The following is a 113,494-nucleotide window of genomic DNA, read 5'->3' as shown; positions in this document are numbered from 1 at the left end:
CGCCGCGGTGAGCAGCTGGTCGGGGACTACTTCCGGGACTGGATCGCGTCGCGCGGGGTGATGGCGGACAGCACGCGGGCGCTGTATTCGCGGCTGCTCGAGGTCTGGATCGACGCGCCGCTGCCGCTGGCGCTCGCGGGCGGCCGAGAGCGGACCGTCCAGCCCGGCGCCCAGACGCTCGGCTCCGTCACGCCGGCGGACGTGCGCGAGTGGGACGGCGCCGTGCTGGCCGAGTCGGTCCGGCGGGCGACCGAGCGCTGGGAGCGGGCACAGGCGCATCCGCGTCGCGTGAACGCGGCGATACGCCGCTGGGCGGCCGAGATCGGGACGCCTCTGGCGGCGACGGGGCGGATTCCTGTGGCCGTCCGCGAGGCATGGGAGGCTGCGACCGAAGGCGTCGCGGACGCCGATGGTCGACGGGGCCGCAACGCCGGAAGGACGGAGGCGGCGCAGGCGTACCGGCTGTTGCACACCGGGATGGCGCAGGCGGTCGCGGATGGTCTGATTCAGACCAACCCCTGCACGGTCAAGAAAGCGAGCCAGCGCGACAGCCGAGACCGCACCGAACGCAGGGTCGCCACGTCGGAGGAGATCTGGGCCCTCGCCCATGCGATGCCCGAGCGGTATCGCGTTGCCGTCATCGTCGCGTTCTGCAGCGGGCTCCGTGCCGGCGAGCTGTTCGCACTGCAGCGCCGCCACGTCGACCTGACCGCCGGGACGATCCGCGTCGAGCATTCGCTGAGTCGGGCTGGCGCCAGTGTCCATCGGTTCTCTTCGACCAAGACCGTGGCCGGCCGCCGCACGGTCGCGCTGCCGGCCGTGGCCGTCACCGCGCTCACCGAGCACATGGCGCGGTTCACCGGGTCGAGCAAGAATGCGCTCGTCTTCGGCACCGTCAACGGCACGCCGCTCTCCCCCGGTAGTCGCTCGGTCATGTTCGCCCGCGCCCGACACGCGATCGGCCGCGACGACCTGACGTGGCACGACCAGCGGCACTCCGCGATGACGGTCGTCGCCGCCACCGGCGCCAAGCTCCCCCGAGCTGATGGAGCGAGACGGGCACGCGAGCCCCAGGGCGACTCTGCACTACCAGCACGCCGACGACGGGGCCAGCGGCGGATCGCGGACCGGCTGAACGAGGCGCTAGGACAGTCGACGACGGCTGATCAGGCCTCAGGTCGGGAGGAGAAGGGCACCGACGTGAACGTTGCGTCTCACCTGTCGGGCGACGGAGACCATGAACCGGGCATCGCGAACGCTGTTGTCGTTCACGTCCTTCACCATCACCGGCCAACCTGACGTCACGAGCTGAGGTCTGCCGGCCTTGTCCTTGGTCGCGAGAGGGGCGCTGACGACGCGGGAGACGTAATACCCGTACTCGATGTGGTCCACTGCTCCGGCAGTACGAAGCGCCCGGAGGTAGGTGTCCTGATCCTTCTGGCCCTGCGGATTGTCGAGTCCGCTGATGCGCGCTGTGCAGTAGACCACTCTCGCGATCTGGGCCGCGGACCAGCCGGCGTCACGCGCCACGACCGACGTCGCAAGCGCACGTACGTCGAGCCAGCGCCAACCGGCGACACCGTGCCCGCCCACAAGGCCGACGCCGCCGTAGTACAGGTTGAAACCGTCCACGTAGACACCGACTCGCATGGGCAGAGACTAGGGCACCGCTGTCACGCGACTACCAAGCCTGACCGCCGGATGACGGAAGCCCGGCTCCGACAATCGCCCGGGCACCGCGTGGTCGCGCACTGGGACACGTCGATACAGTCGTCAGCTCACCAGGCGGCGCTGACCTCCACGAACCTCGGCGAAGGCCGCTTGGGCCGCCCATGCGCGGGTTCCGGGCGGACCCAGCCCGCTGGGCCCGCGCCTGAATCAGAGATTCGCATGATCGCAGGACTCCTCTTGCACCGGCGTGCCGTAAGGGGCCTCGGTCAACCCGTCATCGGTCGCCGAGCACCCCCTCGTCACCAAAGTTGATCGAACTCTTCTCTCCCTGGAGCCCGATGTTCGTCGTTCTCGCGCACACCTGTATGTAGAGGCACTCATCGGAACCGCAGCGGGCGCCTCGGATCGGGGCACGCGCGTGATGTCGATGCACTCGATGCCCTCGTCGGACCGGCCGGCTCCGGCAAGACCACGACCCTCGCCGCCTTAACCACGTTCTGGTCGCAGAACATCGGCCGCGTCGTCGGCCTCGCCCCCTCCGCCACGGCGGCCCACACACTGAGCCAGTCCCTCGGCGTCCGGTGCGACACCACCGCCAAGTGGTTGTACGAGTCCGCCGGCGACGGCGCCCGTCAACGCGCCGCCGCCTTCGAGGCCTCGCGGCGGAGTGAGGCCAATGCCACGAGCGCGGGATGGATGCAGGAGCGCCGGGCCCGAGCGGAACTGATGAGCGAGCAGGCGCGGTGGGCCTTCGCGCCCGGGCAGCTTGTCGTCGTCGACGAGGCATCCCTTGCCGACACCCGCACGCTGGCCGCCCTCGTCCAGCACGCCAGCCAGGCGCGAGCCAAGGTGCTGCTCGTCGGAGACCACCTTCAGCGCGGGTCAGTGGACGCCGGAGACGCGTTCGCGATGCTCGCCCGCCGTGGCCCCACCGCCGAGCTGACCAGCCTGTGGCGGTTCACCCGCCCGTGGGAAGCCCGTGCCAGCCTCGAGCTCCGGCGCGGCCATCCCCGCGCCCTGGACACCTACACCGCCCACGGCGCCTTCACCGCGGGCAGCCACGACGCCATGCTCGACGCCGCCCTCGACGCCGTCCTCACTGCCCGCGAGACCGGACACACCGCCGTCCTGCAAGCCGTCGACAACCGCACCGTCCGAGACCTCAACGCCCGTGCCCACGCCGACGGTGTCCTCTCCGGCACCGTCACCCCCGACGGGGTCACGCTGCACGACGGACTCATGGCCGGCGTGGGTGATCGGATCGTCACTCGACGCAACCACCGCCGCCTCACCACCGTCACCGGCTTCGTGCGCAACGGCGACCTGTGGGACATCACCGCCATCCACACCGACGGATCACTGCGCGCTCGGCCGGCCGACCCGGCACACCGATCGGCCGACGCCTCGATCTTGCTCCCCGCCGCCTACGTCGCCGAGCACGTCGAGCTCGGCTACGCCACGACCACCGCACGCAGCCAAGGCATCACCGTCGACCAGACCCACACCATCGCCGCACCCGGCATGGGCCGCGAGGACCTCTACGTCGCCATGAGCCGTGGCCGCGACCCCGTCGAGAGAGGAACACCATGTCCACCACCGACACCAACCGATCCGCGCTTCTCACGGTGACCCAAGCCGCCGACGAGCTGCACGTCACCGAGCGCTTCATCCGCAAGCTCATCGCGACCGGCGACCTGGACGCCGTCAAGGTCGGCACGCGCCTCGTCCGCATCCGGCGCACCAGCCTCGATCCGCTGCTCCGGCCGATGCGCGTTCCTCCTTCGATCGGCGCGCGGAGGTTCGGCTGACGGGAGTGCTACTCGCCCAGCCGCTGACGACCCAATCGACTCGACCGACGCTCAGGAGCCGGCGATAGACACGTCGACTCCGCCGGAGAACAACGAATCGTGCAGCTCGATTCTGTCCAGGACCGTCCCCGGGGGGACGTCGAACAGCAGGGGCGCGCCCACGATGGTGTTGCCGGGGTTGATGTCCTCTAGGAAGAAGTCCGAGGCACCCTCCAGGGAGAACAGTGCGTCACTGCTCGGCTCGTACTTCTGACCCTTGTCGTTGTAGAGGACCTGGCCACCAGTGGAGAGCATCTGCGGCTCGTCTCCGATATTGGTGACGTTCAGGCGGACGACGAGGTACTCACCCTGAGCTGTCTCCTCCGTGAAGCCTTCACCAATCGTGGGCCCAACCCGCTCGACGGAGGTGACCGTGAACTCGAACTTCCCGTCCCGCACCGGGCTACCGATCACGGCCACTGCCGGCTCAGGGGCTGGCGCAACGGGCTCGGGCTGGGCGGGAGCCCCGGCGGCGGGCGCGCTCGGCTCAACGTCCGCCACGGGAGTCTCACTGTCCCCGCCGCCTCCGAGGTTGCCAATGATGATGAAGAGCAGGACGACGCCCGCGACGATGCCCCAGACGAGACCCTTCTTGGACCTTCTCCGCGGAGAGTCGCCGCTTGCGGGCACCCAGAGCTGGTGGCCGGGGGGCGGGGGGCCCCAAGCCGGGTCCGGCTGCCAGCCGCTCGGCGGCGTCCACCCGGCGGGCGGCTGGGGCCAGTTGGGCGGGGGGTTGTAGTTCATCGGCTGGCTGGACACTCGGAGTACCCCGTTTTCGATTTCAATCAGGACCGGCAGGCTCCATCACCATCGGCACCGGTGTCGTTGATTTGAGCGAAGTGGTGAGGGTCGCACCGGCCAACTCACCCGAGGCCTCGGCCGGGAGCTTGCTGTAGAGCGTGTGTGAGCTGGCCGCCGCAGTCCGCGAAGAGTCCGCTGCACGTCCGCGACGGCAGAACGGGTGACAACGGCCCGCGGCCCCCTCGCCCGTTCAGATTCGGTCTGACCCGCTACGCCACCGCTGCTCAAGAAGAGCCGCTGCCGAGCGCGAACCAGGGGCTTCGCGGCGTGGCGCGGCCGGGCGATCGAACCGGTCGTCCGGGGCGCCCTCGGGCGGCTCCTGCCGGACGAGCACTGGCCGTCGGTGGCACACGTCGGCGGGTGGTGGCCACGCACCAACACACCCGAGATCGCCAAGCTCGCCCGCGACGCCGTGTCGGTGCCGGGCGTCACGGTCGGGACGCCGATCGTCGCGGTGTCGCCCGCAGGGGTCGTCGACGGCACGCCGGTCGCCGGCGCCTGGACCGCCGCGGACCTCCTGGCCGCCTGGCCGTGACCCGCATGAGGGCGTGGGCGCGAGATGCCAACCCTTCAGATCTCTAGGCTTCGGTCATGTTCTGGAGTCGGGACAAGAAGATCGCCGCGGGCGTCCTGGCGAGCAGCGTCGCCGTCATCGCCGGCCTGTCACTCCTCGGTGGTGGGACCATCCGGGCGTGCAGCGCCGTCGGCTACGCCGACATCTCACCGATCCAGCTCCAGTTCGACCCCGGTGTCGAGGTCGACGCCGTCGCGGCCTGCTTCGGAACGGACTGTGAACCGGTGATCCTCGCCGGCACGAACGGCCGCTGGTCCGTGCCACAGACGCAGGAGTACCTCCAGGGCGCCCAGCCGGGCAGCATCACGCACGTCGCCGTTCGAGCGGAGGCCGACGGGGAGGTCGTCGCCGACCGGGTCGTCGAGCTCTCCAGCGAACGCGTCGATGGATCTGGGTGGCCGGAGTGCCCCGGACCTCACCGCTACCTCCCGGCCGTCGTCGGTGTGGCTCCCGCCGCGTGATGGCGGGGTGCTTTGCGTGCGGCGTAGGCGGGCCGCTTGCGCTGGCGTCGTCGGGACCCTGAGGCGGCACGACTGGCACCTGCGACGCCCCGTGTGCGGACAGGCGCTTGATCGCGCGGTCCCGGTTGGTGACTGACAGCTGCGGGACGCGGCCCAGGTCGGTCGGCGACAGTCGCCCTGGTTCCTGACTGACTGGCGATCGACCGGTCCGAGGCGCGCCGCGTCAGGACGTGCCTGACCCCTTCACTTGGGGGGCTCAGCCGGCAGCGGACGGCGCGACGGGCTCGGGCGTCGACGGTGCGACGCCCGCTGCGGGGTCCGTCGGGCCTCCGTTCGTCTCGGCGGTTCCGTCCGTGGTCGGCGCCGAGCCTGTGTCGTCGGTCGCGCCCTCGGCTGCCGCCGACGCCCCCGGCACGGCGACCGGCGGCCGGGTGGTGAACGGCCAGTCCGGCTCGACGAGCAGCCCGTCAGCGTCGTCCCGCAGCCGGAGCCCGTTCGTCTCCCAGTACCGGTCGAGATCGAACGCTCCCTCTGGTGCACTGCGCAGCGGGTAGACGTTCCAGCGCAGCACGCCGTCGGCTCCGGGTGCGCCGGTGCGGAAGAGCGGCTCGTCGGAGCCCCCGGGCCAGTACTGCTGCTGCCTCCACAGATCGCCGCCGTACGGCTCAGTGGTGACCGGGCGGCCGTCCTGGTCGACGATCTGCGCTCCGTCGACGGGCTCGCCATCGGCGTCGTAGACGAACAGGTTCGTCGCGCGCTCGCCCCCGGCGACGACGCCGTCCACGGCCGGCGCGTCCACCGCGGCCCGCAGCGACGCCAGCTCGTTCCGTTGCGCGCTGGGCACCCAGAGCAGGAGCACGACGCTCGCGACAGCCGATCCCGCGCTCACGAGCCTCAGCAGCCGGTGCCACCGCGGGCCGGTCCGCCACCGGCCGCGCCCCCACTGCGCGCTGGCGACGACCGCCGTCACCAGCACTGCCCAGCCGGCGAACGTGGACGGCAGCCAGAACGCCGGGTACGGCTCGACGGCCGCGACCTGCAGCACCAGGTGCGCGATCGTCCATCCGCGCAGGACCCACCACGCCGGGCGGAGGGCGACGAGGAGGTCCTCGACACCCGGGAACCAGCGTGTCGCGCGCAGCCGCGCGAGCGCCGCGCGGTCGATCTCCCGAAACGCACGCCACGGGGCGGCCAGCGCGGCGCGCAGCACGCCGTCGCGCTGCTCTGCGGCCGGTGCGAGACCGGCGGCGGCACGGAGCTCTCTCGCGTAGACGTCGGGTGAACCGAACTCGTCGACGAGGCTCCCCCGGGGCGCGCGGCCGGCGTCGGCCAGCGCGTCGGCGAGGTTCGCCTCGAGTCCGTCGGTGAGGTCGTCGACCTGGTCGGGGCCCAGATCCGCCAGCGCGGCGCGCACCTGCTCGGCGTACTGCGCGATGTCCGTCGCGACACCGGTGTCCATGGCGGTCATCGCCCCTCCTCGGTCCTCAGCAGGCGGGTCATCGTCGCCGCGAACTCGTCCCAGTCCTTGCGCTGGGCCTCGAGCATCGCCCGGCCCTGGGCGTTGATCCCGTAGTACTTGCGGTGGGGTCCCTCGTCGCTCGGAACGACATACGAGGTCAGCGCCCCTGCCGCGTACAGCCGCCGCAGGGTGCCGTACACGGAGGCGTCGGCGACCTCGTCGATGCCGGCCGCGCGCAGGCGGCGCACGACGTCGTACCCGTAGCCGTCCTCGTCGTCGACGACGGCCAGGACCGCGACGTCGAGCACGCCCTTGAGCAGCTGCGTGGTGTCCACGCGACCTCCGCTCCCCCGCCCACCGGCGGGACGTGTGGTGCGGACGCCGCGCGGCGCCCGCACGAGGCACACTACTGCGTTTGGTGGACTACTGTCCACGGCACGGAACGCCGGTCATGTCGCTCGGGGTGCATACATGATCACGGCGACCCCGGCGAGGCAGATCAAGGCGCCGACGACGTCGTACCGGTCGGGCCGGAACCCGTCCATCACCATGCCCCACGCCAGCGAGCCGGCGACGAACACGCCTCCGTAGGCGGCGAGGATGCGCCCGAAGTGCGCGTCCGGCTGCAGGGTCGCGACGAAGCCGTACAGCCCGAGCGCGATGACGCCGGCGCCGATCCAGACCCAGCCGCGGTGCTCGCGCACCCCTTGCCAGACCAGCCAGGCCCCCCGATCTCCGCCGTCGCGGCCAGGGCGAACAGCACGAGCGAGCGCAGGAGGTCTGTCACTCGGGCATCGTCGCAGACGCGCCCCGCTCGACGACGGCTCGGGTCACGGCGCCCGTGCGCGGGACAGCGGCGCGCAGCTCGACGCCGGCGCTCGGCGTGCCTGCGCTCGGCGTGCCGGCGCTCGGCTCGACCACGACGTTGTCGCGGAAGACGTTCTCCGGGTCGTACCGCCGCTTGACGTCGCGCAGCCGGGCCAGGGTCCGGGGCGGGTAGGCGTCGAGGAGCCGCTCCGGGCGGGTGTCGGTCTCGAAGCTGACGTACAGGCCGGTGAAGTGCCGCCGCATCGCGTCCCAGGCCGCGTCCAGCCGGGCGGGGCTCGCGCCCATCGCGACGACCTGGAAGTTCGCCGAGCGGTGGGCGAACGCGGTGGCGTCGGGGTCGACGTCGCCGGTCGCACCGCCCATGGCGCGGACCTGGAACCAGTACGCGGCACCGCTCGCGACCAGACGCGCGGCATCCTGGGCGAACCCGGGCGTGAGGTGCTCGAGCAGGCCGGAGCGACTGACCGGTTCGCCCTGGCCCTCGTGGGCCCCCTCGGGCGCGGTGACGACGCCGGCGTACGGCGTGATCCGGACCTGCTGCCCGAGCAGCGGGGCGAGGTTCGCGAGCGGCTGCAGGCGCGCGAGGATCGTCTCGGCGTCGTCAGAGTCGACGACGGTCATGGTCTGGGCGAGCACCCGGCCCTCCCGCGGGCGGCCGATGATGAGGAAGCTCGTCAGGTCCCGCGGTGCGGCCTCGACGGCGGCACCCCACCGCTGCAGGAAGTCCGCGGTGTCGGTCGCGTCGTGGACGAGCTGGGCGAAGCCGACGTCGCCGACCTCGTCGGCCTGGAACTCGAACGCGGTGACGATGCCGACGCTGAAGCCGGCGCCTCGGACGGCCCAGAAGAGGTCCGGGTTCTCGGTCTCGCTCACGCGGACCGCGGTGCCGTCCGCGAGGACGAGCTCGGCGGCGCGCAGGTGGTCGATGGTCAGCCCGTGCCGGCGACCCAGGAACCCGATGCCGCCCGCGACGCCGAGCCCGCCGACCCCGACGCCGCCGTGGTCACCGGAGCTCAGCGCCCAGCCGAGCGGGTGCAGGGATTCGGCGACGTCGCCCCAGCGGGCGCCCGGCTCGATCCGGACGGTTCGGCTGGTCGCGTCGAGGACCTCGATCCGGTTCATGCGGGACAGGTCGATGATGATGCCGCCGTCGTTGGTCGACCGGCCGGAAATGCCGTGCCCGCCGCTGCGGACGGACAGCGGCACGGGCTGGCGGCGGGCGAAGGCCAGCGCGTCGGCGACCTCCGCGGCGTCGTGCACGCGGAGCACCAGGCCGGGCGACCCACCGCGCAGGTACCCCGAGCGGACGGTCGGGTAGACGGCGTCGCCCGGCTCGACGGCGGCCTCCCGCAGGCCGGCGGGGATGCCGGCGTAGTCGACGCCATCCCGGCGCCGTACCCGGACGTGGATGCTCGGCACGGACCCGACCGCGGTGCCCGCGGTCGAGCGTTCGGCGTCGACCGCCGCGCGCAGGGCCGGGGCGACCTCCGCGGCGAACCGGCGCAGCACCTCGGCGTCGTCGGTCGCGAGGACGAGCGTGCCGACGCCGTCCCGGACGACGAGCGGGAGCAGCTCGTCGACCCACTGACCTGCGGGGCCGACGAGGAACCCGTCGCGGGTGTCGGCGAAGCGGCCCGAGACGTTCGCGATCCGGCGGATCTCCCGGGGGTCGCGGCCCGCCGCGGCGGCGGCCGCGTCGATGCGGTCGTTGCCGGCCGCGAGCTCGCGCAGGCTCGCGGTGCCGCCGGGCACCACCCACCCGTCGGCGGTCTCGCCGATCAGCCGCAGCATGCGCGGCCTGCCGCCGCCGACCCAGACCGGGATGTTGTGCGCGGGCGCCGGTCCGCCCGCTGCGCCCGCCAGCCGGTGGTGCTCGCCGTCGAGCCTGAGCCGCGACCCGGCGTCGCCGGCCCAGATACCGCGCATGACGTCGATCGCCTCGCGGAGGGCGTCGACCGACTCCCCCGCGGTCAGTCGCGGGACGCCCATGCCCGCCATCGCGTCCCAGAAGAAGCCGGCGCCCAGCGCCAGCTCGACCCGTCCGCGGGACATCAGGTCCAGGCTCGCCGCAGCCCGCGCGAGCACGGCCGGGGGCCGCATCGGCACGTTGAGGACGTTCGGCGCGAGGTGGATGCGCGTGGTCCTCGCCGCGACCCAGCTCAGCAGGGTCCACGCGTCGTGGAACCGCGGCTGGTCGGGGTGGTCCTGGAAGGTGACGAGGTCGTAGTCGAGGTCCTCGCTGAGGCGGGCGAGCTCGACCGGAGCCTGGGGACGGTCGTTCGTCGGCGTGAGGAAGGTGCCGAGCAGCAGGGGGTGGCCGTAGTCCACGTCCGTCTCCCGGGTCAGTTCGCGGAGCGGGGGACGCCCGGGCCGCTCGCGGTGCCGCGTTCGGCGTCGACCAGCGCGCGCACCGCCGGAGCGATCTCCTGGCCGACGACGGTGAGCGTGGCTGGGTCGTCGCCCATGACGACGTAGGCGCTGAAGCCGTGCTCGATCGTCAGCGCGGCGAGCTGCTCGGCCCACTGCTCGGGCGGGCCGACGAGCAGCCGGTCGCTCGCGGCGTGCGTGAGCTGGCCGCCGACGTTGAGCAGACGGCGCACGGCGCGGGGCTCGCGGCCCGCCGCGGTCGCCGCCTCGTCGATGATCGCGTTCGCGTCCGCGAGGTCCTGAAGGCTCGCGACGTAGCTCAGCGACGGGAGCCACCCGTCGCCCTTGCGCCCGATCAGACGCAGCATCCGGGGCTTGTAGGCGCCGATCCAGACGCCGATGTCGTGGGCGGGCGCGGGCCCGCGCTTGGCCCCGTCGACGCGGTGGTAGGTGCCGTCGACGACGAGGCGCGACCGGTCGTCGGCGTCCCAGATGCCGCGGATGATGTCGATCGCCTCGTCGAGGGCTTCGACGCTCTGGCCGGGCGTCAGGCGCCGGCCGCCCATCCCCTCGATGGCGTCCCAGAACCCGCCGGCGCCCAGCCCGAGCTCGAGCCGTCCGCCGCTGAGCAGGTCCAGGCTCGCGGCCGCGCGGGCCAGCACCGCCGGCGGCCGGAGCGGGAGGTTCGTCACGTTGGCTGCGACGTGGATGCGCTCGGTCACCGCGGCGACCCAGCTCAGGAGCGTCCAGGTGTCGAGGTACCGCGGCTGGTACGGGTGGTCCTGGAACGTGGCGAGGTCCAGCCCTACCCGCTCGCTGAGCTGGGCAAGCGCGACGACGCGGTCCGGCGCCGTGTTGGTCGGTGTGATGAACGACCCGAACAAGAGGTCGTGCCCGTAGTCGGTCATCGTGTCCTTTCGCCGGGACTGGGTCCCTCGGCTCACACTGTGCTGTAGCACAGACGATATGTCGTGGAGATGCTTTGTCCAACAGCACGACGGTCGGTACGATTCCCGGATGAGCACCGTTCCGGAGGACCGTGGGCCCGGCGAGCGCACCGAGGACTTCGGGTGGTCGCTCGTCGTCCTGCTCCGTGCCTACCAGGCCGGCGTCACCGCCGCGCTGGGCGACGTGCCGCACGGCCACCGCGGGTACCAGGTGCTCAGCACGGTGGTGCACGGGGACCAGCCGAGCCAGCTCGCGCTCGCCGCCCACCTCGGGATCGACCGCACGGTCATGACCTACCTCATCGACGACCTCGTCGCGGCCGGCCTGGTCGAGCGGCGGCCCAACCCTCAGGACCGGCGGCAGCGCAAGATCGTCGCGACCGCGGACGGCACCCGGACCCTGGCCGACCTCGAGCGGCGGGTCGACGACGCCCAGGACCGCATCCTGTCGGCCCTGGCACCCCGCGAGCGCGAGACGCTCTGCACCCTCGTCCGGCGCGTCGCGCGCGACACCCGTGGCGCCGACAGCCCGGGCGACCCGTGCGCCGTCGTCGACGAGGCGCTCGACCCGCGCCTGCCGTCCGCCGGGCGTCCTCCACCTGGACGAGGTCGTCCGGCGAGACGTCCCTGAGCAGGAACCCCGACGCGCCCGCCCGCACCGCGGAGCAGACGTCCTCGTCGAGGTCGAAGGTCGTCAGCGCGACCACGCGCGGCAGCGTCTGCGGCCCGGCCATGATCCGCCGCGTCGCCGAGCACGTCGATGCCGGCGCGCTCGAGGGTGAGCCCGAACCCTGTCGCGGGATCAGGCCGTCTCGTCGGACTGGTCGGGAGCTCCGAGGCGCAGGTGCTCGGCGTGGAACACGGCTTCGTCGAGGAGCTGGGCGACGTGGTAGTCGTGCAAGGCGTAGGTGATAGAGCGTCCCGATCGCCGGCCTTGGACGAGCCCGAGGTGGCGCAGCATGCGCAACTGGTGGGACACGGCGGACTGTTCCATCTCCACGGCCTCGGCGAGCTGGCCGATGAGCTCGACGCTGTCCGCCTCGCCTCCCCAGGTGAACCACGACACCGCAAGAACTCGTGGGCCCCGATCGGGCCTGTGGGTGGTGCTGTCGATGGCCGAGGTGCGCTGGGCGGCCGCCGCCACGGTGCTCTTCGCGATCGGCGGCGCTCTCCAGCTCGCCGGCGCGCCACCGGTGGTGTGGTGGGCCTTCTACCTGGCCTGCTACGTGACCGGCGGGTGGGAACCCGCACTGGCAGGACTGCAGGCTCTGCGCGCGAGGACGCTCGACGTCGACCTGCTGATGATCGTCGCCGCGCTCCTCGCCGCAGCGATCGGACAGGTCTTCGAGGGGGCGCTGCTGATCGTCATCTTCGCGACCTCCGGGGCGCTGGAGGCGTTCGTGACCCGGCGTACCGCCGACTCGGTCCGCGCCCTGCTCGACCTGGCCCCCGAGCAAGCGACACGAGTCCACCCTGGCGACATCGAGGAGCAGGTCGACACCGCGGATCTCGCCATCGGCGACGTCGTCCTGGTGCGACCCGGGGAACTGGTCGGCGCCGACGGGGAGGTCATCGACGGAGCCAGCGAGGTCGACCAGGCCTCCATCACCGGCGAGCCGATGCCGGTGCTCAAGGAAACCGGCGACGAGGTGTTCGCCGGGACCCTGAACGGCACCGGCGCGCTGCGCATCCGCGTGAACCGAGCCGCGACCGACTCGGTGGTGGCCCGGATCGTGGCGATGGTCGAAGAGGCATCGGCCACGAAGGCGAAGACACAACTCTTCATCGAGAAGGTCGAGCAGCGCTACTCGGTCGGTGTCGTCGTCTCCACCTTGCTGATCTTCGGTGTTCCGCTGGCCCTCGGCGCGGCTTTTGAGCCGACCCTGCAACGAGCGATGACCTTCATGATCGTTGCCTCGCCGTGCGCGGTGGTGCTGGCCACCATGCCCCCGCTGCTCTCCGCGATCGCCAACGCCGGCCGGCACGGCCTGCTGGTGAAGTCCGCGGTGGTGATGGAGACCTTCCGCGAGGTCACGCTCGTCGCGTTCGACAAGACCGGCACCCTGACCGAAGGCACCCCCCGGGTCGCCGACGTCAGGCCCCTGCCCGCCGGAAGGCTCGACGAGAACGAGGTCCTCCGCTGTGCCGCTGCCGCCGAACGACCCAGCGAGCACCCACTGGCGCGCGCGATCGCTGCAGCCGCCCATGACAGGGATCTGAACCTGCCTCACGCCCAGGACTTCTCCTCGACCCCCGGGCGCGGGGTCACCGCAACCGTCGAGGGCCGCGTGGTCCGGGTCGGCTCACCGGCGCTGCTGACCGACCCTGCGGTCGCAGCCGCCAACAAGGGGTCCGAGGACGCCCGGGACGTCGTCGCCGAGCTGGAGGCGTCCGGGCGTACCGCAGTCGTCGTCGTGGTCGACGACGTACACGTGGGGGTCCTCGGTCTGGCCGACCAGCTGCGACCGGACGCCCGCGCCACCGTGGCCGCGCTGACCGCCTTGACGGGCGCCACCCCGGTGCTGCTGACCGGGGACAACCACGGCGCCGCCACCCGACTGGCCCAGGAGGTCGGGATCACCGACGTCCGCGCAGGTCTCCTGCCCGCCGACAAGGTCACCCACGTCAAGGCGCTCCAGGCAGCAGGTCACCGGGTGCTCCTGGTCGGCGACGGTGTCAACGACGCACCCGCGATGGCCGCCGCCAATCTCGGCGTGGCCATGGGCCGCCACGGGTCAGACCTCGCCCTGGAAACCTCCGACGCGGTCATCGTCCGCGACGAGCTCGCCATCCTGCCCAAGATCATCGACCTGTCCGGGCGGGCCCACCGCGTGGTCAAGGCCAACCTGACGTTCGCCGCGACCGTCATCGCGGTCCTCGTCGTCTGGGACATCGGCTGGATCCTGCCGCTACCCCTCGGTGTCGCCGGCCACGAAGGCTCCACCATGGTCGTCGGTCTGAACGGGCTACGCCTGCTCCGTGCGGGGGTCTGGCGCCGCGCCGGTTCCAGACCCCCCGCAGCAGTTCCTGGAGCCGCAAGCACCGAGCACCCGCTCGCACTGTCGGCGAGAAGCTGATGGCCCATCGCAAACGCATCAAGTGCTGCCGTGCCACGCCCCGCTGCAAGAGCTGCCCCCTGCTCGAGCTCCGGCGCACCCAGAAGCCTCGAAGTCCCCAGGCCGACGGCGGCCGCCCACGGGGGCGGTGAATCGCTCGCGGACGCAGCTACGGGCCGCCTCCGCGAGCCAAGTGACTCATCGACTGCCTGGCGCCGTCACGACCGCGGCGCCGGGCTCCTCCTCAGGGGCAGGCGCCGCCGCCGGTAGAGGCGCTGTCCAGCAGCGCCATCGCGGCCGACCTGCCGGGGATGCCGCTCACTCCCCCACCCCGACGCGCCCCCGCGCCGCAGAGCAGCACGCGGTCGTGCTCGGTGGCCACGCCCCACCGCTCGGCCGGCGACCGGGCGGCGGACGACCGGGCCGCTGATGATGGGGCCTCGCCGTCGTCCTCCAACCAAGGCCACTGCAGGTCGCCGTGGAAGATGTGCCCGCCCGGCAGCGCGACGTCGTGCTCGAGGTCGACGGGCGAGCGCACCTCGAGGCACGGGCGGCCGTCGGCGTCCAGGGCGAGGCAGTCCTCGATCGGCTCCGCGAGCACCGAGTCCAGCGAACGCAGCGTGGCCGCGAGCGCCGTCGCCCGTGCGCCGTCGGGTTCGGCACGGAACAGGCGGGCGGGCATGTGGAGGCCGAAGAGGGTGAGCGTGTGGTGGCCCGTGTCGCGCAGCTCCGGGCCGAGGATCGACGGGTCGGTGAGGGTGTGGCAGTAGATCTCGGCCGGCGGGAGCGCCGGGATGCGGCCCGCCGCAGCCTCGGCGTAGGCGGTCGCGAGCTGCTCGTACGACTCGTTGACGTGGAAGGTCCCCGCGAAGGCGGCCGCGGGATCCACCGCCGCGTCCCGGAGCCGGGGCAGCCGGCGGAGCACCATGTTGACCTTGAGCTGGCTGCCCTCCGGGCCGACGTCGGCCGGCTCGCGCCCCAGGAGCCCGTCGAGCACGCGTGGGGCGGCGTTCACCAGGACGTGACCGGCGCCGACCGCGTGCTCGCGTCCGTCGTCGTCGGTCCACACCACCTCCGCGCCGTCGGAGCCCGGGTGCACGGCGGTCACGATCGCCCGGGTCAGCAGCTCCGCGCCGCCCGCGCGCGCCGCGCCCGTGAGCGCGTCGACCACCGCGCCCATGCCGCCCACAGGCACGTCCCAGTCCCCCGTCCCACCCCCGATCACGTGGTAGAGGAAGCAGCGGTTCTGGACGAGCGTCGGGTCGTGGGCGTCGGCGAACGTCCCGATCAGCGCGTCGGTGAGCACGACGCCGCGCACGACGTCGTGGCCGAACGTCCGCTCGACGAGGCGCCCGAGCGGGGCGTGCAGGTCGGCCCACCACTCCTCGCCGACGGCGGCGCGCACCTCGGCCGACGTCGGGAGCGGCCCGGTCACGGTCGGGAACAACGCCTGCGCGAGGGCGTGCGTCCGCGCGGCGAACGCCTGCCAGGCGGCGTGGTCCGCGCCCGCGCCGAGGGCCGCGAACGAGCGCCGGGTGCCGTCGTCGTCGCCGGTGTCCACCAGGAGGCCGCGCGCCGGGTCGCCGGGCGCCGGCGTGTACGACGACACCCGCCGACGCCGCAGCTCGAGCCGCAGCCCGAGCTCGTCCCGGATCGCCCGCGGCAGGAGCGAGACGAGGTAGGAGTACCGCGACAACCGGGCGTCGACGCCGCGGAACACGCGGTGCGACCCGGTCGCGCCGCCCAGGTGGTCCGCGCGCTCGAGGACGAGCACGCTGCGCCCGGCGCGAGCGAGGTAGGCCGCGGCGGTCAGCCCGTTGTGCCCACCCCCGACGACGACGACGTCGTACCTGCTCCGTGTCACGGCGCCTCCCCGGGCGCGGCGGCGCATCGACCGACCCGCGCCCGGGGTTCGGCTGATGAGGTCTGCGACATCTCGGTGGGCACGGCACTCCGTCTCGGTCGTCGGCGGCTGCGGTGATCGTACGAGCACGCGCCGGCCCGCCGAGAGCGGCACCCTCGGACGGGGTCATCCCGTTGGCCGTGCCGAGGGTCACAGGCCGCGTCCGGCCGAGACGATGTGACCATAGAAGTCCCGCCGCTCCACCGACGCGCGGGCACGAGGCGCTGCGGCCTCAGCTCGACCCACCACCCGAGGAAGCCAGTGACGCGCGCCACCACGACACCTGCCGGCACGATCCCCGCCAGCACGATCGCCGGTCCCGGCCCCGGCCCCGGCCCCGAACGACTCTGGAGCCGGGACCTCGTGCTCGCCTCGCTGGCGAACCTGTTCCTGGCCTTCGTCTTCTACTCGCTCATGACGACGATGGCGCTCTACGCGGTCGAGCGGTTCGAGGCGTCGGACACCGAGGGCGGGCTCGCGTCGAGCATGTTCGTCATCGGCGCCGTCGCGGCGCGGCTGGTCGCGGGCAACCTCGCGGACCTCGTGGGTCGACGCCGGATGCTGGTCCTCTCGCTCGTCGTGTTCGTCCTCGCGTCGGCCGCCTACCTCGGGGCCGACTCGTTCGGCCTGCTGCTGACCGTGCGCGCGGTGCACGGGGTCGCGTTCGCGCTCGCGAGCACCGCCGCGATGGCGATCGCGCAGTCGCTCATCCCGGCCTCGCGCCGCGCCGAGGGGACCGGCTACTTCACGCTCAGCACCACGGTGGCCACCGCCGTCGGCCCCTTCCTCGCGCTCGTCCTGGTGCACGGGCCGGGCTACACCGCGCTCTTCGTGGCGGGCACCGTGGCGTCCGTCCTCGGGATGCTCGTCGCGCTGCTGCTCCGCACGCCCGACCGCCCCCTGGCCGCCGACGAGCGCGCGCGCCTGCTCCGCTTCCACCCCAAGGACATGCTGCACCCGGACGTCCTGCCGGTCGCCGCGTTCATGTTCGTGCTGGCCGTGAGCTTCTCCAGCGTCCTGACCTTCCTCAACTCGTACGCCGAGGAGCGCGAGCTGCAGACCGGCGCGAGCCTGTTCTTCCTCGTCTACGCGGTGGTGCTGTTCGGGGCGCGGCTCGTGGCCGGTCGGATCCAGGACCGGCGTGGCGACAACGTCGTCGTCTACGTCGCGATCACGGCGTTCGCGCTCGGCCTCGCCGCGCTTGCGCTCGCCCGCACGGACGCGCTGGTCGTGGTGGCCGGGGCGCTCATCGGCCTCGGCTACGGGACGCTGATGTCGTCCATCCAGGCGGTGGCGGTCGGACGGGTCCCGATGCAGCGCGTGGGCGCCGCGATCTCGACGCACTTCTTCATGGTCGATCTCGGCGTCGGGGTCGGGCCGGTCGTGCTGGGCCTGGCGCTCAGCCGGCTCGGGTTCGACGGCCTGTACCTCGCGCTCGCGGGCGTCGTGGTGCTCTCGGCCGCGCTGTACCACCGCGTCCACGGCCGCACCGACACCGGGCGCGGCCTCGTGGCGGCGGCTGGGGCGAACCGGCCCGCACAGCCGCGCGCGTGACGCGAGGGGCCGCCGAGGCTGCTGAGCCGCCTCACCGGTCACCGGCGCAACACCCGTCCCACGCGCGGCTGTGAGGTCCACCGGCCTGGCCGGACGCAGCCCGGTGTGGTGCAGTGGCCCCGTGGACGCCGTCGAGCTGGCCCGCCGCTTCGGTCTCACGGGCGCGGCGCGGCTCTCCGACGGCCCGGTCGCTCGCGGCCGGCAGGGCCGCGTGTGGCGGCTGGACACGTCCGACGGCGCGTGGGCGGCGAAGGTCCCGCTGCGACGGACAGATGAGGACGAGGTGCGCGCAGCGACCGCGCTCGCGGAGGCGGCGCACGACGCCCGACGCCCGCCGTCCGCCGCACGACCGAGGGCCACGTCCTCGCCGTCGTCGGCGGCACGCAGGTCAGGCTGTACGAGTGGGTCGACCTCCTGCCGCCTGACCCCCTCCTGGATCCGGCTCAGGTCGGCACGGTCCTGGCGCGCCTCCACCGGGTCCCGGACCCCGCGGGCGACGCACCGCCCAGCCCACCGGACCCCTGGTCGACCGATCCGGTGGGCTCAGGCCGCTGGGACGAGCTGGTCACGCTGCTCCGCGCCGAGCGCGCGCCGTTCGCGGAGCGGCTGGCGGACCTCCGCGACGAGCTCGTCGCGCTCGAGTCGTGGCTCGAGCCGCCGGACACGCTCCGCTCGTGCCACCGCGACCTGTGGGCCGACAACCTTCTCGCCACCGCGACATCAGGGGTCTGCGTCGTCGACTGGGAGAACAGCGGCCCCGCTGATCCGAGCCACGAGCTGGCGATGGTGCTCTTCGAGTTCGCCCGCAGCGACGTCGGTCGTGCCCGCGCCCTGCTCGAGGCGTACCGGTCCGCAGGGGGCCCGGCGCGCGTCACGCGCCGAGGCCACTTCACCATGCTGATCGCCCAGCTGGGCCACATCACCGAGGTCGCCGCGAGCGACTGGCTGACGCCGAACCCACGCTCCCCCGGCCGCGCGGACTCCGCGGCCTGGATCAGCGAGGTCTTCGACGAGCCCCACACCCGCGCCGTCCTGGACCGCCTGCTCGAGGCCTGACTCCACCTCGGCATTTGGGCGCGAAGCGTTCACGCGCCCCCTGACCAGCCGCCGACGCGCGCGTGCGTACGGGTCGGCCTAGCGTCGGTCGTACGACCACCTCGGGGTGGACCGGTGCCCGCACGAGAGGAGACCGCCGTGCCGAAGACCACGAAGAGCGGATCGGCCAAGAAGGAGGAGCTGCCGAGCACCCTCGAGCGCTCGGAGCCCAAGGCGCAGCGGACGTTCGCCAAGGCGCACGACGCGGCGGCGCAGGAGTACGGCGAGGGCGAGCGCGCGCACCGCACGGCGTACTCGGCGCTCAAGCACTCGTACGAGAAGGTCGGCGACCACTGGGAACCGAAGGACGAGAAGGGACCGTCGGACGCGAAGGCACCCGGCGGGCGCGGCACCCGGGCCGAGACGGCGGGCGGTGTGGACGCCAACGCGTCGAAACAGCACCTGTACGACGTCGCGAAGCGGCTCGACATCCGGGGCCGGTCGTCGATGAGCAAGGGCGAGCTCGTGGACGCGATCCAGAAGGCGAACGACCGGGAGACCCGGAGGGCGCGCTCCTGAGGGGTGCCGGCCGGGCGCCCGGGGGGCTGACGTGCGATCGGGCCACGGCGAGCGGTCCGGCGGCTGGCGGTCCCGCGGCTGTCGGTCCGGCGGCTGCCAGTCCGGCGGCTGTCGGTGACGGCGTGTCGACGCGGGACCCGGCGACGCCGCGCACCTACCCTTGGAACGCAGCGAAGGCCCCTCGGAGTAGGCGTCCGAGGGGCCTTGCTGTCGATCGTCCGTCACACGGACCGGTTGCCCGGCGGTGTCCCGAGGCCGCGCTGACGGTGCGGCTCCGTCCCGGCACCCCGGTTGCCCGCGGGCGGGACGGCGAACGATCAGGTCTTCCGGACCGTCTGGACACCTGCGTCGTCATCCGCAGCTCTCCGGGTCTCCCCGTCGAGATGGTCCGCCGTTCTCCGGTCGACCCGGCCTCCCGGTCCCCGTCGCGTCCTGCGGGTCTCCCCGCTCTCTGCTCCGGTCCGTCGAGGCCGATGTGAGAGTTCTAGCCCCCCCTGGACAGCGCCCGCAAGACCTTCCGTGGACGACTTTCCCCGGACCTCCTCGCCCACAGGCTCATCCACAGCTGTGTGCGTCTGGGCGGTGAATGGCGCACAGCCCTGTGGAGGAAAGATGTGCACACGCCGCGTGCGTTCGCCCGCCGGACTCCTCCACACCAGCGCTCCTGCTGTCGATAGGGCAGCGTGACCACCGACCCGGGACCGGGTGCAGCCCCCGGCGTGCCCCTCGCCGGCGACCCGCGCACGCCGCCCGCGACCGCCCTGCTGCGACGCCTGCCGGCGTGGGCTCGGACGGGCACCGACGACGTGGTGGCCGGCCGGGCCCTGCTGGCGCTCACCGGCGCCGTGATCCTCACGACGGCCCCGCTGCTGGATCTCGAGAGCTCGCAGTGGACACCGCTCGTCGCGGTGTCGGGCGCCATGGCCGCCGCGCTCCTGGTCAGCCTCGTCCTGCCGTGGTCGCGCCTGCCCGCCGGGGCGTCGACCGCGTTCCCGACGGCCTGCCTGCTCGCGCTCCTCGCGCTGGGTCTGACCTCCGAGGGGGTCGCGAGCACCTACGTCGGGGTCATCGCGCTCGTGTTCGGCTACGCCGGGCTGTTCCACGGCTCGCGCGTCGGCCGCCTGCTGCTGCCGCTCGCCCTCGTGACCTACCTGTCCATGTTCACCACCTTCACCAACGCGACCTACGTGCGCACCGCCGTGTGGGCCGCGTTCTGGATCGCGTCGAGCGAGGTGCTCGTCGCGATGTCGGCCCAGCAGCGCACGGCGGCAGCCCTGCTCGACCGCGCGAACCGCACCGACTCGCTCACCTCGCTCGAGAACCGGCGGGGCCTCGACCTGCGCCTCGCCGCGCTCCAACCCGGCGACTGCCTCGCGCTGTGCGACCTCGACCACTTCAAGGCGGTCAACGACTCGCGCGGGCACGCGTACGGCGACCTCGTGCTCGAGCGGTTCGGTCACGCCATCGCGCAGTTCCTGCGGCGCCGCGACCACGCCGCGCGGTACGGCGGCGAGGAGTTCGTGCTGCTCTTCGCCCAGACCTCGCCCGAGCAGGCCGTCACCGCGCTCGAGGCGCTGCGGCGCGAGTGGCTCACGGCCCCGCTGCCCGACGACGGCGCACCGGTCACGTTCTCCGCGGGAGTCGCGTCGTTCGAGGGCGACCGCTCGGTGGACGAGGTGCTGCGCGGCGCGGACACCGCGCTCTACGCCGCCAAGGCCGCGGGCCGCGACCGCTTCGAGCTCGCCGCGTGGGACACCCCTTCCGACGCAGGCAGCGACGTTCCGCCGGTGCACCTGCGCGAGGCGCGACGCAGCTGACGGAGGGGCGTGTGCCGGCCGACGTGCGCGGGCCGCGGCCGGTCCAAGGTGCCGCTCAGGCGCCGACGTCGTGGGTGTGGTGGACCACGTCGTGGAGGTAGTACTGCCCGAGCGTGCGCACCGTGAACCGCGAGCCGTTGGACCGCCGCCCGGGCCGGTCGAGCGCGTCGGCCGGCACGGCGTCGAACAGGTCGGCCAACGCCAGGGCGGCGGTCGCCAGCTCGTCGGCGACCCGGGCCGGGTCCTGGCTCCAGTACTCGCCCGCGAGCGCCGCCGCGTCCTGGTCCCAGTCGGCGAACTGCGGGTCGTCGTCGTCGAGCATGGCCGCGAGCCGCCCGGCGAACACGTGGTTGACGTCGCGGACGTGCGCGCCGTACTCGAGCACCGACCAGGTCTGCGGCCGGGGACGGTCCCGGACGTCGGGTCGGGCGAGCGCGGCGCGCCAGCGGGGGACGAGGTCACGCACGGCCGGGCCGATGTCGTCGACCGCGACGTCGGCGGCGACGAACCCGCACTCGGGGCAGGGCCGCTCGAGGACCCAGGTCCAGTCCTTCGTGTCGGCGGCCGGCGGAGCGGGGGCGGTGCGGTGCGGTGAGGGCGCGTCGGTCATCCCCGCACCGTAACCGGTGCTGACAGATCGTGTGAGAATGTCATATGCCCAAGATCATCGGACGCTCGCTCCACGAGCACCGTGAGCAGACGCGGACGAAGCTGTTCGGCGCGCTCGCCGAGCTCATGGCCGAACGCGGCTTCGACCACATCTCGCTCGCCGACATCGCGGCGCACGCCGGCATCGGGCGGACCGCCGTGTACAACCACTTCGCCGACAAGGAGTCGCTCCTGCTCGGCTACATCACCCACGAGACGGTGCAGTTCGCCGAACGCCTCGAGGCGGCTCTCGAGACCGTCGAGGACCCGGTCGAGCAGCTGCGGACCTACGTCCGGCAGCAGGCCGAGCTGACCCGCGACTTCCACCTCGCGCCGGGGCCGGACCTCCGGACGGTCCTGTCCCGCGAGACGGCCGGTCGCCTCCGCGAGCACGCCTCGGTGGTCGAGGACATCCTCCGGCGCATCCTCGCGCACGGGGTCCGCGCGGGCGTGTTCGTCGAGCAGGACTTCGACGTCACCGTGCCGCTGGTCAACTCGTGCCTGTCGGGTCGTGGCCTGCCGGCCGACGGCCCCGAGCGTGCGCGCGCGATCGCCGCGACGGAGACGTTCGTGCTCCGCGCGGTGGGCGCTCAGGAGCGCGCGACCGCGGCCTGAGCCGCGCCCAGACGAACGCCGCGGCGAGCGGGGACAAGCACGCTTGACATCGGTCGGTGAGTCACGGACGCTTCTCATGACAAGCCCCCTTGACATCGCCCCGGAGAACCCGTGCAGAACGAGGTCCGAGAGCTCCGCCTCGCCGCGGGCCTCTCGCAGCGCGAGCTGGCCGCCTCCCTGGGCGTGTCGCGGCAGACGGTCAACTCGATCGAGACCGGCCGCTACGACCCCTCGCTCCCCCTGGCCATCACGATCGCCCGCCACTTCCGTCGCACCGTCGAGGAGATCTTCCATGTCGACCCGTGAGCTGACCACGACCCAGCGAGACGACGCCGTGCTGACCCGCGCGCTCGCCGTCCTGGGCGTGTCCGCCCTGCCGCTCACCGGCGTCGCCGCCGTGGCGATCGGGCTGGGCGCCGACGTCCCACCGGTCCTGACCCTGCTCCTCCTCACGGAGCTGGCCGCCTTCGCGGTGGCGTTCGCGGTGGTCGACCGCCGCGGCTGAGCCGGCCTGCCCCCAGCGGGCCGCTCCGGGCAGGTCAGCCGTGCAGCGGCAGCGTCAGCGCCGCGGGCCCGCCCTCGACCACGCGGATCGGCACGCCCCAGTCCTGCGCGTTGAGGTGGCAGGCCGGGTACTCGATCGCCGGGTCGGCGTCGCAGCTCGCGGCGTGCGCGGTCACGTGCAGCACGCCCTGCGCGACCTCGGGGTTCAGCACGAGGTCGCGCGTGAGCGGCACGTCGTCGCCGGCGCCCGCGACCAGCAGCTCGGGCGGGGTCGCGGAGACCTGGAGCCGGGTCGAGGGTCCGTAGCGGTCGTCGTACTTCTGCCCCGCCGCGGGCGTGAACACCACGTCGAGCCGGAACGGCCCGGGCGCGACGTCGGTCACCGGACGCTGCGTGCGGTGCGCCCCGGCGTCGAGGATCTCGCCGGCGACGTCCTTGGGCAGCCTCAGGCGCGTGAGCCGGTGCGCGGCCGACTCGACCACGAGCAGCTCGATCCCGTCGCCGCCCGCCGACGGCAGGACGACCACGTCGCTCGGCTCGGCGAGGTCCCGGGCAAGGGTCGTGACCTGGCCGGGTGCGCCGTCGGCCCCGGCGACGTAGCGGCGGATCGCGCCGTTGTAGGTGTCCGCCACGACGATCGACCCGTCGGGCAGGACGGCCACGCCGAGCGGGTGCTGGAGCAGGGCCTGGTCGGCGGCGCCGTCGCGCAGACCGAAGTCGAACAGCCCGGCGCCGACCGCGGTGCCCACGACCGGCTCGGTCACCTCCGCGCGGCCGCCCGGCACGTCGAGGTACCGCAGCGCCGAGACCTCCGAGTCCGCGAGCCAGATGCGGCCGCCGGCGTCGACCGCGAGCCCGGAGGTCTGCGCGAACCACGCCTGCTCGGCCGGCCCGTCCTGGAGCCCCTCGTTCATCGTGCCCGCGAGCCGGCGCAGGCTGTTCTCGGCGACGTCGAGCTCCCACAGCGTGTGGTTGCCGGCCATCGCGACGACGAAGGCCGCGCGCTCCTGCGACCACACGACGTCCCACGGCGAGGAGAGCCGCACCTCGAGCGGCGGCCCCTGGTAGCCGACGCCCGACCGGTCAGTGCCGAGGGCTTCGTCCGGACGCGCGACCACGTTGTCCGTGCCGCCCACCATGTACTGCTCGCCGGTCCCGGCCACGGTCGTGACGTGCCCGTCCGACAGCCGCACCCCGCGCAGTGCGTGGTTGACGGTGTCGGCGACGAGCACGTCGAAGCCCGCCTCGGCCCGCAGCTCGTCCGGCACGAGGCACAGCCCGTTCGGCTCGCTGAACCGCGCGTCGTCGGGCCTCCCGTCGACGAGCCCGCGCTCCCCCGAGCCGATGCGACGGACCAGGGTCTCGCCGTCGGCGGCCAGCTCCGCGAGGCTGTGGTGCCCGGCGTCGGCCACGAGGAAGGTGCCGCCCGGCAGCGCGATCGCCTTGGCGGGGAAGCGCAGCGTGCCCGACGACGGCGCGGGCGCCACGTAGGGGCCGTCGCCGCGGTGCAGGGTGCCCTTGGCGTCGTGCTCGGCGACGAGGTTCTCGACGAGGATCTCCAGGTTGTGGGCGTGCCCCTCGCCGGCCATCTGCGCGACGACGTAGCCCTCCGGGTCGATGACCACGAGCGTGGGCCAGGCGCGCGCGGTGTACGCCGACCACGTGACGAGGTTCGGGTCGTCGAGGACGGGGTGGCGCACCTCGTAGCGGTCGACCGCCGCCGCGAGCGCGACCGGGTCGGCCTCGTGGACGAACTTCGGCGAGTGCACGCCGACGATCACGAGCACGTCGCGGTGCTGCTCCTCGAGCTCGCGCAGCTCGTCGAGCACGTGCAGGCAGTTGATGCAGCAGAACGTCCAGAAGTCGAGGACGACGATCTTGCCCCGCAGGTCCGCGAGCGCGATCTCCTTGCCGCCGGTGTTGAGCCACCCGCGGCCGACGAGCTCGGACGCGCGGACCTTCGGCAGGGGCGAGGCAGTCTGGGTCACAGCCGTAGTGAACACGACCGCGGGGCGGGTTATGCCGGGGTGTCCGTGGTGCGGGCGGCAGGTGGGCTTGCGTCGGGTCCCGGGTCGTCTCAGGCCTGGGCACGGACCGGCCCGGTCACGCGGACCGTGACCTCGACGCCGTCCACCCTCTCGGGAACCGCCTTACGGTCGGCCTCGCCGCGGACGTTCACCTGGAGCCGGTAGCCGTCGAGGTCACGGGCGAGACCGATCCCGGTGATCCCGTCCCGACCGGCCAGGCGAGAGTGGAGGCGTGACTTCGCGGCCCGCGCCGCGTCCAGGTCAGCCATGTGCGCACCTCTGCCTCGGCGAGCCGGGGAGATGGCCCCGGCATCGGCTCAGTCCGCCAGCTCAAGCCCCCCGCCGACTCAGCCCGCGTCGCGTCGCGCTCCGGCGAGCTGAGCCCCCAAGGACGCGAGGACCGCGTCGATGGGGTTGAGGTAGGTCAGACCTGACCCATTCTGGCCCCCCGTCTCACTTCCGGCAAAGAGCAGCCCGATCGCGACGCCGTCGTCCCGGTACACGAGGGAGCCGCTGTCCCCGCCGCGCGAGAACGGGGCACCGGCCGCCCCCTCGACCTCGATCTGGTCGTCGAAGCGGATATCGCCGAGCCCGTCCCCGTAGCCCACGACGACGTCGTCGAGCTCGATCGCCGTCACGCGGCCCTGGGTGACGCCGGTCGTGCGGCCGACCTTCGCGACCTCCTCCGCCCCCAGGGCGGGCGCTGTCGTCGTGATCCGGCCGACCGGGTAGTCGAGGTCGACCTGCTGCTCGTCGAGGCGGGCGACCGCCGCGTCGACCGTCGCGACGCGGCCCTGATCGAGCGGCACGAACCTCGCGAGCGCGCCGACGCGGTCCTGGGGGTCGCGGCCGCCGTCGGCCCGCCCCGGCTGGAGGACCGCGTCACCGACCGCCCCCGCCGGGCCCCCGACGAGCACGTGGTAGTTCGAGAGCGCGTGCAGGGCGCCGTCGACCTCGACGAACGCCCCGAGCGTTCCCGCGCTCACGTCGGCGTGGGCGATCGAGATCCCCGGCCGGAGCGGGCGCACACGACCGGTCTCCCCGAGTGCGTGCGCGGTGACGACCGGGGGTCGGGGGGTGGGGTTCGTGCCCGCCGCGGGCGCCACGAGCGGACGGATGCGGCCCGTCCGGCGGACGTCGATCGTCGGACCGACCTGCTCGGCGACGCGACGGACGACCCGGCGGGTGGTCGGCACACCGAGGCGGTACCGGAGCGCGACGCCGTACCCGCCGTCGAGCCGGGGCGCCAGGCCGAGCGCGATCCCGCCCTCGCGGCCGCCGATCCGGGCCGGGATCTCGGTGTCGTCACCCTCGACCCGGCTCGCCTCGATGTGCGCCGCGAGCAGCTCGTGGACGTAGTCGGCCAGCTGGGACTTGATCTCGCGAGCCTCGTCCTGGTCCATGACGCTCCCCCTGTCCTCGCCCGGTTCGTCCGAGCGCGTCACGAGTGTGACGCGTGGCACCCACACAGCGTCGGAGGCGCGCGTCCCGGCCCTCGCCGCGGCCGGCTGACCCCGGCCGGTCTCCGCCCACGCACTGCGACGCCCAGGCACCGTCTCCGCCGAGACCCCGTCGCCGCCGAGACACGGAAACGTCCGAGCGCTGGCGTCCGACAGGACGTCAGCGCTCGGACGTCGCGGGTGCGAGAGGCGTCAGTACGCCGCGGGCGGGGCCGGCGGGCGGCGATCGTCGTGCCGCTCGATCACCTCGCGGTGGCTGGTGTTGGTCCGCTGCTGGTTGAGGACCAGGGAGATGATCACCGCAAGGACACCCACAGCGAGGCAGATGTAGCCGATCATCGTCAGGTCGATCGCGTCGACACTGTCGCGGACGGCGAACGCCAGGATGGCGCCCACCACGATCAGGAAGATTCCGCCGCCGATACCCATCGTCGCGCTCCTTCGCTCGGTGCCGGGGATTCCCAGGCGTCGTGGACGAGTGTGGCGTGACCTGGGCCGGAGCGCGCGGCGAGCGTCTTCGTTCACCCTCCCGGGGGCCTCCCGTCAGCCGAGGATCTCGGGCAGCTCGCGCCGCTCCCCGAGCACGTGCTCGGCCAGGAACGCGAACACGACCCGGTACCAGAGCACGGCGTGCTGCGGCGCGAGCACCCAGTGGTTCTCGTCCGGGAAGTACAGGAAGCGGTGCGGCGACTCTCCGTTCTCGTCGGCCTGCGCCCCCGACCTCGCGAGCAGCTCGTACCACAGCCGCAGGCCCTCGCCGATGGGCACGCGGTAGTCCTTGTCGCCGTGCACCACGAGCATCGGCGTGACGATCTGCTCGACGAACCGGTGCGGCGACTGCGCGAGCGCCATCTCGTCGGTCATCTCCCGCTCCCAGTAGTAGGCCGCGTCCGTCGTCGGCCCGAACTGGTCGAGCGCCCAGAGGCTGGCGTGCGTCACGATCGCGCGGAAGCGGTCCGTGTGCCCCGCGACCCAGTTGGCCATGTACCCGCCGAACGACCCGCCCATCGCGGCCGTCCGGGTCCCGTCGACCTCGGGCAGCGCCACCGCCGCGTCGGTCGCCGCCATGAGGTCGGTGAACGGCGCAGCGCCCCACGCGCCCCACCCGCGCTGCACGAAGTCCTGGCCGTACCCGGTCGACAGCGCCGGGTCCGGCAGCAGCACGGCGTACCCCTCGGCGACCAGCAGCCACGGGTTCCACCGCCACGACCACTGGTTCCACGAGCTGAGCGGCCCGCCGTGGATCCACAGCAGCAGCGGCGCGGGCGACTGCGTCGACGCGCCCTCCGGGAGCGCGAGCCAGGACCGGACCCGCTGGCCGTCCGACGCCGTCGCCTCGACCTCTGTGAGCGTCCCGGACAGCAGCGGGTCGGGCACCGGCCCGCGAAGCGCGGCCGCCTCGACCGGGCCGTTCGCCGCGGCGTCGAGGTCGATCCGCACGGGGTGCGCAGGCGCGAGGTAGGAGTTCCGCAGCGCGTAGAGCGTGCGGCCGTCCGGGCCCACCTGCAGGTCGCTGAACACCGCGTCGTCCGTCGTGACGCGCGCGACCTCGTCGGTCTCGACGTCGATGCAGAACACCGGCGCACGGCCGTCGTCGTCGGCCACGACCAGGACGCCCGACGAGTCCGGCAGCCACTGCGCGCCGTGGGGCCAGCGGTCCCAGTCGGGCGCGAGCGGGCGCCACTCCCCACCCGCCAGCGGCACCAGCCCGAGGCTCACGCGCGGCGCCGTCTGCGGGGTGCTGAGCGTCTCGCGCGTGAACACGACCCAGGTGCCGTCGGGCGAGACGACCGGGTCGGTGACGTCCGCGGCGTCGTCGTCGACCAGGGTCCGGCGCTCGCCCGTCGCGGTGTCCACGGCCACGAGCACCGAGCGGATGGCGCCGCGCGCGAGCCGGCGCACCCAACCGGTGACCACGGTGCTGCCGTCGGGCGAGACGTCCGCCGCGGTCTCGTGGAGGGCGGGGCCGGCGTCGGGCGTCAGGTCGCGGAGCTCGAGCCGCGGGTCCGGCTCGCCCGCGGCCGGCGCGACGACGCCCTCGCCGAGCCGCGCGGCGAGGAGGTGCGGCGCCGCGGGGCCGAGGTCGTGGTCCCAGTACCGGACCGGGTACCCGGTGTGCAGGATCGCCGAGACCTTCTTCTCCTTGCGTGCCGCGCGGAGCTTCTCGTCGTGCTCGGTGTCGCGCGCGCTGGCCAGCACGTCCGACGTCGCGACGACCACCGGGGCGTCCCGCGCGACGTGCGGTGCACCCACCCCGCCGGCGCGCGCCGCCACGACCCGCGCCTCGGCGCCGTCGGCGGGCAGCAGCCAGAGGGCCGAGGGCGCGTCGTCGTCCGCGTCCTTCTCCTTGCCCTCGGGGTCGGGGCGGGCCGAGGTGAACAGCAGGTCGCCCTGCACGGTGAAGACGGCCGCCTGCTCGCCCTGGCGCGAGCGCGTCAGGCGCCGGGCCGGCTGCTCACCCGTCGGGTCGACCTCCCACAGCGCGGACACGTGCTTCACGCGCTTCTCGTCGAGCGTCGCCACGGACGTGACGAGGCGAGACCCGTCGCGCGAGAGCGTCAGGCCCGACAACCGCGGCAGGGCGATGTAGCTCTCGAGGTCGTGGAACGGCGTCGGCGGCGCAGGGGTCACGGTGGCCTCTGCGGCTGGTGCAGGGCCGGGGGCCGCGGCGTCGGCGGTGGCAGGGGCGGAGTCGGGGGGCACGGTGCTCACCGGACCGTCCTACCACGGCCGCGCGCACGCAGACGGGCGTACCGTCCACACATGGGTGCACCGCAGCGCCGGGCGACGCGGGGGTCGGCTCACGAGCGCACCGCGTCCGTCGGTACGGCCCTCCTCGCGGCCCGTCCGGCAGCCCGTCCGGCAGCCCGCCCGGCAGCCCGTCCGGCAGCCCGCCCGGCAGCCCGCCCGGCAAGGCTCCTGGCCGCCGGTCTGGCCGCCCTCCTGGCCGCCGCGGTCCTGGCCGGCTGCGGCTCGTCGTCGGGCCCGGGGCCGGCGCCGGGGAGGTGACGCTCACCGACGTCACCCACGTCGACTGGGACCGCGGCGTGCTCGTGTGCCCGGACGACGCCGTCGCCGACGTGGAGGCGGCCCTGGGTGCCGCCTGGCGCGACGCGCCCCCGCTCGACGACGACGACGTCGCGCACCTCCTCCTGAGCTCGGCCGGAGCGGTCGCCGAGGACATCCGGCTCGACCGCTCGACGATCGACCCGTGCGCCCGGGCGACCGACCTCGCGGACCGGACGTTCGGGATCACGGCGTCGCTCGAGGTGGCCCCGGCCTCGTCCGGGCGCGGGTGGACGATCAGGGTCGGCTGAGCCGCTCCTTGGCCGCCTGCGCCCGCGCCGCCTCCGTCGCCTCGGCCGCCGCGGCCGCCTGCGTGTCGCGCTCCGCGACGCGCCCGAGCATCGCGTTGTACTCGTCCATCTCGGTGTCGCCGTCGCGGTCGACGCGCCGGTCGCGGCGCCGGGCGGTCCGCTCGTCGTCGCGCGCCCAGGAGAACGCGACGATCACCGCGAGTGCCAGGGTCGGCAGCTCGCCGATCCCCCACGCGATGGCCCCACCGGTCTGCTGGTCGCCGATCGCCGACTGGCCCCACGGCCGGCCGGTGTTGCCGAACCAGTCGGCGACGAGCAGCACGTCGCCGCTGACCAGCGCGACACCGAAGAACGCGTGGAACGCCATCGTCGCGAAGAGCAGGAGGAGCCGCTGCGGGTGCGGCGGCCGGTGCGGACCGGGGTCGACGCCGATGAGCGCGTTCGCGAACAGGTACCCCGCGAGCGTGAAGTGGGCGACCATCCCGAGGTGCCCGACGTAGTACCGCAGGGACAGCTCGAACAGGTCCGTGTAGTAGAAGAGCACCATCGACCCGGCGAAGTTCACCGCCGCGACCACCGGGTTGGCGAGGAGTCGCGCGAGGCGGCTGTTGACCAGGGTGAGGAGCCACTCGCGCGGGCCGCGGGAGTCGTCCGCCCGTCCCGGCAGCGCCCGCAGCGCGAGGGTCACGGGCGCGGCGACGACCAGGAAGATCGGCACGACCATCGCGAGCACCATGTGCTGGACCATGTGCGCGCTGAACAGGACGTGCCCGTACGCGGCCGGACCGCCCGACGTCGTCCAGCCCAGGACGAGCATCCCCACGACCCAGGACACCGTGCGCGTCACCGGCCACGAGTCGCCGCGGGCGCGCAGCCGGTGGACCCAGCGCAGGTAGACCACGATCCCCGCGACCGCCGCCCCCGCGAGCACGACGTCCCAGCGCCACTCCGTGAGCCAGCGCAGCGCCGTCGGCTCGGGCGGCAGCGGGTGGCCCGTGACGATCTCCGCCGGCGTCGGGTCGGTCGCCGGCTCGAGCGGGACGGGCGGCGACGTCGACGAGAGCGCGACCGCGAGACCCGAGAGCGCGCCCATCACGGCCAGCTCGACCACGACCAGGCGCCAGAACAGGCCCGACGCCCGCCGGGCCCGCGTGCCGTCGTCGGCGGTGAGCTGCGGCACGACGGCGCGGCGGTGGGACCAGCCGATCACGCCGAGCACGCCGAGCAGCACGACCTTCGCGACGACCAGCAGCCCGTAGCGCGTCGTCAGCCCGTCGACGCCGCCGAGGCGCGCGACCGCGTTGATCGCCCCCGAGAGCGCGACCGCGACGACGCACCACGCGGCAAGGGAGGAGTAGCGCCCGACGGCGGCGCCCAGGTCGTCCCCGAGGCGTCGGCTCAGCACGGCGAGGGCAGCAAGAGCGCCGATCCACACCGCGGCCCCCCCGAGGTGGAGGAACATCGACGCGGTGGCGAGCTCGTGGTCCGCCGCACCGGCGGCGTGCCCGGTCTGCGACTGGAGCACCAGGGCGACGAGGGCCAGGGCTGTGGCCCAGGCGGCGCCGGTCGGGGTCGCGACGACGAGCGCGAGGGCGCTGGTCGCGGCGGCGACGACCGTGATGCCGAGCAGGGTGCGGCCGAGCGCGATCTCGCCGACGAACACGCCGAGCCCGGAGCCGAACGTGGGCCCACCGATCGGGCGGCCGGCGATTCTCGCGTACGTGAGGACCAGCTGGACCATGCTCAGCGCGGTCCACACGACAGCGGCGGAGCCCGCGAGCGTCAGCACGGCGGGGTAGGCGCGCCCGTCGACCACGACGCTCTCGCGACGGGCCGAGCGCTGGGCGGCCGCCGCGGTCCGGGCGGCGCGGCGCGGGAGCACGCACACCGCGAGGACGAGCGACCCGATCGTGAGGGCGGCGGCGAGCTCGACGAGAGTCTGGGTGACCGGCAGGCCCCAGCGGACGAGCGGGCCGGGGTCGCGGAGCACCACCGGGCCCGCGGCCCCCGAGAACAGCATCCCGAGCGCGACCGCCGCGACGGCGGCCGCCGTGAGGATCACGAGGCGCGACAGGGTCCAGCGGGTGCTCACGGGTCCAGGGTAGGCGCGGCGGGACGGCCGGCTGTCAGCACGAGGTGAGCCGCCCGAAGCGTTGCGGTCGGAGTGACCCTTGCCACGACGGCGCCGGCTGAACCAAGGTGTCCGCATGCGCCCAGGGGCCGAGTCGGGTACGTCGGATCGCCGGTCGCGTCGCTTCGAGCACGCGAGATCACTGCCCTTGATCGGGGTAGGGCTCGGGATCGGAGCGGTGGCCGCCCTTCACGGCAACGGCGTCCCGGCTCAGCTGTACGTCCCGCCGGCGGTGTTCGTGCTCATGTGGGCGAGCGTCAACGTCACCCGGCGTCGGCGCGCCGAGGACGCTTCCGACGAGTGGTACGGCGTTCTCGCCGTGGTCGCGTCCGCGGTCACCATCCTGGTCTGGCCGGTCGCTGCACTCCTGGGACCGGTCACCTTCATGGCGCTCGGACTGCTGCTCCTGGGCCTCCGGGGGCGCGACGTCTTCCTGGGTCTCCCTGCGGCGATCCTGCTCCTCGCGCCCGTCGACGTGCGCGGTGCCGCCTTGTTCTCCTTGAACCCGGACGGTTCCAGGGTCGCTCTTCAGGTCGCTGCGGCCATCGTGCTCGTCGGCCTGGGGGTGTGGGTGCGACTGCGCGAGAACCGCCGAGGTGGCGACGTCGCAGCCGAACTCCTCGAGGGCCCCGAACCCGGTGGCCGACGTCCCCACGTCGTGGGCTCGTAGCCCGACCCCGCTACCCCCAGACGAGCGCCTGCGCGGGGTCCTCGAGCACCTTCGCGACGTCCGAGAGCAGCCGCGACCCGAGGGCGCCGTCGACCAACCGGTGGTCGAACGACAGCGCCAGCTGCGTGACCCAGCGCTTCTTGACCTTGCCGTGGTGCACCCACGGCTGCTCGCGGATCGCGCCGAACGCGAGGATCGCCGCCTCGCCGGGGTTGAGGATCGGGGTGCCCGTGTCGATGCCGAAGACGCCGACGTTGGTGATCGTGATCGTCCCGCCCGACATGTCGACCGGGCTCGTGCGCCCGGCTCGGGCCGTCGAGGTCAGGCTCCCGATCTCCTGCGCGAGCTCCGTGAGCGTGAGCCGGTGCGCGTCCTTGATGTTCGGCACCACGAGCCCGCGCGGCGTGGCCGCGGCGATCCCGAGGTTCACGAAGTGCTTGTAGACGATCTCCTGCGTGGCGTCGTCCCAGCTCGCGTTGATCTCGGGGTGCCGGTTGACCGCGATGAGCAGCGCCTTGGCCGCGACGAGCAGCGGCGTGACCCGCACGTCCGCGAACTCGCGGTCCTCCTTGAGGCGGGCGACCAGCTTCATCGTCCTCGTGACGTCGACGGTGTGGAACACCGTGACGTGCGGCGCGGTGAACGCGCTCGCGACCATCGCCTCGGCCGTACGCTTGCGCACCGACTTCACCGGGACGCGCGTCTCGCGGCCGTCCGGCGAGACCGTGCCCGACGAGAGCCACGGCTGGTCGTCACCCACGTAGGTCGCGAGCGTCCGCGCCTCGGCCTGCGCCGCGTGGGCGAGCACGTCCTCGCGCGTGACGATCCCGCCCGGACCGGTCGGCGCGACGCTCTCGAGGTCGACCTCGAGGTCCTTGGCCAGCTTGCGCACCGGCGGCTTGGCGCGGACGCGGAACCCGTGCGCCGCCGTCGTGCCCGCCGTGCCCGCCGTGCCCGAGCCGCCCGAGCTGTCAGGCGTGACGTGCGCTCCAGCGCGCGGACGGTCTGACACCTCGGGGAGGGCGGACCTGTCAGAGCTGGGTGAGGCCAGCGACTCACGTGCTTCTGACAGCTCGCGCGAGGGGGTGGCGGCGGGCGGTGCGGGGGTGGCGGCGGGCAGGGCGGGGGTGGTCGCGGGGCGGCGCGCGCGCCGGGCGGTCGCATGGCCGCCGACGCCGTAGCCCACCAGCACCGCGCCCGCCTCGCTCGACTCACCCTCCACCGACGTGTCAGACCCAGCGCGCTCCCCGGCGCGCGAACTCTCTGACACCTCGCTGGGTGCCGTCGACGTGTCAGACCCGGCGCGGTCCCCAGCGCGCGCTACGTCTGACACGTCGCCTGGTGCGCGCGCTACGTCTGACACGTCGCCTGGTGCGCGCGCTGCGTCTGACACGCCGCCTGGTGCCCGCGCCGCGTCGGACACGTCGCCTGTCGCAGCCGACGGCGCGGACGCCGGTCCCGTGGGGTCGGTGTCGATCGTGATGATCGGCGTGCCGACCTCGACGGTCTGGCCCGGCTCGACCAGCAGCTCCGAGACGACGCCCGCGAACGGGCTCGGCAGGTCGACCAGCGACTTCGCCGTCTCGATCTCGACGATCGTCTGGTTCACCTCGACCTCGTCGCCGACCGCGACGTGCCACGCCACGATCTCGGCCTCGGTGAGGCCCTCCCCCGCGTCGGGGAGGCGGAACTGCTCGAAGGTCGGCACGGTGCTCCTCAGCTGGCGAGTTCACAGGTCGGACGGGGTCGAGCGCAGGCGGGGGTCGAGCGCAGACGGGGTCGAGCGCAGGCGGCCCCGGACGTCAGTAGGCCATGGCGCGCTCGACCGCGTCCAGGACGCGGTCGAGCCCCGGCAGGTAGTCGTGCTCGAGCTTGCTGACCGGGTACGGCGTGTGGAAGCCGCCCACGCGCAGCACGGGCGCCTCGAGCTCGAAGAAGCACTCCTCGGTCACGCGGGCGGCGATCTCGCCGCCGGTCCCGTAGAACACGGGCGCCTCGTGCACGACGACGCAGCGCCCGGTCCTGCGCACCGACCGCACCAGCGTCTCGGTGTCGAGCGGGGAGATCGAGCGCAGGTCGACGACCTCGACGCTCACGCTGTCGGCCTCCGCGGCCTGGGCGGCCTTGAGCGCGGTGGACACCGTCGCGCCGTAGGCCGCGATCGTCAGGTCGGTGCCCGGACGCGCGACCCGAGCCCTGTCCAGGGGGACGAGACCGCCCGCACCGGTCGCGGCGTCGTCGGCGGTGCCCGCCGCGGTGACCGTGATGCCGAGGTCGACGTCGCCCTTGTCCCAGTAGCGGCCCTTGGGCTCGAAGAACAGCACCGGGTCGGGTGACGCGACCGCCTGCTGGATCATCACGAAGGCGTCGGCCGGGGTCGCGGGCGTGACGACCCGGAGGCCGGCGGTGTGCGCGAACAGCACCTCGGGCGACTCGCTGTGGTGCTCGACGGCGCCGATCCCGCCGCCGTACGGCACCCGGATGACGACCGGCAGGTCGATCCGCCCGCGCGAGCGGTAGTGCATCTTGGCGAGCTGGGTCGTGATCTGGTCGAAGGCCGGGAAGATGAAGCCGTCGAACTGGATCTCGCAGACCGGCCGGTAGCCGCGCATCGCGAGGCCGATCGCGGTGCCGATGATGCCGGACTCGGCGAGCGGCGTGTCCACCACCCGGTCCTCGCCGAAGTCCTTCTGGAGACCGTCCGTCACGCGGAAGACGCCGCCGAGCCGGCCGATGTCCTCACCCATGAGGAGCACCTTGGAGTCGGTCTCGAGGGTGCGGCGCAGCCCGGCGTTGAGCGCCTTGGAGAGGGTGAGCCGTTCGACGGCCATCACAGGCTCCGTCCGGCCGCGGACTGGGGTGCGTGCGACATCGCGGGGTCCTGCGACGCTGGGGTATGGGTCGCGTGCGGGTGCGTCCCCGCGGCGGCCGTGGTCGGGTCGCTGTCCGCGAACGACGCCTCGTAGCGCTCGAAGAACGCGCGCTCCGCCTCGACGATCGTGTGCGGGGTGGCGTAGACGTGCTCGAACATCCGGCTGGTCGGAGGCTTCCCGAGCGCGCGGACCGTGGCCCGGATGCGCGCCCCCAGGGCCGCGGCCTCGGCGTCGAGCTCCGCCTGGAAGTCGTCGGGCAGCTCACTCTCGGCGACGAGGTGCGCGCGGAGACGGTCGATCGGGTCGAGCCGGCGCCAGTGCTCCTCCTCCGCCGCCGAGCGGTAGCGCGTCGGGTCGTCCGACGTCGTGTGCGCGCCCATGCGGTACGTGTAGGCCTCGATGAGGGTGGGCCCGCCGCCGGACCGCGCGCGCTCGAGCGCCTCGAGCGTGACCGCGTGGCTCGCCAGCACGTCGTTGCCGTCGACCCGCACGTTGGGGATGCCGAAGCCGTCCCCGCGGGCGGCGATCGGTACGCGGGTCTGGCGCGTCGTCGGCTCCGAGATGGCCCACTGGTTGTTCTGGCAGAAGAGGACCACGGGCGCGTTGTTCACGGCCGCGAAGACCAGGGCCTCGTTCACGTCGCCCTGCGAGGTCGCGCCGTCCCCGAAGTAGGTGATGACGGCCGCGTCGCGCGCCGCGTCGCCCGTGCCGACCAGGCCGTCGCGCTGGAGCGCCATCGCGTACCCGGTGGCGTGCAGCGTGTGCGAGCCGATGACCAGCGTGTACAGCTGGAAGTTGTGCGCGTTCGGGTCCCAGCCGCCGTGGTCGACGCCGCGGAACTGCAGCAGCACGTCCGCGAGGTCGACGCCGCGGGTGTGCGCGACGCCGTGCTCGCGGTAGGAGGGGAACGCGAAGTCCTGCGGGGCCAGCGCCCGGCCGGAGCCGACCTGCGCCGCCTCCTGGCCGAGGCACTGGGCCCACAACCCGAGCTCACCCTGCCGCTGTAGCGACGTCGCCTCGCTGTCGAAGCGCCGCACCAGGACCATGTCCCGGTAGAGCCCGCGGAGGGCGGCGGCGTCGAGGTGCGCGACGAGTGGTGCGTACTCGGGATGGTCCAGCCGCTCCCCGGTCGGGGTGAGCAGCTGGACGAGATCGACGTCCGAGCGGTCTTCGGACTTGCTCACGCGGCGGTTCTCCTTCGCGGGGGCTGCGCCGAGGCGCGCTGGTTCCGTCCAACCTACGACACCGTAGGCTACGGGACCGTAGGTTGTCGTCACACCCCGTGTACAACGGCAGCGGTCACCGCTTGTACCGATGCTGCTCCCCCGCCCGCGTGACCGCCAACCGGGCGCCCGGCCCGATTGACGGTCACCCGCGATCAAGCCGTGGCGGGACTCAGCACCTCCGTCCGCTCCGGCTCCGTCCGCTGCTCCACGGCGGGCGCCACCGGGTCCAGCCCGTCGGCGTCCCGGCCCGACGCCGCGGGGGCTTCCTCCCCGTCCCGCAGCAGCGGGGAACGGGCGAGGACCACCGACGAGACGGTCAGCACCGCGAGGGCGGCGAGGGCACCTAGCCCGGCCGTCGGCGTCGTGCTCCATCGGTCGTTGAGCAGGAAGAGCGCCGAGACGGTGCAGGTCGGGATCCCGAGGAGCACCAGGAACCAGCCGGCGAACCGGCCGAGCTGGGCCTTGCCGAGCGCGAGCAGCAGGAAGAACAGCGACCACATGACCGCCCAGGTCGCCCAGATGACGGCGAAGACGGGGTCCGTGCCCAGCGTGATGATGGCGTGGTAGGTCGCGATGGCGGCGACGAACGCGCTGTACCAGCCGAAGCCCTGCGGCTCGAGGTCCAGGAAGATGCCGATGCCGTAGTACAGGTAGGTGATCCCGAACAGGTAGCTCGGCCACACGCTGTTGACGACCGCGGGGTCGGTCCCGCCCTGGATCAGGAGGATCGTCGGGAGCACGACCTGTGCGGTGCCCACGAAGATGTTGAGCAGGGCCGCGCTGCGCGCCGGGACGACGCCGAGCGTCACGAGCCCGTTGACCAGGAGCACCACACCGACGAGCAGGAGGCCGACGTTGCCCATCAGCGACGCACCAGCTCGGCGAAGGTCTCCGAGGAGATGACCGGTGCGAAGAAGTTGTTGATCCGCTCGAACGCCGCGGGCTCCTGGTCCTCGCGCTGAGCACCCGTCGCGTCCCCGATCACGATGGGCAGGAGGCCATGGTCGCGCGCCGCCCGCGCATTGCCCTCGATGCACCAGTCGAGGTGGATCCCCGTGATCACGAGCACCTCGACCTTCTTCCGCGCGAGCTCGAGCGGGAGATCGGTGCCGACGAACGCCGTCTGGAGCGCCTTCTCGTAGAGCTCGTTGTCCCCCGGGCGCACGAGCTCGCGCAGGTCGCCGACCAGCTCGTCGTCCCAGGCCTTCTGCTCGGGCGTGACGTCGAGGGCGCCCGTCCACGACGCGTACTGCACGGCGTCGAAGTCGCTCTGCGGGTAGTCCTCGCGGAAGACGGAGTAGCCGATCCAGTTGAAGGAGACGAAGTTGGGGGCCTGGCGGGCCGCCTCCACCACGCGGATGGTCGCGGGCAGGCTGCCCCGCTCGGCGTGGCCCTCGGCGTACTGCACGCCGCCCTCGCGGTAGAGCGAGTTGGACTGGCTGACCGAGAGGAACGCGGCCGGGCGGGCCAGGATCTCCCGCAGGTCGAGCTTCTTCCAGTGGTCCGCCAGCTCGGGGATCGAGGCGACGTTGCTGCGGGTCGCGGCCGGTGCCGCGGTGTCGATGGACATGGTTTCTCCTCAGGAAAGCGCTGTGACGGGGGTGATAAGGGGACGGCCACGTCCCGGCGCGCCGGGAAATTGGCGCGCTCGTTCGCGAGGTCGCCCGTGGCGGAAACGGATGCTTGCTGAAAGGGCACACTCGGCCACGGGTGCGTCCGGTAAAATGTGCGGGCTCAGCAACTGAGAATGCTCGACGGGATGCCGGCGGCGAGGTGTGCGGCTGGGTGCCCCGGGGCTGCGACGACACGACGCTCCCGGTCAGGCGCCTGACGCGGGGTCGCGGGGTGATGCCTGCGCGCTACCTCAGCCGCGCGCGTGCGCGCTGGGCATTCGCATGCAGTGCATTCCCGCGCTGGGCATTCGCGCGCCAGGCTCGGGACAGCGACGAGCCGCCGAGCGACAACAGGCACGACGAGCCATGGCGGTCAGCGGATCGGTGGGCACGAATGGAAATCTAGCGACGGGTTTTGGCCGCGGCCAAGGACTTCCCGGAAAATTTCGAATGGTGAGACGTCGCGTCCAGCACGCGGACAGGGTCTCGGCGCCGAGGCGACCGCTGAGGCAGACCCGCGTCCGACCCGCTCACTGCCGCCAGGTCGACGCGAGCTCCAGGAGCAGGTCCGTCGCCTCACGCTCGCCGACGCTCACGCGCACGCCGTCGCCGGCGAACGGGCGGACGAGGACGCCCGCCCGCCCGGCGTCGGCGGCGAAGGACGTCGCCCGGTCGCCGAGCGGGAGCCACACGAAGTTGGCCTCGCTGTCGGGCACCGTCCAGCCCTGGGCGCGCAGCCCGGCGAGCAGGCGGACCCGCTCCTCCACGAGCGCGTCGACGCGCTCGAGCAGCTCGCGCTGCGCGCGCAGCGAGGCGATCGCTGCCATCTGGGCGAGGTGCGAGACGCCGAACGGCGTCGACGCCGCGCGGATGCCCCGCGCGAGCCGGGGCCGCGCGACCGCGTAGCCGACGCGGAGCCCGGCCAGTCCGTACGCCTTGGAGAACGTACGCAGCAGGACGACGTTCGGGTGCGCGGCGTGGACCGCGAGGCCGTCGGGCGCGGCGGGGTCCCGCACGAACTCGAGGTACGCCTCGTCGAGCACGACCATGACGTCCGACGGGACCGCCGCGAGGAAGGTCTCGAGCTCGTCGGACCGGACGGCAGGGCCCGTCGGGTTGTTGGGGGTGCAGACGAGCACCACCCGCGTGCGCCCGGTCACGGCGGCCGCCATCGCCACCAGGTCCAGCCGCCCGTCGCCGGTGACCGGGACGGCGACCGCCCGCGCGCCGGCGAGCGCGACCGCGATCGGGTACGCCTCGAACGAGCGCCACGGGAGCACGACCTCGTCGCCGTGCTCGCAGACCGCCGCGAGGACGTGGCCGAGCACCGCGACCGAGCCGTTGCCGGGGACGACGGCGTCGGCCGCCACGCCGAGCGACGTGGCGATCGCCTCGGTCAGCCCGGTCGCGTACATGTCCGGGTAACGGTTCATGTCCGCCGCAGCGTCGATGATCGCGGCGACCACCGACGGCAGGGGCGGGAACGGGTTCTCGTTGGACGAGAGCTTGTACGCCGCGGCGCCCACCGGGACGCGCGCGCCCGGGACGTAGGCCGGCAGATCGGCGACGGCCGCACGGAGCGGCACCTGGGGTCGGGTCACGGCGATCAGCATGCCATCGCTGGTTCGTACCGATCAGGGTCCTGCTCGACGTCCCGATCTGCCTGCGAGGGTGCCATGATCCCGCACATGGGATTCGTGCTGAGGGTCATCATCAACGGCGTGGCGATCTGGCTCGCCACGGTCCTGCTCTCCGGGCTGCAGATCGTCGGCTGGGACACCACGCTCGAGCGCGTCGGGATCATCGGCCTGATCGCGCTCGTGTTCGGAATCGTCAACGCCGTGGTCAAGCCGGTCGTGAAGTTCCTGGCGTTCCCCGTGTACATCCTCACGCTCGGGCTCATCACGGTCGTCGTGAACGCGCTCATGCTGATGCTGACCGCGTGGATCACGGAGCAGACGACGTGGGGCCTGCGCATCGACAGCTTCGGGACGGCCGTGCTGGGTGCCCTCATCATCTCGATCGTGAGCTTCGCCCTCAGCGCGGTCACGGGGGCGAACCGCAAGCGCTGAGGGGACGCGTGGTCCCTACCGGCGTGTCCTTGCCGGGCGGCAGCACGACCCCGGTGAACTCGCGGTGGGTCGCGACCGTCCCGGGGCCGCCGAGCACCGCGGCCGCGGCCCGCTCCCACGTCTCGACCGACGGGGCGCCCGCCTCGGAGGCCAGGCCTGCCGTCCGCGCGTAGGCGTCGATCCCGTGCGCCCCGCCGAAGCTGAGTCCCGCGAGCCGGTCGGCGGGGTCGAGCGACTCGCTCAGGTCGCGCTCGACCACCGTGTGGTGGGGCGACGCGGGCGACGGCAGCCCGTCCGTGGCGGTGACCCCGTCGCCCCGGTGCTGGAGGCTGAGCACCTGCACGCCGCTCGCGGCCGGCGTCGTCGCCACCGGTGAGCCCGCCGTGAGGACGGTCGTGACCCGGAACCGGGCGCGGAACGCCGGGTCGCCCGCGAGCGCCAGGGCCGCGATGCCGCCCTGGCTGTGCCCCGCGAGCAGGACCGGCTCGTCCGGCTCCGCACCCGACCGTGCCAGCGCCTCGGTGACCAGCGCGGTGCTGTCGTCGGGCAGTCCCGCGACGAGCCGCAGATTGGTGTCCATGCGCATCGGGTTGCTCCCGTACGCGAGGTCGTCCGCCTGGGTGCCCGGGATGGACACGAGCCAGCCGCGTGAGCCGTCGGGGTGGTCGAGCTGGGTGACCGCGACCGTCCCCGGTGTCCCGCCCGACGCCGGGTAGAGGGCGCCGATCCCGCTCAGCACGGCCTCGGCGTCGGCCGGCGGGGGTCCGGTCCGGGTGGCGCCCAGCCGCGGCGTCACCTCGAGCGGGCGCCGGCCGAGCACCGGGAGCCGCCCCTGCAGGAGCCCCTCGACCACGACGCCGTCGAGCACGTGGAGTCCGCGCGCAGCGTCGGGCACCGGTGAACCGCTCGGCGCCTGCCTGCCGGGCGCGAGCGAGCGCACGGTGGCCGCCAGGAGGAGCGTCGCGTTCTCGAGCGGCAGCGCCATCGCCGCCTGCTGGAGCGTCGGCACACGGTCGCCCAGCACCCTCCTCGCGCCGACGAGGAGGGCCGCGACCCGCGCGCCCACGCCGACGACCAGCACCCCGCCGACGAGCCCACCGAGCATCGCGAGCACCGGGCTCCCACCGAGGACGTTCCCCGTGACGGCCAGCTGGGCGCGGACGAGCCGTTCCGCCCAGCTCTCGGCCTCGCCGTACAGCGCCGCGGCCGCCTGGAGCGACCGGGCCAGGTCACGCAGGTGCTCCGCGCGCGCGACCAGGCCGAGCGGTCCGGTGATCAGCGCGTCGAGCTCGGCACGGGCGGAGCCGGCGGTCGACGGGGACTCGACTCCCCCGCCGTCGACGACGGCACGAGCGGTCCGGGCGTCCGCCGCGGCGTCGTCGAGGTGGCCGGCCGCCGCGAGCAGGGCGCCCGCCGCACCCCGGAGCTCGTCCAGGTCGGCGAACGCGGCTCCGGCGCCGCCCGACACGGTGAGCCCGCGCGGCAGCGCGTCCGCGGGCTGGAGCACCGGGCCGTCGTCGGCCGTCACGACAGGCCCGCACGGGACGCGACGCCCGCCAGCTGGCACGTCACGTCGCACCGCTGCGCCTCACGCACCTGGCGCACCGCCTCGCCGTGCGCCGCGACCGCCGCCGCGGCCGAGCTCAGCCGGCCTCGCGCGAGCCGCACCCCCGCCGCCGCGTCGGCCAGCACCACGCGGTACCGCACCGCTGCCTGCGAGGCCCACGTCACGTCGTCGGCGGCTCGGAGCAGCGCGAGCGCCTGCGCGACGGCGTCGTCGGCCGCCGCGAGGAGCACCGCCGCGCGCCGGGCCTCCTCCGAGCGCACCGACCCGGCCCAGCCGGGATCGGACCAGTGCGCGACCACGCTGCCGCCCGACTCCCCGCGCACCCGCACCTCCCGATCCCACCCACGATCCCGCCCACCGTCCGGGCATCCCGACGCACGCTAGGGAGGCGTCGGGCGTCGTCGCCGGTGGGGCGAGCGGCGCTGGGGACGCGCAGCCGCCGCGGCGACCGGGGGACGGGTCGCTTCGGACCCTCCGCCACCGGCTAGCCTCAGCCGGTGCCCTCGTCCGCCCCCTTCGGCGTGCTCGCGGTCGCCGTCGCGTCGATCCTGTTCGCGGTCAACGGCACCGTCGCCAAGCTCGCGATGCAGGCCGGGCTGAGCCCCACCCGGCTCGTCGAGCTCCGCTCCGTGGGCGCCGCGGTGATCCTCGTGACCGTCGCGCTCGTGGTCCTGCGCGGGCGCATGCGGTTGCGCAGGCACGAGATCGCCGCGATGGCTGTCCTCGGCGTCATCGGCATGGCCTTCGTGCAGTGGCTCTACCTCGTGGCGATCTCGCGGCTGCCCGTCGGGCTCGCGCTGCTCGTCGAGTACACGGCGCCCCTGCTCGTGGCGCTGTTCGCGCGCTTCGTCCTCGGCGAGCAGGTGCGCGCGCGCGTGTGGTGGGCGCTGGGCGCGTGCCTGGTCGGGCTGGCGCTCGTGGCGCAGGTGCGGGCGGGCGTCGAGCTCGACGTGATCGGGCTCGCGGCGGCCGGCGGGGCGGCGATCGCGCTGGCCACCTACTACCTGCTCGGTGAGCGGCTCGTCGCGCGCCGGGACCCGCTCTCCACGCAGGCGTGGTCGCTCGCCTTCGCGGGCCTCTTCTGGCTGGCGCTCCAACCCCTGTGGACCTTCGACGCCGCGATCCTGGCCGACGACGTCGCGCTCCCGGGCGCGCTCGCGGGCGTCACCCTCCCGCTCTGGGCGCTGGTGGCCTACGTCATCGTGCTGGGCACCGTGGTGCCGTACACGCTCGTGCTGATCGGCCTCAAGATCGTGGGCGCCGCGCGCGCGGGGCTGATCGGGATGATCGAGCCGGTCGCGGCGTCCGTCGCCGCGTGGCTCGTGCTCGGGGAGGCGATGACGGCGGTCCAGCTCGTCGGCGCGGCCGTCGTCCTGGCCGGGGTCGGGATGGCCGAGACGGCGCGGCGCACGCCCGAGTCGGCCGTGCTCCCGGACACCATCGCCGTCTGACGTGCGTGGGACGATGGCTCCCGTGCCCGAGACGCCCCAGACCTCTGCGCCCCTCCCCGCCGACGCGATCGACGACGCGGCGGCAGCCGACCCAGCCCCCGCCGACCCCGCCCCCGCCGACCCCGTGACCGACGACGCCGGGCTCACCCATGGCACGCGCGTCCCCCTCGCGTCGATCGAGCCGCCGATCGCCCTCGGCCCGCTCGACGGCCGCTACCGGGCGGCCGTCGCCCCGCTCGTCGACCACCTGAGCGAGGCCGCGCTCAACCGCGAGCGCGTGCACGTCGAGGTCGAGTGGCTGATCCACCTGGCCGCCCACCGGGTGCTGCCGGGCGCGCCGACCCTCGCCGCCGAGGAGGTCGCCTACCTGCGCGGCGTCGTCGCGACCTTCGGGGCCGCCGAGATCGCGGAGCTGGGCACGATCGAGAAGGTCACCGTCCACGACGTCAAGGCCGTCGAGTACTTCCTCAAGGAGCGCCTCGCCGCCGCGCCCCGGGCGCTCGGCCCCGACACGGTGCTCCCCGGCGTCGGCGAGCTCGTGCACTTCGGCTGCACCAGCGAGGACATCAACAACCTCTCCTACGCGCTCATGGTCCAGGGGGCCGTGCGGCACGTGTGGCTCCCGGCCGCCCGCGCGCTCGTGACCCAGGTCGCCGGTCTCGCGCGCGAGCACCGCGCCGTGCCGCTGCTCGCCCGGACGCACGGCCAGCCCGCGACGCCGACGACGCTCGGCAAGGAGCTCGCCGTCCTCGCCCACCGCCTGGGCCGCCAGCTGCGCCGCATCGAGGCCGCCGAGTACCTGGGCAAGCTCAACGGCGCGACGGGCACCTACGGCGCGCACGTCGTCGCCGTCCCGGGCGCCGACTGGCAGGGGGTCTCGCGCACGTTCGTCGAGCACCTCGGCCTGACCTGGAACCCGCTCACCACGCAGATCGAGTCGCACGACTGGCAGGCCGAGCTCTACAGCGACGTGGCGCGGTTCAACCGGATCCTGCACAACCTCGCGACCGACGTGTGGACCTACATCTCGATGGGCGTCTTCGTCCAGATCCCCGTCGAGGGCGCGACCGGCTCCTCGACCATGCCGCACAAGGTCAACCCGATCCGGTTCGAGAACGCCGAGGCGAACCTCGAGCTCTCGTGCGCGCTGCTCGACTCGCTCGCGTCGACGCTCGTCACGAGCCGCCTCCAGCGCGACCTCACCGACTCGACCACGCAGCGCAACATCGGCCCGGCGTTCGGCCACTCGCTGCTCGCGATCGACAACGTGCGGCGCGGGCTGGGCGCGCTCGCCGTCGACCACGAGCTGCTCGCGCGGGACCTCGACGCGAACTGGGAGGTGCTCGGCGAGCCGGTGCAGTCCGCGATGCGCGCGGCCTCGGTCGCCGGGGTGACCGGCATGGAGAACCCGTACGAGCGCCTCAAGGAGCTCACGCGCGGCAAGCGGCTCACCGCGGACGACATGCGCGGGTTCGTCGCCGGCCTCGGCCTGCCCGACGACGTGGCGACGCGGCTCGCGGAGCTGACCCCGGCGTCGTACACGGGACTCGCGGCCGAGCTGGTCGACCACCTCGACCTCCTCGACCGTCCCGACCACCGCGACCGTTCCGACCACCGCGACCGTTGACGGCTACGGGCGAGCCGGGCGACGCACGAGCGGGACGGCCGCCGCGACCGTGACGAGCACGGCCCCCACGACCGCCAGGCCCGTGACGGGCTCGCCGAACACCAGCGCGCCGAAGGCCGACGCCACGACGATCTCCCAGTAGGACAGCGAGGACAGCTCGGCGGCGCGCAGGTGCTTGCCGGCGACGACCAGGAGGCTCAGGGCGAACAGCCCGCAGATCAGGAAGAAGCCGACCGCCCAGGCCCAGTGGGTCGTGGTCATGCCCGAGAGGTCGGGACGGCTCACGACGACCATGGCCCCGACCCCGACCGCGCCGAACGCGAAGTTCCAGAAGCTGCGCACGTCCGCGGGCATGTCCGAGCGGTAGCGGTAGCACAACAGCGCGGCGCCGTAGAGAACGCCCGAGGTCGCCCCGAGCACGATCCCGAGGGTCTGGCCGTCGGTCGCAGCAGGACGCGCCGCGCCCCCGACCAGGCCCGCGGCGATCGTCATGCCGACGCCCGCCAGCGCGAGCGAGACCACGTCGGGCCCGGTGATGCGCTCCTTGAGCAGCACCCGGGCCAGGACCGTCGCCACCACCGGCCCGAGGTAGTGCAGCACCACGGCGAGCGACAGGTCGATCAGCACGGTCGCGGACAGGTACGTGGCGAGCGACAGCCCGAGGAAGACCCCGCCGAGCACGACCGACGGCGTCACGCGTGTCCGGCGCAGCGCACCGAGCCGGCGACCGGCCGTGAGCAGGACGAGCATCCCGACGGCGCCGGCCAGCATGCGGCCGAGCGTGAGGGCGTCGCCGGTCACCGCGCCGGGCGGCGTGGCCATCCGGCCGAACACTCCCGCGCCACCCATCGCGGTGGCCGAGACGACGATCGCGACCACGCCGAGGCGGCGGTTGCGCGTCGGGGCCGTGGTGGCGCGGGCGGGGACGGTCGCGGTCGCGACGGACGCGGTGGCGACGGACGCGGTGGGCGCAGCACGGGGACGCGGTACGTCGTGGACGCGTACGAGGGCGTCGGTGGTGAGAGCCACGGAAACTCCTGGAGACAGCGGCGTCCAGGGACGCCGAGGCGGGTGATGTCTCCCCGCTCTGTCATCGGACCTGAGAGCTTTCGCGGGCTGCGCCCGCTTGCACCGTCGGTGAACCCGTGAGGGTCGCTTTCCAGAGGAGCCTTGCCGCGGCGGTCTGGGGGCCTGAGAGATTCCCGGGGAGGTTGCTCCTTCGGCGCCCCGCACAGCGGGGCTCTCCCGCCGCGGTTCGGTGGCTTCTTCAGTTGTTGTGCTCTCAAGTATGCCACAGGCGCCAGGCGGGTCGCTCAGCGCCCCCGCACGACCGCAGGCGGGCACGGGATCCGTGGTCAGTGAGGGGGTTGCGTCGGGGCGCCGTCCGGGTCGACACCGTCGCTGCGGATGATGCTGATCATCCCGTTCGGCTCGAGATACGCGCGTCGCACCTCCGCCAGGTCCTCGATCCCGTGCAGCCGCAGCTGGGACAGCACCTCGTCGTGCGACATGAACTCGCGCCGCATCGCGTGACGGTTGAGCCGCCCGTCCTCGATCAGTGGCCGCGGCCGGGCCTTGACGATCGCGGCGAGCCGCGGCCAGCGATAGGCGGCCGCATCGACGACGACGCTCCAGAACAGGATCGTGCACGCGAGGAGGAGGCCCTCGGTGATCGAGTCGACGTCCCCGGTCATCCCGGAGCTCGCCGCGTCCGCCACCAGGACCACCACGAGCACGTCCGTGAGGCCCAGCCCACCGGACTCCCGCTGTCCCACGATCCGCATGAGCGCCAGCAGCGCCAGGAAGGTGACCGTGCCGCGAAGGACGATCTCCAGCACCGGGATGCTGGTGCTGAACAGCGACTCCCAGTCGGCCACAGGGCACCTCCGCCTCGAGGCCACGAGTCAAGCAGGCGCCCGGCGGTCCGACCTGGGGAGGGCGCCGACGCCGACGGCCTGTGGGTCGCACCCGAGGTACCCCGGACGCCGGGTCTCACCGAAGCGGGCAGAGATTACCTAGTACTCGCACGGGACGCCACCGCTCGCGCTACTCCGGTCGGGTCAAGTGCGTGCGGGTCGTGGCCGCCTTCTGTCAAGATCGTCCGGTTCGTCCCTGTCTCTCTCGCGAGGATGCCCCGTGACCCTCTTGCAGAAAGCGGTCACGCCCGAGCAGACCCGCGCTTATCTGGTCGGGGGGCACGACCGGGTGGCCGGCTACGTCGTGCGTGCCGTCGATGTGTCGTTCGCCGTGACGCCCGCCCAGCTCGTCGACGTGCACGCGCTCGCCTACCCGCACTCGCCGTTCAGGGCCGACTCCCCGTGGATCGACGTGCTGCGGTTCGAGTCGGCGCCCCAGTTCCAGTACCGCGACGGCGCGCTCGGGACGCTCATCCCGGAGTGGTGGCTGCGCCACTCCCGGCTCACGCCGGGCGCCGAGCTCGTCCGCGTCTTCGACGACGGCTCTGCGGCACTGCTCGGGCGCTACGCGGACATCGGGTCGGGCTGGCGCGTCGTGCATGCCGCTGCCCCCCGCCCGAGCCGCGCGCCGCTGTCCCGCTGCGTGGGGCCGGTCGCCCGGTGGCACGGCGGCTACCTCGACGCCGACCTGGTCGACGGCGGTCGCTCGGTCGTGTTCGCGCTGGACAGCCCCCCGCTCCTCGAGACGGGCTTCCGGCAGACGCGCGCCGGCCGCTGGAGCCGGCGTGTGCCGCGCGAGGAGGTCAGCGAGCTGTTCGAGCTCGACATCACGGCGTGGTGGTTCGGCATGCCGGTGCGGATCGTCGACCAGTGGCAGGACCGCCGCCGCGACGTCATCGCGCGCATCTCCGCCCTGGCCGACGACGAGGCCCTCGTGACGTCGCTCCGCATGGACAAGGTCGAAGCGGGCGTCTACGAGACGACGGTGCCGCTGGCCGAGCTCAACGGGCTCGTCACCGAGCAGCTGGTCCCGGAGGCGTGGGCGACGGTCAGCCGGCTGGGCGCCTGAGCCGGGCGCCCGCTCCGGTCGGGGGCGGGCGCCCTGCGGAGGAGAGCCGGACGATCAGACGACGGCGTACTTCTTCGGGTCCGCGTCGAACATCGGGACGCAGGCGTCGCAGCACAGGTAGTAGGTCTGGCCCTCGTACTCGCGGGTGAGGCCGGCCGCCTCCGCCTCCTCCTTCACCACCATGCTGCCTGGCATCACCGGGCACTCCGCGAGGCCCTCGGCGGGCGCGCCGGCAGCCGCGTCGCTCTGGCCGTGCGCACCGTGCTGGTGGTGGTCGTGCCCGCCGTGGTCGTGCCCGCCGTGGTCGTGGTCGCCGTGGTCGTGCCCGCCGCGGTCGTGTCCGCCGTGGTCGTGGGCACCGTGGTCGTGGGCACCGTGGTCGTGGGCACCGTGGTCGTGGGCACCGTGGTCGTGGGCACCGTGGTCGTGGGCACCGTGGTCGTGGTCGTGGTCGTGTGTCATCGCGTGCTCCTCGTGTGGTCAGGATCCTCGGTCGCGACCGGTGCGTCGCGCCTCGCAATTCACGCAGTGGCGACGGCGACTCTTCCCGCGGGACTCCGCTGCTGCGTCGTGTGCGAAGGTACCCCCTACCCGTATAACACGCAAAAGTCTGGGGACGATATGGGACGAGGACAAGGACACGGACCGGGCGTCGTCGTGGTCGGTGCGGGTGCTGCAGGCACCGCGGCCGTGGGCACGTTGCGGGCGCAGGGGTACGACGGCGCGATCACCGTCGTCACCGCCGAGCCAGGCACGCCCTACAACCGCACCACGGTGAGCAAAGGCCTGCTCAAGGGCCAGTTCGGCGTCGACGCCGTCGTGCTGCCTGAGGCCGCCACGCCCGGCGTCGTCTGGCGTGAGAACGACCCGGCGATCTCGCTCGATCCCGCCGGGCGCCGGTTGAACCTGGCCGGAGGGGTCGAGCTGGGGTGGGACGCCCTCATCATCGCTACGGGCGCTGCCCCCCGGACCTGGGCGGGGCCGGCCGGCCCGGCCGCGCGCGAGCGCATCGTGACGGTGCACACCGCGCCCGACGCACATCGACTCCGCGCCCTCGCGGGCCTGACGGGATCGCCCGCGCGACGGGTGGCGGTGCTGGGCGGGGGGATCATCGCCCTGGAGGTCGCCGGCGTCCTGCACGCCGCCGGCGCGGAGGTCACCGTGGCGAGCCGGACGCCCACATCGATGACCCGTCACCTGGGACCGACCGTGGGGACCTGGGTCGCCGGGCAGCACGACCGCCACGTCCGCCACGTCACGGGCGCCTCCCTCGCGAGGGCCGCGTGGACGGACGGCGACCTGCGGCTCGAGCTGACCGACGACGGGCAGGTGCTCGACGTCGGGCAGTCGCTCGACGTCGGGCAGTCGCTCGACGTCGGCCAGGTGCTCGACGTCGATGTGGCCGTGCTCGCGTACGGCACGGAGCCCGCGACGGCGTGGCTGGCGGGCAGCGGCCTGCCCGCCACGGGCGGCATCACCGTCGACGACCGGTTCCGGGTGCACCACACCCCCGGTGTCTACGCCGCCGGTGACGTGGCCCGGGTCCTGGGCCCCGACGGCCTGCCGCGGTCGGGTGGGCACTGGGCGCTCGCCGTCGAGCAGGGCAGGCACGCGGCCCGGACCGCCCTGTTCGACCTGGGCATGACGCCCGCCGAGCCCGATCCGTTCGACGCCCTGCCCACGTTCACCAGCGACGCCTACGGCACCCGCCTCACCGTCATCGGCCACCCCGGCGGCGCGGCGACCGAGACGGTGGTCGACGGCGACCCAGCCACCGACGCGTTCACCGTCGCCGGACTGGACCCCGCCGGCGCCGTCGTCAGCGCTGTCGGCGTCGGCCCGGCACTGCCCGCGCTGCGCCTGAGAGAGACGATCCGCACGGGCGGGCAGCCCGCCTCCCGTTGACACATACCCAGAGGGGGTATAGCGTACCGGGCCTTACTGCGTTCGACCTGTCTGACGAGGGAGAAGACCGATGGACCAGATCCAGCTCGAGTACCGCGTGACCGGCATGACGTGCGGGCACTGCGAGACGTCCGTCCGTGAGGAGGTCGGCCAGATCGCCGGCGTCGACCAGATCGACGTCAGCGCCCAGACCGGCAGGCTCGTCGTCATGAGCGACCAGCCGATCGACGACGCCGCCGTGCTGTCCGCGGTCGACGAGGCGGGGTACTCGGCGGTGCGCGTCTGACGAGCATGGAGCGCCGGATCCCCGCGCTCATGGGACGCCACTGACCCCGGCCCGAGGGCCGGACCACCGCGACACCGCGACACCGCGACACCGGTGAACCCGAGAAAGAGGAACGAATGTCTGCATCCTCGGCCCAGCCGCAGTCGCTGGGCACGGCCATCGAGCTCGAGATCGGCGGGATGACCTGCGCCTCGTGCGCGATGCGGATCGAGAAGAAGCTGAACAAGCTCGACGGCGTCACGGCCACGGTGAACTACGCCACCGAGAAGGCCAGGGTCAGCGTCCCGGACGGGATCGACGCGACGACACTGATCGCCGAGGTCGAGAAGACCGGGTACACCGCGGCCCTTCCCCGGGTGGAGGAGGCCGCCGGCGGCGACACCGACGGGGGCGAGGAGCCGGACGCGGAGCTGACCTCGTGGCGCCAGCGCCTGGCCGGCTCGGTGGTGCTGTCGGTCCCGGTCATCGCGATGGCGATGATCCCGGCGCTGCAGTTCACCTACTGGCAGTGGGCGTCGCTGGCGCTCGCCGCGCCGGTCGTCGTCTGGGCGGGGTGGCCGTTCCACAAGGCGGCGTGGACGAACCTGCGCCACGGCGCGGCGACGATGGACACCCTCATCTCGGTGGGCACGACCGCCGCGTTCCTGTGGTCGCTGTACGCCCTGTTCTTCGGCACCGCCGGCATGCCGGGGATGACGCACCCCTTCGAGCTGGCCGTCGAGCCGAGCGACGGCGCTGCGAACATCTACCTCGAGGTCGCTGCCGGGGTGACGATGTTCGTCGTCGCGGGACGCTACTTCGAGAAGCGGTCCAAGCGGCAGGCCGGGGCCGCGTTGCGCGCCCTGCTGAAGCTGGGCTCGAAGGACGTCGCCGTGCTGCGCGGCGGGGTCGAGACGCGCATCCCGACCTCCGAGCTGGTCGTGGGCGATGAGTTCGTGGTGCGCCCGGGGGAGAAGATCGCCACCGACGGGGTCATCGTCTCCGGCGCCTCCGCGGTCGACGCGTCGATGCTCACCGGGGAGTCGGTGCCGGTCGAGGTCACCGAGGGCGACGCCGTCGCCGGCGCCACCGTCAACGCCGGTGGACGGCTGCTGGTGCGGGCCACCCGCGTCGGCGCGGACACCCAGCTCGCGCAGATGGCCAAGCTGGTCGAGGACGCCCAGTCCGGCAAGGCCGAGATCCAGCGCCTGGCCGACAGGGTCTCCGCCGTCTTCGTGCCCATCGCGATCGCGATCGCCGTGGTGACCTTCGGCGCGTGGAACGTCGCCGGGTACCCGCTCAGCGCGGCCTTCACCGCCGCCGTGGCGGTGCTGATCATCGCCTGCCCGTGCGCCCTCGGTCTGGCCACTCCCACCGCGCTGCTGGTCGGCACCGGGCGCGGGGCTCAGATGGGCATCCTCATCAAGGGCCCGGAGGTCCTGGAGTCCACCCGCAAGGTCGACACCGTGGTGCTGGACAAGACCGGCACCGTGACCACCGGCAAGATGACCCTGACCGACGTCGTCACTGCCGCGGGCGTCGACCGCACCGAGCTGCTGCGCCTGGCCGGCGCGCTGGAGGACGCCTCCGAGCACCCCATCGCCCAGGCCATCGCCAAGGGCGCGACCCAAGAGGTCGGCACGCTCCCGACCCCGGAGGACTTCGCCAACGTCGAGGGCAGGGGCGTCCAGGGCGTCGTCGAGGGCCACGCCGTCCTCGTCGGTCGGGAGTCGCTGCTCGCCGACTGGTCACAGCACCTCACCCCCGACCTGGCACAGGCCAAGGCCGACGCCGAGGCACTCGGCAGGACCGCCGTCGCGGTCGGCTGGGACGGTCAGGCCCGGGGCGTGCTGGTGGTCGCCGACGCCGTCAAGCCGACCAGCGCCCAGGCGATCCGCCAGCTCAAGGCACTCGGGCTGACCCCGGTCCTGCTCACCGGCGACAACCGGACCGTCGCCGAGCAGATCGCCGCCGAGGTCGGCATCGACCAGGTCATCGCCGAGGTCATGCCCAAGGACAAGGTCGACGTGGTCGTCCGGCTGCAGGCCGAGGGCAAGGTCGTCGCGATGGTCGGCGACGGCGTCAACGACGCCGCTGCCCTGGCCCAGGCCGACCTCGGGCTGGCGATGGGCACCGGCACCGACGTCGCGATCGAGGCCGCGGACCTCACCCTGGTCCGCGGCGACCTGCGCAGCGCAGCCGACGCGATCCGCCTGTCCCGCAAGACCCTCGGCACCATCAAGACCAACCTGTTCTGGGCCTTCGCCTACAACACCGCCGCGATCCCGCTGGCCGCGCTCGGCCTGCTCAACCCCATGCTCGCCGGCGCCGCGATGGCGTTCTCCAGCGTCTTCGTCGTCGGCAACAGCCTGCGCCTGCGCTCCTTCACGAGCCAGGCGCACGACCCCGCACCGTCGTCACCTGCACCCCAGGCCCGCGCCGCGCAGCCCGCCGGCGTCTGACCCACCCGAACACCGAGAAAGAGACGGACCCCATGGCCCACGACCCCGCCACCTCCAGCTGCTGCCACGCCCCCGCACCCGCTGGTCGCACGGACCTCCTCGCGACCACCGCAACGACCACCGCAACCGCCACCACAACCACCACCGGGGACGACGTCGCCCAGTGCCCCGTGATGCCCGGCAGCACGGTGAACAAGGCCGACGCGGAGGCCGCGGGCCTCGTCCGCGACCACGAGGGTCAGCGGTACTGGCTCTGCTGCGCCGGCTGCGGCCCGCGCTTCGACGCCGACCCGGCCAAGTACGCCGTCACAGCCTGAGGACCCAGGAGGTCGGCAGAGCCGGTGGCGCCGAGTGCGAGGATGACGTCCAGCACCCACCATCGCGGCGGCGCGCAACGCGCGGCACCTGTACAGCACGTCCGCACATCCATGAGCCATCCTCATAGCCCTGCAGGGAGCACGACCATGACCAGCACGCTCGAGTCCGACGCCGACGAGACAGGCGCTGCGGACCACCTCGGCGCGCACGGCTACATCTCCGACAAGGCGCGCTACCTCGCCCGGCTCAAGCGGATCGAGGGCCAGGCCCGAGGCATCCACCGGATGGTCGACGAGGAGCAGTACTGCATCGACATCCTCACCCAGATCAGCGCCATGACGAGCGCGCTGCAGGGCGTCGCTCTCGGCCTGCTCGACGACCACCTCAAGCACTGCGTCGTCGACGCGGCCAAGGCCGGGGGCGGCACCGCGGACGCCAAGATCAAGGAAGCCTCCGACGCCATCTCCCGGCTCGTCCGCTCGTAGTACCCGCCGCTCTCCGTCCGCGCCGGTCGGCTGCGGGGCGGACGAGTGCTGAGCGGCGCTCGTTCGATGCCACGTCCGTCGGTCAGGAGGTCACCACGGCGAGCCAGACGCCGGCGCCCACTCCCAGCAGCAGCGAACCGGCCGCCGCGGCGTGCAGCGTGACGGCCGGGGCGTGGGCGACGGCGGCGGGCCGGGTGGCCGTCGCCGGCTGACCGGCCGCCGTGGTGGGTTCACCGCGGGCGGCGGGAGCGATCCACCGCAGGTAGTAGAAGAGGCTCGCGACGGTGTTGATGGCGGCGAGCACCACGAGCCAGCCCAGGCCGCCGTCGGCGGTGGCGCTGAAGACCGCGACCTTGCCGAGGAAGACGGCGGTGGGAGGCGTGCCGACGAGCCCGAGCAGCACGACGACCAGGCTCAGCACGAGCCAGGGACGTCCTCGGGCGGCGGCGGCCCAGTCGGTGAGCGTGGTGGCGTGGGGAAGGGCTGCGGCGGCGGAGAAGGCACCCAGGTTCGTGACCGCGTACCCCGCGAGGTAGATCGCCAGGGCCGGGCCGGCGAGGTCGCTGCGCGCGGCCACGGCCACGATCATGTAGAGGTAGCCGACCTGGCTGATGGTGGAGTAGGCCAGCAGCCGGAGGACCTCGGTCTGCCGGAAGGCGGCGAGATTCCCGAGCGTCATGCTCGCCGCCGCGATGATCGCCACGACGAGGGGGACGTCCAGGGGGATGCCTGAGAAGGGCTCTGCCAGCAGCCGGGACGCGGCCGCGACGGCGCCCAGCTTGGGGACGGTGCTGATGAAGGCCGCCACGGATGGCGTGGTCCCGGCGATGGCGTCGGGGACCCAGAAGTGCACCGGGACCGCCCCCGCCTTGAACCCCACCCCGGCCAGGACCCCGATCACGCCCACGGCGACGAGCGGCATCGGTGCCCGGGGCAGCGCCGCGGTCAGCTCCGGGTAGCCGCTCGCGCCGGCGGCGAGCACGAGAGCGGCGATGCCGACGAGCATCAGCGCCCCGACGAGGGCGCCCATCAGGTAGTACTTCAAGGTCGCCTCGACGCCCCGGACGTCCTTGGCGAACCCGGCCAGGGCGTACAGCGGCACGCTGGCGAGCAGGTACGCGGCTACCAGCATGAGCAGGTCCCCGCTGGCCGCCAGCGCGACGGAACCGAGCGCCCCGAGCGCCATCAGCACGTACGCCTCGGTCTCGCGGGGGTGGCCGGACAGCGACGTGGCGCTGAGCAGCACGGCCGCCGCCGTGGCGAGTGCAACGGTGATCCGGACGACGCCGGTGGTGGTGTCCAGGACCCAGGTGCCGCCGTAGACGCTCGTGTCCGGACCGACGAGGTCGACTGCCGCCACGGCGGCACTCGCCAGGGCAGCCAGCACGACCAGCCCCCGGACCCGCGCCTGCCGGCGCTGAGGCGTCCACAGGCCCAGCAGCAGCCCGCCTACCGCCCCGAGCAGGAGGAGCAGCTCTGGAAGCAGGTCCAGGGGATCCCCCGTCATCCCCTCCATACCGCTCACCGGGACACCAGCTCCACGACGGTCACTGCCCCCTGTTCGACGACGTCGAGCAGGGGGCGTGGGAACAGGCCGATGAGCACCGACAGCACCAGCAGCGGCACGATGGCCAGGACCTCTCGACGGTCCAGGTCGCCGACGGACGACGGCGCCCGGTCCGGACCCGGTGCCGGTGCGGGCGCGGCGGCGTCACCGGACTGCGTGACGACGGCCGCGCTGCGGACGCGGTCCTCGTCGACGTCGACCGCATGCCCGTGGTCATGCCCGTGCGCGGCGGCGGGGCCGTGCGCGTGGGCGGGGCCGTGGTCATGGGCGGGGCCGCGGTCATGGGCGGCCGCCGGCGTCGGAGCGCCGACGTCGGCGCCTGGCAGGCGCGGGTCCGCGTCGGGCACGACGGTGTCGCCCCCCAGCAGGCGCTGCATCGCGACGAGGAAGAGCGCGGCGGTGATGACGATGCCGGCGACGGCGATGACCGTGGCGACCGGGGCCGCCTGGAGGGCACCCGTGAAGATCTGGAACTCGGCGATGAACGCCGACAGGCTGGGCAGCCCGAGCGAGCCGAACGCCGCCACCCCGAACGCGGCCGCGAAGACGGGAGCGGGCCGGGCCAGCCCGCCCCACCGGTGGAAGTCGTAGGTACCGCCCCGGGCCCACAGCACTCCGGTCAGGAGGAACAGGGCGCCGGTGAGCAGGCCGTGGCTGACCATCTGCACGACCGCGCCGACGGTCGCGATGGTGCGGGCCTGCTCGTCGGCCTGCGCCGTCATCCCGGCCACGCCGAGCCCGAGCATCACCAGGCCCATGTGGTTGACCGAGGTGTAGGCGACCATCCGCTTGACGTCGGTCTGCGCCAGCGCCACCAGGGCCCCCCACACCACGCTGATCACACCGACCACCACCACCACCATCGCCCAGCGCTGCCACGCATCGGGCAGGATCGGCATCGCGATGCGGGCGAACCCGTACGTGCCGAGCTTGAGCAGGACACCCGCCAGGATGGCCGACCCGGCGGCCGGGGCGTCGGTGTGCGCGTCGGGCAACCAGGTGTGGAACGGGAACAGCGGTGTCTTGACCGCGAACCCGAGCCCGATGGCGAGCAGCACCAGCGCGCCCATCACGGGCGAGTCGGTCAGCGGCGGGTCGGCGGCCAGCGCCACCATGTCGAACGTGCGCTGCTCGCCGCCGACGAACAGACCGATGATGCCGACCAGGAGCGCCAAGGAGCCGAGGAACGTGTAGAGGAAGAACTTCAGCGCGCTGCGCCGACGGTTCCCGTGCCCCCAGCCCGCGATGATGAAGAACATCCCGACGATGCTCAGGTCGAAGAAGACGAAGAACAGGATGAGGTCCAACGCGGCGAAGGTCCCCAGGCTGGCGGTCTGCAGGAACAGGAACAGGGCCGCATACCTGCGCGGACGGTGGGGTTCACGCAGCGAGTAGATCGCGGCGGCGAGGAAGAGCACCCCGGTCAGTGCGATCAGCGGCAGCGACAGCCCGTCGACCCCGACGTAGTAGGACGCGTCCACCGTGGGGATCCAGCGCACCTTCGCGTCGTACGCGAGCACCAACCCGTTCCCGGACGCGGCGCCGGTCCCGGAGCCACGGCTGTAGCCCCACCACATCCACCCGATCAGTGCCAGGTCGACGGCTGACGTCCCCACCCAGGTCCAGGAGGCGACACGGCCGGGCAGGCGCGGCACGGCGAGGAGCACCCCCGCCACCAGCACGGGGAGCAGGATGACGACGGTCAGCAGCACGATTACCTCACCACGATCAGCAGGACGAAGAGCGCGCCGAGACCCACGACGGCCTGGACGTAGTACTGGTGCAACAGCCCCGTCTGGGGGCGCCGCATGGCCGCGCCGGCCCGGAGCACCGCCGAGGCGAAGGCACGGACCGCGCCGTCGACGACGTCGACGTCCGCGCGGCCGACGCGGCCCGCGCCGCGTCCGACCGCACGGGCGAGGGACACGACCGACCGGTCGACGACGTGGTCGTCGGCGCGGCCGACGCGGCCCGCGCCGCGTCGGGCGGCGGCGGCAACGGACAGGACCGCCCGGTCGATCACCCGGTCGTCGACCCGGGCGGCGGCGCGGGCGAGTGCCAGCCACGGACGCGGCGTCAGCACCTGGCGCAGCCCTGCCCAGCGCAGCAGCTCGGTGCGCTCGAGTGCGGCCACCAGCGTCGGTCGGCGGACGACGAGCACGACCACCGCCACCGCGATCACTCCGGACAGCATCAGCTCACCCGGACCGGGCGAAGGCTCACCCTCCGCCCCGAGCACGGACTTCAGACGGTCCGCCACACCCGGCAGGGCCACCGCGCCGAGCAGCGCGGCGGCCGCGGCGAACGCCACCACCACCCCGGTCACGGGGCGTGGGACGCGCCGCGTGCCCCGCTCCTCGCTGTCGAGGTGCGTGTCGGCGTCGACCGGGGCCAGCACGACGGCCAGGATCTTCCCGGCGTAGACGGCGGAGAGCGCCCCCGCGGCCAGTGCGACCACCCGCAGGACGCCGCCGTCCACGCCGGCGAGGACCTCGTCCTTGGACGCCCACAGCGACAACGGCGGAACCCCCGCCAGGGCCAGCGCGGCGAGCGCCGCCGCCGCGCCGACCAGCGGGTAGCGGCGAGCAGCACCGCGCAGACCTGCGAGCTGCTTGGTCCCCAGCGCGGTCAGCCACGCCCCGGCCACGACGAACAGGCCCGCCTTGACCGCGGCGTGGGCCACGAGCTGGGACGTGCCGGCGGCGGTGACGCCCACCCCCGCGGCCAGCACCACGAACCCGATCTGCGCACCGGTGCTGGCCGCCAGGAGCTGCTTCAGGTCCCGCTGCGCGGCCGCCACCGCGCCGAGGACCAACGCCGTCAAGGCCCCCACCCACGCAGCGGCGGACCCGGCCCACCCGGAAGCCTCGAGCAACGGCTCCGTCCGCAGCAGCAGGTACCCGCCGGCCGCGACCATCGTGGCGGAGTGCAGGAGCGCGCTGACCGGGCTGGGGCCCTCCATCGCCGCCGAGAGCCACGCCGAGAACGGGAGCTGTGCGGACTTGCCGAGGGCCGCCACGAGGATCCCCGCGGCCGCCACGTGCCGCCAGGCGCCCTCGGCGGAGGCCAGGTCGTCCAAGGCCAGCGTGCCGGTGCCGGCCAGGGCTGCTCCGGCAGCGATGTACAACCCCAGGTCCCCGGCACGGGTGGTGAGGAACGCCGTGGTGCCGGCGGACATCTTGCCGGGCACCTCCCAGCGGTAGCCGATCAGCGCGTACGAGGTGGCGCCCATGATCTCCCAGGCCACCAGCAGGGTCGGCACCGTGGTCGCCGTCACGGTGGCGAGCATCGCGGCGGTGAACAGCAGCAGGTACCCGAAGAACCGGGCGCGGGCGGCGTCGCCCGGCAGGTCCGCGACGGCGAACACGGTGACCGCGGCCGCCACGAGGGAGACGGTCACCACGAGCACGGCGGACAGCCCGTCGACCGCGAGGGCCAGCTCACCCCCTGGCATGCCGAGGAAGGGCGCCGACGCCTCGGGACGGGCCGCAGCCGCCGTCCCGGCCAGCACGGCGGCCGTCAGTGCCGCCGTCACGGCGACCGGGCCCGCCCCCCGGTCCGCCCGGCGCCCGAGGATCAGGAGCACGGCCCCCGCGCCTGCCGGCACGAGGACCAGGGCGGCCAGGACGGCGGACGCCACCTCGGCCGTCATCCGCGCAGCTCCGTCGCCATGTCGACCATGTCGACCTTCCGCGCGCGGTAGATCGCGATGGTCGCGGCGAAGCCCATCACCATCTCCACCGCCATGACGACCAGCGCGACGACCACCAGGACCTGCCCGTCAGGCCGCTCCGGGGCCAGGAAGAACCAGGCCGACGCCGCCGCTACGAGCACGCCGTTGACGATCAGCTCGATGCCCATCATCACCATCACGATGGACTGCTGGGAGAGCGCGCCGAAGACGCCGACCCCGATCAGGGCGGCGGCCACGGTGAGCAGGAGCTGCAGGACCACGGTGTCGGTCATCGGGGCATCCCTCCTCGGACCGGGTCGTCCGGTCGGGAGGCGTCGAGGTCGGCGCCGAAGCGGTCGTAACGGCCGCGGTGGGTCGCGAGGACCGTCCCGGCGACCATGGTCGCGAACAGCCCGACGCCGATCACGATCATCACCAGCATGTCGCTGCCCATGATCGCCTCGCCCAGCTGGCGGGTGCTGTCCTCGGGCGGTGTCCCGGCCCTGGGCGGCCAGTCCACCGTCCACACGGCCACCGTGATCACCGCGAAGACGGCCGCGCCCACGGCAGCCGAACCCCGGGCGTTGTGCACCATCGTCATGGGCATCAGCCCTGCGGGATTCATCATGAACATGATCATGAAGACGACCATGATCGCCATCTCGATCGTCATCATCAGCGCGGTGACCACCGCCAGGTAGGTCAGGTCCAGCACCAGGAACACGCCCGCGACGGCCAGGAACGACGCCAGCAGCGCGAACGTCGCCCGGGCCATCGAGTCGACCACGAACACGGCGATGCCCGCGATCACCGCCACGACACCCAGGACCACGACCGCGACCACGGCACCGTCCGTCAGCACCAGCCCCACCCCACCCTTCTGCTCGCCCCCGCGCTCACCGGTAGGCACCGGCGAGCACGAGCAGCCCGACCACGAGCGCCTGCACCAGCATCGCCGGCACCAGCACCATCCAGGCGACCTCGACGAACCGGTCGGGGCGCAGCACCGGGACCCGGCGTCCCACGCCCACCAGCGCCACGACGACGACGGCGATCTTGAGCAGGTACCACACCGGCCCCGGCAGCCACGGCCCCGCCTCACCACCGAGGAACAACGTGACCGCCATCGCCGCCGTCGCTCCCAGGAAGACGGCGCGGCCGGCTTCCACCAGCAACCGGTGGACGCCCGACAGCTCCGAGAGCACGCCCCCGGCGATGTCGGCTCCGGCGGGCGCCGCGAAGGGACCCCAGAACGCGAACGCGGTGGCGCAGACCAGGAACACCGCGAAGGCGACCGGCATCGTCACGACGAACCACAGGTCCGCCTGCGCGGCGAGGATGTCCGTCGTGCGCAGCGAGCTTGCCGCGAGCCCCGCGGTGATCAGCGCCAGCATGAGGGGGAGCTCGTACGCCAGGCCCTGCGCCAGGAACCGGTAACCCCCCACGAGCGCCGGCACGGCGTTGGGGCCCCACCCGATGAGCCATACCGCCGCCCACAGCAGCGTCTCCATCGCGTTGAACCAGACCAGGTCGGCGCTCGTCGACAGCAGCGTGCGGCCGCCGATCGGGACCACCGCGAGCGACAGCACCGCCAGGACCGGCACCGCCACGACCCCGATCCGCCACAGCAGCCGGTCCGGGGCCGCCGTGGTTCGCCGCTGCTGGACGAGCCACCGCAACGCCCCTCTCACCGGCTCGACCGCACCACGCGCGGGCCTACCCGTCACCACGACGTGGTCGACGGCCGCGAACACCGTGCCGAGCCCGACACCGAATCCCACGACCGCGAGCACGGCAGGGGCCAGTCCCCAGGCATCGGCCAGACTCGTCAGCTCAGGCATCGGCAACCCCGCGAGCGGCGGACGCCGGTACCTTCGCCTCCGGGACCGGACGGACGTCGAAGCTCGCCACGATCAACCGGGCGGCAGCGAGCTCCGCCCCCTCGACCAGCTCTGCGAGGTCCCTCAGCCCGACGACGAGCTCCTCGTCGGTCTCCGACGTCCCGGCCCCGGACGCGATCTCGCACCACCGCCGCACGCGGTCCCAGACATCACCGACCGCCCCGCCACCGGGCGTGCGCAGAACCTCGGCGCCGCGCACACCGAGCCCGCGCACCGACCAGGCGAGCGGACGTGACCGACTGACCCGGGCCGCAACCACGACTGCGGCGCGCGCACCGCGGTCGACACGGGCCGGCCCGATGCCGACAAGATCGTCACGAGCGCGGCGTGCCTGCTGAGCGGCCCACGGCCATCCAGCCACCAGCAGGAAGCTCGTCAGCACGTCGAGCGCGCCGGCGCGCCGGTCGACACCTCCGGCCGGATCAGCCGGGACCAGGTCGACGTCGTCGACCCACGAGAACTCGACCCGGGTCAGCACGTCCCCCTGCATGGAGCCACGGAGCACCAGGCCACCCGGCCAACCCGGCAGCACCGGCCCCAAGGTCACCTTGAGCTCGTCGAGCTCCAACCCGTCACGATCGGGCGCCGTGCCGGCCATCGGCAAGCCCGCGACCTCGCCACCGTGCATGTCGTGGCCGCCGTGCCCACCCATGTCGTGCCCGGCGTGCCCACCCATGTCGTGCCCGGCGTGCTCGTCCGCTGCGGCGCCGTGCCCACCCATGTCGTGCCCGGCGTGCCCACCCATGTCGTGCCCGGCGTGCTCGTCCGCTGCGGCGCCCGTGGCCCCGTGGTCGGCGTGCCCGGCCATGTCGTGCCCACCCATGTCGTGCCCGGCGTGCCCACCCATGTCGTGCCCGGCGTGCTCGTCCGCTGCGGCGCCGTGCCCACCCATGTCGTGCCCGGCGTGCCCACCCATGTCGTGCCCGGCGTGCTTGTCCGCTGCGGCGCCCGTGGCCCCGTGGTCGGCGTGCCCGGCCATGTCGTGACCGTCATGCTGACCATGAGCTCCCGGGGTCATGAGGTCCTCCGCCCGCTTGCCCCGGGAGAGCACGGTCGCCGGATCGTCCCCGTCCTGGTAAGCGGACGAGGTGCCAAGGGCAAGGAGCGCCGCCTCGAGGCGCTCGCCGACAGGTTCCCCGGTGACGGCGAGTCGCTGTCGGGGCTGAGGTATCTGTGACCACAGGACGTCGGCGGCGGCCGACAGCTCGGGGCCGATGGCGCCGATCGTCAGCAGGATGTCGGTGTCCGCGGGAGACAGGGCGAACTGCCACCCACGTCGGGCGACCTCGGCCTCGACGTGCCACCTGAGCAGGTCGTTCCCGGCCGTCGTCACGATCAGGACCCGAGGACGGGCCATCGCCCACTGCCGCAACCGGTTGCTCAGGTCCACCGCAGCGCCCCTTCACGCCACACATAGACGACGCCCACGACGAGGAGGCTGAGGAACGCGAACATCTCCAGCACGGCGGACATGCCGATGTCGGCGACGACGACCGCCCACGGGTACATGAAGATCATCTCCATGTCGAAGGCCAGGAACAGCACGGTCACCGCGTACCAGCGAACGTGGTACCGGGAGACCGCATGCTGCTGCGGCAACGTGCCCGACTCGAACGGCAGGGAAGCCGCGGCTCCTCTGGCGAACGACAGAGCCCGTGCGGCGCCGTACACGCCGAGAACGAGGACGAGGGCCGACACGAACAACGATGCGACGGCCACCATGGCTGCCCCCTTCCGGACGCGTCGACGAAACCTCGATCGACAGTAACGGCCCGGGGTCCGCCGTGCCCCTCAGGTCCCCGGCCCAGGCGCACCGACCCGGTGGTCGCAGACCGCGGAGTCCGGCCACGGTGGCGCCGGGCGGACCAGCGGCTGCGCACGCTGTGCGGGGAAGAACATGGCGACGACGGCGACGTCGCGAACGTGGCGCCGCGAGCCTCGGCAGCTCCTGCCGGTGGGGTGGCCAGCACGTGAGAGGCTCAACGCACGAGGTCAGCACCCATCGACGCCGCGCACCGCGAGCGTGGCTGCCGGTACGGCCGCCAGCTCTGCGAGCGCCTCCTCGAACCCCTGGTCGTCCCCGGCGCGTGCGGCGGCCCGCGCGCGTACGGTCGGGTCGTGCAGCAGCGCACGGAGCCGGCGGCGCAGCGCCCGCACGTCCGCGCCGAGCCGCGGCCCGCGTGCCGACGGCTCGTCGGCGTCGTCGGCCGCCGCCCGCTCGAGCTCCCGCAGCCGCGCGACCTCCTCCTCGACCGGACCCAGCACGCGCGTGCGCTCGGCGACGATCGCCGCGTCCCGCTCCCGCGCCCGGCGCGAGGCCTCGAAGTCCTCGGTCGCGGCGGCGACGAGCCGGCGGGCACGCTCGACCGGCGCGGAGTGCTCGGGCGGCGCCTCCTGGCGCACGGTCTCGAGGTCGATGAGCACGACCCCGGGCAGCGCGGCGACCGCGGGATCGACGTCGTGGCCGAGCGCGAGGTCGACGAGCACGCTCGGGCGCCCGTGGGTGCCCCGGGTCGCGGCCACGGTCTCGACGTCGAGCACCCCACCGACCGCGCCGCTGCACGCGACGACGAGGTCAGCCGTCGTGAGCGCCTCCGTCAGCCCGCCCTCGGGGACCGCGCGGGCGCCGCGGGCGTGCGCGAACGTCTTGGCGCGCCCCGACGGGGAGTACACCTGCACGTGGCGGCACCCGAGCCGGTGCAGCGCCGCGAGGCTCGCACCGGCGTACGACCCGGTCCCGACCAGCACGACGCGCGTCTCGGACCACGCGGGCAGGTGCGGCTCGGCGAGGTCGAGCGCGACCCCGACCACCGAGCGTCCCGATGCCCCGAGACCGGTCCGGGTGCCGACGTCGCGCGACGCCCGCGAGGCGCTCTGGAACAGCCGCTCGAGACCCGACGACGTCGTCCCGTCGGCCCGCGCGGACGACAGCGCCCGTCGGACCTGGCCCGAGATCTCGCGCTCGCCGACCACCATCGACTCCAGACCCGAGGCCACCGCGAAGAGGTGCGAGGTCACCTGGTGGTCGCGGAGCACCTGGAGGTTCGCCGCGACGTCGTCGGGCGCGAGGCCCGAGGCCTGGGCGATGACGTGGGTCGTGGTCGACGCCGCCTCGTCCTCCTCGCCGGGAGGGACCTCGAGGTACACCTCGAAGCGGTTGCAGGTGGCGAGCACGACGGCACCCTTGAGGGCAGCATCGTCCGCCGCGACTGCGCGTCCCACCGAGTGCGCGCCGGCGCTGAGCCGTTCGAGCAGGTCGAGGTCGAGGTCGCGGTGACTGGCGATCAATGACATCAGCACCACAGCACGTCGATTCAACCAGCCTCAACATTGATGGGCACAATTGCGCCGTGATCCTTCCCCAGAGCCACCCCCTCGTCGACGGCCGCACGAGCGGTTCGCCGGTCGTCCGCGCCTTTTCCGGTCACCGCCCCGAGCGCCTGCCCGTCTGGTTCATGCGCCAGGCCGGCCGCTCCCTGCCGGAGTACCGCGCCGCGCGCGAGGGCACCGGCATGCTCGAGGCGTGCCTGCGTCCCGAGCTCGCGAGCGAGATCACGCTCCAGCCGGTGCGGCGGCACGGCGTCGACGCGGCGATCTTCTTCAGCGACATCGTCGTGCCGCTCCGGCTCGCCGGGGTCGACGTGGACATCGAGCCCGGCGTCGGGCCCGTGCTGGGTGCCCCCGTGCGCACCGCCGACGACGTCGCCCGGCTGGTCGAGGCGGGGCCGCTCACCCCGGAGCTCCTCGCGCCGATCACCGACGGTGTCGCCCTGACCGTCGCCGAGCTGGGCACGACGCCGCTGCTCGGGTTCGCCGGGGCGCCCTTCACGCTCGCGGCGTACCTCGTCGAGGGGCGCCCGTCGCGCGACCACCTGGCCGCCCGCACCCTCATGCACGCCGATCCGAAGACGTGGCGGGCGCTCACCGAGTGGACCGCCGACGTCACGGGGGCGTTCCTGCGCGCCCAGGTGGACGCGGGGGCGAGCGCGGTCCAGCTCTTCGACTCGTGGGCGGGGTCGCTCTCCCGGGCCGACTACGTACGGCACGCGGCGCCGGCGAGCGCCCGGGCGCTGACCCACGTCACCGGGATGGGGGTCACGGTGGTCCACTTCGGCACGGGCACCGAGCACCTTCTGACGGCGATGCGCGACGTGGGGGCCGACGTCGTCGGCGTCGACCACCGGACGCCGCTCGACGAGGCGAACCGCCTGCTCGGGGGCCGCACCCCGCTGCAGGGCAACATCGACCCCGCGCTGCTCGCGGCGCCGTGGCCGGTGCTCGAGGCGCACGTGCGCGACGTCGTCGAGCGCGGGCGTGCCGCTCCGGGGCACGTGGTGAACCTCGGGCACGGCGTGCCGCCGACGACCGACCCGGCCGTGCTCACGCGCGTCGTCGAGCTGGTGCACGGGCTGGGCGCGTAGGTGACCGGGGCCGAGCACGAGGGCGAGCCGGAGGACGTGGTCGAGCCGGAGGACGTGGTCGAGCCGGTGGACGTGGTCGACGCCGTCGTCGTCGGCGGCGGGATCGCGGGGCTGGTCGCCGCGCGCGAGCTCGCGCTGCAGGGCCTGCGTCCGCTGGTGCTCGAGGCCGCGGCGTGGCCAGGCGGCGCGGTCGCGCGACACACCGTCGCGGGGCTCGACCTCGACGCGGGGGCGGAGTCGTTCGCGACCCGCGGCGGGTCGGTCGCCACGCTGCTCGAGGAGCTCGGTCTCGGCCCGACCGTCACGCCGCCCGCGCCGCTCGGCGCATGGGTCCAGCTGCCCGGCGGCGCGAGCACGCTGCCCCGGACCGGCGTCCTCGGGATCCCCGCGAACCCGTTCGCGCCCGACGTCCGGGCGACGATCGGCCTGCTCGGAGCGCTGCGCGCGGGTGCGGACCGGTGGCTGCCCGCACGGTGGGGGGCCCGGGCGGGCGACGGCGGCGCCGTGCCGCTCGGCGCGCTCGTGCGGGCGCGGATGGGCGGGAGGGTGCTCGACCGGCTGGTCGCGCCCGTCGTCGGCGGCGTCCACGCGGCCGACCCGCACGCGGTCGACGTCGACGTCGTGGCCCCGGGGCTGCGCCGGGCGCTCGCCGAGCACGGGTCGCTCGGCGCGGCCGTGACGGCCCTGCGCGCGCTGGCGCCGGCGGGCGCGGCGGTGGCCGGTCTCACCGGCGGGATGCACCTGCTGGTCGACGCCCTCATCACCGACATCGGCGTCCGCGGCGGGCGCTTCGCCACCGGGGCGCGCGTGGTGGCGCTCGAGCGGGCGGGCTCGGACTGGGTGGTGCGCGTCGGCGCCCGGCCGGGGTCGACGACGCGGCGCCCGGTGGTGCGCACGCCGCGCGTCGTGCTCGCGGCGCCCGGGCCGGTGGCCGTGGACCTGCTGGCCCCGCACGTCGGCGGGCTCGCGTCGCTCCGGGCCGACGCCGGCGCGGACGTCGTGCTCGTCACGCTCGTCCTCGCGGCGCCCGGGCTCGACGCCGCGCCGCGCGGCACCGGGGTGCTCGTGGCGCCTCGCGTGGCCGGTATCCGTGCCAAGGCGCTCACGCACGCGACCGCGAAGTGGCCGTGGCTCGCTGCGGAAGCGGGCCCGGGGCGGCACGTCGTGCGCCTGTCCTACGGACGGTCGGCGGCCGACGGGGTCGGCGGCGGGGTCGGGATCGGGGTCGGGGTCGAGGACCTCATGGCGCTCGAGCCCGACGCCCTGACCGTGGTCGCGCTCCGGGACGCGTCGGCCCTGCTCGGCGTCCCGCTCGCGCCGAGCCAGGTGGTCGGGTCGGGCCGAGTGCGGTGGTCGCAGTCGCTCCCCCAGCCGAGCGCGCGCCATCGCCAGGTGGTCGAGACGGTCGTCGGCAGCCCGCTCGAGGGGCTCGTGGTGACGGGGTCCTGGGTCGCGGGGAACGGCCTCGCGTCGGTCGTGCCCCACGCGCGGGCGGTCGCTGCGCGGCTCGTCGAGCCTGTCGAGCCTGCCGAGCCTGCCGAGCCTGCCGAGCCTGCCGAGCCTGCCGAGCCTGCCGAAAAATTGTTCTGACAAATTGTCAGAACAATGTCCACGAGAATCACGTGCCGGTCGCGTGAGATCGATCACCTCGCGCCGCAGGATACGGGCCCCATTCCGTCGCGCGACAACGCGTCCGGGTCCCGCACCATTTCGACAACCCGCGCCCCGGAGCCCAGACTGGACACCATGCCCGAGCCCGTCGTCCCGCCTGCGGGCGGTCGCACCACCGTGCGTGTCGGGACGCGCGCCAGCAGGCTCGCGCTCACGCAGACCGGCATGGTCGCCGACCGCCTCGCCGCCGAGGGTCCGCTCGACACCGAGCTCGTCCGGATCACCACCGACGGCGACCGTCTGACCGGTTCGCTCGTCGCGCTCGGCGGCACCGGCGTGTTCGTGACCGCGCTGCGCGAGGCGCTGCTCGACACGCGGTGCGACGTCGCGGTCCACTCCCTCAAGGACCTGCCCACCGGTCCCTCCGACGGACTCGTGATCGCCGCGGTGCCCGAGCGCGAGGACCCGCGCGACGCGCTGTGCGCCCGCGACGGGATGACGCTCGCCGAGCTCCCCGTCGGCGCGCGCGTCGGCACGGGCTCGCCCCGCCGCGCGGCGCAGCTGCGCGCCGCGCGCCCGGACCTCGCGGTGGTCGACATCCGCGGCAACGTGGACACCCGGCTCGGACGCGTCGCGCCCGGCGACCTCGACGCGGTGGTGCTCGCGCGCGCCGGGCTCGCGCGGATCGGGCGGTTGGACGCCGTCACGGAGGTCATCGAGGCGACGACGATGGCGCCCGCCCCCGGCCAGGGTGCGCTCGCGGTCGAGGTGCGGACCGCCGACGTCGGCGACGCCGGGACGCCGCTCGCCCGCGCCCTCACCGCGGTGGACCACCTGCCGACGCGCCTCGCCGTGACCGCGGAGCGCTCGCTGCTCGCACGCCTCGAGGCCGGGTGCGCCGCGCCGATCGGCGCGCTCGCCCACCTCGAGCACACCGGCGCGGCAGTACGGCTGGTGCTGGACGCCGTCGTCTGCCGCGAGGACGGCACCGCACAGCTCCGCCGCACGCTCGCCGTCGCTCTGACCACTCCCCGCACCGACCTGTCAGACCCCGCGCGGTCCCGGGCGCGCGCCACGCCTGACACGCCCACGGTGACGCCCACGGTGACGCCGACGGTGACGGTGACGGACGACGTGTCAGACCCCGCGCGGCCCCGGGCACGCGCCACGCCTGACACGCCCACGGTGACGGACGACGTGTCAGACCCCGCGCGGCCCCGGGCACGCGCCACGCCTGACACGCCCACGGTGACGGACGACGTGTCAGACCCCGCGCGGTCCCGGGCGCGCGCCACGCCTGACACGCCCACGGTCGGGGTGACGGTGACGGTGACGGACCACGTGTCAGACCCCGCGCGGTCCGGGGCGCGCGGTACGCCTGACACGTCGGAGGGGTGGGACACACCGGAGGGGTGGGACGCGTCGGGGCTGGTGCGGGCCGCCGAGCGGCTCGGGGTCGAGATGGCCGAGCTCCTCCTGGCCGCCGGTGCCGCCGACCTGGCCCAGCTCGGCGCCGCCCGATGACGTCGGACGGGCCCCGGACGAGCGACGAGCACGCGGGCAAGCACGCCCTCGTTGGCCTGCGCGTCCTCGTCCCCCGCTCGCCCGAGCGCGCCGGCCCGCTCATGGACGCGCTCCGCCATGCGGGCGCGGAGCCGATCGCCGCGCCCCTCATCACGATCGTCCCGCCCGACGACGTCACCCCGCTCGACGACGCCGTCGCCCGCCTCGGCGCCGGCGGGTACGACTGGATGAGCATCACGAGCGCGTTCACGGTCGACAGCCTCCAGGCAACCGCCCTGCGCGCCGGGCTCACGCTCGCCGAGGTGGTCGAGGCGGGCCGGGTCGCCCGTCCGGGCAGCACGCTCGTCGCCGCGGTCGGGGACGCGACGGCCACGACGCTGCGCCGCGCGGGCGTCGACCCGGACCTCGTGCCGGTGACCGAGCAGTCGGCCCGCGGGATGCTCGCGGACTGGCCGACGCCGGAGCCCGGGTCGGGCCGCGCCGTGCTCGTGGTGCAGGGCGACCTCGCCGAACCCGCGCTGAGCGACGGCCTCACCGAGCTCGGCTGGCTGCCGCACGTCGTCGTCTCCTACGTCAACCAGCCGGCGTCCCCGCTGCCGCCCGCGCTCATCGCCGACCTCGCCGAGGGGCGCGTCGACGCCGTCGTGCTCACGTCGGGCAGCGCCGCCCGACGCCTCGTCGAGCAGCTGGCGCCCGGCGACCAGGCGGCCGCGTCGCTCCGGCTCGCGGCGTCGACGGTCGTCTGCTGCATCGGCCCCCGGACGGCCGAGGTGGCGGCGGAGCTCGGGCTGCCCGACGGCGTGGTCGCGCAGTACCCGGGACCCGACTCGATCGTCGCGGCCCTCGTCGCCGCGACCTCCGGCCCCACCGCCGGCGAGACCCACACCGACACCGACGCCGACACCAGCCCCGAGGTGATCTGAGTGACCCGACCCGCCGACCGCGTGCCGGCCCCGACCGACCGACGGCACCGCCCACGTCGACTGCGCGGGACCCCCGCCCTGCGGCGCATGGCGCGCGAGGTGCGCGTGCACCCGGGCGACCTCGTGCTGCCGGTGTTCGTCAAGGAGGGACTGACCGAGCCGGTCGAGATCGCGTCCATGCCCGGCGTCCTCCAGCACTCGCGCGAGAGCCTGCGGAGGGCTGTTTCCGAGGCCGCCGACGCCGGGCTCGCCGGGGTCATGCTCTTCGGCGTCCCCGCGGTGCGCGACGCCGTCGGCTCGGGCGCGACCGACCCCGACGGCATCCTCAACCTGGCGATCGCCGACGCCGTCGAGGCCGGGGGCGGCCGGCTCGTCGTGATGGCCGACCTCTGCCTCGACGAGTTCACCGACCACGGGCACTGCGGGGTCCTGCGCACCAACGCGGCCGGCGAGCCGGTCGTCGACAACGACGCGACGCTCGAGCGGTACGTCGACATGGCGCTCGCGCAGGCACGCGCCGGCGCCCACCTGCTCGGGCTCAGCGGGATGATGGACGACCAGACCGGTGCGGTCCGCGACGCGCTCGACGAGGCCGGGTTCCAGGACGTGACCCTGCTCGCGTACGCCGCGAAGTACGCCTCGGTGTTCTACGGGCCGTTCCGCGACGCGGTCGAGTCGACCCTGACCGGCGACCGCATGACGTACCAGATGGACCCGGCGAACCGGCGCGAGGCGGCGCGCGAGGTGGCGCTCGACGTCGAGCAGGGCGCCGACGTCGTCATGGTCAAGCCCGCGCTGCCGTACCTCGACGTGCTGGCCGACGTCGCCGCGACCAGTGCGGTGCCCGTCGCGGCGTACCAGGTGTCGGGCGAGTACGCGATGATCGAGGCCGCCGCGGCCAACGGCTGGATCGACCGGCGTCGGGCGATCGAGGAGTCGGTGCTCGCGATCCGCCGGGCCGGTGCCGACCTGGTCCTCACCTACTGGGCCACCGAGCTCGCCCGCTGGCTGGCCGAGCCCACCCCGAACGGGAGCACCCGATGACCGCGACGTCACCCACGCCCACCGCGATCCCGGCCGCGACCAACGACGCCCAGTTCGCGCGCGCCCGCGGCGTCCTGCCGGGCGGCGTCGACTCCCCGGTGCGCGCGTACGGGTCGGTCGGCGGCACGCCGCGTTTCCTGGTCTCGGCACGCGGCCCGTACGTGACCGACGTCGAGGGTCGCGAGTACGTCGACCTCGTCTGCTCGTGGGGACCCGCGATCCTCGGGCACGCGCACCCCGCCGTCGTCGCCGCCGTGCAGGAGGCCGCCGCCCGCGGGCTGTCCTTCGGCGCGCCGTCGCCCACCGAGACCGACCTCGCCGAGGAGATCCGGCGGCGGGTGCCGGCGGCCGAGCGGGTCCGCCTGGTCTCGACGGGGACCGAGGCCACCATGACGGCGGTCCGTCTGGCGCGGGGCGCGACCGGTCGCGAGCTGGTCGTCAAGTTCGCCGGCTGCTACCACGGGCACGTCGACGCGCTCCTGGCCCAGGCGGGCTCGGGCGTCGCGACGCTCGCGCTCCCCGGGTCGGCGGGCGTCACGGTGTCGAGCGCTGCCGAGACGATCGTGCTGCCCTACAACGACCTCGCGGCGGTCGAGCAGGTCTTCGCCGAGCGCGGCGAGCACGTCGCCGCGCTCATCACCGAGGCTGCGCCCGCGAACATGGGGGTCGTCCCGCCGCTGCCCGGCTTCAACGCGGCGCTCGCCCGCATCGCGCGCGCGCACGGCGCGCTGCTGATCCAGGACGAGGTGCTCACCGGGTTCCGGGTCGGGGCCTCGGGCTGGTGGGGGCTCGAGGGCCAGGTCGAGGGCTGGGTGCCCGACCTGTTCACCTTCGGCAAGGTGGTCGGCGGCGGCATGCCGGTCGCGGCGCTCGCCGGCCGCGTCGAGCTGATGGAGCGGCTCGCGCCGCTCGGACCGGTGTACCAGGCCGGAACCTTGTCCGGCAACCCGGTCGCGACGGCGGCCGGCCTCGCGACGCTGCGCGCGGCGGACGCGTCCGTCTACGCACGGCTCGACACGGTCGCCGCCCGGCTCGGGGACGAGGTCTCGGCCGCGCTCTCGGCGCAGGGCGTCGCCCACGTGGTCCAGCGCGCCGGCAACCTGTTCAGCGTGATGTTCGGGCCCGACGCCGCAGGCGGGGTTCGTGACTACGCCGGCGCCCAGGCGCAGGACGTGTTCCGCCACGCGCCGTTCTTCCACGCGATGCTCGAGCAGGGCGTGAGCCTGCCGCCGTCGGTCTTCGAGGCCTGGTTCGTCTCGGCCGCGCACGACGACGTCGCGCTCGACCGCGTCGTGTCCGCCCTCCCGGCGGCGGCGAAGGCGGCTGCGGCCGCCCGGCCCGGCGGGTAGGGGCGAACGGCCGGGGGGCGAACGGCCGGGAGGCGAACGGCCGGGAGGCGAACGGCCGGGAGGCGAACGGCCGGGCCAGGAATTCGCCCGGCGAACCCGGCGGAAGGGTTCAGCGGACGTCCGCGCGCGCCGATGGCCAGTCGGAGGCCATGGTGACGAGCGAGCCGCGCGAGACGTCGGGGGCGACCACCACGCTGCTGATCCGCTACGTGCGGGAGCAGGGGGGTGACGCCGCCGTCTCCGCCGTGCTCGAGCGCGCAGGCGTGCCGTTCTCGGCCGCGCAGCTCGAGGACACCGGTCACTGGGTGAGCTACGCGACGCGCATCGCGCTGTTCGAGGCCGCGCAGCACGAGCTCGAGCGGCCGGGCACGCTGTTCGGCGTCGGTGCGACCGCGCTCGCGCATGGCATCGACCACTCGCTCATCGTCCTGCTGCGGGCGCTCGGCAGCCCGCGCGACGTCTTCACGCAGGTCGCGCGCGCGATCCCGAAGTTCACGAGCACCTCGACGATGACGGTGGTCGAGTGCGGGAGCTCGTCCGCCGTCCTGCGCTACCGCCTCCACGAGGGGTACACGCACTCGCGCCTGGACTGCCAGTACGCCCAGGGGCTGCTCACCTCGGTGCCGCCCCTGTTCGGGCTGCCGGCCGCCCGGGTGAGCCACCCGGAGTGCCAGTCGGACGGGCACCCCGAGTGCGTCTACCAGGTGCAGTGGGAGCCCTACCGACGGTTCCGCCGACGTCGGGTGGTCCGGGAGTCCGAGGCGCTCGAGCTCGCGTCGCTGCGCGCGCAGGTCCACGACCTCCAGCTCGCCGCCTCCGACCTGGTCAGCAGCGACGACGTCGACGCCGTGCTCGCCCGCATCACCGACCGCGCCGCAGCCGCGATCCTGGCACCCGCGTACCTGCTGGTGCGGGAGGGCCGCGAGGGCGGCGAGCCCGTGGTGCGGTCCAACGGGCTCGAACCCGGGCAGGCCGCGGAGCTGGCCGCAGCGCTGCTGCGCGGCGAGGACCTCGGGCCGAGCACGGTGGTGGTCGACGTCGCGTCGACCCGCCGCGTGCACGGTCGGCTGGCCGTGGTGTACGCCCCGGGTCAGCGCGTCCTGGACCAGGACCGGCCGCTCCTCGAGGTCTACGCCAGTCATGCGGCGGCCGCGCTGGACCTGCTCACGGCGCTCGAGGACAGCCGCCGTGAGGCGAGCCGCGCCCAGGCGCTCCTGTCGCTGGCCCACGAGCTCGCCGGTGCGCGTGACACCGCCGCCGTCGCCCAGGTCGTCGTGCAGACCGTGCCCGGCATCGTGGGGGCACCCAGGTCCACCGTGCTCCTGTGGGACGCGGGCCGCGCCGCGCTGCGCGCCGTGGCGGAGGTCGGGCACAGCACCGCGGAGGCCGACGCGCTCCTCCGGGCCGAGATCTCGCCGGGCTCGGCGCCGGAGCTGACGGAGCTGCTCACCCGGCTCGAGCCGATCACGCTCGAACGGCCGACCGCGAGCCCCGCGCTCGGTCGCCTCCTCGGCGACGCCGGGGCCGCGAGCGTCATCGTGGTCCCGCTGGTCGCCGGCGACGCGCTGCGCGGCGTGCTCACCGCCGCGTGGCCACGATCGATCACGGGCACCCGCACGCACACCGAGGCGCTCGTCCGGCTCGCCGGCGTCGGCGACCAGGTCGCCACGGCGCTGCAGAACGCCAGCCTGCTCGCCACGGTGCGCCACCAGTCGACCCACGACGCCCTGACCGCGCTCCCCAACCGCAGCCTCTTCGGCAGCACGCTCGACGACGCCCTGCGAGCCGCTGCGGGCGGGAGGTCGACGGCGGTGCTCTTCTGCGACATCGACCGGTTCAAGCACGTCAACGACCGGCACGGGCACGCCGCCGGGGACGAGCTGCTGCGCCAGGTCGGCGCACGGCTGCGTACGCAGCTACGGCCGGGGGACGTGGTCGGCCGGCTCAGCGGCGACGAGTTCGCCGTGCTGCTCGTCGACGTCGAGGGCGAGCACCACGCGGTCTCGGTCGCCTCGCGCCTGCTCGGGTCGCTCGCCGAGCAGTTCCGGATCGACGGGCACGACGTGCGCATCACCGCGAGCGTGGGCGTCGCCCTGCACGTCGGCCCGGACGGTCGTGGCGACAGGCTCGTCGCAGCCGCCGACGACGCGATGTACGTCGCCAAGAAGCGCGGGCGCAACCAGGTGGCCGTGGCCGACCGGCTCGAGTCGCACGGCGCCGTGCCGTCGCTCGAGGCGGAGCTCTCGGACGCGGTCGGTGCCGGGCAGCTCCGGCTGTTCTTCCAACCCGTGATCGACATCTCCGGACCGGCGGGGAGCACCGCGGTGGTCGGCGCCGAGGCGCTGCTGCGCTGGGCCCACCCTCGGCTCGGCATGCTCGGGCCAGGGTCGTTCCTGCCGCTCGCGGAGGAGGCCGGCCTGGTCTCCGAGCTGGACCTCTGGGCGCTGGCGAGCGCGTGCGCCCGCCTCGGGTCGCGTCCCGGGGCCGTGCGGGGGCAGGGGGTCATCGCCGTGAACCTGGCGGGGGCCACGCTCGTCGACCCGCGGCTCGTGCCCGCGGTCCGGGCCGCGCTGCGCGCGAACGACCTGACGCCTACGCAGCTCAACCTCGAGGTGGTCGAGAGCCGGTCGCTGGTCGACATCCCCGGGGTCGTCGACCAGCTGGCCGAGCTGCGGCGCCTCGGGGTGCGGATCTCGCTCGACGACTTCGGTACCGGCTACTCGACGCTCACGTGGCTCCAGTCCCTCCCGGTGGACCAGATCAAGATCGACCGCACGTTCACCTCGGCGATGGCGCGGCACGACGCGTCCCGCGCCGTCGTCCGCGGGATGCTGGCGCTCGCCCGCGAGCTCGACATCGAGGTCGTCGCCGAGGGCGTCGAGGAGGCCGAGCAGCTGGCGATCCTGCGGGAGATGGGGTGCGGCCTCGTGCAGGGGTACCTGCTCGGGCGGCCGGGCCCGCAGCTCCCGGCGCTCCGGCCTGCCGACGCGGCGGCCGACGCCGGCGGGCCCTCAGCCACGTCCTGACGTCGACCCGCCGCGACCTCGGCCGGCAGCCGGCAGACGGCGCGCGGCAGACGGCGGGCGGACGCGCGCTCGCCTCTCCGCGCTCGCCTCTCCGCGCTCGCCGAAACATCCCCACGGGGTGCACGGTTGAACCAGCAGGCGACCGCCCGCCGACCACCCCCTGAGCAAGGAGCGAACGCGACCGTGAACCTGGCGCCCGGGTCGCCGCACGCCGAGGCGGCCCTCCTGTCCGACGACGGGGACGCCTCCGTGCCGACCGACGCGCGCGGCACGGACCTGCTCCGCCGGCTCCGCGTCTCGGCGGTCCTCACCGTCCCCGTCCTGCTGCTCTCGACGATCCCGGCGCTGCAGCTCCCCGGCCGGCAGTGGGTCGTCACCGCGCTCGCGCTCCCGGTCGCGACCTGGGCCGCGTGGCCGTTCCACCGCGCCGCGGCGCGCGCGGCCCGGCACGGCGCCGCGACGACGGACACCCTCGTCTCGACCGGGATCATCGCGGCGACCGGCTGGTCGCTCTGGGCGCTGCCCGAGCTCTCCCTCGAGGTCGCGGCCGTCCTCACGACCGTCCTGCTGGCGGGCCGCTACGCCGAGCACCGCTCACGCCGTCGGGCCGGGGACGCGCTGCGCACCCTGCTCGACCTCGAGGGTTCGGGCGCGGTCGACGCCTCGCTCCTGACCGGCGAACCCGTGCCGGTCGACGTCGCCCCCGGCTCGGACGTGCAGCGGCTCGTGGACCGGGTCTCGACGGTGCTCGTGCCGATCGTGCTGGTGCTGGCGGTCGCGACGCCGGTCGCGTGGCTGGTCAGCGGCGCGGGCGCGCAACCGGCGTTCACCGCGGCGGTCGCCGTCCTGATCATCGCCTGCCCGCGCGCGCTCGCTCTCGCGGCCCCGATCGCCCTGCTGGTCGGGACCGGTCGCGGTGCGCAGCTCGGCGTGCTCGTCAAGGGCCCGCACGTCCTCGGGCAGACGCGCCAGGTCGACACGGTCGTCCTCGACACGACCGGCACCGTGACCGCGGGCCGCATGCGGGTCGACGACGTCCTCGCCGTCGAGGGCACCACGCCCGAGGAGGTGCTGGCCGTCGCGGGCGCCGTCGAGGGTCTGTCCGAGCACCCGATCGCGCGCGCGATCGTCGCCGCGGCGGCCGAGCGCCTCCCGGGCTCGACCGAAGGTGGGGGCGAGGAGATCCGCGTCGGGGGCGACGGCGTCGTCGTCGGCAGTGCGCAGGTGCTCGACTTCCACGACGAGGCCGGATCCGGCGTGAGCGGCGTGGTGCGGACGGCCCACAGCGGGCTCGGGCTCGGGCGTCGGGTCCTGGTGGGCCGGCCGGCCTGGCTGCGTGCGGAGGGGACCACCGTCGAGACCGGGCTGGCCGCGCGCGGCGCGGCGGCCGAGGCGCAGGGCGGGACCGCCGTGATGGTCGCGTGGAACGGGGTGGCGCGCGGCGTCGTCGTGCTCCGTGACCCGGTCGAGGCGACGGACCTGACGCTCGTGCGGGGCGACCTGCGGTCGGCCGGGCAGGCGATCCGGCTGTCACGCGCGACCCTGCGGGTCATCAGGCAGAACCTGTTCTGGGCGTCCGCCTACAACGTCGCGGCGATCCCGCTCGCAGCGCTCGGGCTGGTCGACCCGATGATCGCGGGCGCCGCGACGGCGTTCTCGTCGTTCCTCGTCGTGGCGAACTCGCTGCGCCTGCGCCGCTTCGCCTGACGCGCCGGCGCTCGCTCGTCCGGTGCCCGCGCTCCCGTTGCCGAAGCGGCGCGCTACCCGGCGGCGCGTTACCTCAGCGGCGCGCTTGCCCGCTCGGAGTCGGCGCCCGCGACCGTCGTCCGGCCACCGTCGTCGTGGCCGCCGTGCCAGTCGAGGACGAGCAGGGTCGCGTCGTCGGCCAGCTCGTTCGCGGCCGCCTCGAGCACCTGGTCCGCCAGGGCACGCGTCGCCTCGCGCGGGTGGAGTGCCCGCGTCGCGCTGATCGAGCGGAAGAGGTCGACGGACTCCGCGTTGCGCTCGAGCATCCCGTCGGTCACGATCACCAGCCGGTCGCCCGGCTCGAGCCTGAGCTCGGCGCTCCGGTACCGGGTCTCGCCGAACAGCCCGAGCGGGACGTTCGCGGCCAGCTTCACCCGGGTCACCAGGTTCCCGCGCGCCAGGAACGGCGCGACGTGCCCGGCGTTGACGACCGTGAGCACGCCCGAGCGCAGGTCCAGACGACCGAGCAGCCCGGTGACGTACGGTCCGGTCTCGATCTCCTTGGCGTGCTCGAGGATCGCGTCGTTCGCAGCCGAGACCTGCTCGAGGAGCGACGCGCCCTGCCGCCGGGTGTTGCGCAGGCTGCCGACGCACAGCGTCGCGGTGAGCGCGCTCGCGACGCCGTGCCCCATCGCGTCGGTCACCGAGAGGTGCAACGTGTCGCGCGCGAGGCTGTAGTCGAACGAGTCACCCCCGATGTGCGCGGCCGGCTCGAGCCAGCCGGAGAGCGTGACCGAGCCCGCCTCGCACGTCATCGCGGCAGGCAGGAGCCGACGCTGGATCTCCGCCGGCAGCGTGAAGGGGGTGCTCCGCTGGCCCCACTCGAAGAGGTCGGTGTGCCGCCGGGCGGCAATGACGACGAACGCGAGCGCGTGGGCGGTGCGCCGGATCTGGTCGAGCGTGGCGAGGTCCGGCTCGGCGGGCAGCGTCATCTCGAGCAGGCCGATGGCCTCCCCGCGCTCCGTGACGGGAGCGTGCACCGTCCACAGCGGGGCCGGCGCGGTCCCGTCGACTCCCGTACCGCTCGTCGCGGCCGGGACGACGCGGACCGTCTGGGTGCGCAGGGCCTGCTCGGCCGGCCCGCCGTCGAGCGGGAGGACGACCGCCGACTCCTCGTCGTCGCGCCGCAGCTCGCCGGCCAGGTCGCTGCCGTCGGGGTCGCTGCCGACCCGGGCGCTGCCAACCAGGGCGCCGGCGACCGGGAGCTCCGCCGCCGGACCGGCTGCGACGTGCGTGAGCCGCACGAGGGACCGACCCGAGAGGTCGGCGATCAGGAACGCCACCGCGACCGCGCCGAGCGCCGCAGCGAGCTCACGGGTGACCGCCTCGACCGCCTCGACCGGGGAGGCGTCCTCCGCCGCGCCGAGCACTCTGCCGAGCATGCCCTCCGGCTTGGGAGCCCACGTCATCCCCGCAGTCTAGGGAGTCGCCATGGCACGGGGGCGAGCGGGGGCGACCACAGGCAGAGGACGTGTCAGTCGAAGCGGTCGATGACGACGACCCGCTCCGCGAGCGGCTCGATCTCCTCGAGGAAGTGGCTGGTGATCAGGACCGTCACCGCCGAAGAGGCGCACCGTGCCCTAGTCGGGCTTGCGCTGGCCGGTGACCAGGCTGAGGAGCGTCGTCTTGCCCGCGCCGTCGGGCCGAGCAGACCCACGAGCTCGCCTTGCCGGACGGCGAGGCTGACGTCGTCGAGTGCGACGGTCCCGTCGAAGCGGCGGGTGACGTGCGTGGCCTCGACGACGGGCCGGTCTGCGAAGGGCGGGGCGGAGCGGTTCATCTCGTCCCCCGTGACGAGCCACGTGTCCCCATGCCTAAGTTGTCCCCATGACCGACGACGTCGCCGCACCCGGCCGTAGCAGCACCCCCACCGGTGCCCCCACCGGTGACCTCACCGCCGCCTCCACCGCCGCCTCCACCGCCGCCCCGTCCCCGTCCCCGTCCCCGTCCGCGGCACGTCGACGCGTGACCGCCGAGATCTGGATCGTCCTCGGGCTCTCGCTCGGCCAGTCGGCCGTCTACGCGCTCGTCAACATCGCCGCGCGCCTGACGGCCGGCACGCCGCTCGCCCAGCAGTCGGCCACCCTCAACCCGAGCCGCTCGCCACGGCCCTACCTGGACCTCACGTACCAGCTGCTCGGGATCGGGTTCGCACTCGTCCCGGTCGTCCTCGCGCTCTTCCTGCTGTCCGCCCACGGTCGCAGCGCCGCCCGCCGCATCGGCCTGGACGGGTCACGCCCGGGCAGGGACCTCGGCGTCGGCGTCGGCCTGGCCGCGCTCATCGGGATCCCGGGGCTCGGGCTCTACGCGCTCGGCCGGGCGGTCGGGCTCACGGTCGAGATCCAGGCGTCGGCGCTCGACGCGGCCTGGTGGACGATCCCCGTGCTGATCCTCGCCGCGCTCAAGAACGCGCTGCTCGAGGAGGTCGTCGTCGTCGGCTACCTGACGGAGCGGCTGGGCGAGCTGCGGTGGTCGCCAGTCGTGATCGTGCTGGTCAGCTCCGTGCTGCGCGGGTCCTACCACCTGTACCAGGGCATCGGCCCCTTCGTCGGCAATCTCGTGATGGGCCTCGTGTTCGCGGAGTACTACCGGCGGCGACGGCGGGTCATGCCACTCGTCGTCGCCCACACCGTGCTCAACGTCGTGGCGTTCGTCGGGTACGCGCTGATCCCCGCGGACGTCCTGGCCGCGATCGGGCTCGGGTAGAGCGCAGATCCGCTCCGTCGGCTCCCGGATCCGGGCAGGTCGCGGACCTACACTCGCCCCCATGCCCGAGTCGTCGACGTCCGACCGTCGCACGCCTGCGCGCGACCCGGGCCGGCGCGCGCGCGGGCAGGCCCACGGCGTCCAGATCATCGACTCCCCGACCGTCCGCGTCCACCACCCCGGCGACCTCGTCCAGCTCGTCCTGTCGGTGCTCGGCATCGCCGCCGTCATGCTGCTCGCGGTGTACGCGCAGGGCACGACGGCGGGCGTCGAGCAGGACGTCCGCGGGTTCAACCCGCTGCTCCGCCAGATCCTCGTCATCCCGGTCGCGCTGCTCGAGGGTCTCGTCGTGCTGCTCGTCCCGCTCGCCGTGCTCGCCGAGCTCACGATCCGCCGGCTCGGCCGCCAGATCCTCGAGGTCATCGCCGCGGGCGTGCTCGCGCTGCTGCTCTGCGCGGGCGTCATCGCGGCGATCGACCAGCTCGGGTCGTCGGACCTGGTCCGGGGGCTCGCGGTGGCCCAGGGCGGCGTCTGGACCCTGTCCGTACCGCCCTATCTCGCGACGGCCGCCGGACTCCTCACCACCGCGGGTCCTCGTGCCCGACGCCGCACGGTGGCCTGGTCGTGGAACCTGCTGTGGGTGTCGCTCGGCATCGTGCTCGTGACAGGACAGGTCTCGCTGCCGGGCGCGGCGGTCGCTCTCCTGATCGGCCGCGTCGCGGGGCTCGGGATCCGGTACGCGTCCGGGGTCCGGTCGGAACGGGCGTACGGGACCGCCCTGGTCGAGGGCATCCGCCGGGCGGGGTTCGAGCCCGTGCGGCTGGTGCGGGTGCTCGAGAGCGACGAGCCGGCCACCACGACCGGGGTCATGCGCGCGGTCGCCGCCGGCGAGGAACCCGGCGTCGACGCCGCCGTCGTCGCCCTGACCCGTGACTCGGACGACCGCGTCTACGAGATGACGACCCCGGACGGCGAGCGACTGAGCGTCCTGGTGCTCGACGGCGACCGTCAGGTCCTCGGCGCGCTGTCCCGGCTGTGGCGCTCGCTGCGGTTGCGCGGGATCGAGGGTCGGTCCTTCGTGTCCCTGCGGCAGGCCGCCGAGCGTGCCGCGCTGCTCGCGTACGCGGCCCGCGCGGCCGGGGTCCGTACGCCCCAGCTGCTCGCGATCGCCGAGGCCGAGGACTCGATGATCCTGGTCCAGGAGCTGCCGGGCCGGGCGATCCCGGTCCGCGACCTGCATCCGGAGGACTTCTCGGACGAGCTGCTCCGCGCGATCTGGGGGCAGCTGAGCCTCGCGCACGAGGCCGGGATCGCGCACCGCCAGCTCACGTCCGACAACGTGCTCGTGGAGCACCTGCTCGGGGACCCGCTCGTGTGGCTGAGCGGCTGGGACGCGGGCGACGTGGCGTCGTCGGAGCTCGCGCGGAGGATGGACCTGACCCAGATGCTCGCCCTGCTCGCGGTGCGCGTCGGGGCGCCGCGCGCCCTGCGCTCCGCGACCGAGGTGCTCCCGGCCGACGACATCGCCGCCATCGGGCCGCTGCTCCAGACGATCGCGCTGCCGCGGCGCACGCGCGAGGAGATGCGCGCGCGCCCGGAGGTCCTCGCGGAGCTGCGGTCGGCGCTCGTGGCGCACATGCCCGAGGCGGACGTCCAGCCCGAGCAGCTCGTCCGCTTCGGCGCCCGGACGCTGCTCACCCTGCTCCTCACGATCACCGCGGTGATCGTGATCGTCACCACGATCAACGTCAACGAGGTCACCACCGCGCTCGCGACGAGCGACTGGCGCTGGAGCGTCGTCGCGTTCGGGCTCGGGCTGCTCACGTTCCTCGGCGCGGCGCTCGCGTTCGTCGCGTTCTCGCCGGTGGAGCTCGGTCTCTGGCGCGCGACCCTGGTCCAGACCGCGGGTGCGTTCGTCGCGCTCGCGACGCCCGCGGGCATCGGGCCGGCCGCGCTCAACCTGCGCATGCTGACCCGGCGCGGGGTGAGCGCGTCGCTCGCCGTCGCGACGGTCGCGCTGGTCCAGGTGTCGCAGTTCGTCGTGACGATCGTGCTGCTGCTCCTGCTCTCGGTGGTCTCGGGGAGCACGAACGCGGCCCAGTTCGCCCCGAGCCCCGAGCTGCTCGTCGTCATCGGCGTGGTCGCCGTGCTCGTCGCGGCCGCCCTGCTGATCCCGGTGGTTCGCCAGTGGGTGCTCTCGAAGACGCTGCCGACGGTCCGGCAGACCTGGCCGCGGCTCGTCGAGGTGGTCGGGCACCCGTGGCGGGTCGCACTCGCGCTCGGCGGCAACGTCATCATGACGATGGGCTACGTGCTCGCCTTCGAGGCGTCGCTCGCGGCCTTCGGCCAGGAGCTCAGCCTCGTGCAGGTCGCGCTCGTCTACCTGATCGGCAACGCTGCAGGCGCGGCGGTCCCGACCCCCGGCGGGATCGGCACGATCGAGATCGCCCTGATCACGGGTCTCACCGCTGCCGGCCTGAACCCCGGCGTCGCGACCTCGGTCGCCATCCTGTTCCGCGTGGTCACGTACTGGCTACGGATCCCGATCGGCTGGGCGGCCATGCGGTTCCTGCAGCGCACGAACGAGCTGTAGCGCGGCCGGCGCCGAGCGCCTTCACACCCCTCGACGACGACGGCCGTGCTCGACCGCGAGCGCGACCGCCCCGAGCACGATCGCCCCGACCTCGGTCCCCGCGGAGACCAGCTGCGGCCAGCCGTCCCACGTCTCGCGCACGCCGAAGAACCCGGCCGGCGTGGTGGAGACGATGAAAGCGCCGAGGGTCGCGAGCCCGAAGCCGATCGCGCCGAGCAGCGGGAGCCAGTGCCGCCACACGAGCACGAGCACCGCGAGCACGATGCCGCCGACCGCGTTGACGAGGAAGGCCGGCCCGACGACGGCCACGACCTTCATGCCGTCGTCCCACAGGTACAGGTGCACCAGCCCCGACGCCAGCACGCACAGCGCGAGCGGGACCCGGAGCGCGAACGACCGCGCGGGCCGAGCCGCGGCCGGCCGGGCGGAGGTCCGTGACAGCTCGACCATGGGAACCTCCGGGATGTGCGGGGACGGTCTCTCGCATCCCACCACGCGACGCCTGCACCGGGGGTTCATCCGGGGCACGATGAACCACCGAACCGACCCGCACGTGGAGCAGGGTGTGCCTACCTCACCGGTGGACGAGTCGGCGCTGCGCGCGCTCTACGCCGAGCACGCGCCCGCGCTGCACGCGTATGCCATGCGCCTGTGCGGCGGAGACCGGGGCCGGGCGGAGGACGTGGTGCAGGAGACGCTCCTGCGGGCCTGGCAGCACCCCGAGGCCCTCGACCCGTCGCGCGGGCCGGCCAGGGCGTGGCTCTTCACGGTCGCGCGCCACCTCGCGGTCGACGCGCACCGCGCGCGGTCGTCCCGGCCGCACGAGGTCGGTCCCGCGCCGCTCGACCACCTCGCCGTGGACGACGACGTCGACCGCGCCCTCGACACCTGGCTGGTCGCCGAGGCGCTGGGCACGCTGACGGAGGCCCACCGCGCCGTCGTGCTCGAGACGTTCTACCGGGGATGCTCGGTCGCCCAGGCCGCCGCACGGCTCGGAGTGCCCGAGGGCACGGTGAAGTCACGCGCGTACTACGCGCTGCGCGCCCTGCGGGTCGCGCTGAACGAACGGGGAGTGGGGTCATGAACCGCCACGAGTCGGCACCGCCGTCGGCCGCGTCGCCGCACGAGGACGCGCGGATCGCGCTGGGCGTGCTCGTGCTCGGAGCGCTCGAGCCCGGCGAGCGGGAGGCGGTCGAGGCCCACGTCGCGGCCTGCCCCGCGTGCACCGCCGAGCTCGCGGAGCTCGCGACGATCCCCGGCCTGCTCGCGCGGCTGCGACCCGAGGAGGCGGATGCCGCGCTCGACCCGCTGCTCGACCGCCTGCTCGCCCGGGCGCACGCGGAGGGCCGCACGTCCGAGGCACCGCGCTCGCTCGACGACGCCCGTGCGCGCCGTCGGCGGCGGATCACGGCGTGGGCGGCCGCGGCCGTCGGTGCCGCGGCGGGCGTCGCCTGGCTGTTCGCCGCGGGACCGTTCGCGACCACGGAGCGGGCGCCCGCCGTCGTCGTCGTCGAGGGACGGGACCAGCAGTCGGACGTCCGCGGCGAGGTGACGCTGACGTCGACGCCGAACGGCACCGAGCTCGTCGTCGTGCTCGACGGCGTCCAGCCGGGCGAGGAGTGCCGCATCGAGGTGGTGCGCACGGACGGCGCGCGGGACACGGCCGCGGCGTGGCGCGCGACCTACCTCGGCGAGGCGCGGGTGACCGGAAGCACACGGTGGCCGCTCGCGCGGATCGACCGCCTCGAGATCACGACACCGGACGGCCGCACCCTCCTGAAGCTCCCGCTCCCGGACATCTGACCCGTCGCACCACCCGCAACGTCCGCACTCCGTGGGGTCAGAGCCCCACGGAGTGCGGACGTTGCGGTGTCTTGCTAGGCGCCGATGCGGTCCAGGAGCTGGTTCGCGACGTCGACGACGTACCGCGCGCCGAGCTCGTTGAGGTAGCCCTGAGCGATGAGCTCGTCGTTGGACTCCTCGATCAGCGCGAGGTACGCCGCGCGGGTGCCGTAGGTCGCCCGGAACTCCTCGAGCGTGATGGGGAACATCAGTCCGTGGGTCGGGTCGGCCGGGTCACCGCCCTGGAACCGGGCGAGCGGGTACTCGATGAGGCCGTAGCGGATGCCGCCCAGCGCGTTGCCCCTCTCGTCGCGGACCAGCTCGAGGTCGGCGTCGGTCTCGAACCACACCGACTCGGGCGCCGGGACGCCGTCCTCGATCCAGGCGACCAGCGCGTCGATCGAGGCGAGGACGGTCTGCTCGAGCGGGTACAGGCTGAGGTTGTCGGGCAGCGCGTCGAGGTCGCGCGGCGTCCGGCCGGCCTTGATCAGCTCGGTGTTGTCGGGCACGACGGTCGCCAGCTTGTTCGTGTGCGGCGCGCCCGGCACCTGGTAGTGCCGCCAGGTGTCGGGCAGGTCCATCGTCCCGAAGACGTACCGGTCGAACAGGAACTCGTCGCCCTCGGACGTGACGACGACGAACGGCACCCCCAGGTCCTTCTCGACCGTGTCGACGAGCTGGAAGGCCGGCCCGAGGCTCCGGTCGCCCCTGACTCCCTGGCGCAGCACCTTCTCCTGGACACCGCCGCCGACGCTGAGGTACCCGTCGAACACGGGCTCGCCGCCGTTCGCGGCGGTCACGGCCTCGTGGAAGTTCAGCGCGTAGGTATTGAGGTAGAGCGCCGACTGCGACTGGCCGGTCAGGATGACGGTCTCGGCCTTCGCGCCGCCGAGGATGCGCCGCGCGTGCTGGCTGTCCAGCACGTTGCCGACCTGCGTGATGATGTCCCAGGCCAGGCCCTCCTCGGTGCCCGTCGGGTCGAACCCGGCGGCGTCGAGCCCGAGCGGCGGCAGCGCCGTCGGCGAGTCCCAGGTGAGATCCTCGTACCGCTCGGGGTCGAAGTTCTTGAGCGCGTCCACGTTGACCGGCTTCGACGTGATCCCGATGTACGTGTCACCGCGCGCCATCGTCTGCTCCCAGTGGCGACGCCACAGGTCCTCGATGTCGTAGCCGTTGGAGGCGTTGAGGATGTCGACGAGCACGACGCCGGACGCGTCCCTCGGCTTGGCCGGTCGCCGCACGATGATCCGGTTGACGTACTCGACGTCCTCCGTGATCACCTGGAGGTTCCCGGCGTCGTCCTCGTCGTAGACGTTGGCGGTCCCGGAGAGGAAGTACTCCTCCTCCTCGTAGCCGTAGTCGGCGAGGTCGAGCGGGACGCGGGCCTTCTCCATCGTCGAGAACAGGTAGCTCTCGTCCGTCTGGAGGATGCGGCCCTTGACGCGCGGGACCGCGGTGAGCGAGTCCATCGGGTCGTCGTCACGTGGAGCGGCGGCGGCCCCGCCGACGACGCCGAGCGGGAGCACGACGGCGACCGCGGCCATCCCGGCGAGCACGGCGACTCGTCCTGTCCGAGCGCGAGAGCGGGGGAAGGCGTTCATCGACGGTCTCCTTCGACCTGGTGCGGGTCCGGCGGACCCCCAGGCTGCGCCACCCCCGCGCCCGACGACAACGAGTTGCCACCAGTTGCCGACGCGTGCGCGGGCTCGCCCGCTCGCGGTCCTGCTCCCCGAGCACCTCGCCTACCCCGCGAGCACCTCGCCTACCCCGCGAGCACCTCGCCGTTCTCGACCTTGACCGCGAACGGCGGCAACGGCTCCTCGGCGGGCCCGTTCAGCACCGCGCCGTCCGGGAGCGCGAAGCGCGAGCCGTGGCACGGGCACGCCAGTTCGGAGTTCTCAGGCGCAACCGTGCAGCCCTGGTGCGTGCAGATCGCGGACAGCCCCGCGACCGTTCCCGCGGTCGGCTGCGCCAGGATGATCGGCGTGCCGTCGTGCGCGGTCGCCGAGATCGCGCCGCCCACCGGGATGTCGTCGAGCTTCGCGAGCGGAGCGCCGGGCGAGGGTGCCGGGGCGCCGCCCGACCCGCCGGACCCACGCGTCCCCCCACCGCCGCAGGCGGCGAGCACGCCGACGGTCCCCACGCCGGCCGCCGTCGTCCCCATGCCGCGCAGCACGACGCGCCGCGTCACGGCGCTCGCGCCGAGGTCGCCCGCCGAGGTGCGCGGCGGGCGATCGTCGATCGCCCTCTGCAGGTCCAGATCGTTCATCGTCCCTCTTCCGTCGGTCGGTGCAGCGTGCCGGTCAGCACCTGGTCGGGACGTGGTCGGCACCTGGTAGGCCGCCAGCATCGCAGCCCGTCGGGTCGTCCGGCGCTCGCCCCGCCTTCCCCCGCCACGGACGCCCGCCGGTTCCGGTTCAGCGCCGCTGAGACCGGCGGCTCCGACGACCGGTCCTCGTCAGCCCTCGCCAACCTCGTCCGCCCCTCGCCAACCGCTGCGACCACTGGCACGGTAGACGGATGACCCGCGCCGAACAGCTCACCGACCCGTTGGCCTACCACGGCGAGGGACCGTGCTGGTCGCCCACGTGGGGCGGTCTGCGCTGGGTCGACATGCTCGCGGGCGACCTGCTCACCCTGCGCGACGACGGCACGGTCGACCGTCTGCACGTCGGCGAGGTCGCGGCGTTCGTCCGGCCGCGGGCGCGCGGGGGCTACGTCGTCGGGATCGAGCGCGGCATCGCCCTGGCCGACGGGCCCGACGACGTCCCGACCCCCGCCCCACCCCTGTGGACGGATCCCGGCGTGCGGATGAACGAGGGCGGCTGCGACCCGGTCGGCAACCTGTACGCGGGCGGGATGGCGTACGACCGCACCCCCGGCGGCTCGGACCTCTACCGGATCACGCCGGACGGCGAGGCGAGCGTCGTCGTGCCCGGGGTCACGACGTCCAACGGCATCGACTTCTCGCCCGACGGCGCGCTGGCCTACTACAACGACACCGCCACGACACGAACCGACGTGTTCGACGTCGTCGACGGCGAGCTCACGGGGCGGCGGCCGTTCCACAGCGCGGGCGACGGCCGGCCCGACGGGCTGTGCGTCGACTCGGCGGGCAACGTGTGGGTGGCCCTCAACCGGGTGGGCCGGGTCCGTTGCTACTCACCCGAGGCGGAGATCCTCGAGGAGCTCTCCCTCCCCCTGCGCCTGGTGACCGCGTGCACCCTGGGCGGCGAGGACGGGCGCGACCTGTTCATCACGACCTCGCGCGAGAACCTCGACGACCCCGAGCCCGAGGCGGGCGCGGTGTTCCGCGCGCGCGTCGACGTACCGGGCCGGCCGGTGCTCCCCTACGGCGGCTGAGCGCGCCGCGCGTCCGGCGAGTGCGAGCGAGGCGGCGCGCACCAGGGCGTGCCGCGCGTCGTCGTCGGCCGCTAGCGTCACCCGGGTGACCGACCTGACCTGGCCCGAGACCCAGCCCACCCTCGACGCGACCGCGGACGGCGACCGCCTCACGCTCCGCCCGTGGCGCGAGACCGACGCCGACATCGACGCCGTCGTCACCGCGTGCCAGGACCCCGAGACCATCCGCTGGACGATGGTCCCGCACCCCTACGAGCGCCACCACGCCGAGGGGTACGTGGGCCCGGTCAGCCGGGACGCCTGGGCGAGCAGGTCCGCGGTCAACTGGGCCGCGGTCGACGCCGCGGACACGGTGCTCGGGTCCATCAGCCTCGTGCGGATCAACCTCCAGACGTCGGTGGCCGAGGTCGGCTACTGGGTGTCACCCCGGGCCCGACGACGCGGGGTCGCCCGCCGCGCCGCCGCGGCCGTGACGGAGTGGGCGCTGCGCGAGGTCGGCTTCCCCCGGGTCGAGCTGCTCGCCGCAGTCGGCAACGCAGGGTCGCGGCGGGTCGCGGAGCTGGCCGGCTTCACGCAGGAGGGGGTGCTGCGCAGCGCCGGCCTCGGGCGGGGCGAGCGGCTCGACATGGTGATCTTCGGCCGGCTGCCTGACGACGCTGTGCCGTCGCCGCGCCGACCTGCCACGACGTGACGTCCCGTCCATGCGCATCGACGAGCACGTCGAGGGCGGGGCTGTGACGCAGCGGGCTGACCGATCTTCCGCCGCCCGGGGCGCTGCCGCGGGCGAGGCACGCGGGGAGGCGTTCGAGAGCCACCGCGCCCGGCTGGTCGGGGTCGCGTACCGGATGCTCGGGTCGCTCGCCGAGGCCGAGGACGTCGTCCAGGACGCCTGGCTGCGCCTTGCCCGCGCGGACGACGCCGGCGACGCCGGCGACGCCGGAACCATGGCCTCGTCGGACGTAGCGCCGCGCGACCTCGGCGCCTGGCTCACGACCGTCGTCGGGCGGCTCGCGCTGGACCGGCTGCGGTCGGCGTGCGCCCGGCGCGAGGTCTACGTCGGTCCGTGGCTGCCCGAGCCGCTCGTGCGGTCGCCGACCCTCGAGCCCGCCGCGCAGGTCGAGCTCGACGACACGGTGCGGCTCGCGCTGCTGGTCGTCCTCGAGCGGCTGACGCCCGAGCAGCGGGTCGCGTTCGTGCTGCACGACGTGCTCGGTCTGCCGTTCGCGGACGTGGCCGAGGTGCTCGGGACGACCGCTGCCGCGGCACGCCAGCACGCCTCCCGGGCCCGGCGCGCTGTCCAGGACGCCGGGCCCGCCCGCCCGGTACCGGCCGCCCGCCAGCAGGCCGCCGTCGCCGCCTTCGCCGCGGCCACCGCGGGCGGTGACCTCGGGGCGCTGGTCCGCGTGCTGGCGCCCGACGTCGTCCTCGTGTCGGACGGCGGCGGCCGGGTCCGCGCGGCGCTGCGTCCGGTGGTGGGGGCGGAGAACGTCGCGCGGCTGCTGCTCGGCCTCGCCGCCCAGGCCGGGGAGCCGGGGGCGGGGCTGCTGGCCGTGCCCGCGCTCGTCAACGACGAGCTGGGGTTCGTCGTCCGGCTCGAGCGCGCCGACGGCTCGGTCGACCTGTCGGTGGTGGTGCCGCACGTCGACGACGCGGGGCGGGTCGGCGCGGTCGACATGATCCGCAACCCCGACAAGCTCGGGGCGGTGCGGGCGTGGGCCGACGAGGCACTGGCGGCTCAGGAGGCGCTGGCGCCCGACGGCAGCTCGCAGACCGTGGAGTCCGTGAACCCCTGAGCCGTGATGCCGAGCGCGTGGTTGAGGCGGGACCGCTTGTTCTCGAGAGCGACGAGGTGCGCGAGCTCGACGAGGCCGGCGTCGCCGAGGTCGTCGCGCAGCCGAGCGACCTGCTCGTCGGTCACGGTCGGCGGGGTCGCGGTCGCGGCGTCCGCGAAGGCCATCGCGCGCTTCTCGAGGTCGTCGAACAGCGCGGAGCCCGCGTAGTCCGGGACCGCGAGGATGCGCTCGGCCGTCAGCCCCGTGCGGAGCGCGAGCATCGCCCCGAAGTCGATGCACCACGGGCAGCCGACGACGACGGAGACGCGGTGCACGACGAGGTCGCGCAGCGTGTCGGGCAGGTGGTGGCTGCTGCGCAGCAGCAGCCCCTCGCTCGCCATGTCGGACCAGAAGGCGCCGCCGTGGTGCGCGGCGACGGCGGACGGCTCGAGCGTGCGGCCGAACATGCGACGCGTCAGCGCGAGGGCGGCGCGGCGGGCGAGGGTCGGGCGGGCGGGCGGGGCGATGCGGGCCATGGGGTCCTCCGGTCGGTGGGCGGTCACCAGGAGGACGGCGCAGCGCGCGCCGATGTGACAGGCGGGCGGCCCGTTGTGGGCGACGTCACACGCGCGAGCGAGCCGTCCACAGGCCGCGGAATCGTTTTGGAATCCACATTTTTTCGGCACCATTCGCGCATTCTTTGGCCGACGACGGCGGCGGCGGTGAATGTCAGTAGGGCTGGCTACGGTCGGTGGCACGGAAACATTTCGTAGGTCAGGGTGAGCGAGGTGATCGGTATGGGCAGCGAGAACAGCGCCGTCTCGTCGGCGGACCGCATCGCGGCGATTCGTGCTGAGGTCGATGCCCTGGCGTCGATGAACCCCCGGGACCTGACAGGTACGGAGGCGATCGAGCTGTTCTCCGTGGTCCACGAGCTGTCGGACCGGCTCGCTGCCGTTGCGGTCCGCGTCCTGCCGGTGATCGAGTCCGACGGGCTCTGGGCGCTCGACGGCGCACGGACGTTCCCGACCTGGGTGGCGCGCCGGGCCCGCCTGACCCACGCCAAGGCCAAGCGCCTGACCCGGCTCGGGCACGCGCTTCGCGACGAGCTACCCCAGGTGTCGGCCGCAGTCGTCGCAGGCGGACCGGACCGGGTGGGCATCGAGGCCGCGGAGATCCTCACGACGGTCGCGGCGACCAGCCCGACCCGGCGCGAGGTGCTGGCCGACGCGACGCACCCCTGCAACGAGGCGTTCCTGCTCGACCAGGCCCGGCTGCTCGCGCCTGACCGGCTGCGCACCCTGGCGCGCCGGTGGGCTGCAGCCGCGGATCCCGAGGCCGACGAGCGCGGGTACCGCGACGCGCTCGAGCGCGAGTTCTTCGACGTCGCGCACACCACGGGCGGCTGCCACGTGAGCGGTTTCCTCACCACCGAGCACGGCGAGGCCCTGCTGGTCGCACTCGACGCCGTCACAGGTGTACCCGCCGCCGCCGACACCCGCACCAGTGGTCAACGCCGTGCGGGAGCGCTTCATGAGCTCGCTCGCACGGTCCTCGACCAGGGACTCGTCGGGGCCGGATCGGCGGTGCGACCGCACCTCAACGTCCTCGTCGACTACGCCACGCTGGTGGGCCTCACCGCGGGGAGCCCCGCCACCACGGCGAACCGCACCACCACGGCGAACCGCACCACCACCGCGAACCGCACCACCACCGGAGCGGTCGCGCGTGAGCTGGCAGGACCGGCGGCTTTCGAGGACGGACGACCCATCCCCCGCAGCGTCCTCGACAAGCTGATGTGTGACAGCGAGATCAGCCGGGTCGTGTTCGGACCGGACTCCCAGCTCCTCGACGTCGGACGCACGCGGCGCACGTACACCGGTCAGCTGCGCCGGGCCATCGTCGCGCGCGACCAGCACTGCCAGTACCCGACCTGCCACGCGCCTCCGCGTCGGTGCGAGGCCCATCACACCGAGCACTGGGGTCGCGACCACGGCGACACGAACGCCCGGACGGGCGTCCTGCTGTGCTGGCACCACCATTCGCGGGTCCACGAGCAAGGGATCGAGATCCGCTGGAAGAAGGGCCACGGCGGGGGATGGGAGTTCACCGATCGAGACGGTCAGGTGATGGTGACGTAGCGCCCGCCGCCGATCAGCCCCCCTCCACCAGCCACACGATCGCCGCGTCGAACATCGCCTGGCCCGCGGGCGTGAGCACGGCCACGGCGTCGTCCACGTACGGCAGCCCGAGGCGCCGCGCGGGGGCGGCGACGCCGTCGACCAGGGCGTCCCCGGCGTCGTACGCGAAGACCGTCGCGAGCGCCGGCTGCCCCGCAGCCCGGCCCGGCACCACCGCCACGACCTCGGCAGCCGACGACGGCGTCCCGAAGCCGGTGATGCCCTCGCGCTGGTACACGGGCACGACGCCGGACTGCCCGGCCGCGAGCGGGCTCGCCGGGGCGACGACCTCGACCGACGTCGCGCGGAACTCGAGGTTCGGCGCGTCGGCCAGGGCCATGTCGTCGTACACGAAGTGCTCCCACGAACCCACGGGCACCGGGACGTCCGTGAACTTCGCGGCGACGTCGCCCGAGCTCACCGACTCGCTGATCACGACGGCGGCCTTGCCCGTGGCGTCCTCGGTCGTCGACTCGGCCGCGACCACCGTCTCGACGGGGTACCCGAGGAACTCGATCCGGTCGCGTGCGGCCTCGTCACCCGCCTGGTCCGCACCGCCGATGTCGAGCCCGCCGACCACGAGCAGCACAGGCGCGGGGTCGCCCACCGTCACCCGCACGACGCCGGACGCCACCCCGGTGCCCGTCGCGTCCCGCGCCACGGCGTACAGGCTGTACGCACCCTCCGGCACATCGGTCCAGGCCGCCTCGTAGGGCGCCTCGGCGTCGGTCCCGAGCGGCGTGACGCCCGCGTAGAACGTCACGTCGGCGACCGCGACCGTGCCCGACCGCACGTCGGCGGTCAGCGTGAGGTCGGCGCCGACCTCGTACTCGCCGGGCGGCGGCGCGGTCAGCTCGACGAGCGTGCTCGCGCTGCGGGCCCAGTCGAGGAAGCCGGCCACGAGCCCGCCCGCGACGTCGACGGCGATCGCCCCGGCGCGCGCCGCCGCTGCCTCCATCGCCTGCCGCTCCGTCCAGGCGGTGGTCTCGGCGTCCTCGCCCTCCTCGCCGCCGTCGTCACCGCCGGTCCGGTCCGCGAGGAGCGACCGCACCGCCGCGGCGCCGGCCTCGCCGAGGGCGCCGACCTTCGCGATCCACGGCGCGACGTCCTCAACGAACGCGGGGCTGAGCCCGTCGCCGCTCAGTTCGTCACCGCGCTCGGCCGCCGCCTCGAGATCGGAGGGCACGGCGGCCATCCGCTCGAAGTACGCGAGCAGCTCGTCGGCGGTCCCGTCGACCTCTCCGGCGTCCCACTCGGCCTGGAAGGCGGCGACCCGCTCGGTCAGCCACGGGTTCTCGGGGTGCCCGATGTCGCTGCCGTACGTCATCTCGGCGAACACGCGCAGCGCGTCGGCGGCCGCGTCCGCCTGCCGGTCGGCCACCCGGCCGCCGTTCGGGCCGGAGGCGCCGGCGACGTACCGGATCGCGCGGTCCCAGGACCGCTCCGGCTCGTACGCGTCGTCGTTCCACAGGAAGTCGAGCACCGTGGCGAGCGGCACCTGCGACGCCCACGCCTGGTTCATCGGGTTGGCCGACAGCCCGACCACCCCGACGTCGTCCAGCCCGGCGTCGCGCCCGATCAGCGGGCCCATGAAGAGCCGCGCGGGCGCGAAGTCGTTGACCGGGTAGTTGTCCCAGATCGCCAGCGGGTGGTCCCACAGCGCTGCCGCGTCGGCCGCCGCCTCGTCGGTGATGGTGTCGGAGACGACGTCGGGCCCCGTCCAGTAGACGACGACGCCGCGAGGCACCTCCGCCGCGAAGACCGTGGTGTAGCTCGTCGTCGCGAGGCCGGAGTACTCGGTCGGCACGGTCAGGAGCGGCCGCGCGCCGGGGCGCACCGCGAGCTGGTCGGACACGGCCGTCAGCAGCGACGCCTGCGCGGACGCGGACGGGCTGTCCGAGTCGCCGTAGGCCTCGAGGTCGGCCGCGCAGTCGAGCTCGAGGTCGATGTCGTCGAAGAAGATGCCGAACTGGCGCACGCCGAGGTCCCACAGCGAGTCGATCTTCTCGACGAGCGCCGTGCGGTCCGCGGGGTCGGAGTAGCAGATGTCCTGCCCGGGCGAGATCGTGAACACGAACGACACGAGCTCGTCCTGCGCGGCGTCGACCAGCTCGGCGAGCTGCGCGAGCCGCTCAGGCGGGTACGGTTCGCGCCACTGCGCGAGGTGGAACGGGTCGTCCTTGGGCGCGTACACGTAGCTGTTGCCCTTGAGGTCGCCCAGGAAGTCGATCACCGCGAGCCGGTCGTCGTGCGACCACGGCTCGCCGTAGAACCCCTCGATCACGCCGCGCAGTCCCTGCTCGGGCCAGTCGCGGATCGTCCCGGCCGGCACCACGACCCGGTTCCCGGTGCGCGCCGGCTCCGCGAGCTGGCGCAGGGTCTGGAGGCCGTAGAACGCACCCGCGGCATCGCGCCCCGCGACCACGACGACGTCCCGCGCCCGCTGCGACCCCGCCGCCAGCACGTAGCCCTCGGCCGGCAGCGTGTCGGGCGCGGCGGCCCCGAGCGCGTCGAGCCGGTCCGAGACCTCCGACGACGGTTCGTCCGAGACGTACAGCGTGAGCTTCGAGGTGGTGCGCCGCTCGTCCTGGGTCGTGTGACGCACGATCCGCACGCCGAGGTCGCGCAGGACCGCCTCGGCCTCGGCGACGACGCGCTCGTCGACCCCGCGGTCGGCGACGACGGTCGCGCGCGGCAGCACGCGCAACCGCTCGCCGGACAGGTCGACCTCGCGCGGGAGGGGGATGAGGTCGTCGCCACCGGGAGCGGACTGTGCAGCGGGGAAGGCGGCGGGGAGGGCAGCGGGGAGGGCGGCGGGGAGGGCGGCGGGGAGGGCAGCGGGGAGGGCAGCGGCGCCGGGCAGCGCGGCTGCCTGCTCCGTGCCCGACGCCGGGGTGAGGCCCGGCAGCAGCAGCGCGGTTAGCGCGGCGAGACCCGCGACGAGTGGACGACGCATCGCACGACCCCCCCAAGGATGGTCAACGACCTTCCAACGTACGCCCGCCTCTGCGTCACGACAACGGTCGAGCCTGCACCCCACGCGCGCCAGTGGCCCGCGCGCCGGTACCCCGCCCGCCGGTACCCCGCGCGCCGTTACCCCGCGCGCCGTTACCCCGCGCGCTGGTACGCCACCGGACTGCGCTCGGCGACCCGGTCGCGGTGACCGGCACCCGGTGCGAGCATCGATCGGACCGGGCGCGTGCCCGGTCGACTGACGCCGGGACTGGGCCGGGACTGACGCTGGGAGAGGCCGATGCGACGACGCCGGGCAAGCCGCGTCGTCGTCGTCGTGGGCGCCTCGAGCGGGATCGGTCGCGCGACCGCGCACCTGCTCGCGCGGCGCGGGGACACGGTGGTGCTCGCGTCCCGCTCGGCCGGCGCGCTGGCCGACGTCGCGCGGGAGTGCCGTGCGGCGCTCCCCGCCCGGGGCGAGGCGCGCGTCGTCGTGGTGCCTGTGGACGTCGCCGTGCGCGAGTCGGTCGAGCGCCTGTTCGAGGTGACCCGCGAGCGGGTGGGCCGCATCGACGCCGTCGTCCATGCGCCGGCCGTCGTGGCGTACGGGCACTTCGAGGAGATCCCCGGCGAGGTGTTCGACCAGGTCATGGCCGTGAACCTGCTGGGTACCGCGAACGTCGCACGGGCCGCGCTGCGGTACTTCAAGGCGGCGGACGAGGCGGGACGACGACGCCGGGGTGGGCACCTGGTCGTGATCGGCTCGCTGCTCGGCCGGATCGCGACGCCGTGGATGAGCCCGTACGTGGTCAGCAAGTGGGCGGTGCACGGGCTCGCCCGGACTCTGCAGGCCGAGGTGCGGCACGTGCGCGGCGTGGACGTGAGCATGGTCTACCCCGGCGGCGTCGACACGCCCATCTACTCCCAGGCCGCGAACTTCGCGGGACGGGTCGGGCGGCCGCCGCCGCCCGTGGACCGGCCCGAGACGGTCGCGCGGGCGATCGTGCGGACGCTCGACCGGCCGCGTCGCGAGGTGTCGGTCGGGCTGGCGAACCGGTTCGAGGCGTTCGGGTTCCGGTACCTCCCGGCGGTGTTCGACTGGCTGGTCGGGCCGATCATGTCGCGCGCCGGACTCTCCCGGACGCCGACGGAGCCGACGACGGGCAACGTGTTCGGGCCCCTCCCCGCGGGCGACGCCGTGCACGGGCAGTGGGGGCGGCACTGGCTGCGCGGGGTCGGTGTCGGGGCGGTGGGGGTCGTGGTCGCGGGGTCGGGGCGGTGGGGGTCGGGGCGGTGGGGGTCGGGGCGGTGGGGGTCGGAGCGGTGGGGCACCCGGCGAGGGCTCCCGCGGCGGACCGGCGCGCGTCAAGGGTGACAACTGCCCGCCGGCGCTGACGCATCCACAGTCAATGAATGCGCGGAAGGATCCACAGAAATCATGCGCATGACGGTTCCTCGGGCCATTGCTCGACGCCGCCGTGACGATTCGCCGGCGGCTTCTGGCAATGTCAGTGGCGATCTCTAGAGTCTTTCCCGGACGCGAACAGCGCGCTGCGACGAGAGATTCGGGGTGGGAGATGGCGGTCGGCGCCGACGGCTCGTCCGGTTCGCCCCCGGACCCGGGTGGGCCCGCGCTCGATGCGCACACCGCCACCGATGCCCATCTCGCGGCGATCCACGCCGCGGTCGATGCGCTCGCGAACCTCGACGCCCGCGACCTGACGGGCACGCAGGCGATCGAGGTGTTCGACGCCGTGCACGAGCTCGCGGACCGCCTCGCCGCGGTGGCGGTGCGCATCCTTCCTGTCATCGAGGCCGACGGCCTGTGGGCCACCACGGGCGCCCGGACCTTCCCGGCGTGGCTCGCGCGCCGCGCCGGGGTGGGCCACGCACGCGCCAAGCGGATGTCGCGGCTCGGCCGCGCGCTGCGGGACGAGCTCGTGGCGACCTCGGCCGCCGTCGTGCGTGGCGGCGCCGGCCGAGTCTCCGTCGAGGTCGCAGAGATCCTCACGACGGTCGCGGCGACCAGCCCCGCCCGACGCGAGCTCCTCGCCGACGCCGCTCAGCCGTGCAACGAGACCTTCCTCCTGGAGCAGGCGCGGATGCTGGGTCCCGACCGGACGCGGACCCTCGCTCGGCGGTGGGCTGCGGCGGCCGACCCCGACGCCGACGAGCGCGGGTACCGCGATGCCCTCGAGCGCGAGTTCTTCGACGTCGCGCACACGACCGGCGGGTGCCACGTCAGCGGGTTCCTGACGACCGAGCACGGCCAGGCGCTCCTCGTGGCGCTCGACGCCGCGACGGGCGTTCCGGCAGCGGACGACACCCGCACCGCGAGTCAGCGCCGGGCCGCCGCGCTGCACGACCTGGCCCGGATCACCCTCGACGAGGGCCTCGTCGGCTCGGGGGCGGCCGTCCGCCCACACCTGAGCGTGCTCGTCGACTATCCGACCCTGGTCGGGCTGGCCTCACCCGACGGACCACGCCGTCCGCGGCCCGCGGCGCGGCCCGCGCCGGCGGTGTTCGAGGACGGTCAACCCGTCCCTCGCGCGGTGCTGGACAAGCTGCTGTGCGACAGCGAGCTCACCCGCATCGTCTTCGGCCCCGACTCCCAGCTGCTGGATGTCGGCCGGACCCGACGCACCTACACCGGGCACCTGCGCCGCGCGATCGTCGCTCGCGACCAGCACTGCCAGTACCCCACCTGCCACGCCCCACCACGGCGCTGCGAGGCCCACCACACCGAGCACTGGGCCCGCGACCACGGCAGCACCGACGCCACCACCGGCGTCCTGCTGTGCTGGCACCACCACGAACGCGTCCACGAACAAGGAACCGAGATCCGGTGGAGACCGGACGGCGGCGGGTGGGACTTCACCGACCGCCACGGCCAACCCCTCCGACAATGACTGGGCACCGTGGCATGTGCGAGCGACGGATCACTCGCGTCCGAGCACCCGCTCCCACGCCGTCCGCGCCAGCGCACGTCGGAGCGCTCCCGTGCGTCCGGCCGCGCCGATCGCCGCCCGTGCCGCATTCCACCCGCACGCTCCGTGCACCCCGCCGCCCGGATGCGCCGAGGCGCTGGCCAGGAACAGGCCGGGGATCGGCGTCTCCGGGCGCCCGAGCCCCGGCGTGGGACGGAAGAACAGCTCCTGATGGATCGCGGAGGTCCCCCCGTTGACCGCTCCCCCGACCAGGTTCTCGTCGGCCGCCTCCAGATCGGCGGGGCTCTGCACGAACCGCGAGAGCACCGTGTCCCGGAACCCCGGCGCGACGCGCTCGATCGCGGCCTCGACCCGTCTGACCTCGTCACGGACGATGTCCGGGGTCCACTCGATCCCGTGCGGCACGTGCGTGTAGGCCCAGGCCGACTCGGTGCCCGCGGGCGACCGAGTCGGGTCGGTCGTCGTCATCTGGCCGAACAGGAGGAACGGTCGCTCAGGCGTGCGCCCGACCGAGAGGTCGGCCGCACCGTCGACGAACCCGTCGAGGTCCACCCCCAGGTGGACCGTCCCCGCGCCGCGCGCCGCCGGCGCCGTCCACGGCACCGGCCGGTCGAGCGCCCAGTTCACCTTGAACGTCGGGTGGTCCCACTGGAACCGGTCGAGATCGCGACGCACCCGGGGCGGCACGTGCTCGTCACCGAGCAGGTCGCGGTAGAGCGCCGGCGCCGTCACGTCCGCGAGGACCCCGCGTCGAGCGCGGACGAGCTGGCCGTCCTGCGTCCGGACCCCGACCGCCCGTCCTCCGACCACCTCGATCGACCGGACCCGCATCCCGGTCTCGACCTCCCCGCCGCCGGCCCCGATGCGGGCCGCGAGCGCCGCGGCGAGCCGCCCGGCCCCGCCCTGCGGCACGGGGAACCCCACGTCCTGCCCGAGCATCGCGAGCAGCCACCCGAACACGCCGCTGCCCGCCGCGTCGGGGGGGATGTCCGCGTGCATCGCGTTCCCGGTCAGCAGGAGCCCCCCGCCGTCGCCCCGGAAGTGCTCGTGCGACAACCGGCGAACCGGCAGCACCGCGAGCCGGGCGAGGTCGACGGCGCCCGCGACGCGCGTCCGACGCAGCAGCCGCGCGACCGAGACCACCGGCGGGAAGGGCGTGAAGAGGGCGTCGAGCAACGGGTCCCGCAGCCGCCGCCACGACGCCACCATGTCCAGCCACGCGGCGCCGTCGCCCGCGGCGAACTCGTCGAGGTTCGCGGCCGTGTCCTCGGCCCGGCTCGCCAGCAGTGCCGCGCGCCCGTCGTCGAGGGCGTGCGCGAGCACGTCGGGCGCGCGCACCCACGTCAGCCCGTGCTGGTGCAGGTCCAGGCCGCGGATCAGCGGCGACGCCGCAGCCAACGGGTAGAACGCGCTGAACAGGTCGGTGCTGAACCCGGGCGACGTCACCTCCGCGCTCCGCACCGCCCCGCCGACGACGTCCTGCGCCTCGAGCACGAGCACGTCCCACCCGGCGTCGACCAGGGCGTTCGCAGCCACGAGGCCGTTCGGCCCCGCCCCGACGACCACGGCGTCGACGGTGTGTGCGATCACGTGCGGACCTCCAAGGCGAGGACGGGTGACGGGGGCGACGACGAGCGGGACGGGGGACGGGGGACGGGCGGGACAGTGCGGGTAGACAGACGCCACGCTCGCACCCGTGCGACGGTGCAGCAACCGGCGGCTCTGCCGACCCCACCCGGGAGCACACTGTCTCCATGACGCTCGTCCGGTACGGCGAGCCGGCCGGCCGGTGGGTCCTGTTCGCCACCGTCCTCGGCTCCGGCATCGCGTTCATCGACGGGACCGTCGTCAACATCGCGCTGCCGCAGATCGGCAGGGAGCTCGACGCCGACGCCGCCGCCCTGCAGTGGACCGTCAACGGCTACCTGCTGCCGCTCGCCGCGTTCATCCTCGTCGCCGGCTCGCTCGGTGACCGGTTCGGCCGGCGGCGGCTGTTCGTCGTCGGGGTCCTGTGGTTCGCGGTCGCCTCCGCCGTGTGCGGCCTCGCGCCGAACGTCGAGGTGCTCATCGCGGCGCGCGCGCTCCAAGGCATCGGGGGGGCGCTGCTCACCCCGGGCTCGCTCGCGATCATCCAGTCGGCCTTCCACCCGGACGACCGCGCCCGCGCGATCGGCGCCTGGTCGGGACTCGGCGGGTTCGCGGGCGCCGCGGGCCCGTTCCTCGGCGGGTGGCTGGTCGAGGTCGCGAGCTGGCGAACCGTGTTCCTCATCAACCTTCCCCTCGCGGCCCTGGTCGTCGCCGCGGCCGCCCGTCACGTTCCGGAGTCGTTCGACGCCGACGCCGCCCCGCACGTCGATCTCGCCGGCGCGGCGCTGGGGGCGCTCGGGCTCGGAGCGGTCACCTACGGCTTCATCGCCTGGCCCGAGCGCGGCGCCTCCGACCCCCTCGTGGTCGGCGCGCTCGCCGGTGGCGTCGCGGCGATGGTCGGGTTCGTGCTGGTCGAGCGCTACTCGCGGCACCCGATGCTCCCCCTGCACCTCTTCCGGTCGCGTGCTCTGAGCGCGACGAACCTCGCGACCTTCCTGATCTACGGCGCGATCGGCGGCGTCTTCTTCTTCCTCGTCGTCACCCTGCAGGTCGTGGCGGGGTGGTCGCCGCTCGCGGCCGGGCTCGCGCCCATGCCCGTGACCGTGCTCATGCTCCTGCTGTCGGCGCGCGGCGGCGCGCTCGGGCAGCGCATCGGGCCAACGATCCCGATGGCGGTCGGCCCCGTCGTGTGCGCGGCGGGGACCGTGCTGCTCGCCGGGATCGACGCCGAGACGCGCTACGTGACCGATGTGCTGCCCGGCGTCGTGCTCTTCGGGCTCGGCCTCTGCCTCCTGGTCGCGCCGCTGACGGCGACCGCCCTCGCCTCGGCCGAGGACCGGCACGTCGGTGTGGCGAGCGGCGTCAACAACGCCGTGGCACGTGCGGCCGGGCTCATGGCGATCGCGGTGCTGCCGCTGGCCTCCGGGGTGGGGGCCAGCCTCGTCGACCCCGCGAGGCTCGAGCCGGCGAACCGGACGGCGATGCTGATCAGCGCCGCGCTCCTGCTGGCAGGCGGACTGGTCTCGGCCCTGCTGATCCCGTCGTCGTTCGACGCGGTCCGCCCGCGCGCCGCGACCCCGGCGCCTGCGGCCGCGCCCGAACCGGGGGGTCTGGACGCGCGCTGAGAGCACTCGGCTCGTCGGGCAAGGTCCGGGTAGCCGTGCATGGTCCCGAAGTCCCCGCTTCCGTGCGCGCGCTGCACCACCATGGGTGACATGGCGGAGCAGAGCAGCAGCGAGCAGCGCAGCAGGGAGCACAGCAGCGAGCAGACGAGCAGGGAACCGCGGGTCGTCGTCGTCGGTGGGGGGTACGGCGGCGCGACCGTCGCCAAGGAGCTGGACGACGTCGCGGACGTCACCCTGGTCGAGCCGCGCGACGCGTTCGTGCACGCGGTGGGGGCGCTGCGCGCCGTCGTCGACCCCGACTGGGAGAGCCGGGTGTTCCTCCCGTACGACCGGCTGCTGCGCCGCGGACGCGTGGTGCAGGCGACCGCCCAGTCCGTCACGCCGCACGAGGTGCGGTTCGCGGCTGCCGCCGGCGCACCCCCGCATGCGACCGGCACCGACTGGGGCAGCCGCAGCATCCCGGCCGACTACCTCGTGCTCGCCACCGGCACGGCCTACCCGTTCCCGGCGAAGTTCATCGAGACCGACACCTGGGTGGCCCAGGCGCGGCTCGTCCGGCTGCGCGAGGCGCTCGCCGCGTGCGACCGCGTTCTCCTCGTCGGCGCCGGCCCGGTGGGCCTCGAGCTCGCCGGGGAGCTGCTCTCGGCCTTCCCGCGCCTCGGCATCACGATCGTCGACCAGGCGCACGACGTCCTCACGACCGGCGACTACCTGCCCGAGCTCCGCTCGTCGGTCCGGGCCCAGCTCGAGGAGCGCGGCGTCGTCTTCGAGCTCGGCGCCCCGCTCGGCTACCTGCCCCCCCGGGACGTGGGTCTGTTCGAGCCGTTCACCGTCGAGACGACCGCGGGCGCCCGGGTCGACGCGCAGCTGTGGTTCCGCTGCTACGGCAACCGCCCGCTGACCGACTACCTCGACGGCCCGCTCGCCCGTGCGCGCCGGTGGAGCGGCGAGGTCTCCGTCACGCCCCGGCTCAACGTCGAGGGGTTCGAGACGGTGTTCGCGGTCGGCGACATCACCGACGTCCCCGAGACCAAGCGCGCCGCGTCCGCACAGGCGCACGCGGGGGTCGTCGCGGCGAACATCCGAGCCCTGATCGAGGGCCGCGACCCGACGGCGACCTACACACCGGCCCCCGAGCTCGTCATCCTGCCGCTCGGGACCGACGGCGGCGCCTCGCAGCTCCTCGACGAGGAGGGGGTGCGACGCGTGCTCGGGCCCGAGGAGACGCGCAGACTCAAGGGGGCCGATCTCTACAGCGGCCGGTACGCCGAGCTGCTCGGGGTCCAAGGCTGAATGCTGAGCTGTCGAAGGTTCACACGAGGGAGTGCCATGAGCGAGCCCGAAGGCCACGTCGCGACCGCGAGCGTCGTGATCGCGGCGCCTCCGCAGGAGGTGTGGGATGCGCTGGTCGCGCCGGACGCGCAGTACATGTTCGGCTCGGACATCGTCACGGACTGGACGGCCGGGAGCCCGATCCTGTTCCGCGGGCGCTGGGAGGGCAAGCCGTTCGAGGACACGGGCACGATCCTCGCCGTCGACCCCCCGCGCCGGCTCCGCTACTCGCACTACAGCCCGCTGAGCGGTGCCCCCGACGTTCCCGAGAGCTACCACCGGCTGACGTTCACGCTCGACGCAGTACCCGCAGTACCCCCAGTGCCCGCAGGCACCCGGCTGTCGCTGACCCAGGACAACAACGAGACGCCCCAGGCCGCGGAGCACGCGAGCGGCATGTGGCGCGACATGCTCGACACCCTGCGTGAGTCCATCGAGCAGGGGTAGGTCGAGCAGGGTCGGTCGAGCAGGGTCGGTCGAGCAGGGTCGGTCGAGCAGGGTCGGTCGAGCAGGGGTAGGTCGGTCGGGCAGGGCTGAGTGACGCCTACCCCTCCGCGGCGTCGTCGGACGGGTACGTGACGCGGGTGCCCTCCACCCGCGCGAACCGCGTCAGCGTCGCGGGGCTCGTCGTGCCGGGGCCCATGATGTGCCGGACGTCGACGCCGCGGACCAGCAGTGCGTCGGCGACCAGCGAGCGGTGGCACCGCCAGGGCACGGCCTCGGCGCACATGATCGCGGGCCGCTCCGACGCCGCGAGCGCCTCGAGCGCCTCGACCGCCGCGGCGAAGGCCTCCGTCTGCATGTAGTCGGCGTAGCCGCGGAACGACGCGTTGCGCCACCCGGCGTTGGTCGGCTCGCCGGTCGCCTTCCGTAGCCCGCCCAGCGCCGCGACGTGCCTGTACCCGACCGCCCCGCCGGACAGGGCGGGCACCGTCTGCACCAGCACGTCGGTGCCGAACTGCGGGTTGTGGCGCGAGCGGGGCACCGTGCGGATGTCGATGAGCTGGGTCACCTCGTTGTCGCGCAGCAACCCGACCAGCTCCTCGATCGGCCGGGTCGAGTGCCCGATCGTGAGGATCGGCCCGACCCCGGGCGGACCCGTCACGTCCGCCACGTCCCCCGCACGTTCACCGTCGCTCTCCTCGCGCACCATGTCGGCATCCTCGCCGCTCGGGCACCGCGCGCTCCCCGGTTGCACCCCGCGCCCCGGTTGCACCCCGCTCCCCGGTTGCACCACCGGACGCCGCCGTTAGCGTGGCGGGATGACGACCTCGGACCCGCACGTCAACCCCGACCCGGACCCCGAGACGACCCCCGGTCTCGAGGCAGGCGGTTCCGTGCGGCCCGGTGACACGCCGCCCGGTGAGGCGAGCACGTCGGGCGTGTCGTTCCGCCAGCCCGGCCTCCCGTCGCAACGCACCAACAAGCTCGTCTACGGCGTCGTCATCGGGATCACGGTGCTCGTGGCGCTGATGCTCGTCGGGTACGTCGTCGGCCTCCTCGGCTGAGCGCACCCCTCAGCGCACGACACGTCCGTAGACAGGTCGCGAGCGTGGTGGGAGCCTCGAAGGAAGTTCTGGCGCGGGAGCCTCCATGGTGGGACCTGGGCGACGGCTCCGCCCCCGGCGCCCGACGGCGCGGGGAACGGTGGCGCTCGTCTGCGCCTCCGTGCTGGTCCTTGCCGCGCCGACGTCGGCCGTCGCCGACCACGACGGGAACCCGGGCAGGATCGGCGGCGGCGTCCGGGGCTTCGGCCACGAGGTCCTGTGCAGCGAGCTGGGGTCGTCGAACCGCGCCGAGATCGTGGGCCACCTCGTCGTCGCGCCGGGTTCTCGTTGCGACCTGAGCCGCAGCACCGTCACAGGGACCGTTCTCGTCGGGCTCGCGGGCAGTCTCCGGATGGACCGCAGCACCGTCCAGGGTGACGTCGTGCTCCAGTACGCGACGAGCGCGGCGGTGACACGGTCGCTGGTGAACGGGAACGTGCGCCTGCTCGGCCCCGAGATCGACGTGTCGGTCGTGAGCTCGACGCTGCGACGCGGCGTGCGCGGGAGCGCGGGATCTCTCTACGTCGAGAACGCGCGGGTCGACGGCGCGATCAACGTCACCTCGTCGGGCGACGTGACCATCAGCCAGACCACCGTCGCGGGCTGGATCAGCCTCCGCGGCGGCCAGTCGCGCGCGTGGCGGCTCCTCGGCGGCGAGATCACCCGCGTGGGCTCCGGCGGGAGCGTCGGGAGCGGCGTGAGCGCTCTGAGCTCCGCCTCGACCCCGAGCGGTGGCGTCGGCTCCCCCTCCGGGCGCGTTAGCGTCGAGTGGTCGACGGCGGCCCGCGTCACCTCCGACGGCGCGCGGCAGGTGCGGGTGTGCGGCACCGACATCGTCGGTGACCTCACGGTCACGCGGGCGCCCGAAGGCCTGGGGCTGGGGTTCGCCGACTACGGCGACGGCCTGTGCGATCGCGCGCGGCTTCGCCCCTGGCACGTGCGGCACGCGTGGGCACCCGACCAGCGCGACGCCGTCACGGTCGGCGGGTCGGTGCTGATCGCCGACGTCCCGGGCCCGGTCGTGGTCCGCAGGACGACGATCCTCGGTGACCTCACGTGCCCCGGACCGGCGTCCGCGACGCTGACCGTCGCGCGCGGCTCGGCGCCTGCCGTGCTCGACCTGGCCGGCGTGGCGGTCGGCGGGAACCGCCTCGGCCGCTGCGCCTGAGCGGGAATTTCCGGCGGACTCGCGGTCACGCGGTCACGCGGTCACGCGTCACGCGTCACGCGTCGGCAGGGGGCGCGGTCTCCTCGCGGAGCGTCGGCTCCGTGCGCCGCTCGGGCCGGACGCCGCTCTTGTCCGCGTAGAACGCGCGGATGCGGGTCATGTCCGCCGCGACGTCGCCGGTGAGCCGGAGCGTCGGCCCGAGCCCCGCCGTCATGGTCGTGCGGTCGACGTAGCCGAGGGTCACGGGCAGGCCCGCTTCCCGCGCGATGCGGTAGAACCCCGACTTCCAGACCGCTGCCTTGCGGCGTGTCCCCTCCGGGGTGATGACCAGGAAGAAGCGCTCGTTCGCGCGGACCCGGCCCACGACGTCGTCCACGACGCCGCGCGGCTCCTGCCGGTCGACAGGGATGCCGCCGAGCGCCCGGAACAGCGGCCCCAGCGGCCCCGCGAACAGGGTGTGCTTGCCGAGGAACTTCGCCGAGACGCCCGCGTGCCACGTCACGGCAAGCATCAGCACGAAGTCCCAGTTCGACGTGTGGGGTGCGCCGATCAGGATGCCCACCCCTTCGTCCGGCAGGGGCTCCGAGCGTGGGCTCCAGCGGCTGACGGACCAGTACGCACGGGCCAGCGCGCGTCGGGTCATCGGGGTCTCGCGGGGGTCGGCACGACGCGAGGGTACGTGCTCCAGGCGACCGCGGCCGCCCGTGCACCGCCCTGGCTACGTCAGCGCGAGCGCGTACCGCTCCTCGCCGCGCTCGGGGTCGGACGGCAGCGTCTCGCGCTCGCCCGTCGACCGGAAGCCGAGGCGTTCGTACAGGCGGCGCGCGCGCTCGTTGCCGTCGGCCACGAAGAGGGTCAGGACGCGCGCGCCGTCGGCGGCGGCGGCCGCGCGCACGGCCTCGACGAGCAGCGCGGCCACTCCCGCACCGCGCGCCTCGGGCGCGACCCACATCGACACGAGCTGGCGCTCGTCGGCGGGACGGTCCTCCTCCGGGTAGTAGGAGACGAGGCCGACGACCAGGCCGGACGCCCAGGCGAGAAACGTCCTCCCCGCCGCGGCCCGCTCTCGCCAGAGCGCGTCGTCGTAGGCCTGCTCCCGCGCGAGGGTCGAGCCGAACGCCGCCGGGTCGCTCGCGAGCGCACGCAGCCGGACCGCGCGGAGCTCACGCCAGCCCTCCTCGCCGACCCGGACGACCCGGACGGCCTGGACGCCCCGGACGCCGCGGACGAATGGGTGCGCCTGGGCGCCTTCGCTCACGCGGTCCCGACCTCGTCCCGCATCACCGCGGCCCGGCCCGCCTCGAGCCGAGCGATCGGCACCCGGAACGGCGAGCACGAGACGTAGTTCAGCCCGGCGTCGTGGAAGAAGTGGATCGACTCCGGGTCACCGCCGTGCTCGCCGCAGACACCCATGTGCAGGTCCGGCTTGGCGGACCGCCCCCCGGTCACGCCGGCGACGACGAGCGCGCCCACGCCGTCCCCGTCGAGGGTCTCGAAGGGGGAGATCGTCAGCACGCCGTTCTCGAGGTAGTCCGCGAAGAAGGCGCCCTCGACGTCGTCGCGCGAGAAGCCCCACGTGGTCTGGGTGAGGTCGTTGGTGCCGAACGAGAAGAAGTCGGCCTCCTCCGCGATCCGCCGGGCCGTGAGCGCAGCGCGCGGAAGCTCGATCATGCAGCCGATCGGCAGGTCGAGCCGCAGGCCGGCCGCCTCGCCGACCTCGGCGAGGATCTCCTCGGCCTCCATACGGACCAGGTGCAGCTCCCGCACCGAACCGACCAGCGGCACCATGATCTCGGGCCGCGGGTCGCCGCCGGCCTGCCGACGCGCGACGGTCGCCTCCGCGATCGCCCGGATCTGCAGCGCGAACAGCCCGGGCAGCTTGAGCCCGAGCCGGACGCCGCGCAGACCCAGCATCGGGTTCTGCTCGTGCATCCGCTGGACCGCCGCGAGCAGCGTCTCGTCGCGCGGGTCGACGGCGTCCTTGTCCCTCGCGAGCGCGACCTTGACCGCGAGCTCGGTGAGATCGGGCAGGAACTCGTGCAGCGGTGGGTCGATCAGCCGGATCGTCGTCGGGAGCCCGTCCATCGCCTCGAGCAGCTCGACGAAGTCCTGGCGCTGGAGCGGGAGCAGCTTCTCGAGCGCCGCCTCCCGCTGCTCGCCGGCCTCGGCCAGCACGACGTCCTCGATGAACTGGCGGCGCTCCCCGAGGAACTGGTGCTCGGTGCGGCACAGCCCGATGCCCTCGGCGCCGCGCTCGCGGGCCCGGCGCGCGTCGTCGGCGTTGTCGGCGTTGGCGCGGACCCGCATGCGCCGCGCCGCGTCGGCGTGGGTCAGCACGCGGTCGACGGCGTGGACCAGCTCCCGGGTCGCGTCGTCCTCGGCCGCGGCCAGCCCCGCCTCGAGCCCGTCCGAGATGTAGAGCATCACCGGCGAGTCCACGACCGGGACGTCACCGAGGAACACCTCGCCGGTGGTGCCGTCGAGCGCGATGACGTCCCCGGGCCGAAGCACGCGCCCCGCGACGCGGACCTCCTTCGCGACGACGTCGACGTCGACCTCCTCGGCGCCCACGACCGCCGTCGTCCCCATGCCCCGGGCGACGACCGCCGCGTGCGACGTCTTGCCGCCGCGCGAGGTGAGGACGCCGGCCGCGACGATCATCCCCTGGAGGTCGTCGGGGTTGGTCTCGCGCCGGACGAGGATGACCTGCGCCCCTGCCCCCGTCCGCGCGAGCGCCTGGGCGTTGTCGAGCACGATCTCGCCGACCGCCGCGCCCGGCGACGCGGCCATCGCCTTGGTGAGCCGCTCCTTCCTCGCGTCCGCGTCGAACTGCGGGAAGAGCAGCTGGCTCAGCTGCGCGCCGGTGACGCGCGAGATCGCCTCGTCCATCGTGATGAGGTTCTCGTCGACGAGCTGGGTCGCGACCCGGAACGCCGCCCCGGCGGTCCGCTTGCCCACCCGGGTCTGGAGCAGCCACAGCTTGCCGCGCTCGATCGTGAACTCGATGTCGCACAGGTCGCGGTAGTGGGTCTCGAGCCGGCGCATCGCCTGGCGCAGGTCGTTGAACGACGTCGGGTCGAGCTGCTCGAGGTCGGCGAGCGGCAGGGTGTTGCGGATGCCGGCGACGACGTCCTCGCCCTGGGCGTTCGAGAGGTAGTCGCCGTACAGGCCCGAGTGGCCGGTGGACGGGTCGCGCGTGAAGCACACGCCGGTGCCCGAGGTCTCCCCCAGGTTGCCGAACACCATGGTCACGACGTTGACGGCGGTGCCGAGGTCGTGGGGGATCCGCTCGCGACGGCGGTACAGCCGCGCGCGCTCGGTGTTCCACGAGTCGAAGACCGCCTCGATCGCCATGTCGAGCTGCTCGCGCGGGTGCTGCGGGAACTCGCGCCCGCACTGGTCCCGCACGATCTGCTTGAACGTCCCGACGAGCTCCTTGAGGTCGTCCGCCGAGAGCTCGACGTCCGTCCGCGCGCCGCGCTCCGCCTTCTTCGCGTCGAGCGCGGCCGCGAACAGGTCGCCGTCGATGTCGAGCACCGTCTTGCCGAACATCTGGATGAGCCGGCGGTAGGAGTCCCACGCGAACCGCTCGTCGCCCGAGAACTCGGCGAGCCCCTTCACCGAGGCGTCGTTGAGCCCGATGTTGAGGACCGTCTCCATCATCCCGGGCATGGAGAACTTGGCGCCCGACCGGACCGAGACGAGCAGCGGCTCGTGGAAGTCCCCGAGCCGCCGCCCGATCGTGTCCTCGATCTCGCGGACCGCCATCGTGACCTCGACGCGGAGCTCCGGCGGGACGTGACCGTCGCGCATGTACGCCCGGCACGCCTCGGTCGTGATGGTGAAGCCGGGCGGCACGGGCAGCCCGAGCTTCGTCATCTCGGCGAGGTTCGCCCCCTTGCCCCCCAGCAGGTCCTTCTGGTCCTTGCTGCCCTCGCTGAACCGGTAGACGTACTTCGCCATGCGTCGGTCCTCCGTCGTCGTCGAACGGTGTGGGTCGATCCGGTGGGTACCCAGGCCTACACCTGCATCATCGCGCTCAGAGGTGACGTTCGTCCGGTCCGTCGTACAGGCTGAGCGGCCGGATGAGGGCGTTGGACTCCAGCTGCTCCATGATGTGCGCCGTCCAGCCGGTGATGCGGCTGGCCACGAACAGCGGCGTGAACGTCAGGGTGTCGAAGCCCATGAGGTGGTACGCCGGGCCCGAGGGGTAGTCGAGGTTCGGCTGGATGTTCTTGCGGTCGGTCATCGCGGCCTCGAGCCGGTCGTAGAGGTCCGCGAGGTCCTTGCGGCCGTACTCCGCGACGAGGGTGTCGAGCGCGGCCTTCATGGTGGGCACGCGCGAGTCGCCGTGCTTGTAGACGCGGTGGCCGAAGCCCATGATCTTGCGCTTCTCGGCGAGGGCCTGGTCCAGCCAGCTCTCGGCCTTCGACGCGTCGCCGATCTCGTCGAACACGTGCATGACGGCCTCGTTCGCGCCCCCGTGCAGCGGACCCTTGAGCGCGCCGACCGCTCCGACGACCGCCGAGTACAGGTCGGAGAGCGTCGAGGTGATGACGCGTGCCGTGAACGTCGAGGCGTTGAACGAGTGCTCGGCGTACAGCACCATCGACACCCGGAACGCGTCGACGACGACGGGCGCCGGCACCTCCCCGAACGTCATGTGCAGGAAGTTCGCGGAGTAGTCCAGGTCGTCGCGCGGGGGCACGAGGTCCTCGCCCCGGCGTCGGCGCTGGTCGTAGGCGACGACGGCGGGGATCTGCGCGAGCAGCCGCACCGACTTCGCGAGGTTGGACCCGCGCGACGAGTCCTCGGTCGTCGGGTCGTTGGCGCCGATGACGCTCAGCGCGGTGCGCACGACGTCCATGGGGTGCGCCGTCGTGGGCAGGGAGTCGATGACGGCCTTGACGTTCGGGTCGAGCGCGCGCTGCGAGCGCTCGGCGCGCTCGAGCTCGGCCAGCTGCTCGGGCGTCGGCAGCTCGCCGTGCCACAGCAGGTACGCGACCTCCTCGAACGAGCACCGCGCCGCGAGCTCCTGCACGGGGTAGCCCCGGTAGAGCAGCGAGTTGGTGTCCGGGTTGACCTTGGAGATGGCGGTGCGGTCGACGACGACGCCGGCGAGGCCCTTGCGGATCTCCGGCTCGGCCGACGACGGGGCGGGGGTCTGGGTGTCGGTGCTCATGCTCGCTCCTTTGCGGGACTGCTCACGCTGTCAGTGGGTGGCGCTGCTCAGTGGTTCGCGTTGGAGGTGTACGTGAAGATCGAGCTGTCGAAGTGGTTGTAGCCCTCGTAGTCGAGGAGCTCGTAGAGCCGGGCGCGGTGCTGCATCGCGTCGAGCTCGGAGGTGAGCGACCCCTCGCGCAGGATCGTGTCGAGGCCGCGCTCGGCCGCGCCCATCGCCAGTCGCAGCAGCGAGACCGGGTAGATGACGAGGTTGATCCCGACGTCGCGCAGCTGCTGCGTGGTGAACAGCTCGCTCTTGCCGAACTCGGTCATGTTGGCGAGCACCGGCACGTCCAGGGCCTTGCGCATCGCCTCGAACTCGCCGAGGTCCTTCATGGCCTCGGGGAAGATCGCGTCCGCCCCGGCGTCGACGAGCTGCTTGGCCCGCTCCACGGCGGCGTCGAACCCCTCGACCCCCCGGACGTCGGTGCGCGCCATGATCAGCAGGTTCGGGTCGCGGCGCGCGTCCACGGCCGCGCGGATCCGCTTGACCGCGGTGTCGGCGTCGACCACCTGCTTGCCGTCGAGGTGGCCGCAGCGCTTGGGGTTGACCTGGTCCTCGATGTGCAGGCCCGCGACGCCGGCGTCCTCGAGCGCCTGGACCGTGCGGGCGACGTTCATCGGCTCACCGAAGCCGGTGTCCGCGTCGACGAGCGCGGGCAGGTCGGTGACCCGGGCGATCTGCTGGCTGCGTCCCGCGACCTCCGTCGCCGTCGTGAGGCCGATGTCCGGCAGGCCCAGGTCGGCGGACAGCACGGCGCCGGAGATGTAGACGCCGTCGAACCCCTTGTCCTGGATCAGCCGCGCCGAGAGCGGGTTGAACGCGCCGGGGAGCTGGAGCAGCTCTCCGCTGCGCAGCCGCTCCCGGAACGCCGCGCGCTTCGCGGTCGGGGTGGTGGTGGAGTACAGCATCAGAAGATCCCCTCGGGGTTCCCGGCCTGCTCGAGCAGCCCGGCGGGGGCGACGACCGTCAGGCCCGCGAGCTCGTCGGCCTTGAGCTCGGGCAGGCGCTGGGCGACGTCGAGGAACCGCTCGATCTCGTCGTCGGCCAGGACGCCCGTGGCGAGGGTGCGGAACTTGGCGACGTACTGCTCGCGCGCGAACGGGCGGGCGCCGAGCGGGTGCGCGTCGGCGACCGCGAGCTCGTCCACGATCACGCGGCCGTCGGTCAGGGTGATCTCCACCCGACCACCGAACGCCTTCTCGGCCGGGTCTGTCGAGTGGTAGCGGCGCGTCCACTCCGGGTCCTCGGCCGTCGTGATCTTCTGCCACAGCGCGACGGTGTCGCGGCGGGCGGCGCGCTCGGGCAGGTACGAGTCGACGTGGTGCCACGCGCCGTCCTGCAGCGCGACCGCGACGATGTACGGGATCGAGTGGTCGAGCGTCTCGCGCGACGCCGTCGGGTCGTACTTCTGCGGGTCGTTCGCCCCCGAGCCGATCACGTGGTGCGTGTGGTGGCTCGTGTGGATGACGATGCCCGCGACGTTCTCGGGGTCGCGGACCTCGGGGTGCTCGGTGCCGAGCTTGCGCGCGAGGTCGATGAGCGCCTGGGCCTGGTACTCGGCCGAGTGCTCCTTGGTGTACGTGTCGAGGATCGCGCGCTTGGCCTCGCCCGGCGCCGGAAGCGGCACCTCGTAGCGTGCGTCCGGGCCGTCGAGCATCCAGGCGATGACGCCGTCCTCACCCTCGTAGATCGGGGTGGGCGAGGTCTGGCCGCGCATCGCCCGGTCCACCGCCTCGATCGCGAGCTTGCCCGCGAACGCCGGCGCGTACGCCTTCCACGTCGAGATCTCGCCCTTGCGGGACTGCCGCGTCGCCGTCGTCGTGTGCAGCGCCTGGCCGATCGCCTGGAAGATCACCTCGGGGCTCAGCCCCAGCAGCGTGCCGATGCCGGCCGCGGCCGACGGGCCCAGGTGCGCGACGTGGTCGATCTTGTGCTGGTGCAGGCTGATCGCCTTGACCAGGTCGACCTGGATCTCGTACCCGGTCGCCAGGCCCCGGACCAGCTCCGCACCCGTCAGCCCGCGCGCGTCGGCCAGGTGCTGGGCGACGGCGAGGATCGGCGGGATGTTGTCGCCCGGGTGCGAGTACTCCGCGGCCAGGAACGTGTCGTGGTAGTCGAGCTCGCGGACGGCGACGCCGTTCGCCCATGCCGCCCACTCGGGGCTGACCCGCGTGGACGGCGCGCAGCCGAACACCGTCGCTCCCTGCTTGCCCGCCTGGGTGGACTGCGGGGTGGTCGGGTGCGCGAGGGCCTGGGCGCGCGCGGCGGTGATGGGCGCGCGGACGAGCGACGCCGTCGCGACCGCGGCGTTGTCGATCACGCGGTTGATCACCATGTCCGTGACGTCCGGGACGACGTCGACGGCGTCGGCGGCGACCTCGGCGATCTTCCACGCGAGCTGGTCCTCGCGGGCGAGGTTGTCGGCGCTCGGGTGCACGCGGACCTGGTGGGTGATCACGTCAGACTCCTACGGGGTTGGGGTGGGGGGCTGGCTGAGGGGCTGGCTGAGGTGCTGGCTCAGGGGCGGGCTCAGGGGCTGCCGGCGCGTGGTCGGGCGCGGTCAGGCTGGCGAGGATCGTCGCGAGGCTCGCGCGCAGGTGGACGGCGGTGGCCTGAGCGGCCAGCGTCTCGTCGCTCTCGATGATCGCCTCGGTGATGAGCCGGTGCTCGCCGGCTGCCTTGACCAGGCGCGCCAGGTTGTCGCGGGACAGGCGGCGGGCTCGGACCGCGTGCGTGCGCAGGCCCTGGAGCGAGCGGAGCAGGTACGGGCTGTCCATCGCCTCGTCGACCGCGGCGTCGAGGCTCGCGGCGAGCCGGTAGTACTCGGTGCGGCCCGGGTCGTCGGCGGTGAGCAGCTCGGGGGCCGCCTCGAAGCGGTCCCGCAGCTCCTCGAACACTCCGGGCCGACGACGGCGCGCGGCCAGGCGGGCGGCCTGCGTCTCGAGCGCCTCGCGCAGCTCGAACAGCGCGCGGATGTCGTCGGCGGACAGGTCCGAGACGACGAGGGTGCGGCCCTTGCCGACCACGGCGAGGCCCTCCGCGGCGAGCCGGCCGAGCGCCTCGCGCAGCGGCGTCCGGGACACGCCGAGCCGCTGGGCCTGCTCGACCTCGCTCAGCACGGTCCCGGGCACCAGACGCCACGCGAGGATGTCCTCCCGGAGCGAGGCGTGGACCCGTTCGCTGGCGCGCATGGTGGGGGACTGTACGCCTCGGACGGCGCGTTTGTATACATCGATCGGGCACCGCTTGCGAAGTAGTCCGCGAGATGACGCTCTGGATCGCCTCGTTGTATACGCGAACCGTTGTGCAGGCCGGTTTCGCGGCCTACACTCGGCACGCGCGACGCGCAGAGCTCGTCGTCGACGCAGACCCTCGCTCGACGCCACGCAGACCATGCTGACGCCACGCAGACCATGCTCACGAAGGAGTGCTCCATGGCCGAAGACCGGATCGTCCTGCTCGACGGCGCGCGCACGCCGGTCGGCTCCTTCGGCGGGGCGTACAGGACCGTCGAGGCGCACGAGCTCGGAGCGATCGCCGTCCGCGGCGCGCTCGCGCGCTCGGGCGTCGACGCCGGCGAGATCGGCGAGGTCGTCATGGGCTGCGTCGGGCAGACCGGGCCGGACGCCTATAACGCCCGCCGCGTCTCGCTCGCCGCCGGGCTCTCGACCGGCGTGCCTGCCTACACCGTGAACCGGCTCTGCGGCAGCGGTCTGCAGGCGGTCTGGTCGGCCGCGATGCAGCTGCGCACCGAGCCCGAGCTGCGATTCGTCGTCGCGGGCGGGGACGAGAACATGACGCGCCAGCCGTTCCTCGACTTCGGGGCGCGCGGCGGGTACGCGCTCGGCAACCGCGCGCTGCTCGACGGCACGATCGCGCTCCTGACCGACCCGTTCCACGGCATCCACATGGGACGCACGGCCGAGGCGGTCGCGCGGAAGTACGCGGTGAACCGCCAGGAGCAGGACGAGTTCGCCGCCGAGAGCCAGCGCCGTGCCGCCCTCGACGCGGCCCGCGCGGCGTTCGCGGAGGAGATCGTGCCGGTCGAGGTGGGTGGACGGAAGCCGTTCACCGTCGACACCGACGAGCACCCGCGCCCGGACACCACCGTCGAGACGCTCGCACGGCTGCGCCCGGTGTTCGAGGAGGGCGGCACGGTCACCGCCGGCAACGCCTCGGGGATCAACGACGGCGCCGCGGCGGTCGTCGTCACGCGTGAGTCGGTCGCCCGCGAGCGCGGCCTGACCCCGCTCGCCGTGCTCGAGTCCGTCACGACAGCGGCGCTCGAGCCCGAGATCATGGGCTACGCGCCCACGCTCGCGATCCGCAAGCTGCTGGACCGCAACGGGTTGACGCCCACCGACGTCGACACGGTCGAGCTCAACGAGGCGTTCGCCGCCCAGGCGCTCGCCGTCATCCGCGACGCCAAGCTCGACCCTGAGCGGACGAACCCCTACGGCGGGGCGATCGCGCTAGGCCACCCGATCGGGGCGACGGGCGCGATCCTCACCCTCCGCACCGCGCAGGACCTGGCCCGCCGCGACCTGGAGCTCGGCGTCGTGTCGCTGTGCATCGGCGGCGGGCAGGCGCTCGCGGCGCTGCTGCGGCGCTGGGACGGCTGAGCATTTGAGCGCCCTGCGGGCGCATCGTGGGTGGGGAAGATGGCGCTGGGATGTGGCGGTTGCCTCGGGCTCGCCGGTGGGTTCATCGTGGTCGGGTCGGTCCCGGTCAACGCCGGAACGCCTCT

The 113,494-nt window shown here is 73.9% G+C and carries 97 protein-coding genes, 4 pseudogenes and 2 riboswitches; of the genes and pseudogenes, 50 read left to right on the top strand and 51 right to left on the bottom strand.

Annotation, left to right across the window (positions count from 1 at the left end):
• Positions 1-60 precede the first annotated feature (60 nt).
• The 3 genes and pseudogenes from HIR71_RS07485 (at position 61) to HIR71_RS07475 (ending at position 3,479) form a co-directional block, all read left to right on the top strand.
• A complete protein-coding gene (locus HIR71_RS07485) occupies positions 61-1,299 on the top strand; it encodes a tyrosine-type recombinase/integrase (RefSeq protein ID WP_249051673.1) in 1,239 nt (412 codons plus the stop codon).
• Between the two features lie 807 nt (positions 1,300-2,106).
• Positions 2,107-3,300: pseudogene (locus HIR71_RS07480) on the top strand (ATP-dependent DNA helicase); the annotation flags it as partial.
• Positions 3,258-3,479 carry a helix-turn-helix domain-containing protein gene (locus HIR71_RS07475; RefSeq protein ID WP_169324432.1) on the top strand — a complete coding sequence of 74 codons (222 nt, stop codon included), beginning with the start codon at positions 3,258-3,260 and terminating at the stop codon, positions 3,477-3,479. The pseudogene HIR71_RS07480 and the gene HIR71_RS07475, both read left to right, overlap by 43 nt.
• Before the next feature lie 51 nt (positions 3,480-3,530).
• Here the strand turns inward: HIR71_RS07475 and HIR71_RS07470 are convergent, their stop codons facing one another.
• Complete coding sequence (locus tag HIR71_RS07470; RefSeq protein WP_169324431.1) at positions 3,531-4,148, bottom strand: DUF4352 domain-containing protein; 618 nt, start codon at positions 4,146-4,148, stop codon at positions 3,531-3,533.
• A 514-nt stretch (positions 4,149-4,662) separates the two neighbouring features.
• On the opposite strand from HIR71_RS07470, the gene HIR71_RS07465 reads away from it, so the two are divergent.
• Together HIR71_RS07465 and HIR71_RS07460 are read left to right on the top strand one after the other, a co-directional pair.
• A complete protein-coding gene (locus HIR71_RS07465) occupies positions 4,663-4,854 on the top strand; it encodes a hypothetical protein (RefSeq protein WP_169324430.1) in 192 nt (63 codons plus the stop codon).
• A gap of 56 nt (positions 4,855-4,910) precedes the next feature.
• Positions 4,911-5,354, top strand: a complete 444-nt coding sequence (locus tag HIR71_RS07460; RefSeq protein ID WP_169324429.1) for a hypothetical protein — start codon at positions 4,911-4,913, stop codon at positions 5,352-5,354.
• A 256-nt stretch (positions 5,355-5,610) separates the two neighbouring features.
• On the opposite strand, the gene HIR71_RS07455 is transcribed toward HIR71_RS07460, so the two are convergent.
• The 5 genes and pseudogenes from HIR71_RS07455 to HIR71_RS07435 all read right to left on the bottom strand — a co-directional run bounded on the left by HIR71_RS07455 (position 5,611) and on the right by HIR71_RS07435 (position 10,916).
• Positions 5,611-6,822 carry an HAAS signaling domain-containing protein gene (locus tag HIR71_RS07455; protein WP_169324428.1) on the bottom strand — a complete coding sequence of 404 codons (1,212 nt, stop codon included), beginning with the start codon at positions 6,820-6,822 and terminating at the stop codon, positions 5,611-5,613.
• Positions 6,819-7,148 carry a PadR family transcriptional regulator gene (locus tag HIR71_RS07450; RefSeq protein WP_169324427.1) on the bottom strand — a complete coding sequence of 110 codons (330 nt, stop codon included), beginning with the start codon at positions 7,146-7,148 and terminating at the stop codon, positions 6,819-6,821. Before HIR71_RS07450 ends, HIR71_RS07455 begins: the two co-directional genes overlap by 4 nt.
• 114 nt (positions 7,149-7,262) lie before the next feature.
• Positions 7,263-7,600: pseudogene (locus HIR71_RS07445) on the bottom strand (YnfA family protein).
• Positions 7,597-9,969: an LLM class flavin-dependent oxidoreductase gene (locus tag HIR71_RS07440; RefSeq protein WP_169324426.1), complete on the bottom strand. Its 2,373-nt coding sequence runs from the start codon at positions 9,967-9,969 to the stop codon at positions 7,597-7,599. Before HIR71_RS07440 ends, HIR71_RS07445 begins: the two are co-directional and overlap by 4 nt.
• Positions 9,970-9,983: 14 nt before the next feature.
• On the bottom strand, positions 9,984-10,916 hold the full coding sequence (locus HIR71_RS07435) for an LLM class flavin-dependent oxidoreductase (RefSeq protein ID WP_169324425.1): 933 nt from the start codon (positions 10,914-10,916) through the stop codon (positions 9,984-9,986).
• Between the two features lie 109 nt (positions 10,917-11,025).
• On the opposite strand from HIR71_RS07435, the gene HIR71_RS07430 reads away from it, so the two are divergent.
• Positions 11,026-11,586, top strand: coding sequence for a MarR family winged helix-turn-helix transcriptional regulator (locus tag HIR71_RS07430; RefSeq protein WP_169324424.1), 561 nt, complete (start codon positions 11,026-11,028; stop codon positions 11,584-11,586).
• A 171-nt stretch (positions 11,587-11,757) separates the two neighbouring features.
• On the opposite strand, the gene HIR71_RS16410 is transcribed toward HIR71_RS07430, so the two are convergent.
• Positions 11,758-12,021, bottom strand: a complete 264-nt coding sequence (locus HIR71_RS16410) for an ArsR/SmtB family transcription factor (RefSeq protein WP_311836162.1) — start codon at positions 12,019-12,021, stop codon at positions 11,758-11,760.
• Positions 12,022-12,067: 46 nt separating this feature from the next.
• Here HIR71_RS16410 and HIR71_RS07420 point away from each other — a divergent pair, with 46 nt between their 5' ends.
• On the top strand, positions 12,068-14,032 hold the full coding sequence (locus HIR71_RS07420) for a heavy metal translocating P-type ATPase (RefSeq protein WP_282959250.1): 1,965 nt from the start codon (positions 12,068-12,070) through the stop codon (positions 14,030-14,032).
• A 223-nt stretch (positions 14,033-14,255) separates the two neighbouring features.
• Here HIR71_RS07420 and HIR71_RS07415 read toward each other — a convergent pair whose 3' ends face one another.
• On the bottom strand, positions 14,256-15,902 hold the full coding sequence (locus HIR71_RS07415; protein WP_169324422.1) for a phytoene desaturase family protein: 1,647 nt from the start codon (positions 15,900-15,902) through the stop codon (positions 14,256-14,258).
• Between the two features lie 273 nt (positions 15,903-16,175).
• Here HIR71_RS07415 and HIR71_RS07410 point away from each other — a divergent pair, with 273 nt between their 5' ends.
• The 4 genes from HIR71_RS07410 (at position 16,176) to HIR71_RS17415 (ending at position 20,899) form a co-directional block, all read left to right on the top strand.
• Positions 16,176-17,468 carry an MFS transporter gene (locus tag HIR71_RS07410; RefSeq protein ID WP_311836161.1) on the top strand — a complete coding sequence of 431 codons (1,293 nt, stop codon included), beginning with the start codon at positions 16,176-16,178 and terminating at the stop codon, positions 17,466-17,468.
• A 393-nt stretch (positions 17,469-17,861) separates the two neighbouring features.
• A complete protein-coding gene (locus HIR71_RS07405; protein ID WP_311836165.1) occupies positions 17,862-18,524 on the top strand; it encodes a phosphotransferase family protein in 663 nt (220 codons plus the stop codon).
• Between the two features lie 138 nt (positions 18,525-18,662).
• Positions 18,663-19,082 carry a ChaB family protein gene (locus HIR71_RS07400; RefSeq protein WP_169324421.1) on the top strand — a complete coding sequence of 140 codons (420 nt, stop codon included), beginning with the start codon at positions 18,663-18,665 and terminating at the stop codon, positions 19,080-19,082.
• Positions 19,083-19,765: 683 nt separating this feature from the next.
• Positions 19,766-20,899, top strand: a complete 1,134-nt coding sequence (locus HIR71_RS17415; protein ID WP_169324420.1) for a GGDEF domain-containing protein — start codon at positions 19,766-19,768, stop codon at positions 20,897-20,899.
• A gap of 55 nt (positions 20,900-20,954) precedes the next feature.
• On the opposite strand, the gene HIR71_RS07390 is transcribed toward HIR71_RS17415, so the two are convergent.
• Entirely contained in the window at positions 20,955-21,509 is a 555-nt protein-coding gene (locus HIR71_RS07390) for a DinB family protein (protein ID WP_169324419.1), read from the bottom strand.
• A 44-nt stretch (positions 21,510-21,553) separates the two neighbouring features.
• Between HIR71_RS07390 and HIR71_RS07385 the strand changes: the two genes are divergently transcribed.
• The 3 genes from HIR71_RS07385 (at position 21,554) to HIR71_RS07375 (ending at position 22,667) form a co-directional block, all read left to right on the top strand.
• Positions 21,554-22,162 carry a TetR/AcrR family transcriptional regulator gene (locus HIR71_RS07385; RefSeq protein WP_169324418.1) on the top strand — a complete coding sequence of 203 codons (609 nt, stop codon included), beginning with the start codon at positions 21,554-21,556 and terminating at the stop codon, positions 22,160-22,162.
• Positions 22,163-22,273: 111 nt separating this feature from the next.
• On the top strand, positions 22,274-22,468 hold the full coding sequence (locus tag HIR71_RS07380) for a helix-turn-helix transcriptional regulator (RefSeq protein WP_169324417.1): 195 nt from the start codon (positions 22,274-22,276) through the stop codon (positions 22,466-22,468).
• Positions 22,455-22,667, top strand: coding sequence for a hypothetical protein (locus HIR71_RS07375; protein ID WP_169324416.1), 213 nt, complete (start codon positions 22,455-22,457; stop codon positions 22,665-22,667). The genes HIR71_RS07380 and HIR71_RS07375 overlap by 14 nt, the downstream gene beginning before the upstream one ends.
• Before the next feature lie 34 nt (positions 22,668-22,701).
• On the opposite strand, the gene HIR71_RS07370 is transcribed toward HIR71_RS07375, so the two are convergent.
• The 5 genes from HIR71_RS07370 to HIR71_RS07350 form a co-directional block, all read right to left on the bottom strand.
• On the bottom strand, positions 22,702-24,654 hold the full coding sequence (locus tag HIR71_RS07370) for an NHL domain-containing thioredoxin family protein (protein ID WP_169324415.1): 1,953 nt from the start codon (positions 24,652-24,654) through the stop codon (positions 22,702-22,704).
• 89 nt (positions 24,655-24,743) lie between these two features.
• Positions 24,744-24,962 (bottom strand): hypothetical protein, encoded by a 219-nt coding sequence (locus HIR71_RS07365; protein ID WP_169324414.1) that lies wholly within the window; start codon positions 24,960-24,962, stop codon positions 24,744-24,746.
• Positions 24,963-25,040: 78 nt separating this feature from the next.
• Complete coding sequence (locus tag HIR71_RS07360; RefSeq protein WP_311836160.1) at positions 25,041-26,156, bottom strand: chymotrypsin family serine protease; 1,116 nt, start codon at positions 26,154-26,156, stop codon at positions 25,041-25,043.
• Between the two features lie 189 nt (positions 26,157-26,345).
• Complete coding sequence (locus tag HIR71_RS07355; protein ID WP_169324413.1) at positions 26,346-26,582, bottom strand: DUF6458 family protein; 237 nt, start codon at positions 26,580-26,582, stop codon at positions 26,346-26,348.
• A gap of 114 nt (positions 26,583-26,696) precedes the next feature.
• Positions 26,697-28,784: a S9 family peptidase gene (locus HIR71_RS07350; protein WP_169324450.1), complete on the bottom strand. Its 2,088-nt coding sequence runs from the start codon at positions 28,782-28,784 to the stop codon at positions 26,697-26,699.
• Positions 28,785-28,916: 132 nt separating this feature from the next.
• Here HIR71_RS07350 and HIR71_RS16405 point away from each other — a divergent pair, with 132 nt between their 5' ends.
• A complete protein-coding gene (locus HIR71_RS16405) occupies positions 28,917-29,162 on the top strand; it encodes a hypothetical protein (protein WP_211373904.1) in 246 nt (81 codons plus the stop codon).
• Positions 29,159-29,470, top strand: a complete 312-nt coding sequence (locus HIR71_RS07340; protein ID WP_169324412.1) for a hypothetical protein — start codon at positions 29,159-29,161, stop codon at positions 29,468-29,470. The genes HIR71_RS16405 and HIR71_RS07340 overlap by 4 nt, the downstream gene beginning before the upstream one ends.
• On the opposite strand, the gene HIR71_RS07335 is transcribed toward HIR71_RS07340, so the two are convergent.
• A complete protein-coding gene (locus HIR71_RS07335; protein ID WP_311836159.1) occupies positions 29,457-31,562 on the bottom strand; it encodes a bifunctional copper resistance protein CopD/cytochrome c oxidase assembly protein in 2,106 nt (701 codons plus the stop codon). The two genes, HIR71_RS07340 and HIR71_RS07335, sit on opposite strands and share 14 nt — an antisense overlap.
• Positions 31,563-31,779: 217 nt before the next feature.
• On the opposite strand from HIR71_RS07335, the gene HIR71_RS07330 reads away from it, so the two are divergent.
• Entirely contained in the window at positions 31,780-32,271 is a 492-nt protein-coding gene (locus HIR71_RS07330; RefSeq protein ID WP_169324410.1) for a hypothetical protein, read from the top strand.
• Positions 32,272-32,281: 10 nt separating this feature from the next.
• Here HIR71_RS07330 and HIR71_RS07325 read toward each other — a convergent pair whose 3' ends face one another.
• From HIR71_RS07325 to hisC, 6 genes are all read right to left on the bottom strand, one after another.
• Entirely contained in the window at positions 32,282-33,979 is a 1,698-nt protein-coding gene (locus tag HIR71_RS07325; protein WP_169324409.1) for a dihydrolipoamide acetyltransferase family protein, read from the bottom strand.
• Between the two features lie 94 nt (positions 33,980-34,073).
• Positions 34,074-35,102 (bottom strand): alpha-ketoacid dehydrogenase subunit beta, encoded by a 1,029-nt coding sequence (locus HIR71_RS07320; protein ID WP_169324408.1) that lies wholly within the window; start codon positions 35,100-35,102, stop codon positions 34,074-34,076.
• On the bottom strand, positions 35,102-36,328 hold the full coding sequence (pdhA, locus tag HIR71_RS07315; protein ID WP_169324350.1) for a pyruvate dehydrogenase (acetyl-transferring) E1 component subunit alpha: 1,227 nt from the start codon (positions 36,326-36,328) through the stop codon (positions 35,102-35,104). The genes HIR71_RS07320 and pdhA overlap by 1 nt, the downstream gene beginning before the upstream one ends.
• Before the next feature lie 194 nt (positions 36,329-36,522).
• Complete coding sequence (locus HIR71_RS16780; protein ID WP_169324407.1) at positions 36,523-37,233, bottom strand: AmiS/UreI family transporter; 711 nt, start codon at positions 37,231-37,233, stop codon at positions 36,523-36,525.
• Complete coding sequence (locus tag HIR71_RS07305; RefSeq protein ID WP_169324406.1) at positions 37,233-37,940, bottom strand: cysteine hydrolase family protein; 708 nt, start codon at positions 37,938-37,940, stop codon at positions 37,233-37,235. Before HIR71_RS07305 ends, HIR71_RS16780 begins: the two co-directional genes overlap by 1 nt.
• A 573-nt stretch (positions 37,941-38,513) precedes the next feature.
• On the bottom strand, positions 38,514-39,596 hold the full coding sequence (gene hisC / locus HIR71_RS07300) for a histidinol-phosphate transaminase (protein ID WP_169324405.1): 1,083 nt from the start codon (positions 39,594-39,596) through the stop codon (positions 38,514-38,516).
• A gap of 75 nt (positions 39,597-39,671) precedes the next feature.
• On the opposite strand from hisC, the gene HIR71_RS07295 reads away from it, so the two are divergent.
• A complete protein-coding gene (locus HIR71_RS07295; protein ID WP_169324404.1) occupies positions 39,672-40,055 on the top strand; it encodes a phage holin family protein in 384 nt (127 codons plus the stop codon).
• On the opposite strand, the gene HIR71_RS17410 is transcribed toward HIR71_RS07295, so the two are convergent.
• Together HIR71_RS17410 and HIR71_RS07285 are read right to left on the bottom strand one after the other, a co-directional pair.
• Positions 40,030-41,583 carry a PGAP1-like alpha/beta domain-containing protein gene (locus HIR71_RS17410; RefSeq protein WP_169324403.1) on the bottom strand — a complete coding sequence of 518 codons (1,554 nt, stop codon included), beginning with the start codon at positions 41,581-41,583 and terminating at the stop codon, positions 40,030-40,032. The two genes, HIR71_RS07295 and HIR71_RS17410, sit on opposite strands and share 26 nt — an antisense overlap.
• Positions 41,580-41,945 carry a hypothetical protein gene (locus HIR71_RS07285; protein WP_169324402.1) on the bottom strand — a complete coding sequence of 122 codons (366 nt, stop codon included), beginning with the start codon at positions 41,943-41,945 and terminating at the stop codon, positions 41,580-41,582. Before HIR71_RS07285 ends, HIR71_RS17410 begins: the two co-directional genes overlap by 4 nt.
• 174 nt (positions 41,946-42,119) lie before the next feature.
• Between HIR71_RS07285 and HIR71_RS17405 the strand changes: the two genes are divergently transcribed.
• Positions 42,120-43,073, top strand: a complete 954-nt coding sequence (locus HIR71_RS17405; protein ID WP_169324401.1) for an EamA family transporter — start codon at positions 42,120-42,122, stop codon at positions 43,071-43,073.
• A gap of 124 nt (positions 43,074-43,197) precedes the next feature.
• On the top strand, positions 43,198-44,700 hold the full coding sequence (gene purB, locus HIR71_RS07275; RefSeq protein ID WP_311836164.1) for an adenylosuccinate lyase: 1,503 nt from the start codon (positions 43,198-43,200) through the stop codon (positions 44,698-44,700).
• Positions 44,701-44,703: 3 nt separating this feature from the next.
• Here the strand turns inward: purB and HIR71_RS07270 are convergent, their stop codons facing one another.
• Together HIR71_RS07270 and HIR71_RS17400 are read right to left on the bottom strand one after the other, a co-directional pair.
• Positions 44,704-45,729, bottom strand: a complete 1,026-nt coding sequence (locus tag HIR71_RS07270) for a DMT family transporter (RefSeq protein ID WP_211373902.1) — start codon at positions 45,727-45,729, stop codon at positions 44,704-44,706.
• 48 nt (positions 45,730-45,777) lie between these two features.
• Positions 45,778-45,868: riboswitch (glycine riboswitch) on the bottom strand.
• A 1-nt stretch (position 45,869) separates the two neighbouring features.
• Positions 45,870-45,958: riboswitch (glycine riboswitch) on the bottom strand.
• A gap of 97 nt (positions 45,959-46,055) precedes the next feature.
• Positions 46,056-46,577, bottom strand: a complete 522-nt coding sequence (locus tag HIR71_RS17400) for a DUF421 domain-containing protein (RefSeq protein ID WP_211373901.1) — start codon at positions 46,575-46,577, stop codon at positions 46,056-46,058.
• A 259-nt stretch (positions 46,578-46,836) separates the two neighbouring features.
• Here HIR71_RS17400 and HIR71_RS07260 point away from each other — a divergent pair, with 259 nt between their 5' ends.
• A complete protein-coding gene (locus tag HIR71_RS07260) occupies positions 46,837-47,685 on the top strand; it encodes a hypothetical protein (protein ID WP_169324399.1) in 849 nt (282 codons plus the stop codon).
• A 54-nt stretch (positions 47,686-47,739) separates the two neighbouring features.
• Here the strand turns inward: HIR71_RS07260 and HIR71_RS07255 are convergent, their stop codons facing one another.
• Complete coding sequence (locus HIR71_RS07255; RefSeq protein WP_169324398.1) at positions 47,740-48,147, bottom strand: YHS domain-containing protein; 408 nt, start codon at positions 48,145-48,147, stop codon at positions 47,740-47,742.
• A gap of 159 nt (positions 48,148-48,306) precedes the next feature.
• Between HIR71_RS07255 and HIR71_RS07250 the strand changes: the two genes are divergently transcribed.
• From HIR71_RS07250 to HIR71_RS07230, 5 genes are all read left to right on the top strand, one after another.
• Positions 48,307-49,590, top strand: coding sequence for an NAD(P)/FAD-dependent oxidoreductase (locus HIR71_RS07250; protein ID WP_282959249.1), 1,284 nt, complete (start codon positions 48,307-48,309; stop codon positions 49,588-49,590).
• Positions 49,591-49,660: 70 nt separating this feature from the next.
• Complete coding sequence (locus tag HIR71_RS07245) at positions 49,661-49,876, top strand: heavy-metal-associated domain-containing protein (protein WP_169324396.1); 216 nt, start codon at positions 49,661-49,663, stop codon at positions 49,874-49,876.
• A gap of 116 nt (positions 49,877-49,992) precedes the next feature.
• Positions 49,993-52,317 carry a heavy metal translocating P-type ATPase gene (locus tag HIR71_RS07240; protein ID WP_169324395.1) on the top strand — a complete coding sequence of 775 codons (2,325 nt, stop codon included), beginning with the start codon at positions 49,993-49,995 and terminating at the stop codon, positions 52,315-52,317.
• Positions 52,318-52,349: 32 nt separating this feature from the next.
• The gene (locus HIR71_RS07235; RefSeq protein ID WP_169324394.1) at positions 52,350-52,634 is read left to right on the top strand and encodes a hypothetical protein; all 285 of its coding nucleotides are present in this window, start codon (positions 52,350-52,352) and stop codon (positions 52,632-52,634) included.
• Positions 52,635-52,781: 147 nt separating this feature from the next.
• A complete protein-coding gene (locus tag HIR71_RS07230) occupies positions 52,782-53,120 on the top strand; it encodes a metal-sensitive transcriptional regulator (RefSeq protein WP_169324393.1) in 339 nt (112 codons plus the stop codon).
• A gap of 82 nt (positions 53,121-53,202) precedes the next feature.
• On the opposite strand, the gene HIR71_RS07225 is transcribed toward HIR71_RS07230, so the two are convergent.
• The 9 genes from HIR71_RS07225 to HIR71_RS07185 form a co-directional block, all read right to left on the bottom strand.
• Complete coding sequence (locus HIR71_RS07225; protein ID WP_249051652.1) at positions 53,203-54,627, bottom strand: NADH-quinone oxidoreductase subunit N; 1,425 nt, start codon at positions 54,625-54,627, stop codon at positions 53,203-53,205.
• A 14-nt stretch (positions 54,628-54,641) separates the two neighbouring features.
• The gene (locus tag HIR71_RS07220; protein ID WP_311836158.1) at positions 54,642-56,399 is read right to left on the bottom strand and encodes a complex I subunit 4 family protein; all 1,758 of its coding nucleotides are present in this window, start codon (positions 56,397-56,399) and stop codon (positions 54,642-54,644) included.
• 2 nt (positions 56,400-56,401) lie between these two features.
• On the bottom strand, positions 56,402-58,339 hold the full coding sequence (locus tag HIR71_RS07215; RefSeq protein WP_169324392.1) for a proton-conducting transporter transmembrane domain-containing protein: 1,938 nt from the start codon (positions 58,337-58,339) through the stop codon (positions 56,402-56,404).
• Positions 58,336-58,653, bottom strand: coding sequence for an NADH-quinone oxidoreductase subunit NuoK (locus HIR71_RS07210; protein WP_211373900.1), 318 nt, complete (start codon positions 58,651-58,653; stop codon positions 58,336-58,338). The genes HIR71_RS07215 and HIR71_RS07210 overlap by 4 nt, the downstream gene beginning before the upstream one ends.
• Positions 58,650-59,222: an NADH-quinone oxidoreductase subunit J gene (locus HIR71_RS07205; RefSeq protein ID WP_169324391.1), complete on the bottom strand. Its 573-nt coding sequence runs from the start codon at positions 59,220-59,222 to the stop codon at positions 58,650-58,652. Before HIR71_RS07205 ends, HIR71_RS07210 begins: the two co-directional genes overlap by 4 nt.
• Positions 59,223-59,256: 34 nt before the next feature.
• A complete protein-coding gene (locus HIR71_RS07200) occupies positions 59,257-60,201 on the bottom strand; it encodes an NADH-quinone oxidoreductase subunit H (protein ID WP_169324390.1) in 945 nt (314 codons plus the stop codon).
• A complete protein-coding gene (locus HIR71_RS07195) occupies positions 60,194-61,651 on the bottom strand; it encodes a hypothetical protein (protein ID WP_169324389.1) in 1,458 nt (485 codons plus the stop codon). The genes HIR71_RS07200 and HIR71_RS07195 overlap by 8 nt, the downstream gene beginning before the upstream one ends.
• A complete protein-coding gene (locus HIR71_RS07190; RefSeq protein ID WP_169324388.1) occupies positions 61,642-61,983 on the bottom strand; it encodes an NADH-quinone oxidoreductase subunit A in 342 nt (113 codons plus the stop codon). The genes HIR71_RS07195 and HIR71_RS07190 overlap by 10 nt, the downstream gene beginning before the upstream one ends.
• Before the next feature lie 270 nt (positions 61,984-62,253).
• Positions 62,254-63,555 (bottom strand): glutamyl-tRNA reductase, encoded by a 1,302-nt coding sequence (locus HIR71_RS07185; RefSeq protein ID WP_169324387.1) that lies wholly within the window; start codon positions 63,553-63,555, stop codon positions 62,254-62,256.
• Between the two features lie 56 nt (positions 63,556-63,611).
• Here HIR71_RS07185 and hemE point away from each other — a divergent pair, with 56 nt between their 5' ends.
• The 8 genes and pseudogenes from hemE (at position 63,612) to HIR71_RS07145 (ending at position 75,866) form a co-directional block, all read left to right on the top strand.
• Positions 63,612-64,682, top strand: coding sequence for a uroporphyrinogen decarboxylase (gene hemE, locus HIR71_RS07180; protein WP_311836157.1), 1,071 nt, complete (start codon positions 63,612-63,614; stop codon positions 64,680-64,682).
• A complete protein-coding gene (locus HIR71_RS07175) occupies positions 64,683-66,272 on the top strand; it encodes a protoporphyrinogen/coproporphyrinogen oxidase (RefSeq protein WP_311836156.1) in 1,590 nt (529 codons plus the stop codon).
• A gap of 156 nt (positions 66,273-66,428) precedes the next feature.
• A pseudogene (gene hemC, locus HIR71_RS16765) lies at positions 66,429-67,301 on the top strand (hydroxymethylbilane synthase); the annotation flags it as partial.
• Positions 67,302-67,813: 512 nt separating this feature from the next.
• Entirely contained in the window at positions 67,814-68,740 is a 927-nt protein-coding gene (locus HIR71_RS07165; protein WP_169324384.1) for a uroporphyrinogen-III synthase, read from the top strand.
• Positions 68,741-69,784 carry a porphobilinogen synthase gene (gene hemB, locus HIR71_RS07160; RefSeq protein ID WP_311836155.1) on the top strand — a complete coding sequence of 348 codons (1,044 nt, stop codon included), beginning with the start codon at positions 68,741-68,743 and terminating at the stop codon, positions 69,782-69,784.
• Positions 69,781-71,133 carry a glutamate-1-semialdehyde 2,1-aminomutase gene (hemL, locus tag HIR71_RS07155; protein WP_169324383.1) on the top strand — a complete coding sequence of 451 codons (1,353 nt, stop codon included), beginning with the start codon at positions 69,781-69,783 and terminating at the stop codon, positions 71,131-71,133. The genes hemB and hemL overlap by 4 nt, the downstream gene beginning before the upstream one ends.
• Positions 71,134-71,282: 149 nt before the next feature.
• Positions 71,283-74,159, top strand: coding sequence for an EAL domain-containing protein (locus HIR71_RS07150; RefSeq protein WP_169324382.1), 2,877 nt, complete (start codon positions 71,283-71,285; stop codon positions 74,157-74,159).
• A gap of 183 nt (positions 74,160-74,342) precedes the next feature.
• The gene (locus HIR71_RS07145; protein WP_311836154.1) at positions 74,343-75,866 is read left to right on the top strand and encodes a heavy metal translocating P-type ATPase; all 1,524 of its coding nucleotides are present in this window, start codon (positions 74,343-74,345) and stop codon (positions 75,864-75,866) included.
• Positions 75,867-75,934: 68 nt separating this feature from the next.
• Here the strand turns inward: HIR71_RS07145 and HIR71_RS07140 are convergent, their stop codons facing one another.
• Positions 75,935-77,314 (bottom strand): PP2C family protein-serine/threonine phosphatase, encoded by a 1,380-nt coding sequence (locus tag HIR71_RS07140; protein ID WP_169324380.1) that lies wholly within the window; start codon positions 77,312-77,314, stop codon positions 75,935-75,937.
• Between the two features lie 174 nt (positions 77,315-77,488).
• Positions 77,489-77,685 (bottom strand): annotated as a pseudogene (locus HIR71_RS17680) (ATP-binding cassette domain-containing protein); the annotation flags it as partial.
• A 47-nt stretch (positions 77,686-77,732) separates the two neighbouring features.
• On the opposite strand from HIR71_RS17680, the gene HIR71_RS07130 reads away from it, so the two are divergent.
• Complete coding sequence (locus HIR71_RS07130) at positions 77,733-78,611, top strand: CPBP family intramembrane glutamic endopeptidase (protein WP_169324379.1); 879 nt, start codon at positions 77,733-77,735, stop codon at positions 78,609-78,611.
• A 61-nt stretch (positions 78,612-78,672) separates the two neighbouring features.
• The gene (locus tag HIR71_RS07125; RefSeq protein ID WP_169324378.1) at positions 78,673-81,204 is read left to right on the top strand and encodes a flippase-like domain-containing protein; all 2,532 of its coding nucleotides are present in this window, start codon (positions 78,673-78,675) and stop codon (positions 81,202-81,204) included.
• A gap of 21 nt (positions 81,205-81,225) precedes the next feature.
• Here the strand turns inward: HIR71_RS07125 and HIR71_RS07120 are convergent, their stop codons facing one another.
• Positions 81,226-81,654: a hypothetical protein gene (locus HIR71_RS07120; protein WP_169324377.1), complete on the bottom strand. Its 429-nt coding sequence runs from the start codon at positions 81,652-81,654 to the stop codon at positions 81,226-81,228.
• A 115-nt stretch (positions 81,655-81,769) separates the two neighbouring features.
• Here HIR71_RS07120 and HIR71_RS07115 point away from each other — a divergent pair, with 115 nt between their 5' ends.
• Positions 81,770-82,288, top strand: a complete 519-nt coding sequence (locus HIR71_RS07115) for a sigma-70 family RNA polymerase sigma factor (protein WP_311836153.1) — start codon at positions 81,770-81,772, stop codon at positions 82,286-82,288.
• The gene (locus HIR71_RS07110) at positions 82,285-83,007 is read left to right on the top strand and encodes a zf-HC2 domain-containing protein (RefSeq protein ID WP_169324375.1); all 723 of its coding nucleotides are present in this window, start codon (positions 82,285-82,287) and stop codon (positions 83,005-83,007) included. Before HIR71_RS07115 ends, HIR71_RS07110 begins: the two co-directional genes overlap by 4 nt.
• Positions 83,008-83,081: 74 nt before the next feature.
• On the opposite strand, the gene HIR71_RS07105 is transcribed toward HIR71_RS07110, so the two are convergent.
• Both HIR71_RS07105 and HIR71_RS07100 read right to left on the bottom strand, forming a co-directional pair.
• A complete protein-coding gene (locus tag HIR71_RS07105) occupies positions 83,082-84,647 on the bottom strand; it encodes an alpha/beta hydrolase domain-containing protein (RefSeq protein ID WP_169324374.1) in 1,566 nt (521 codons plus the stop codon).
• 161 nt (positions 84,648-84,808) lie between these two features.
• Positions 84,809-85,315, bottom strand: coding sequence for a Rieske (2Fe-2S) protein (locus tag HIR71_RS07100; protein ID WP_169324373.1), 507 nt, complete (start codon positions 85,313-85,315; stop codon positions 84,809-84,811).
• A gap of 251 nt (positions 85,316-85,566) precedes the next feature.
• Between HIR71_RS07100 and HIR71_RS07095 the strand changes: the two genes are divergently transcribed.
• The 3 genes from HIR71_RS07095 (at position 85,567) to sigJ (ending at position 88,202) form a co-directional block, all read left to right on the top strand.
• Entirely contained in the window at positions 85,567-86,409 is an 843-nt protein-coding gene (locus tag HIR71_RS07095) for an SMP-30/gluconolactonase/LRE family protein (RefSeq protein WP_169324372.1), read from the top strand.
• 85 nt (positions 86,410-86,494) lie between these two features.
• Positions 86,495-87,100: a GNAT family N-acetyltransferase gene (locus HIR71_RS07090; protein WP_169324371.1), complete on the top strand. Its 606-nt coding sequence runs from the start codon at positions 86,495-86,497 to the stop codon at positions 87,098-87,100.
• Between the two features lie 10 nt (positions 87,101-87,110).
• Positions 87,111-88,202, top strand: a complete 1,092-nt coding sequence (gene sigJ / locus HIR71_RS07085) for an RNA polymerase sigma factor SigJ (protein ID WP_169324370.1) — start codon at positions 87,111-87,113, stop codon at positions 88,200-88,202.
• Here sigJ and HIR71_RS07080 read toward each other — a convergent pair.
• Positions 88,145-88,717, bottom strand: coding sequence for a carboxymuconolactone decarboxylase family protein (locus tag HIR71_RS07080; protein WP_169324369.1), 573 nt, complete (start codon positions 88,715-88,717; stop codon positions 88,145-88,147). The two genes, sigJ and HIR71_RS07080, sit on opposite strands and share 58 nt — an antisense overlap.
• Before the next feature lie 261 nt (positions 88,718-88,978).
• Here HIR71_RS07080 and HIR71_RS07075 point away from each other — a divergent pair, with 261 nt between their 5' ends.
• Positions 88,979-90,322 carry an HNH endonuclease signature motif containing protein gene (locus HIR71_RS07075; RefSeq protein WP_169324368.1) on the top strand — a complete coding sequence of 448 codons (1,344 nt, stop codon included), beginning with the start codon at positions 88,979-88,981 and terminating at the stop codon, positions 90,320-90,322.
• 13 nt (positions 90,323-90,335) lie between these two features.
• Here the strand turns inward: HIR71_RS07075 and HIR71_RS07070 are convergent, their stop codons facing one another.
• On the bottom strand, positions 90,336-93,317 hold the full coding sequence (locus tag HIR71_RS07070) for a beta-N-acetylglucosaminidase domain-containing protein (protein ID WP_169324367.1): 2,982 nt from the start codon (positions 93,315-93,317) through the stop codon (positions 90,336-90,338).
• 297 nt (positions 93,318-93,614) lie between these two features.
• Here HIR71_RS07070 and HIR71_RS07065 point away from each other — a divergent pair, with 297 nt between their 5' ends.
• On the top strand, positions 93,615-94,688 hold the full coding sequence (locus HIR71_RS07065) for an SDR family NAD(P)-dependent oxidoreductase (protein WP_169324366.1): 1,074 nt from the start codon (positions 93,615-93,617) through the stop codon (positions 94,686-94,688).
• Positions 94,689-94,890: 202 nt separating this feature from the next.
• Positions 94,891-96,222, top strand: coding sequence for an HNH endonuclease signature motif containing protein (locus HIR71_RS07060; RefSeq protein ID WP_169324365.1), 1,332 nt, complete (start codon positions 94,891-94,893; stop codon positions 96,220-96,222).
• A gap of 30 nt (positions 96,223-96,252) precedes the next feature.
• Here HIR71_RS07060 and HIR71_RS07055 read toward each other — a convergent pair whose 3' ends face one another.
• Positions 96,253-97,851, bottom strand: coding sequence for a phytoene desaturase family protein (locus HIR71_RS07055; protein ID WP_311836152.1), 1,599 nt, complete (start codon positions 97,849-97,851; stop codon positions 96,253-96,255).
• Between the two features lie 164 nt (positions 97,852-98,015).
• Here HIR71_RS07055 and HIR71_RS07050 point away from each other — a divergent pair, with 164 nt between their 5' ends.
• The 3 genes from HIR71_RS07050 (at position 98,016) to HIR71_RS07040 (ending at position 101,252) form a co-directional block, all read left to right on the top strand.
• Positions 98,016-99,473, top strand: a complete 1,458-nt coding sequence (locus tag HIR71_RS07050) for an MFS transporter (RefSeq protein WP_169324364.1) — start codon at positions 98,016-98,018, stop codon at positions 99,471-99,473.
• 90 nt (positions 99,474-99,563) lie between these two features.
• Positions 99,564-100,766, top strand: coding sequence for an FAD-dependent oxidoreductase (locus HIR71_RS07045; protein ID WP_169324363.1), 1,203 nt, complete (start codon positions 99,564-99,566; stop codon positions 100,764-100,766).
• Between the two features lie 36 nt (positions 100,767-100,802).
• Positions 100,803-101,252 (top strand): SRPBCC domain-containing protein, encoded by a 450-nt coding sequence (locus HIR71_RS07040; protein WP_169324362.1) that lies wholly within the window; start codon positions 100,803-100,805, stop codon positions 101,250-101,252.
• A 97-nt stretch (positions 101,253-101,349) separates the two neighbouring features.
• Here the strand turns inward: HIR71_RS07040 and HIR71_RS07035 are convergent, their stop codons facing one another.
• On the bottom strand, positions 101,350-101,958 hold the full coding sequence (locus HIR71_RS07035; RefSeq protein ID WP_169324361.1) for a DUF488 domain-containing protein: 609 nt from the start codon (positions 101,956-101,958) through the stop codon (positions 101,350-101,352).
• Positions 101,959-102,067: 109 nt separating this feature from the next.
• On the opposite strand from HIR71_RS07035, the gene HIR71_RS07030 reads away from it, so the two are divergent.
• Together HIR71_RS07030 and HIR71_RS07025 are read left to right on the top strand one after the other, a co-directional pair.
• Complete coding sequence (locus HIR71_RS07030) at positions 102,068-102,313, top strand: DUF6480 family protein (RefSeq protein ID WP_169324360.1); 246 nt, start codon at positions 102,068-102,070, stop codon at positions 102,311-102,313.
• Between the two features lie 160 nt (positions 102,314-102,473).
• A complete protein-coding gene (locus HIR71_RS07025; protein ID WP_169324359.1) occupies positions 102,474-103,520 on the top strand; it encodes a hypothetical protein in 1,047 nt (348 codons plus the stop codon).
• 55 nt (positions 103,521-103,575) lie between these two features.
• On the opposite strand, the gene HIR71_RS07020 is transcribed toward HIR71_RS07025, so the two are convergent.
• From HIR71_RS07020 to HIR71_RS06990, 7 genes are all read right to left on the bottom strand, one after another.
• Entirely contained in the window at positions 103,576-104,163 is a 588-nt protein-coding gene (locus HIR71_RS07020) for a 1-acyl-sn-glycerol-3-phosphate acyltransferase (RefSeq protein WP_169324358.1), read from the bottom strand.
• Between the two features lie 75 nt (positions 104,164-104,238).
• Positions 104,239-104,778, bottom strand: a complete 540-nt coding sequence (locus tag HIR71_RS07015) for a GNAT family N-acetyltransferase (protein WP_169324357.1) — start codon at positions 104,776-104,778, stop codon at positions 104,239-104,241.
• Positions 104,775-107,483: a pyruvate, phosphate dikinase gene (gene ppdK, locus HIR71_RS07010; RefSeq protein ID WP_169324356.1), complete on the bottom strand. Its 2,709-nt coding sequence runs from the start codon at positions 107,481-107,483 to the stop codon at positions 104,775-104,777. The genes HIR71_RS07015 and ppdK overlap by 4 nt, the downstream gene beginning before the upstream one ends.
• Before the next feature lie 76 nt (positions 107,484-107,559).
• Positions 107,560-108,702: a bifunctional 2-methylcitrate synthase/citrate synthase gene (locus tag HIR71_RS07005; protein ID WP_169324355.1), complete on the bottom strand. Its 1,143-nt coding sequence runs from the start codon at positions 108,700-108,702 to the stop codon at positions 107,560-107,562.
• A gap of 47 nt (positions 108,703-108,749) precedes the next feature.
• A complete protein-coding gene (gene prpB / locus HIR71_RS07000; RefSeq protein WP_169324354.1) occupies positions 108,750-109,655 on the bottom strand; it encodes a methylisocitrate lyase in 906 nt (301 codons plus the stop codon).
• Positions 109,655-111,205 carry an MmgE/PrpD family protein gene (locus HIR71_RS06995; RefSeq protein ID WP_169324353.1) on the bottom strand — a complete coding sequence of 517 codons (1,551 nt, stop codon included), beginning with the start codon at positions 111,203-111,205 and terminating at the stop codon, positions 109,655-109,657. The genes prpB and HIR71_RS06995 overlap by 1 nt, the downstream gene beginning before the upstream one ends.
• Position 111,206: 1 nt before the next feature.
• Positions 111,207-111,938, bottom strand: a complete 732-nt coding sequence (locus HIR71_RS06990; protein ID WP_169324352.1) for a GntR family transcriptional regulator — start codon at positions 111,936-111,938, stop codon at positions 111,207-111,209.
• Positions 111,939-112,181: 243 nt separating this feature from the next.
• Between HIR71_RS06990 and HIR71_RS06985 the strand changes: the two genes are divergently transcribed.
• Positions 112,182-113,369 (top strand): thiolase family protein, encoded by a 1,188-nt coding sequence (locus HIR71_RS06985; RefSeq protein WP_169324351.1) that lies wholly within the window; start codon positions 112,182-112,184, stop codon positions 113,367-113,369.
• The last annotated feature ends 125 nt before the right edge of the window (positions 113,370-113,494 follow it).

This window comes from Cellulomonas fimi (assembly GCF_012952065.1).
Lineage (GTDB): Bacteria > Actinomycetota > Actinomycetes > Actinomycetales > Cellulomonadaceae > Pengzhenrongella > Pengzhenrongella fimi_A.
Note: the sequence above shows the minus strand (reverse complement) of the source record. Positions and strands in the feature narration are given on the sequence as shown.

What these genes read in the sequence shown, in the direction of transcription:
- HIR71_RS07485 (WP_249051673.1), top strand. Translation starts at nt 61, where the DNA reads ATGGCGGACAGCACGCGGGCGCTGTATTCGCGGCTGCTCGAGGTCTGG.
- HIR71_RS07475 (WP_169324432.1), top strand. Translation starts at nt 3,258, where the DNA reads ATGTCCACCACCGACACCAACCGATCCGCGCTTCTCACGGTGACCCAA.
- HIR71_RS07460 (WP_169324429.1), top strand. Translation starts at nt 4,911, where the DNA reads ATGTTCTGGAGTCGGGACAAGAAGATCGCCGCGGGCGTCCTGGCGAGC.
- HIR71_RS07455 (WP_169324428.1), bottom strand. Translation starts at nt 6,822, where the DNA reads ATGACCGCCATGGACACCGGTGTCGCGACGGACATCGCGCAGTACGCC.
- HIR71_RS07435 (WP_169324425.1), bottom strand. Translation starts at nt 10,916, where the DNA reads ATGACCGACTACGGGCACGACCTCTTGTTCGGGTCGTTCATCACACCG.
- HIR71_RS07430 (WP_169324424.1), top strand. Translation starts at nt 11,026, where the DNA reads ATGAGCACCGTTCCGGAGGACCGTGGGCCCGGCGAGCGCACCGAGGAC.
- HIR71_RS07420 (WP_282959250.1), top strand. Translation starts at nt 12,068, where the DNA reads ATGGCCGAGGTGCGCTGGGCGGCCGCCGCCACGGTGCTCTTCGCGATC.
- HIR71_RS07415 (WP_169324422.1), bottom strand. Translation starts at nt 15,902, where the DNA reads ATGCGCCGCCGCGCCCGGGGAGGCGCCGTGACACGGAGCAGGTACGAC.
- HIR71_RS07390 (WP_169324419.1), bottom strand. Translation starts at nt 21,509, where the DNA reads ATGACCGACGCGCCCTCACCGCACCGCACCGCCCCCGCTCCGCCGGCC.
- HIR71_RS07385 (WP_169324418.1), top strand. Translation starts at nt 21,554, where the DNA reads ATGCCCAAGATCATCGGACGCTCGCTCCACGAGCACCGTGAGCAGACG.
- HIR71_RS07375 (WP_169324416.1), top strand. Translation starts at nt 22,455, where the DNA reads ATGTCGACCCGTGAGCTGACCACGACCCAGCGAGACGACGCCGTGCTG.
- HIR71_RS07365 (WP_169324414.1), bottom strand. Translation starts at nt 24,962, where the DNA reads ATGGCTGACCTGGACGCGGCGCGGGCCGCGAAGTCACGCCTCCACTCT.
- HIR71_RS07355 (WP_169324413.1), bottom strand. Translation starts at nt 26,582, where the DNA reads ATGGGTATCGGCGGCGGAATCTTCCTGATCGTGGTGGGCGCCATCCTG.
- HIR71_RS16405 (WP_211373904.1), top strand. Translation starts at nt 28,917, where the DNA reads ATGGGTGCACCGCAGCGCCGGGCGACGCGGGGGTCGGCTCACGAGCGC.
- HIR71_RS07320 (WP_169324408.1), bottom strand. Translation starts at nt 35,102, where the DNA reads ATGGCCGTCGAACGGCTCACCCTCTCCAAGGCGCTCAACGCCGGGCTG.
- HIR71_RS16780 (WP_169324407.1), bottom strand. Translation starts at nt 37,233, where the DNA reads ATGGGCAACGTCGGCCTCCTGCTCGTCGGTGTGGTGCTCCTGGTCAAC.
- HIR71_RS07305 (WP_169324406.1), bottom strand. Translation starts at nt 37,940, where the DNA reads ATGTCCATCGACACCGCGGCACCGGCCGCGACCCGCAGCAACGTCGCC.
- hisC (WP_169324405.1), bottom strand. Translation starts at nt 39,596, where the DNA reads ATGCTGATCGCCGTGACCCGACCCCAGGTGCCGCTCCGTGCGGCCGTC.
- HIR71_RS07295 (WP_169324404.1), top strand. Translation starts at nt 39,672, where the DNA reads ATGGGATTCGTGCTGAGGGTCATCATCAACGGCGTGGCGATCTGGCTC.
- HIR71_RS07255 (WP_169324398.1), bottom strand. Translation starts at nt 48,147, where the DNA reads ATGACACACGACCACGACCACGACCACGGTGCCCACGACCACGGTGCC.
- HIR71_RS07250 (WP_282959249.1), top strand. Translation starts at nt 48,307, where the DNA reads ATGGGACGAGGACAAGGACACGGACCGGGCGTCGTCGTGGTCGGTGCG.
- HIR71_RS07245 (WP_169324396.1), top strand. Translation starts at nt 49,661, where the DNA reads ATGGACCAGATCCAGCTCGAGTACCGCGTGACCGGCATGACGTGCGGG.
- HIR71_RS07240 (WP_169324395.1), top strand. Translation starts at nt 49,993, where the DNA reads ATGTCTGCATCCTCGGCCCAGCCGCAGTCGCTGGGCACGGCCATCGAG.
- HIR71_RS07235 (WP_169324394.1), top strand. Translation starts at nt 52,350, where the DNA reads ATGGCCCACGACCCCGCCACCTCCAGCTGCTGCCACGCCCCCGCACCC.
- HIR71_RS07230 (WP_169324393.1), top strand. Translation starts at nt 52,782, where the DNA reads ATGACCAGCACGCTCGAGTCCGACGCCGACGAGACAGGCGCTGCGGAC.
- HIR71_RS07225 (WP_249051652.1), bottom strand. Translation starts at nt 54,627, where the DNA reads ATGACGGGGGATCCCCTGGACCTGCTTCCAGAGCTGCTCCTCCTGCTC.
- HIR71_RS07215 (WP_169324392.1), bottom strand. Translation starts at nt 58,339, where the DNA reads ATGACGGCCGAGGTGGCGTCCGCCGTCCTGGCCGCCCTGGTCCTCGTG.
- HIR71_RS07210 (WP_211373900.1), bottom strand. Translation starts at nt 58,653, where the DNA reads ATGACCGACACCGTGGTCCTGCAGCTCCTGCTCACCGTGGCCGCCGCC.
- HIR71_RS07200 (WP_169324390.1), bottom strand. Translation starts at nt 60,201, where the DNA reads ATGCCTGAGCTGACGAGTCTGGCCGATGCCTGGGGACTGGCCCCTGCC.
- HIR71_RS07190 (WP_169324388.1), bottom strand. Translation starts at nt 61,983, where the DNA reads ATGGTGGCCGTCGCATCGTTGTTCGTGTCGGCCCTCGTCCTCGTTCTC.
- HIR71_RS07185 (WP_169324387.1), bottom strand. Translation starts at nt 63,555, where the DNA reads ATGTCATTGATCGCCAGTCACCGCGACCTCGACCTCGACCTGCTCGAA.
- HIR71_RS07165 (WP_169324384.1), top strand. Translation starts at nt 67,814, where the DNA reads ATGACGTCGGACGGGCCCCGGACGAGCGACGAGCACGCGGGCAAGCAC.
- hemL (WP_169324383.1), top strand. Translation starts at nt 69,781, where the DNA reads ATGACCGCGACGTCACCCACGCCCACCGCGATCCCGGCCGCGACCAAC.
- HIR71_RS07150 (WP_169324382.1), top strand. Translation starts at nt 71,283, where the DNA reads ATGGTGACGAGCGAGCCGCGCGAGACGTCGGGGGCGACCACCACGCTG.
- HIR71_RS07140 (WP_169324380.1), bottom strand. Translation starts at nt 77,314, where the DNA reads ATGACGTGGGCTCCCAAGCCGGAGGGCATGCTCGGCAGAGTGCTCGGC.
- HIR71_RS07130 (WP_169324379.1), top strand. Translation starts at nt 77,733, where the DNA reads ATGACCGACGACGTCGCCGCACCCGGCCGTAGCAGCACCCCCACCGGT.
- HIR71_RS07125 (WP_169324378.1), top strand. Translation starts at nt 78,673, where the DNA reads ATGCCCGAGTCGTCGACGTCCGACCGTCGCACGCCTGCGCGCGACCCG.
- HIR71_RS07120 (WP_169324377.1), bottom strand. Translation starts at nt 81,654, where the DNA reads ATGGTCGAGCTGTCACGGACCTCCGCCCGGCCGGCCGCGGCTCGGCCC.
- HIR71_RS07110 (WP_169324375.1), top strand. Translation starts at nt 82,285, where the DNA reads ATGAACCGCCACGAGTCGGCACCGCCGTCGGCCGCGTCGCCGCACGAG.
- HIR71_RS07105 (WP_169324374.1), bottom strand. Translation starts at nt 84,647, where the DNA reads ATGAACGCCTTCCCCCGCTCTCGCGCTCGGACAGGACGAGTCGCCGTG.
- HIR71_RS07100 (WP_169324373.1), bottom strand. Translation starts at nt 85,315, where the DNA reads ATGAACGATCTGGACCTGCAGAGGGCGATCGACGATCGCCCGCCGCGC.
- HIR71_RS07095 (WP_169324372.1), top strand. Translation starts at nt 85,567, where the DNA reads ATGACCCGCGCCGAACAGCTCACCGACCCGTTGGCCTACCACGGCGAG.
- sigJ (WP_169324370.1), top strand. Translation starts at nt 87,111, where the DNA reads ATGCGCATCGACGAGCACGTCGAGGGCGGGGCTGTGACGCAGCGGGCT.
- HIR71_RS07080 (WP_169324369.1), bottom strand. Translation starts at nt 88,717, where the DNA reads ATGGCCCGCATCGCCCCGCCCGCCCGCCCGACCCTCGCCCGCCGCGCC.
- HIR71_RS07075 (WP_169324368.1), top strand. Translation starts at nt 88,979, where the DNA reads ATGGGCAGCGAGAACAGCGCCGTCTCGTCGGCGGACCGCATCGCGGCG.
- HIR71_RS07070 (WP_169324367.1), bottom strand. Translation starts at nt 93,317, where the DNA reads ATGCGTCGTCCACTCGTCGCGGGTCTCGCCGCGCTAACCGCGCTGCTG.
- HIR71_RS07065 (WP_169324366.1), top strand. Translation starts at nt 93,615, where the DNA reads ATGCGACGACGCCGGGCAAGCCGCGTCGTCGTCGTCGTGGGCGCCTCG.
- HIR71_RS07060 (WP_169324365.1), top strand. Translation starts at nt 94,891, where the DNA reads ATGGCGGTCGGCGCCGACGGCTCGTCCGGTTCGCCCCCGGACCCGGGT.
- HIR71_RS07050 (WP_169324364.1), top strand. Translation starts at nt 98,016, where the DNA reads ATGACGCTCGTCCGGTACGGCGAGCCGGCCGGCCGGTGGGTCCTGTTC.
- HIR71_RS07045 (WP_169324363.1), top strand. Translation starts at nt 99,564, where the DNA reads ATGGCGGAGCAGAGCAGCAGCGAGCAGCGCAGCAGGGAGCACAGCAGC.
- HIR71_RS07040 (WP_169324362.1), top strand. Translation starts at nt 100,803, where the DNA reads ATGAGCGAGCCCGAAGGCCACGTCGCGACCGCGAGCGTCGTGATCGCG.
- HIR71_RS07035 (WP_169324361.1), bottom strand. Translation starts at nt 101,958, where the DNA reads ATGGTGCGCGAGGAGAGCGACGGTGAACGTGCGGGGGACGTGGCGGAC.
- HIR71_RS07030 (WP_169324360.1), top strand. Translation starts at nt 102,068, where the DNA reads ATGACGACCTCGGACCCGCACGTCAACCCCGACCCGGACCCCGAGACG.
- HIR71_RS07020 (WP_169324358.1), bottom strand. Translation starts at nt 104,163, where the DNA reads ATGACCCGACGCGCGCTGGCCCGTGCGTACTGGTCCGTCAGCCGCTGG.
- ppdK (WP_169324356.1), bottom strand. Translation starts at nt 107,483, where the DNA reads ATGGCGAAGTACGTCTACCGGTTCAGCGAGGGCAGCAAGGACCAGAAG.
- HIR71_RS07005 (WP_169324355.1), bottom strand. Translation starts at nt 108,702, where the DNA reads ATGAGCACCGACACCCAGACCCCCGCCCCGTCGTCGGCCGAGCCGGAG.
- prpB (WP_169324354.1), bottom strand. Translation starts at nt 109,655, where the DNA reads ATGCTGTACTCCACCACCACCCCGACCGCGAAGCGCGCGGCGTTCCGG.
- HIR71_RS06990 (WP_169324352.1), bottom strand. Translation starts at nt 111,938, where the DNA reads ATGCGCGCCAGCGAACGGGTCCACGCCTCGCTCCGGGAGGACATCCTC.
- HIR71_RS06985 (WP_169324351.1), top strand. Translation starts at nt 112,182, where the DNA reads ATGGCCGAAGACCGGATCGTCCTGCTCGACGGCGCGCGCACGCCGGTC.